This is a genomic window from Kribbella sp. NBC_01245, from assembly GCF_036226525.1.
Classification (GTDB): domain Bacteria; phylum Actinomycetota; class Actinomycetes; order Propionibacteriales; family Kribbellaceae; genus Kribbella.
On the sequence record NZ_CP108487.1, the window covers coordinates 8,170,890 to 8,284,060 of the forward strand.

Genomic DNA, 113,171 nt, shown 5'->3' on the forward strand with positions numbered 1-113,171 from the left:
GGCACCACCAAGACCCTTGGACTGACGGCGGACAGTACGGACGCGCAGGCATTGCGGGCGGCGCTCGATCAGGCCGTGGAGGAATTCGGAGTGCCCGAGGTGATCGTGTACAACGCCGCGATCATCCAGGCGGATAGCCCGGGTGAGCTGTCGGTGCAGGCTCATCTCGACGCGTGGGCCGTGAACGTCGTTGGCGCGATCACCGCCGCAGGGCACGTACTGCCCGCCATGGCCGCCCGGGGGAGTGGCAGCTTCCTCGTGACTGGGGGAATGCCCGAGCCGGTACCGGCATACACAAGTCTCTCGCTGGGCAAGGCCGGCTTGCGAGCGCTGGTGGAGCTACTGCACAACCAGTACGGCGACAGTGGCGTACACGTGGCAGAGGTACGTGTAGATGGCGCGGTGGCGCCGGGGACGGCGTTCGACCCCGACGACATCGCCGAGCACTACTGGCGGTTGCACACGCAGGCGCCTGCCGCCTGGTCGCGGCAGATCGCCCACACGGGGTAAGGGGCTACTTGTCGCCGATGCGGGCTAGGACTTCGTCGTGGAGGCGGCCGTTGGTGGCGAGGGCGTTGCCGCCGGTGGGGCCGTCCTTGCCGTCTAGCGAGGTGAAGCGGCCGCCGGCCTCGGTGACGATGATGGCGAGTGCTGCCATGTCGTACAGGTTGAGCTCGGGCTCGGCCGCGATGTCGACAGCGCCTTCTGCGACCAGCATGTACGACCAGAAGTCGCCGTACGCCCTACAGCGCCAGCAGTCGTCCATGAGGCCCATGAAGTCGTCGAGCCGCTCACGCGTCTTCCAGCCCTTCAGCGACGAGTAGGACAGGGAGGCGTCACTGAGGTCGTTGACGTCACTGACCCGGCAGGGCGAGGCGGACATCAGGGCGCGGCCAGTCCAGGCTCCATCGCCGTACGACGCCCACCAGCGGCGGCCGATCGCGGGGGCCGAGACGACACCGACCACGACCTGGTCCTCGATCATCAGGCTGATCAGGGTGGCCCAGACCGGCACGCCGCGGATGTAGTTCTTGGTGCCATCGATCGGGTCCACCACCCAGCGGCGAACGCCCCAGCCGGTGGTGCCCTGCTCCTCCCCGACGAAGGCGTCGCGCGGACGGGCTCGGGCAAGCGTCTTGCGCATCACGTCCTCGACCTTTTCGTCCGACTCGCTGACCGGGGTCAGGTCGGGCTTGGTCGCCACGTGCAGATCCAGCGACTTGTACCGGTCCATCGTGATCGAGTCGGCGTCGTCGGCGAGGATGTGGGCGAGGCGCAGGTCGTCGGTGTGCGCGGGCATGGCCGAAGGCTAGCCTGAAGTGCGGGGCGGCGGTTGCCGCAGGTAGTACTTTGAACCGAAGCAGGTAGTTGAACGTGGATCTAAATACCGAGTCCCGTCGATCCAGGAGACGTCATGTTTGAGCGCTTCGGAGATCTGCCGCTACACGTTCTGGTGATTCACGCCGCAGTGGTGGTGCTGCCGGTCGCAGCGCTCGCGGCGATCGTTTTCGCGCTCATGCCGAGGTGGCGCTGGTTGCTGCGCTGGCCGGTGCTCGCGCTTGGTCTGGGTGCGGCGCTGACGGCGTTCGTGGCGAAGCAGAGCGGTGAGGCGTTTGTTGCCGCCGTCCCCCAACTGGCCCAGCTCGTCCAGGAGCACAAGGATCGCGGCACGCTGCTGCTCTGGTTCAGCCTCGGCTTCGCGTTCGTCGTCCTGCTCGCCGCGCTCGTGCTGAGCGGTCCGTCGGCCCTGGCCAGCGGGCGGGGCGCCAAGGCGAGCGGCAACCGGGGCCTCGAGCTGGTGGTCAGCGCGGCGGTCGTGGTGATGTCGTTGCTGGTCATCTGGCAGACCATCCGCACCGGCGACTCCGGCGCGAAGGCGGTCTGGGACGGCAGGCTCCCCAGCTAGCCGTTAGTCGCGGGCTTCGCGACTGGCCAGCAAGCGCCGGTACGACGCGACCCGCTCGGCGTCCACCCGGCCTTCGGCCACCGCGGTGTCGAGCGCGCAGTTCGACTCGTTCTCCGCGTGCGTACAACCGCGCGGGCAGTCCTGCGTCTCGTCGGCCAGGTCGCCGAAGGCCTTGATCAGCTCCTGCGGATCGACATGCGCCAGACCGAACGACCGGATGCCCGGCGTATCCACGATCCACCCGCCGAACGGCAGCCGCAGCACCAACGTGCTGGTCGACGTATGCCGCCCCCGCCCGGTCACGTCGTTCACCACGCCGACGGCACGATCCGCGTCCGGCACGAGCGCGTTGACCAGGGTGGACTTGCCGACACCGGAATGCCCGACGAGCACGCTGGTCCGATCGCGCAACTGCTCGACCAAGGCGGACAGATCGCCGTCGCGCTGGGTGGCGACGGCTTCCACCCCCAACGGCCGGTACGTCGCGAGCAGCTCATCCGGGTCGCCCAGATCCGTTTTGGTCAGGCAGATCAGCGGCCGCATCCCGGCGTCGAACGCGGCGACGAGGCAACGATCGATCAACCGCGTGCGTGGTTCCGGATTGGCGATGGCGGCGACGATGACCAGCTGCTCCGCGTTCGCCACCAGCGGCCGCTCGATCGGGTCGTCGTCGTCCGCGCTGCGGCGCAGAATCGTCCGCCGCGGCTCGACCTCGACGATGCGCGCGAGGGTGTCCTTGTCGCCGCTGGCGTCGCCGTCCAGCCGGACCCGGTCGCCGACGATGACGCCTTTGCGGCCGAGCTGGCGGGCCTTCATCGCGGTGACGAGCTGGCCGTCATCCAGCACGCAGGTATACCGTCCGCGGTCGCGAGTGATCACGGACGCGATCGGGGCGGCGTCGTACGTGGGCCGGTCCTTGGTTCGCGGCCGGGTCCGGCGCTTGGGCCGGTCGTACTTGGCGTCCTCGTCGTACCGCGACATCAGACCCGCGTCACCAACTGCGTCCACACGTCCGGGAATTCCGGCATGGTCTTGGCCGTCGTACCGATGTTCTCGACCTGGAGCCCATCCACCACCAGCCCGATCACCGCGCCGGCCTGCGCCATCCGGTGATCGTCGTACGACGCGAAAACCCCACTGTGCAAGGGCTTCGGCCGAATCTCGAGCCCGTCGGCCGTCTGCGTCACGTCACCGCCGAGCTTGTTCAGCTCGGCCTCCAGCGCGGCCAGCCGGTCCGTCTCGTGGAAGCGCAGGTGCGCCACACCACGCAGGTACGACGGTCCGTCGGCGAGGGCGGCGACCGCGGCGATCACCGGGGTCAATTCGCCGACCGCGCTCAGGTCCAGGTCGACGCCGTGCAGGTTGCCCGTGCCGGTGATGGTCAGGCCTTCGTCGTTGAGCGAGACGTCGGCGCCGAAGCGGGCGAAGATCTCGCGCAACTGGTCACCGGGCTGAGTGGTCTGTTCCGGCCAGCCGGTCACCGTGACCGAGCCGCCCGTGATCGCGGCCGCCGCGAGGAAGGGCGCCGCGTTGGAAAGGTCCGGCTCGACGGCTGTATCGCGTGCGGCGATCGGGCCCGGGTGCACGACCCAGCGGTTCGGCTCGTCGGTGTCGACGTGGACGCCGCGCTCGCGGATCATCGCGATCGACATGTCGAGGTGTGCCTGCGAGGGCACGGGTTTGCCGTCATGGCGGATGTCGACGCCCTGCTCGTACCGCGCGCCGGCCAGCAGCAGGGCGGAGACGAACTGGCTCGATCCGGAGGCATCCAGCCGTACGACGCCACCGCGCAGCGAGCCCGATCCGTTCACCGCGAACGGCATCCGGCCGGTGCCCTGGTCGTCGATCTCCGCGCCGAGCTGGCGCAGCGAGTCGAGAATGACGTGCATCGGGCGCTCGCGGGCATAGAGATCGCCGTCGAACGAGATCACCCCATCGGCCAATGCCGCGACGGGCGGAACGAACCGCATCACCGTGCCGGCCAGGCCGGTATCAACCGCGGCCGGGCCCTTCAGCGACCCCGGCGTGACGGTCACCTTGCCATCGGCCTCGGTGATGCCAACACCCATCGACGTGAGCGCGGATCGCATCAGCGTGGTGTCGCGCGCAGCCAGGAGACCGGTCAGCGTCGACGGCCCGTCGGCAATGGCGGCAAGAATCAACGCCCGGTTACTGATCGACTTCGACCCGGGAATCGTCACCCGCCCCCGCACAGCACCATCCGGCCGCGGAGCCACCCACTCACTAGCCTCAGTCACACTTCTCCCTCGCGCCAACGCCACCAGAACCACCCCGAGCCTATCGCCTGCTCGCCGCGGTCCCGGACCGGTTTCAGAGGAAGGGGAGGTCGGCCTTGGCGGTTTGGGTGGCCAGTTTGGCCTCGCGGCGGGCGCTGTGGGCGAGGTGGTGGGCCTCGTGTACGGCGTGGGCGGCGGCTCGGCGGGTTTCGCGCTTGGCCAGTTTGGCGCCGCGCTTGGTCTCCCGCTTGGCGGCCTTAGCGCCGTGGGTCGTACGCCAGACGACGCCCGGCTTGCCGTCGGTGTCGACGGCGGCCAGCAGCAGGCCACCGAGGAGGCCGAGGTTCTTCAAGAACTGCACCTGCTGGGCCTGACGCACGGTCGGCTCGGACTCCTGCCAGAACGAATGCCCGGCGAGCGTCGTCGGCACCAGCGAACCCGCGAGCACCAAGGCGCCGAGGCGACGGCCCGAACCGCTGGCCAGCGCGACGCCACCGATGACCTGCGCGGCGCCGTTCAGCCGGACCAGGTTGCGGGTGCTCTCCGGCAGGCGGTCGCTCACCTGCGCCGGCGCCAGCTTCTTGATCAGCGGAACGAGGCGATCGGCCACCGGCTCGGCCTTCGCCACATGCGGATCCGGGTTCCGGACCGCCTTGGCGCCCTGAACGATGAAGATGGCGGACAGCAGCGGCCTGGCCAATGCTCGCACGACAGTCATCGGTTGTCCGGCGCGGAAACCCCGTCCTACAAGGCGGGGAGGAAACGCCGGGTCCCCCTTTCAGGGTTTGTCGGAGTCGTCGGGTACGTTTGCGGAGCTGGCCTGCGATAACCAAGCGACCAGCACCAGCACCACAGTTAGACCTTACAGTGACTGCGGCCGGACGGGCCGTGGCAGCGCGGTGAGCCTTCTTGCGCAGTTGGGCACGGCAACGATCCGCGAACCCTCATCTCGCTACCTCCGGGCAGTGGGTTGAAACCCCCGCCTCCAGGCGGGTGGAGGACGTCAAGGCTCCTTCATACCTTGTAATAGGTGGGAGACAAGTCGGCGGCCAAGAGGCCACCAGCGTGTCCATCCAAGTACCCGCCGGAAAACGTCCGGCGGGTACTTGGGGGTCGGGTCAGATCGGGCAGCCGTCGGGCCCGCAGGCGCCATCAGCTTCGGAACCACCGGCGACGATCTTGACGGGGGAGCGCTCGGCGAGGGCCTTGCGGATGACCTCGTCGAAGACCTCGACCGGCTGCGCGCCGGAGACGCCGTACTTCTCGTCGATGACGAAGAACGGCACCCCATTCGCGCCGTACGCGACGGCCTGGGCCTGGTCCGCCTCGACCTCATCGGCGTACTCGCGACCTGCCAGCACCTCGGCGACCCGCGCCTCGGGCAGCCCGGCCTCGACCGCGATCCGGGTCAGCGTGGCGTGGTCGCCGACGGCCTCGCCCTCGGTGAAGTACGCGCGCAGCAGGCGTTCCTTGAGCCGGTCCTGGCCGTCGGCCGGGAGTTCGCCCGCCTCGACCAGGTGCAGCGCGAGGTGCAGCAGGCGGTGGGCGTCGACCGTGTTCGCGGACTTGGCGTGCTCGAAGTGGAACTCGAGGCCGTCGCCGGCGGCCACCTCGGTCACGTGCGCGTTCGCCTTGAGCCCGAACTCGCGCCCGCCGCCGTACTTCGCGCCGAGCCGCTCGGCCAGATCCCGCGGGTCGTCGTTCCGCGACGACGGGTCGAGCTGGAACGAGTGCCACACGACCTCGACCTGCGAGCCGAAACCACCATCGGCGATGGCCTTCTCGAGCCGGCGCTTGCCGATGTAGCACCACGGGCAGACCACGTCAGACCAGACATCAATACGCATAACTGGAGAAACCTGCTTTGGGCCGCCGAAATTCCGTGACGTGTCACACAGGGGTTGGGTCAGCGGGCGCAGCGTCGTATGGCGAGGAGAGCGTAGGCGCGGGCGCAGTGCAGGACTTCGGCCAGGTGGACGTGTTCGTCGACGGCATGGGCATACCGGACGTCGCCCGGGCCGTACTGGAGGGTGGGAATGCCCGCGGCCGCGTAATGCCGCAGATCCGAGCCGTACGGCCCGCCGCGCACCTCCGGCTCGGCAACGCCGGCGTCGACCGCTGCGGTCAGAGTCTCGCCCAGCAGCGGGTGTCCGTCGGCCAGGGCGCCCGAGGCGAAGATCCCGCCGGGCCAGCTGACCTTGACTGGGTTCGACCGCAACCACTCGTCGTCCACGCTCGCGACGGCCGCTTCGAAGGCCTTCCTGGCGGTGGCGACGTCCTCACCGAGGCGTACGCCGTACCGGCCTTCCGCGATCAGGACGTCTGGCACCGTACTGGCCCAATCGCCCGCGCGGATCAGGCCGACCGACAGGGGATTTGCCAGGTCGAGGTGGGCGAGAAGCGGATGTGGATCGGTGTTGCGGGCGGCTTCCAGTTCGCGCAGCGCCGCGTTGACCTTCTCGAAGGCGTCGATCGCGCTCACGCCTCGGGTCCGGGTCGAGCCGTGCGTCGCGAGCCCTGGGACCTCTAGGCGGAACGTCAGGGAGCCCGAGTTCGCCGGGATGACGCGGCCGGCGGTCGGTTCGGCGATCAGGCAGGCTGCGCCGCGATGACCTCGGCGCAAGGTTGCGAAGGTGCCGACGCCGCCGTCTTCCTCACCGACGACGGTGTGTACGGCGAGGGGGCGGGCGAGCTCGAGCCCGGTCCTGGTTGTGGCGGTGGAGACGGCTTGGGCGGCGCCGAGGATGGCGGCCACTCCGGCCTTCATGTCGCAGGTTCCGCGGCCGTACATGATGCCGTTGGCAACGTTCGCCTGGAATGGGTCTTCGTCGGGCCAGAGCGCGAGATCTCCGGGCGGTACGACGTCGAGGTGGCCGTTGAGGATCAAGCCGGGCTCGCCAGCCGGGCCGAGTACGCCGGCCACGCCCCAGGCCTCGCTCCGGTCGACCTCCATACCGGGGAAGTCCGGGTCTGCCTTGAGTTTGTCGAGGTCGAGCTGCCAATGGTCGACGGTCAGGCCGATCTCGCGGAGGCGCTGCGCGGCCCAGACCTGTACGTCGCTCTCGGTAGCCGTGCCGTCGACGCTGGGAATGCGCACCAGTTCCCGTAGGTCCGCGACGATCCGGTCGTCATCGATGGCCGCCAGCGCCTCGGCCTCGAGCTGGCGTGACTGGTCACTCAACGGCGGATCCTTCGGAAGAGTCGGGGCCTTCGGAGAGAGTCGAGTCCTTCGGCCGGTGAGAGGCGGTTGCTTCGGGGAGGTAGGCGGAAAGGCAATGCGCGATCACCGGTGCGGGGTCGGACGCGTTCATCAGGTCGAGGCTATGCGCGGCGCGGAGTACGGCGAAACCGTGCAGCCCGGTCCAGATCCCGATCGTCTTCTGCCAGGCCTTCTCCGTGCTCGTGGTCGGCACGGCGGCAACCAGGTCGACCAGAGAGCCGAACAAGGGGAGGGAAAGGGCCCGAAGGTTCGCGCCGGATCCGCTCAGTAGGTCGTGCCGGAAGATCAGCTCGAACATCGCGGGCCGGTCGGTGGCGAACTCCAGATACCGCTCGCAGGCGCGGGTCAGCCGTTCCCGGGGCGTACCGGCGCCGAGTCGGCTCAGCCGTACGGTCAGGTCGTTGATCCCGGTCGTGGCGATCGCGCCGAGTAGCGCGCCGTGAGTCGGGAAGTAGCGCCGGGGGGCGCCATGGGAGACCCCGGCTCGACGGGTGATGGCTCGGAGGCTGAGGTTGGCCAGGCCCTCCTCTTCGAGCAGTTCCACCCCGGTCGTGACGAGTTTGCTGCGCAGCGGTTCGGCATCCACGTAGACAGTGTCTATCAATTGCGCGTAGACAGTGTCTACTATTCGTCGTAGACACTGTCTACGCGCTCGTGAGGAGTCCCTGTGTGGTACCACCTGTTCAAGTACGTGCTGGTCGGTCCGGTGCTGCGAATCTTCGGCCGGCCGACGGTCGTCGGGGCTGAGCACATTCCCCGCCGAGGGCGGTGATCCTGGCCGGCAACCACCTTGCTGTCGCCGATTCGTTCTACCTCTGCTTGATGCTGCGACGGCGGGTCACTTTCATCGCGAAGAGCGAGTACTTCACCGCGCCAGGGCTGAAGGGGCGGCTGCTGCGCTGGTTCTACTCGGCTACCGGCCAGGTCCCGGTGGATCGGCGTGGTGGACGAGCCGCCGCCAACGCCTTGGCCGCCGCCACGGAGATCCTGCGTGCCGGTGGCGTCTGGGGGATCTACCCGGAGGGCACTCGCTCGCCCGACGGTCGCCTCTACCGCGGCAAGACCGGCGCGATGCGAGTGGCGCTCGCGACCGGCGCGCCCGTACTTCCGGTCGTCGTGACGGGCACCGACACCGTCAACCCACCTGGTTCTCGGCGCCTGTACTTCGGCCGCGTCCAGGTGAAGATCTGCCCGCCCCTCGACCTGACCCGCTTCCACCCCGACCAGGCCCGCGCCGCCACCGACCACCTGATGGCAGTCCTCCACCACGAATCCGGCCAGCCCTACGTGAACACCTACGCCCGCCGCGCCGCCTAACGCGAGTGGTTAGAGGTGACCACTCGCCGGGATTTGGGCACGAGTGGTCGCGTATTTACGTGACCACTCGCGGTGGTTCAGAGGCGACCGCTCGCGGCAGAAAAGGGAGGCTAGGTGAGGAGGGTCAGGAGGCGTTCGGCGCCGTGTTGGATTTGGGGGAGGGAGGACTCTTCGACGGAGTGGGCGAAGAGGGCCAGGTCGGCGAAGCCGGCGGCGGCGCAGACCATGGCGGGGCCGAGGCCGGCGGCGGATACGGCCGCGTCGACCAGGAATTCGTCGACACCTGGAGCAGCGCCATCGCGGGCAGCGCTGGCGGCGAGGGACATCAGGTCGTAGGCCCTGGTCCCGCCGCTGATCGCTTCGACGTCGACGATCGTCACCCCCGCGGCCGTCTCGACGATGTTACTGACGTTGAGATCGCCATGGACCAGGTCGTGCATCGGCAAGCCCTCGGACCGGTACGGCGTACAGGCTGTTTCGAATCGCGAGAGGATCTCGGTCGATCGGTCGTCCAATCCGGCGGCCGTCGCCCAGATACCACCCAGGCCATCGAAGACGACGCCGTGGACGTACCAGGACCAGTTGTGCTCCACGTCCGTCACCAGCCCGGCGGTCTTGTCGATGCCCTCGACGAGTTCCTCGGCCAGCGGCATCGTCAGTGCGGCCGCGGTCTGCAGCGCGCGTCCGTCGATGTACTCCTGCAAGTGGTACGGCATACCAGTCGACGTGGTGCCGACCGCGATCCAGGCGGGCGTCGGATAGCCGGCGGCCCGGGCCTTCTGCACCAACCGGGCGGCGCGGTGGACCCGCTGGCCCCAGCCCGGCTCCTCGTTCCACTTGAGCACGGCACGGCCTTCCGGTCCGGCCACCTCGTACGCCCCGGCCTGCAAGCCACCTGTCAGTCTCCGGACCAGGTGATACCCGGTGCCGTGGGCCGCGTTCAGCTCCCCGAGCACCCGGTTGGTCGCGACATCCATAAGCCCAGTCTTCGTCGCGATCCCGACACAGGCCAATTGTTTCGCGCCCCGCTCTGCCACCTGCCCCTTTTTTGCGTTCACCGGTCCCTCAGCACAGCGGACCAGCCCGGTCCCTCAGCACAGCGGACCAGTCCGGCCCCTCAGCACAGCGGACCAGCACAGGCGGCCGACGGGAGAGGGCGATTTCGGACCGATGAACGCAAAAGAAGGGGGGAGGACCGTTACGGCGTCAGGCGGTGAAGGTCGCGCGGGAAGAGCGTTACCTCGCGGACGTTCTCGGCGCCGGTAAGCCGGGCGACGAACCGCTCGAGGCCGATGGCGAAGCCGCCGTGCGGGGGCATGCCGTGCCGGAAGGCCTCGAGATAGGACGAATACGCCGGGTCCTCCGCCGACTCACCCTGAGCCGCGAGGGCGGCCACGTAGTCGCCGTACCGATGCAACCGTTGACCACCCGTGACCAGCTCGACGCCACGGAACAGCAGGTCGAACGAGTTGGACCAGCGCGGGTCCGACGGCTGCGGATGTGTGTAGAACGGCCGCTTCACCATCGGATAGCCCTCGACCGCCACGAAGTCGCTGCCGTGTTCGCGCAGCGCCCATTCGCCGATCGCGCGTTCGTCGGCCGGCGCGAGGTCCGGCTCGTCCGGGTCGGCCCCGGCCAGCTTGAGCGCCTCGCTGAAATGCAGCACCGGCACCTCGGCAGGGATCGACGGCAGCTCGACGCCGAGCCGCTCCAGCGCCGTACCGGCTCGCGTGCCGACCGAGGCCAGCATCGTCACGAGCACCTCACGCAGTACGGCGAGCACGTCGCGATGGCCGTCGATGAAACCGAACTCGGCGTCCAGCGAGACGTACTCCGCGAGGTGCCGGACGGTGTCGTGCGGCTCGGCCCGGAAGACCGGTCCGACCTCGTACACCCGCTCGAACACCCCGACCATCGTCTGCTTGTAGAACTGCGGCGACTGGGCCAGATAGGCGGGACGGCCGAAGTAGTCCAGCGCGAAGACGTTCGCCCCGGATTCGGTCGCCGTACCGACGATCTTCGGCGTCTGGATCTCCGTGAAGCCCTGACCGTCCAGCGCCGTACGGAACCCGTGCAACGCCGCTGCGGCCACCTCCCAGCCCGCCCGCACGACCGGGTGCCGCAGGGATACCGCGGCATGGTCGAGCACGGTCGGCAGACCCGCGCCGACGGTCGGGCGCCACAACTCGATCGGGGGAGTGTGGGCCGGTTCGGTCAGCGGCTCGATCACCGGGTCGACGATCTCGACTCCGCCCGGCGCCTGCGGACTGGCCACCACCTGACCGGTCACCTGGACGACGGTCTCTTCGCCGAGTTCGTCCAGCAGGGCAAGGGCTTCCGCCGACTTCACGACGATCTGGCTCAGGCCGGAACGGTCGCGCAGTACGAGGAAGCTGACCGCCGCCAGTCGTCGTCTTCGATGGATCCAGCCGGCCACCGTGACGGTCTGGCCTACTGCTGAGGGGATCTCTGAACTGAGAATGCGCATCGCTGTTTTCACCTCCGTTGGTCATCTCGAACCCCGGAGGTGTGGGCGAAGGGGAATCTCGCGGTGCCACCACACCTTCACCAGACCACGTTGAGTGATCCGGCCTCTTGCGCTTCATTCGCTCAGGAGTGTCTTCACGACCGGCCTGTGCGTCGCCTTCCCAGCTACCGGCGACTCTCTGGACCACAGGTGAACGGCGCTACTCGGTTCCATCAGCGCGAACAAAATCCATCCTAGGACAGAGCCGCAACAAGTTTGATCACGCTCTCTCCAGGCGGGGAAACAATGATCGATCGATCAGTTATTCGTGGGCTCTTGCACCAACGGAAAGGTCGTTTTACCTTCACCTATCAGTTAGGAAAGTTTCCTAACGATTAAGACCAGCGATTGCTCCTGTCCGCCCCGCCCTGAGGACAATGCCGATGTCGCACCAACTTCGAAGTCTGACCGCAATCGCGGTCACCGTATCCGTACTGACCGTCCAACCCGCCGCCGCTCAACTGTCCGACCAAGCCGCCCCCGCCGCGGAAACCGGCCCGACGGCGGCCATCCCCGACCTGACCAGTGCGAACCGGCGAGCCCCCGTCGCCGGACTGCCCGACTGGAGCAAGGCCGGATATCGCGGCGGCGCCGCCCTGCCGACCGCCGCCACCCATCCCGACCCCGCTTGCCACATAGACCCGGCACGACTCGCGAGCCAGTACGGCGTACGCGCCGACGGCAGTGACGCGACCACCGGCCTGCAGGCGGCGATCGACGCGATCAGGACGACGTGTACGCCGACCGCGAGCTACACCAAGCTGTCCTCGATCACCTTGCCCGCGGGCAAGATCGTGGTCACGCGTCAACTCGGTGTCGACGCGGATTACCTGCTGTTGAAGGGCGCAGGGATGGGTCAGACCATCCTGAGCTTCCGCCCGGACGCCAACACCCGGTACGACACCCTGACCCCCGACGGCAGCGACTGGGACGAGGACGGCGCGACCCACGGCGCTGGCAAAGGCGGTTGGACCTGGCCCGGCCGCGGCCTGCTTCGCGTCCAGACCCGTGATGTACACACGAAGTACGCGAGCGACTACGCCTCGGCGCCGGCGAACCGCAAGGACATCTTCGAAGGAAGCGTCAACCAGCATTGGGCCGCCGGCGTACCGCTGCGCGAGTCATCGGCCATCGGCACCACGCAGATCAAGCTCGCCACGAACGCGGACATGACGCGGTTCAAGGTCGGCGGCTACCTGTGGGTCGGTGCGGCCAACAGTGCGAAGTTCTACCAGCAGCAGACGGTTACCGACACCACCAAGTACACGAACCTCCATATGCGGCAGCAGATCTTCCAGCTCACTGCCGTCGACACGGCCGGCAAGAACCTCACGATCGACAAGCCGCTGGAGTACGACCTGCCGTTGAACTCCATCTCGGACGGCTCCGCCGCGATCGGCGGTACGACGTACCCGAGCCGCGTCACGCCGCTGAAGATGGTGCAGGGCGTCGGTATCGAGGACCTGACGCTGACCCAGGACATGACCGGCATGCCCAAGCTCGGCGGCGGTACGTACAACCTGAACAAGGCCGACGCCAAGTTCAACTACGGCAACATGGCACCCGAGTACGCCCAGCACGGCGTCGTACTCAAGTGGGCGGCGAACGTCTGGCTCAGGCGCGTGGGCACGGATATGACCGGCTCCCACGCCGTCGTCACCGAGAACTCCAAGAACGTCCAGGTCCAGGAGTCGTCGTTCGACGGTTCGTGGAACAAGGGCAAGGGCGGCAACGGCTACTTCCGCGGCTCGCGCGTCTGGGATTCCCTGTACGCGTACAACACCACCCGGAACCTGCGCCACTTCACCTTCCAGTGGTCCGCGTCCGACAACGTGGCCATCGGCAACGACTTCGACTCCGACCTGAACGTGCACGGCGGATGGGAACGGCGCAACCTGTTCGAGAACAACAAGGTCGCTGTACCGTTCGAGCACGCCTCCAAGAACTGCAGCGCCAACTGCGGTGGGGAAGGCGGCGGTGAGCCCGACGACTCCACCTGGTGGCCGATCTGGTGGGCGGCCGGTCCCAAGGCGGTCACGTGGTCCGGCTCCAGCGGACCGCAGAACGTTGTCTACAACAACGACCTGACCAAGCAGACCACGCAGGGCGGGTCCTACCAGAGCTACTACCCGGACCGGCAACGGCTTTACCAGTTCGGCAGCTCCGCCGCAGATGCCACGAAGTTCCAGCACTTGGCGCTGAACGGCAGCACGATTCTCGACTGGGCCGGCAACGAGACGAAGGACTTCACCAACTCCGGCGTGAACGCCTCCCGGACCGACGCGTCCGGCTCCCTCTTCCTCAAGGGCAGCACGAGTCCAGGGGACACCACCGCGCCAAGCGTGCCGGGCAGCTTGCGTACGACTGGCACAACCTCGAGCAGCGTCTCGCTGGCCTGGAACGCCTCTACGGACGACACCGGCGTTGCCGGCTACACGATCTACCGCAACGGCGTCGAGGTCGCGACGGCCTCCGGTACGACGCACACCGATACCGGGCTCACCGGGTCCACTGGCTACACGTACACCGTCAAGGCGCGCGATGCGGCGGGCAACCTGTCCGCGGCGAGTAACGCCGTTACTGCAACCACCCAGCCGGGCTCAACCGCAGCAGTCCTGCTCTCACAGGGGAAACCCGCCACGTCATCGTCGATCGAGGGCAGCGGCTTCGAGGCTTCACGGGCTGTTGACGGCAACACGGCGACCCGTTGGGCAAGCGTCGAAGGCCACGACCCCGAATGGATCACCGTCGACCTCGGCGCCACGGCTTCGATAAGCAGGATCAAGTTGAGCTGGGAAGCCGCGTACGGCAAGTCGTACAAGCTCCAGACCTCGGCCAACGGGACGACCTGGACCGATATCTACACCACCACAACCGGGAATGGCGCGACCGACGACCTGGCAGTAACAGGTGGCGGCCGCTACGTCCGTATGTACGGCACTGCGCGCGGTACGGCGTGGGGCTATTCGCTGTGGCAGTTCGAGGTCTACGGCAGCACGCAACCGCTGGTGCCGTCAGTCAACTTCAAGTCATTCACCGCCCCTCACAACCCCTGGATGTCCTGATGAAAATCACCCTGAAAGGCGCTCTGCTGAAGAGCGCCGTCCTCCTCACCGCGGGTTTACTGCTGCTTCCGTTGGGCCATGCCGTCGCCGCTGACACGTTGCTCTCACAGGGCAAACCGTCAACCTCCTCCTCGATCGAAGGCAGCGGCTTCGAAGCGGCCAAGGCCGTGGACGCCAACACCGGTACCCGGTGGGCCAGCGTCGAAGGTCATGACCCCGAGTGGATCAGGGTCGATCTCGGCAGCACGGCGACCATCAGCAGGGTCAAGCTGAACTGGGAGGCGGCGTACGGCAAGTCGTACAAGATCCAGACCTCGGCAGACGGCTCGACCTGGACGGACATCTTCTCCACCACCACTGGTAACGGTGCGATCGACGATCTGACCGTGTCGGGTAGTGGCCGCTACGTCCGCATGTACGGCACTGCGCGCGGTACGGCGTGGGGCTATTCGTTGTGGGAGTTCGAGGTCTACGGCACCACTGGTGGCGGCGGGGGTGACACCACGCCGCCGAGCACGCCGGGCAACCTCGCGAGCACCGGTACGACCTCTAGCGGCGTCTCGCTGGCGTGGAACGCGTCGACGGACAACGTTGGCGTAACCGGCTACACGGTCTACCGCAACGGTACTGAGGTCGGCAACGCCTCCGGCACGACGTACACGGACACAGGTCTCACGGCCGCGACGACGTACACGTACACCGTCAAGGCTCGTGACGCGGCCGGCAATCTCTCTGGCGCTAGCAACTCCGTGACCGCCACCACGCAAACCGGTGGAGGTGGCGTGGGCGTACCGTTCGGCAGCCACTTGCAGCCGTATGCGGCGGGCATGCTGCGTCCGACCGGTAGCCAGTCCACGCTCGACCAGAAGGTTGTGGATTACTACCAGCGCTGGAAGGCCGCATTCGTCAAGCAGAACTGCGGTAACGGCTGGTACGAGGTCGTCTCTCCCGACGCCGATCACCCGTACGTGGGCGAGGCCCAGGGCTACGGCATGGTGGTAACCGCCACGATGGCCGGCGCCGACCCTGCGGCCAAGACGATCTTCGACGGATTGGTCAAGTACGTGCTGGCGCATCCCTCGGTGATCAACTCCGACTTGCTGGCCGCTGAGCAGAACGACGCCTGCGTGAGCGTGAACGGTAGCGACAACGCGACCGACGCGGACATGGATGTCGCCTATGGCCTGCTGCTGGCAGACCGGCAGTGGGGCAGCGCTGGTACCTACAACTACAAGGCGCTCGCGATCCGGCGCATCAACGCGATCAAGGCTGATGTGGTCAACCCGGAGACGAACCTGCTCAAGCTGGCCGACTGGAGTGAGCCGGGTGGCGAGCACTACTACATCTCCCGCACCTCCGACTGGATGATCGACCACTTCCGTGCGTTCAAGAAGGCCACCGGCGACACCAAGTGGGACACCGTTCGCACCGCACACCAGAACGTGATCGCCTCCCTGCAGTCGAGCTACGCGCCGAACACGGGGCTGCTGCCGGACTTCGTGATCAACACCAACTCCAGCCCGAAGCCCGCGGCCGGCAAGGTCTTGGAACATGAGTACGACGGTCGCTACTGGTGGAACGCGTGCCGCACCCCTTGGCGGATCGGCGCCGACGCAGTGACCAGCGCCGACACGAAGTCGCTCGCCGCCGCCCGCAAGCTCAACACCTGGGTCAAGAGCAAGACCGGCGGCAACCCGAACAACATCGCCACCGGCTACCAGCTGAACGGAACGCAGATCGAGGCCGGCAGCGATCCCTCCTACTTCGCCCCGTTCGCCGTGGTGGCCATGACCGACTCCGGCAGCCAGGCGTGGCTGGACGCGATCTGGAACAAGATGCTGGCGACTCCGATCGCGACCGACAGCTACTACGCGGCCAGTATTCAGCTTCAGGTCATGATCACCGCCACCCACAACCACTGGGTGCCCTGATGAAGAAGGCCATCATCGTCCTAGCGATAGGACTATTGCTACCAGCAACCAATGCCGTGGCCGCGGACACGTTGCTCTCACAAGGCAAACCGGCGACGTCCTCGTCGATCGAGGGCAGCGGGTTCGAAGCAAGTCGGGCCGTGGACGGCAACACCGGCAGCCGTTGGGCCAGCGTCGAAGGCCACGACCCCGAGTCGCTGACCGTCGACCTCGGCAGCACGGCGACCATCAACCGGGTCAAGCTGACCTGGGAGGCGGCGTACGGCAAGTCGTACAAGATCCAGACCTCGCCAAACGGCACCACGTGGACCGACATCTACTCCACCACGACCGGCAACGGCGCGATCGACGATCTCACGGTGTCGGGTAGTGGCCGCTACGTCCGCATGTACGGCACCGCGCGCGGTACGACGTACGGCTATTCCCTCTGGGAGTTCGAGGTCTACGGCACTGGCGGCGACCCAGGTGATCCGGGCGATCCCGGCGGCAGTGTTATCGACGTGTCGACCTCGGCTCAACTGGTTGCCGCGTTGGGGAATGTGCAGCCGGGGCAGACGATCAGGCTGGCTTCCGGTGAGTACCACGGCGCGTTCCTTTCGCAGCGCGCGGGAACGGCCTCGGCTCCGATTACGTTGACCGGCCCGGCGAGCGCCGTACTGGTCAACGACGGGCCATCCGGCACCGCGCCGTCCTGCCCGGTACCGGGTGGTGGCTGGGATTCCGGGTACGGGCTCTGGCTGTACGGGGCGCCGTACTGGAACCTGACCGGGTTCACCGTGAAGGACTCGAAGAAGGGCATCGTGCTGGACAACTCCCACCACGTAACCCTCGACGGGGTCTACGTGCACCACGTTGACGACGAGGCCGTGCACTTCAGGCGGTCCTCGGCGGACGGCGTGATCAAGAACTCCAAGATCACCCACACGGGCCTCGTTCAGCCCGGGTACGGCGAGGCCGTCTACCTCGGCTCCGCGAACTCGAACTGGGCGTGCCACGGCAACTCCGGCGGCGTCGACCGATCCGACCGGGTTAAGGTGCTGAACAACCAGATCGGGCCCAACGTCGCCGCCGAGCACGTCGACGTGAAGGAAGGCACGGTCGGCGGTCTGATCCAGGGCAACACCTTCAACGGCACCGGCATCAGCGGCCAGAACTCGGCCGACTCGTGGATCGATGTCAAAGGCATCGACTACGTGATCGACGGCAACACCGGGACGTTCGCCTCACCGGGGACATTCGTCAACGGCTACGAGACGCACAACCCGTCGACCACTCCGTCGTTCGCCAACGGGTGCGGCACGATCTGGCGCAATAACAAGTCAGACCTTGGCAACGTGGGGCAGTACGCCATCAAGATCACGTCGACGTCGAAGTGCACGTCCAACCCGAACAAGGTCTATGCCAGCAACACCGTCACCAACGCCAAAGTCGGGCTGACCAACGTCCCGGTCACCCCTTAGCTGGTTACCCCGCGGCCGGACACCCGGCCGCGGGGTTCTACCAGCCGAACTTGGGTGGGATGGGGGCCGAGTCGGTGTCGGTTCGGCCGCGGGCCACCGCCCGAACGGTCAATCTGTTGGCCGCGTCGTTGCCCGGCTTCGCGTCGAACTCGGCGTCGAACCGCTCGGCCTTCAGGTAGTTGTCCGTCGAGCAGAAGACTCGCCGGCTGTCGCTCGCCCGGCCGCAGGTCCAGCCCCGGTTGGACTTCAGGTAGAAGGTCAGATTGCTGCCGTAGCTGATCTCGAGTGAGACCTTGCGCGGTGCGCCGCTGACCAGCAGGAACCGGTTGTACCGATGGGGGTTCGGGTCGTTGAGCAGGCCCGGCTTGACGATCGAGAGCAACGCGTCGTCCTCGCGCACGGGCGCCAGCGTCTCGGCGTCGTTGTCGTAGTACGAACCGACGCGCGCCTTCACCGTGAACGTGCGCTGCGCGGTGCCACCACCCTCGGGTACGTCGAACTCGGCGTACAACGGAGCGGGGTTGCGCGAGTTCGCCGCGGTGCACGTGCCGGCAGAGCGTTTACACGACCAGCCGGGAGTGCTCGAGGGGATCGGCCAGTCGAGCGAGCCGCCGACCGAGATCTGCAGGACCACCGGGCCGCTCGCGCCCGTTGGTACGGCGACGTGCAGGGCCCGGTTGTAGGCGTCCGGGTTCGGATCGGGACTGCGGGTGGTGACCTTCAGCAGGTTCTCGTCGAACACCTCGGGCGCGACCAGCGTCTGCGAGTCGTCGTCGTACAACCTGCCGGTCCGGGCCGTCACCGTGAACGTCCGGTCCGCGGCCGAACCACCCGACGGGGTGGCGAAGCTGATCGGCAGGTCGTGCGGCTTGGAGGGCTTCCGCGCGGTACAGGTGCCAGTGGACTCGACGCAGGCCCAGCCCGCCGGGTTCTTCCCGACAGGCCAGCGCAGGGCCTTGCCGTACATCACCTTGATCACGACCGGCTTGGTGTTGCCCTTCGGCACGGAGATCGACAGCAGCCGCTGCTCGGTGGCCGGCGGGGCTGCCTGGGAGGTCGAGTCCATCGGGCTGCCGGGGGAGCCGCCGCCACGAGGCGAGCTGATCGTCAGCAGGCCTTCGTACAGGATCGGCGTCGTCGGCGGCGGAGGCGTCGGCTTCGTCGGAGTGGGCGTCGGCGTCGGAGTCGGCCGCGGGGGCGGCGGCGTCGGGGTGGGCCGAGGTGGTGCCGTCGTCTGGGTCTCCGTCGGCTTTGGCTCGGTCGGGTTCACCGGCGGCGGAGCGGTCGTCGGCTTCACCGTGGGCGGCTTGACCGTCGGAGGTTTGACCGTGGGCGGCACCACCGTAGGCGGCGCGATCGTCGGCTGAGTCGGTTGCACGCTCGGCGGCGACTGGATCACCGCCTCGGGCTTGCCGTCGCCGCCGGTCAGCGCGAGCGCCGCGATGATGGCTGCCACTACGACGGCGACGGCTCCCGCGGCCGTACCCGCCGTACGGGTGCTGTTCTCTGTTGCCTTCTGCCACAACCCGACCAACAGGCCGCCACCAGCCGCGTGCGCGCCCGTCGCGGCCAGGTAGCCGACGCCGGCCGCACCCAGCAGCGCCGGGGCGAGCAGTGCGGGCAGAGCGCTGTTGACCTCGACCAGCTCTAGGTAGACCGCGGTGCACTTGGCACATTCGTCCAGATGGGCGCGGACCTGCTTGTCCTCACGCTTGGTCAGACCGCCGCGGACGTAGGCGCCGAGGCGCTCGGTGGTCCAGCGGCAACGATCGCCGGCCACGTCGGCCAGGTGCTGTTGCAGGTACGCCTGGCGGAGGCCCTCGCGAGCCCGGTATGCCAGTGCGGAGACGCCGTTCGGGGTGAGCCCGAGCAGCGGCGCGACGACGGCCGGCTTCTCGCCCTCGACCTCGGTATGCCAGAGCACGGCCTGCCAGCGCTCGGGCAGGCTGGCGAACGCCTTCGCGGCGGCACCACTCTCGAACCCGGTCACGGTCGGGTCGTCGAACGACTCCGGACTGCGCTCGAACGACTCGATCTCGTCAGTGCTCTGCACCTTCTTGCCCGCGCGTAGCCGGTCGACGTGCACCCGGCGGACGGTGGTCAGCAGGTACGCACGGAAGGAGATGTCCGGGCCGCCACCGTTGCGCAAGGCATCGAGCACCTTCGCGAACGCGTCACTGGCCAGGTCGTCGGCGTCCGCCGCCGGAACCAGCTGCCGGGCCATCCGCTCGGCGGCCAGGTGGTGCCGGGCGAACAGCTCACCGAACGCCTCGAGGTCACCGGAGCGCACCCGCGCGATGAATTCCGCATCACTGGGTGGTTCAGGTACATCCGTCGAGGTCAACTAACTCTCCGTTCAGGCGCAGGTGACCGGCAAGTCACATGCAGTGACATTGCGGCCGGATCAAGACTCCCATGAGAGACGTGCGAGCGCACCCTTCATGACGCGAAAAAAACTGCCCGAAAAAAGTTCTGCGAATCCGCGTCATGAACTCCTTCGAGCGCTGTCTCATCCCCGTACGACGCTTCCGGCCACCTGGTCGGGCGGCAAAGTGGGCGCGTTTCCTAAGGAGGAGCATGTCGCTGTTCGCGGATCTCCGCAGGCGGTTCGACCTGTTCTCCCTTCGTACCCACGACCTGGCGGGGTCTCCCGCCCAGGAGCGGCCGGAAGCGTCATACAACGACTCGGGGACGCCGTGCGGTTGGAGGGAGTCGCACGGAACAGCTGGTACCCAGCGCAGCGCCTATCTCGCGATAGCCGAGGCCCTGCAGGACGGTGCCGATGTCGTGCCTGCGAGTAGTGAGGTCGGCCGCCAGTTGGCGGAAGACGGAGTCTCGTTGCTCGAGGCACTTGATGGACTGGGTGCGCTGTACCGCTCTCACGCCGGGGGCGAGCCGGCCTTTGCGGCGGTACGCGCACTCAGTTCCAGTTGGTCCGAATCGTCCTTGACCTATCTGCACTCCCTCTCCTGCGAGGACCCACTGACCGGGCTGGCCAGCATGGCCCACGTCCGGTCGAGGCTCGGGGAGATCTACCGAGAGGCCGAAGTCCGTGGCACGTCCGTACCGTCGACCCACGCTCTGGTCGTGGTCGAACCGATCTGGCGCCAAGGCCTGTCGCCGGTGGACCGCGAGCTGCGCCTCGTCGACGTCGCCGAATGCCTCCGCATCGTCTTCTGCGCCGGCGAGGTGCTCGGCCGCGTGGGCAATCGGCGGGCCACGGCACTGGTCCCGCGCGACCACGCCCTGCCGGAACAGGTGGAGACGCTCCGCGCGCTGATCGCCCAGTGGCGGCCCGACTCCGACCCACCGCAGTACGCCCGGATCTGGATCGAAGGCCTGCCCGCCTCAGTGCAGTGGGCCGGCCGCGTCCTCGACGAACTAGCCCGCACCTGAACCCGTCCCGGTCTTCCACGGGGGGATGACCGGGACACACAACCGGAGGCGGATCGCCCATCACGGGGTGGGCGATCCGTCTCCGCTTCGGTTCGTTCTGAACCTGTCGGCGGCGGCCGATCATGTCGACGTCTACACCGTTCGGCGTGAGAGTGCCTCCCATAGTCGGCCAAACGAGCCACACTAGGAGCCATGGAAACGAGGTCCGGCATCCCGTCCTTCGCGCAGTTGGTCCAGCGCGTTTTCGAGGAGTCACCCTTGATTGGGCTGCACGGCACGGGCGTGGGCGTAGAGCGCAGCACGGCGGGTCCGGATGTCGCGCCGGATCGGTTCACGTTCGCGTACGCACCGCCCGACCGGTGGCGGCTGGAACGCCCGCCGGGCAAGCTGCGCGCGATCGGCGATCGCCGCCGCGAGGTAGAGGAGACACCCGACGGCGTGGCAAGGAGGGTGCACGTCGGCGGCGGATGGTCCGGTGAACCAGCCAGCTGGCTGCTGCGCCCATCACTGACCGGGGTCAGCGCATCGGAGTGGCTCAGGGTCGACCTCGTCGGGACCGTGATGGCCGACTCTGTCGCCGGCCGGCCGTGCTGGCGGGTGCCCCTATCACCGAAAGATGGTCAGGCCTGGCTGTGGTTCGATGCCGAACTGCCGCTCCTGCTGAGGATCGCTGCCGGCAGTACCGAGCCGGCATCCGCCGACCTGTTCGCCGAAGTGAGTGAGCTGCAGATCGGTTCAACCGGGCCGAATCCGATCGACCACCCATTGCTCAACGACTCGCTTCACCGTCCAATTACCGCGGTTCCCGAAGGCGCGAAGGGCGTGTTGCAGGCGATCCGCGCCGCGATTCCCCATGCGCACGATGTCGAGTTGTGCGGCTGGGAACCGACCGGTGAATTCGTGGCCCGCGTCGCAGGCATCGGCTCCCGCAGAGAAGCTGAGCTGGTGCTCGACCGTCGCCGCTCCACTGCGGCGCCCTATGAGGGCACTCATGCCTATTTGATGCGTGGCGGGGATGCAGACTGGTGTCTGTCGATCGACTGCGATCCCGACCTCGACCGAGGCTGGGTCCGCGAGCTGGCGAAGCGGCTGCCTGCAGCACTGAACGCGTACTGACAGCCGCCACGCCGATCGGACCGACGCAGAGTCGCGGTCAGCTCAGTGCTGGGATACCAGGCGTGCCAGTTATAGGCATGGATCGCGCCCGGGTACAGCTCTTCGTATCCCTTCACCGGGTCAGGGAAGTTGTTGACCTCCTTGCGGGCCTGCGCATAGAAGAAGTCTGGGTTGACCTGATAGCCGGAGTCCCAGATCAGGTGCAGCCGCCACCGCGGCCACGGCCCGTCGAAGCACTGCCTCCACACGATGTCGAAGTTTCCCCACACGTCGCCACCGCCGCCATAGGCGGCGTTGCCCTTTACCCAGGAGCAGTAGGCCGAGACGACGACATTGCAGCTGTCGGTGTACTCGCAGTTGGTGTCATCTGAATCGGACACGCTCTCGGACGACTGTGTGCTGTTCGGCTCCGAGACCTGCTCATTCACCACCGTGCGACGACCGTCGCTTGCGGTCTTCTCATAGGTGAGTGAGTTGCCAATGCAGGCCCACCACCTGGGCGCTTTAGCCCGGGCGGCTGCAACACACGCCGCTCCGCCTGGTCCGCCAGGCCCGTCATTCACCGCGCCGGCCACGATCTGTGGATCATCATCGGTCGCTGCCCTGACGCCGGAACGACCAGCCCTCCCGCCGCCAGCTCGGTGAGTGTCGCCCCCGCGGCGAGCCGTTGAATTGCCCTTCGCATCCAAATCCCTCCCAGCGTGAAACTGCGATACACATCGAAGCGTTCTGACGCATTCGACATCGCGAATTGTGATCCAGTCGTTACATTTCGGCGAGTGAGTCATTACAGAGAGGGCCTGGCGGCGACGTGATCGGCTTATCGGACCCGCCTTGCGGCCCGTGGCCTGTCGTGTTGTGCCCGCAGATTCCTTGGATCCAGGCGTAGTAGAGGCTCCGCCAAGGTGCGGAAGGCTGTTTGGACCGGACCGGACCGGACCGGAGCGGGCGGCGGCGAGCAGCCCGTCGACGTCGACCTCGATGAGGTGGCGGCGGCGCTGGCGAGGGCACTGGCGATGCACTGGGGAGGTGATCATCACGCGACAGCGGGGGCAGCCGACGCTGAGCGCGGCGGGCGGACTCAGGCATGTGTCTAACCCCGCGCCTGAACCGTCTCGGTCATCCACGGGGGTGACCGGGGACGCACAACCTGGGGCGGATCGCCCATCACGGGGTGGGCGATCGGTCTCCGCTTCGGTTCCTCCATTTTTGTCCGTGCGGTTGTCTAGGGTGGGTTGCATGTGTGGTCGATATGCGTCCAGCCGGGATCCGGGTGATCTTGTCGTCGAGTTCGAGATCGACGCGGGCAATGTGCGGGAGACGGTGCAGGAGGTCGAGGCGAGTTACAACGTCGCCCCGACCGATCCGGTGCTGGCCGTCGTCGAGCGCAAGGACCGGGAGAAACCCGACGAGGTGATCCGCAAACTCACCACGGTGAAGTGGGGCCTGGTGCCGTCGTGGGCGAAGGACACCTCGATCGGCAGCCGGCTGATCAACGCCCGGATGGAGACCGTCGCGGAGAAGCCCGCCTTCCGCAAGGCGTTCGCGACCCGGCGCTGCATCCTGCCGGCCGACGGTTATTACGAGTGGTACGAGACGGAGCAGAAGCTCAAGGGCAAACCCGTCAAACAGCCGTACTTCATCCACCCGGCCGATGGTGGCGTGCTGGCGATGGCCGGGTTGTACGAGATCTGGCGGGACAAGACCGTGCCCGATCCGGAGAAGGATGAGGCCTGGCTCTGGACCTGCACGGTGCTGACCACCACCGCGACCGACGACCTCGGCCGGATCCACGACCGGATGCCACTGCTGGTGGAGAAGGAGCGGTACGACGCGTGGCTGGATCCGCGCAAGTCCGATCCCGACGACCTGCTCGGTCTGCTGGTGCCTGCCGCGCCCGGCCGGTTGGAGGCGTATCCGGTATCGAAGGCGGTCAGTTCCGTGAAGAACAACGGCCGCCACCTGATCGATCCACTGCCTCTGGACGGCACGGACCCGGCCGACGCAAAGGTGGTGGCAGCCGACGTACAGGACGATGCGACGTTGTTCTAGGGGTAAGTGCCCTGCGTTGGAAGTTCTTCGGCGCTTGCGGCGCCCAGGCACGCACCTCACGGCACTGGAGAATCATCCACGATGCTCCGCATCGAGGACGCTCCTCCAGCACCGCGATGCACGCACCTGACCACCGCAATCACTCGAACAACTTCCAACGCAGGGCACTGGAGCGCTGTCGTTGCTATGGGTAGATGACAGAATCGCTCCGTGACCGATGAACGCATTGTGGCGACACCCCAGGGTGAGGCACGGATCGTGGCGCACCGGGCCCGGAGGCCGATCGCCACGCTGGCGCTCGGACACGGTGCCGGTGGTGGGATCGAGGCTGGCGATCTGGTCGCGCTGGCGGCGAGACTGCCGCGGCAGGACATCAACGTGTTCCTGATCGAGCAGCCCTGGCGCCGCGCCGGCAAGAAGGTCGCGCCCGCGCCGAAGCTGCTCGACGAGGCGTGGATCGCGACGATCGGCCAGCTCCGGATCCGTACGCCGCTGGTGCTCGGCGGGCGTAGTGCCGGGGCCCGGGTGGCCTGCCGTACGGCGACCAGCCTCGGCGGTTCCGGCGTACTGGCGCTGTCGTTTCCGTTGCACCCGCCGGGTAAACCGGAGAAGACGCGGGTGGACGAGCTGCGCGGGACCCGGCTGCCGACGTTCGTCATCCAGGGCGAGAAGGACCCGTTCGGTGCACCGGACGAGTTCCCGCCGCTGACCGAGATGGCCGTCGTACCGGATGCCGACCACTCGTTCAAGGTGCCGAAACGGGCCGAGCTGACCCAGCAGGAGAGCTTCGACCTGCTCGTCGAGGCCACTCTGGAGTGGATCACCCGGACGATCGCCTGAGTCGTCGCCTGAGTCGTCGCCTGAGGCGTCGCCTGAGGCGTCGTTTGAGGTGGGAATGCGTCGTTGCCGAGCCTTGTTGAGGCAGGTATGGCAGTGAGATCCATGACGCTGGACAAACCTCTGGTCAAGAGCCCGGTATTCTCGGTAACGATGCCGACTCCGACGACCACCGAGACTCCCGAGCAGCGAACCGAGCGCTTCGAGCGCGAGGCGCTGCCTTTCCTCGACCAGATGTACGCCGCCGCGATGCGGATGACCCGCAACCCCTCGGACGCCGAGGACCTGGTGCAGGACACCTTCGCGAAGGCCTACAGCTCGTTCCACCAGTTCACGCCCGGGACCAACCTGAAGGCGTGGCTGTACCGGATCCTGACCAACACCTTCATCAACGGCTACCGCAAGAAGCAGCGGCAGCCGACGCAGTCTCCCACCGAGGAGATCGAGGACTGGCAGCTCACCGCCGCCGAGTCGCACACCCCGGGCGGGCTGAAGTCCGCCGAGGCGGTGGCGCTGGAGCACCTGCCCGACAGCGACGTGAAACAGGCGTTGCAGTCGATCCCGGAAGACTTCCGGCTGGCCGTTTACCTGGCCGACGTCGAGGGCTTCCCGTATAAGGAGATCGCCGAGATCATGGGCACGCCGGTCGGGACCGTGATGTCCAGACTGCACCGTGGCCGGCGCCAGCTCCGTGATCTGCTGTCGGACTACGCTCGCGACCGGGGCCTGATCCCGGCGGACGAGTCCGCCCAGGCCGATGCTGTGGCCGGGACCGGTTCGGAGGGGAAGTCATGAGCTGCGGCGGACACCACGACGTCGACTGCGGAGAGATCCTGCAACGGGTCTACGTCTTCATCGACAACGAGCTCGAGGACGCGAGCTGCGCCGAGATCAAGGCCCACCTCGACGAGTGCGCCCCCTGCCTCGACGAGTACGACCTGGAGCGCTGCGTGAAGAAACTCGTCAACCGCTCCTGCGGCGACGAGCACGCCCCCGACGCCCTCCGCCAGAAGATCCTGGCCCGCATTACCGAAGTCCGCCTGGAAATCACCACCACCCAGGAGTAGTCAGCCCGGGTTCAGCGCTTGGCCGTGCCGATTTGGTCGGCGGGTGGGGCGTTGACGGGGAGCGGCTCGCCGTAGCTGGTGAACGTCGCCTGCAGGCTGGTCCGGCCGGATTGCGGGCGCGTGGTCATGAACGCCACCCGGACCGGCAGGTTGCCCTCGCCGAGCCAGATGTTGACGTCCAAGGTCCTCGGCATGTCCTGGGTGCTGGTGACGTACGGGCTCAGCGCCTTGGCGGCGACGGCCTTGCGCAGATCGATCACCAGGCGGTATTTCGTGGCGACGTCGTCCTCGATGCTCTCCTTGGCTCCGCGGGTGAAGGTGGCGTACGGCGCACCGTTCGCGAGGAGGTGCGGCAACGACTGGCTCGCGATGATCTCGGCCAACGCGGCCGACATGGTCACCTGCGCGCTCGGCGTCTTGGTCACCTTGACCCAGGGCTTGGCCTCGTTGCCCGTGAGGCTCTTGTCCTTGATGTAGAAGACGCCGTCGATCCGGACGAAGTGGATGTCGTCGGCCCGCACCGACATGTCCGTCGTGGTCGCCTTGAAGCGCAGGTTGGCCGTGATCGAGGCCGGGCCGTCCTCGTCGGTGGTCACCGCGGTGACGGCGACCGTGCCCTTGGCCTTGAGCGCGCGTACGACCTGAGGGCCGAAGTTGTCCCGCGTCAACGGGCCCTTCACGGGCGGCGGCAGCTTCATCGACGTCGTCGCGCCGGGGGTGGCCGTGGCGGTCGCGTCGGTCGGCCCGGGCGTCGGTGTTGTCGGGGTCTGGCCCGGGGGAGTAGTTGCCGTTCCGCCGGGGTCGGCCGGGACCGTCGTACTCGTGCTCGGGCTGTTGCTCGCGGCTGGGTCGGAACCCCCACAACCAGCCAGACCGGCGACCACGAGCAGGGCGGACACACTGACGACGTACGACTTCACGGCGACTCTCTTCGGGGACGACGGGATACCAGGCCGGAGCGGCCATTGGGGGCCAGATCGGCCCGCGGTCCGGATCGCCCCCATACTCCGGATCGGCCCACAGTATGGAGGCGGACGTGCCGGTTTGGCCAGCACGGTTTGAGACTCAGTTGGGGCTTATGAGGAGCTCGAGATCGTCCACCGCCGCCTTCGCTCCGAGCTCGGCATACAGGCGGCGAGCGGCGGACCACTCTGCCAGCGCTTCATCGTGCTGACCGCGTGCGTCCAGCACCGAGCCGACCACCTGCAGCGCCCGGGCTTCGAGGGTCTGGTCGTGCAGGATCCTGGCCCGCTCCGCGCTGGTCCGGCCGTGGGTGAGCGCGTCGGCGAGCTCGTGCTGTTCGAGTTGGGTCTTGGCCAGCTCGACGGTGGCGATGATCTCGAACGTGGTCAGGTTGTTGCGCCGGCACACCGTGATGCTCTCCTGCAGCACGTCCGCGCTCCGCGTGAGCCGGTGGGCCCTGCGATGCGCGATACCGATGTTGTTCAGCGCGCGGGCCAGTCGTAACGGCCGATCGGCGTCCTTGAGCAGGGTGAGCGCCCGGTCGTAGTAGTCGAGCTCGCACTCGGCATTGCCCTGCTGGCCGTACAGAATGCCGAGGGAGAGGTAGCACTGCACCTCGCGCGAATGGCTGTTGAGGACACTCGCGATATCCAGCGCCTGATGCCCGGCCTTGACGCCCTCGTCCGCACGCCCGAGCAGGCCGAAGAGATAACTCAGGTTGCACAACGCGGCGGCCTGACCATGCCGGTCGTCGGCCGCGACGAACAGCTCGAGGGCCTTGCGCATCCCGTCGATGGCTTCGTTCCAGCGGCCGAGGTGGCCCAGGGCGGCGGCCAGGTCGTAACTGGCGATACCGCGCATGGACGGCTCGGCGCGATCGCGAATCAGCATTGCCAGCTCGAGGTAATCGCCCATCATGCTGGCGTTCTGGTAGACGGGGAACATGGCCGTGGTGAGCTGCACGGTCAGCCGGTCGATCTGCTCGCTCATGCCGAGGGCCTGCTGGACCAAGGCGCGGATATGCCGCCGCTCGGAGTAGAACCACGCGCTGGTCGTGACCTCGTCGTCGATCACCGGCAACGGCCCGACCAGGTCGGCGTCGTACCAGGTTTGCCGCTCGTCCAGCCCGTACTGGAGGTCGGCGAGGCGCCACGCAATCCCGGCGTACAGCCTGAGCAGGCGCTCGATCGCGATGGGCCGCGCGGACGGCGGCAGGTTGGCGGCGCCATACTCCTGGGCGTAGATGGTGACCAGGTCGTGGAAGCGGTAGCGCCCGGGCAATCGCGTCTCGAGCAGGCCATTGTCGACAAGGCGCTCCATCAACCGCTCGGCGGTATCCGTGTCGACCTCCATCAACGCCGCGGCCGCCGGAATACCGATATCCGGCCCCGGGCAGAACGTCAGCACCACCAGCGCCTCGACCGCCTGCCGATCGCGCGCGTCCTCGCTCTGCGCGAGCTGCTCCAGGGAAAGCCCGAGCGAACTCCGCACGCCGAGGTCGTGGTGCTCCAACTCGTCCAGCTGGCGGTGCTTGTCGCCGAGCCGGGTATTGACCAGGGAGACGGGCCAAGGCGGTCGAGCCGCGAGGCGCGCGCCAACGATCCGGATGGCCAGCGGGAGATGCCCGCACCGGCCGATCAACTCGCGTACGGCGGCCGGCTCGGCCTCGATCCGGGAATCGCCGGCCACACTCGCGAGCAAGCCGATCGCCTCGTCGTCGGTGAACGTGTCGAGCTGGATCTGCTGGACGCCGGGCAGCGTGGTGAGCGAACGCCTGCTGGTCACGATCACCGCCGACCCGGCCGTCCCGGGGAGCAGCTCGATCGCCTGCTGCGCGTCGGAGGCGTTATCCAGTACGACGAGGACGCGCTTGCCCGCGAGCAGCGACCGATACCGGCCGGCCGCGTGCACGGGATCGGCCGGGATCTCGTTGGCCGGTACGGCGAGGGCGGCGAGCAACATCGACAGGGCCTGGCCTGCCGGCATCGGGTCATCCGGGCCGAACCCGCGCAGGTCGACGTACAACTGGCCGTCCGGGAACTCCTCGGCCAGCTGATGCGCGACGTGCACGGCGAGCGCGGTCTTGCCGACACCGCCCATGCCGACGACTGCCGCGACCCCGACGCTCGTCGTACTCCCGAGGGCCGCGGTCAACTCCGCGATCTGCCGCTCGCGCCCGGTGAAGTCCCCGACGGTGGGCGGCAACATCCTCGGTACGTCACTACGCTCGCCCGCCCCAGTCCCAGCCCTGCCGGCTCCAGTCCTCCCAGCCTCAGTCCTCCCAGCCCCGGTCCTAGCCGCCTCAGCCGTCCCAGCCGCGCCAGCCCCTCCGCCCGCGCCAGCCCGTCCGCCCGCACCAGCCCTGCCGCCCGCGCCAGCCCATCCGCCAGTGCTCGCCGTCCCGCTGGCGCCAGCCCGTCGGCCCGCGCCAGCTCGTCCGCCCGCGCCCGCCGTCCCGCCGGTCATCGCACTCAGCTCGGGCGGCGGCTCGGCATCCGGCCTGGACGCATAAAGCAGCCGCGCACGGTCGTAATCGGACAACCTCAGCGCCTCGGCCAGCAACAACACCGTCTCCCGCCGCGGCGACGTCCGCTTCCCGCGCTCAAGCGTGCTCACCGCCTGCGGACTCAGCGTCGCCAGCTCCGCCAGCCCAGCCTGCGTCAACCCGGCCCTGGTCCGAAATTCCCGCAACAACCCCGCAAACCCCACCACTTCACCCGCCAACCCGTCCCCCCTCCGCCGTGACCGTCAGAAAGCCAACCTGACGATCAACCCACAGGCCGGACCCCGGGCAGCAAGCCTCGCACCAGCAGGCAGCCAACCGCCATCCGAATACCACCCGGACCGCCACGACACCTCCCGCGCTCAGCGAACGGACCCAAACCCCACCCGCCCAACCGTCATTATGAACGACCCCACCGACAACCCCCGGCCCTGTCCACCCCAAACCCCTGCCCAATCCACCTGCGATCAGGTCGCGCCGCCTCCTCAGGTACGGCGTTGTGGTTGGCCGTCGTACCAGAAGAAGTGGCGGTCGACGTCTGGAGGCTGGGGCTCGTTCAGGAGGTGGTCCAGTTCGTCGACGGCTTTGGTCATGCCTAGCCGCTCGTAAAGGGCGCGAGCTGTCCGCCATTGGTCGTGGGCGCCGGCCGTGTCGTTCTGGATGTGGAGTACCTGGCCGGCCATTTGGAATCCACGGGCCTCCAGCGACCCGATGCCGATGGCGCGTGCTTGCTCGATCGCCAGCTGGGTGCACTCGAAGGCCTCGGCGAAGCGCTCCTGCGCCAATTGGGTGCGGGCGAGCTCGACGAGACCGATGGCCTTGTTCGTGAGCTGCCCTGCCTGCTCCGCGGCCTCGACACTCCTTCGCAGGAGGCGCGCGCTCTCGTCCAGTCGGCCGGCACGTCGGTGAGCTATCGCTGTGTGCTTGTAGACGTTGTGGCGTCGGCGGAATTCGGCTGGTTCCTCTTGGGCCAGTGTGATTGCCCGCTCGAAGTACGCGAGCTCCTGTTGGGTTTCGCCGCGTTGCCCGTGAGCCATCCCCAAGTACAGATACTGCTGGCTGGCTCGTTGGGGGAAGGCCATCGTCTGCAAGAGCGCCAGGCCGCGTTGGCCTGCGGCGATGCTCGAGTCGAGCTGGCCGACGATGGCATAGCAATGGGTGAGATTGCGCAGCACCATCGCCTGGCCCGTCTCGTCGTCGGCGTCACGAAAGAGAGTGAGCGCGTTTTCGAGATGTTCGAGGCCTTCGTGCGCATGGCTGGTTTCGAACAGGACGGCGCCGGCATCGTGCTGGAGTATGCCGAGCGCCGATCCGTCGCCGATTCGAGTGGCTGCTTCCCGAGCGAGGCGGTTCACGTAGGCAAGATCGTTGTGCAAGGCAAGATCGACGTACATGGGCAACATCGCGATGGCGAGTTGGGCAAGCAGTGCGTCGTGTTCCGGAGTCGCCAGAGCAGCCGCCTCCGTTACGTTGCGCCGTTCCGCTTTGAGCCAGTCCGCTGCGGCGATCGTTGCTTGATCGTCTAATGGCACCACAGGTCCAAGTGCGTCGACGTCGTACCAGTGCAGGCGTTCGTCCACGCTCCCAGTGCGATCTGAGGCTTGCCAAGCGGAGCGGGCATAGAGGCGAAGCACCGGCGCCAAGTTTCCATTCGCCCTCCCCGGCGTCAGTTCGCTGAGGTAGGTGCGGAGGAGGTCGTGGAATCGGTAGCGGCCGGGGAGATGTGTCTCTAGCAAAGCGTTGTCGACAAGGCGTTCGAGCAGGCGCTCGGTCGGCGCGAGGTCTTGGTCGAGCAGGGCGGCGGCAACCTTCGTGCTGAAGTCCGGGCCAGGCGCTGACGGCAAAACCAAAATGGCGTTCACTGCTTGTAGGTCCCACTGGTCGTCGCTGTTCGAGAGTTGCTCGATCGATAGCGCCAGGGAGCGCCGTACGCCGAGGTCAAGGTGATCGAGTTCGTCCAGCTGGCGACGTTGATCGGCTAGGCGTTCGCTCATCGCGGCAAGCGGCCACGATGGCCTTGCGGCAAGCCGGGCGCCGATGATTCGAAGCGCCAATGGCAGGTAGCCGCAAAGTCGTACGATCTCCCGCGCGGCTTCGAACTCGTCACCGAATCGTCGGCCGGACGTGCGCGCGAGCGCGGCCAACGCCTCCTGCTCGCTGAAGGCACTGAGCCGGATCTCCTTGGCGCCGGCGGTGACGATCGACCGGCGGCTGGTGATGATCGCCGCCGAACCGGGCGACGTCGGAAGTAGAGGCTCGACCTGGCGGGCATCCAGTGCGTTGTCCAGTAACAGCAGCACTCGTTTGCCGGCGAGGAAGGAGCGATAGCGGCCGACTGCGGAGGCAAGGTCTGCTGGGACCTCGGCGGCAGGCATTCCCATCGCGACGAGCAGGGTCGAGATCGACTCGATCCCGGTCCGTGGCTCGGTCGGACCGTAGCCACCCAGGTCGACGTACAGCTGTCCGTCGGTGAACGCAGGGCTGGCCTGGTGGGCTGCGTGCAACGCGAGGCTGGTCTTACCCACGCCTCCCATGCCACTGATCGCGACCAGCCCGATCGCCGCCGCGTCCGGTTCGACCGTGGGTCGAAGGCGCCCTAGCACCTCGGCGACCTCAGCCTCTCGGCCGGTGAAGTCCCCCGCAGAGGGCGGCAACGTTCGAGGTCTCGGCCTGACATCCAGCGGCAGGGCGTCCGGGTAAGCCGCGTCCGGATAAGCCGCGTCCGGGTAAGCCGCGGCCGGGTCGGCCGTATCGCGGGAGGCGACGAGCAGTCGGTGGGTATCGGCATCCGACAGGCCAAGAGCGGTCGCCACCAAGAGAACGGTTTCGCGACGAGGTCGGCTCCTCGTGCCGCGCTCCAGCGTGCTTACGGTTTGCGTGCTGAGCGTGGCCAGCACGCCGAGCTGCTCTTGCGTCAGGCCCGCCGCCGTGCGCATCCTTCTAAGGAGATCGCCGAACGTGCTCTGCGATGGCATCGGACCGATCCCCCCTCGGCAATCCGCTGGGCGCATGAACCACGTTCAAGCACGATAGCGCGGCCTGATACCGATCTCAGGGCGAAGCGCAAGGTCGAACGGTGGGAGGTTCGGCACGCCGACACGGCTCTGTGGGGTAGAAACAGGTAAAGATTTGAGCGGATTGTCGTCGCGCACTGGAGCGAATTGATCGCGGCGAGTTATTACCGGCGAAACGGCGACACGGTGCGTTAACGATGCTTGAAATGATGTATTTGATCAAACGAGTCAAACAGTCGCTTGATCGCCATTGTCAAGCGTGTGACGCGGGAATTCGGGTACCCGAACTAGGTTAACGGTTTCACGATGGGATTATTGCGCTGTGTATCTGAATGGAGACGCTCTGCTGACAAGACCTGTCTCCAGAGTGGTCTTGCAGTGAGCTGTGACCCAATTGCAAAGACCCCGGTCAAGGCCGGGGTCTTCGCTCTGCGTAGCCGCCTGAGTCAGGCGTTGGGGCGCTTGCCGTGGTTCGCGCCCTTCTTCTTACGTGCACGGCGCTTGCGGCCGGTCTTTCCCATTCCAAAGCCTCCTCATTACAACTGCAAAGAGTGACAGTCTCTCATACCACAACGCTGTCTTGAGCACAGTGCGGCGAGTCACTGGCTGCCTTACAGTGTTTCGGCGCCCCCCTGCTGAGCAAAATTCGTAAGAGAGTCAGCGAAGCGCTGTCTGCCCCCCTGTGCCCACTCCGGTGGGTTCAAGACTACGCCGCTGATCGGAGGTGACCTACCATGTTCAAGACCGAGATCGATTGGTGATTCAGGCTTGAAGGCGTGAGATGACCGAGGCGAACCATCGCACGGCCCTGCACATCGCAGTGGCTGCCTCGAGTCTCGCCGCTATCAGCGCTTTGTTGGTATCGGTGCCTCACCTTACGGACTACTGGACTCTCGTGCAGTTGTGCGTCGTCGTCATCGCGGCGACCAGACTGCGCTTTCCACATGGCCCCGCGAGCGGGGCCAGCGTCGCATCCTTGGTTTTGGTATCCGTCTTCGTCGTGGCTGGACCCGCGGCCGCGGTGGTGGTCGCCGCAATCGGCGCGCTGTTTCAGGCGCGTGGAGTCCCACCGGTCAAGCGGATGTTTAACGCGTCTCAGCGCACTCTGTCAGCCGGTGCCGGTGGCCTGGCCTATGTACTCGTCGGAGGGCCGGTAGGAAACGCGGCCCTTGACGACCTGTTGAGAACCGTCCTCGCGGTGACGGTTGGTGGCATCGTCCACCAGATTGTGAACGTACTGCTTGTCTGCATTGTCATGACGCTGGAGCGCGGCCCGCAGGTCGCTGTCGAACTCCTCAAGGGCGTACTGCCGACAGTGCTTCCGAACCTCGGCTATCGCTACCTCGGCCTGTTGATGGCGGTTGTCTGGATGGGCGGGCTGGGGATCCTCGCTGGTGTGCTTGCCATCGTGCCGCTCCTGGTGGCCCGGTGGGCGTACACCCAGGACGAAGCCGAGCGGAAAGCTCAGGCCGCCACGATGCGCGCCTTTATCCAGGTCATCGAGACCAAGGACCTCTATACCCGCGGCCATTCGGAGCGCGTCAGCCATGGCGTCGGCCTGCTCGGCCGCCACCTCAAGCTCAGCGCCCATCGCCAGCACGCTCTGGAACATGCGGGCCTCCTTCATGACGTCGGCAAAGTGGGCGTTCCGACTCGGGTCATCCAGAAACCGGGGAAACTCGACGATTCGGAGATGGATGCGATTCGCCTCCATCCGGCGCGTGGTGTCGAACTGATCGGGGACATCCCGTTCCTCGAGGAGGTCAAATCGGCCGTCCTGCACCACCACGAGAAGTACGACGGAACCGGGTACCCGGCTGGCCTAAGTGGTCCGAATATTCCGTACTTCGCCAGGATGATCGGAATTGTGGACGCTTTCGATAGCCTGACGTCGACTCGTTCCTACCGACCCGCGCGATCGGTCGACGAGACTCTTGACATCTTGGTGCACGACCGGTTCACCCATTTCGACCCTGAACTGGTCGATTCGTTCGTGTCGGTGATCAAGGCCGAGGGCTGGCATCCGAGTACTGCGGACCAGCCGGTGCCCGATGCGGCGGTGGAGGCCACCGTTGACCATGATGACCTCAGCCTGGGAAGTGGCGGCGGTGCCACCGGCTCAGCAGCAGGGCCGACATGATCCTCAATGCGAAGGACCGGCCCGGCCAGGCCGGCAGCGGTGTTGTCATTGTTCTGGCAGGCGCTGCCGTTGGTGCTGCGGCTCTGCTGGTAACCCTTCGGCAGGGTGTGACCGGCTGGTCTTTCGCCTTGGCTTTCGGTCTCCTGATCGCTGTCGGCGAGATGGTCCAGTTCAGGGTCGATCGGAGCCGCAACCGCGCTCCTATCGCCACCAGTGCAGCGCTCGGCTATGCGATGCTGCGCGGTCCCGCGGTGTCCGAACCGCCGGACTTGGCCCAAGTCATCGCCATCACAGGCGTTGCCACGATCATCGGAATTCTCCCGCGGTTGGTGGCGGGGCTCTGGTGGGACATGGTGATCTCTTCACGCCGCGTTCTTTCCGTTGCCTGCGCTGCCGGCATCTTCATGCTCGTCACGCCGGACCGGCTTTACTGGAACGGTTCCTGGACTCATGCAGTCCCGCTGACCGGCGGCATGCTGCTCGCGGTCCTCAGCGCAGGGGTGCTGGACGCGGTCATTGGTGCCGGACAGGACACCGAGCGATACGACCGGCCGTTCCCGGCGGCTCTTCGCGACGAACTTGTGGTGATGGGCCGCATCGGTATGGCGATGGGCATCAGTAGCATTCTGCTAGCCGCAGCCACCTCGTTGATCGGGCTTTGGGCTCCGCCGCTGGTGGTCGTGCCGCTATTGATGACTCAGTTCGCGTTCAGACGTTATGCGTCGGCTCAGCGGACCTATCGGACCACGGTTCGCTCGATGGCGAGGAGTACGGAGATCGCGGGCTTCAGCAGCCCAGGGCAGAGCAGCAGAACGGCGACGCTAGCCGTGGCGATGGGGCACGATCTCGGGCTCACTCCATCGCGCATGGAGGCGCTTGAGTACGCCGCATTGCTCGCCGGTGTCGGACAGTTGGCTCTCGCTGATCCGAGCCCGGGTGGAGCGTCGTTGCTTCGTGGCCGGGAGGATCGCCAGCGGGCTGCTGAGATCGGGGCGGAGGTCATCGAGCGGTCTGGCGTACTCGACCATGTCGCGGAGATCGTCAGGCATTCGAGCGATCCGTATCGTCATGGCCGCGCTAGTAACGCCGCGATCCCGCTGGAGAGCGGAATTGTCAACGTTGCCCTGGCCTACGAACAACTGGTCGGTGAAGGCTCCGGTCAGGCTCCCGCTAAAGCACTGGAGAGCATCGGCCTGGGTATCGGCGCGGAATATGACCCGGTCGTCTTCGAGTCGTTGCGACGAGTGGTCAACCGGGGCTTTTGCTTCTGATCAACTCGCCATCTCACTACCAGGCAGCTCCGGTTCGGGGGTGGGCTGGAGGGCGGTGTGGAGGAGGAGGGCGGCGCCGGAGGCGGTTAGGAGGTCGCCGAGGCTGATGGCTTGGCCGGTGGTGGGGAGGGCTAGGGGGAGGGTGTCGCCTAGCCAGGGGAGCAGGGTGGCGGGGGTTTCGAGTTCGTGGCGGGGGCCGGGGGCGACGGTGGGGGAGAGGCCGGCGGCGGTCAGGGCCGAGGGGGCGACTGGCATTGCGCCGTTGAGGGCGACGACGAGGGCGTTGGAGAAGAAGCCGAGGGCCAGGAGGGGGACGCCTGGGCGGTTGAGGTTTCGGCGGAGGAAGATCGCGATGCAGATTGCTGAGGCGATTAGGCCCGCCGCATAGAAAGTGCCCGCCGCGAGAGCGCCGAAGAGCTGGAAAAAGGCGGCTAGGCCTAGCCAGGGGAGGGCGGTCAGGGGGTGGAGGGCGAGGTTCTGGAGGCGGCCGCCGGTCAGTAGGGCCAGGGGGATGGCCAGGAGGATCACCAGCAGAACCAGTAGCACAGTTGCCGATTCTTGCCGATCGGAGTGGTTTGATGGATGACATGGCTCCCGTGCGTGTCGGAATGCAGGCCAGTGTCACCGCTCCGGTCACGGAGTCTGATACCGCTGAGGCGGGTGGTAGCGGCGATCTGCCGGTGCTCGCGACGCCGCGATTGCTGTCCTGGGCGGAGGAGGCGTGCTGTGACGCCATCGCCAAGGAGCTGACCGACGGCGCCACCAGCGTCGGCAGCCGGTTCGAGCTGCAGCATCTGGCGCCGAGTCCGGTCGGGGAGCTGATCACCGTGACCGCGACGGTGCAGTACGTCGACGGCAAGTTGGTGCGCTTCGACGTGGTGGCGTCGCATGGTGACGATCGGATCGTTGCCTCCGGCACCATTACGCGGGTGGTCGTCGATGCCACCCGCTTCCTCCGCCGCCTCAAATGACGGCGCCGCCGCAAAACGACGGCGCCGCCATAATCAGCGGCTAAGCCTTAGCTGTTGTTCCCTCGTCGAGGATCTCCGGCAGGTCCTTCACACCCGGATCGCCCGCATCCGCGCGGTAGTCCGACGGATGAGTCGAGTCGTGGCCATTGGCAACACCCAACGCGCGCAGAGCCAGCGTCAGCACAACCACCACGATCAGGTTGATCACGAACGCGATCAGCCCGATGTAAGCGGTCCGCTCCGTAAACGGAACCGTCGTCAGCGAACCACCGAAGTGCTTGCCACTCGTCGGATTGACCACGTTGTACGCCGTGATCGTGCCGTACGTCATCGCGACCGCCCACCCCGCGAGCAGCGCCCACTTGTGGAACCAGCGCGAGTACAGCCCGCCCACGATCGCCGGGAAGGTCTGCAGGATCCAGATGCCGCCGAGCAATTGCAGGTTCAGCGAGATCGTCTTGTCCATGCCGAGAACGAAGATCAATGCGCCGAACTTCACCAGCAGCGAGGCAAGCTTGGACACCTTGGCCTCTTGAGCCGGCGACGCGTCCTTCTTGAAGTACTCCTTGTAGATATTGCGCGTGAACAGGTTCGCCGCCGCGATCGACATGATCGCCGCCGGCACCAGCGCGCCGACCGCGATCGCCGCGAAGGCCACACCCGCGAACCAGCTCGGGAACAACTGGTCGAACAGTCGCGGGATGGCGAGCTGCGGGTTGGCCACGCCGTCCAGACCGATCACGTTCACCTTCGCCGCGATCGCCATGAACCCGAGCAAAGCGAGCAGCCCGAGCATCAGGGAGTACGCCGGCAGGATGGTGGCGTTACGTCGTACGACGTTGCGGTTCTTGGTCGAAAGCACTGCCGTAATGGAATGCGGGTACATGAACAGCGCCAGCGCCGAGCCCAGCGCCAACGTCCAGTACGCGCCGTACCCGGCCTCGCCCGGGATGAACGCGCCGACCGGCTTACCAGTGGTCGGGTTCGTCGAGTTCAGCTTCTCCTTGGCGGCGCCGAAGATGTCGTCCCAGCCGCCGAGCAGGCCCGGCAGGTAGAGGATCGCGACGGCGATGACCAGGTAGATCAGGCCATCCTTGACGAACGCGATCATCGCAGGCGCCCGCAGACCGGAGGAGTACGTGTACGCCGCTAGGACCGCGAACGCGATCAGGAGCGGGATGTCCTTGGCCCACACGTTGTTACCGCCGAGGCCCATCACCTCGAAGATGGCCTGCATACCGACCAGCTGGAGCGCGATGTACGGCATGGTGGCGAGGATGCCCGTGACCGCGATGGCCAGCGACAGCGGCTTGCTGCCGTACCGGCCGGCCACGAAGTCCGCAGGTGTCACGTAGCCGTTGCGGTGCGATACCGACCAGAGCCTCGCCATGAAGACGAAGACGATCGGGTACGTCACGATCGTGTAGGGCACCGCGAAGAAGCCACTGATCGCGCCCGTCGCGTACAGCGCGGCCGGGACCGCGATGAACGTGTACGCCGTGTAGAGGTCGCCGCCGAGCAGGAACCAGGTGATGAAGGTGCCGAAGCCCCGGCCGCCCAGACCCCACTCGTCCAAGGACTCGAGTTTGCCGGTGTTGCGCCATTTGGCGGCCATGAAGCCCATCACGGTGACCCCGACGAAGATCACCACGACGATGGACAGCTGGACGTAGTTGACGTCGTTCATGCCGCCGGCCCCTCCTTCTTGTCGGGGTCACTCAGCCCTTGTGCCGCGCGCCGTATGCGCTCCTCCCGGATCACCAGCTTGAAGGCGATACTCACCGTTATGGCGGCAAGGAACACCCACATCAGCTGGTACCAGTAGAAGAAGGGGAAGCCCCACAGACTGGGCTCCTCCTTGGCGTACGTGGGGACCAGGAGTGGCACGATGACAGTGACCGCCAGAAGTACTCCGGCGATCCAGTGTCCAGGTCTGACCTCAGCCAGTTTCGACACGAATACCTCCTCAGGGGACGCGCTCAGGGGGGCTAGCGCAACGCTGCACGCTACAACCGGTCCCTGGGAGTGCACTAGACCCGTTTAAAGTTCTTGCCATAAGCCACAAGTAGGGGAGCTGTGCGAGCCGCAGTGATGAAGGGGACGGTGTTCGTCCTACTAGTCGGCATACCGCTGTCCCCTGGCGTACTAGGCGGCTACACGCCTTTCGCCCAGTTGAGCGCCTTCCGCCCGCAGGGGATTCTCCTAGTCGCAGCAGTCTCCGTACTCGCCTTCAACCGCAAGAGCCTCAGGCTGTACGCCGTGCTGGGGCTGGCGTTAGCGACCATCGCTGCCCTGAACACGGCGCCGAGGCTGTTGACGAACGCAGACCCGGCACCACCGGGCAGTACGACCATGACCGTGATGGGCGCGAACGTCCTCGGCGGCGGCGCGAGCCCGGAAACGATCGCCACCTTGATCCGGGCGCAACGACCGGCGTTCGTGTCATTGCCGGAGGCAAGGGAAGACCTGCGCAAGGCGATCGAGGCCAAGGTGCCGGGGTATCGCGGCTACACCATCCAGACCGACGAGTCGCCGGTCAGCGCGACGAGCGTGCTGGTAGCCGAAAAGCTCGGCGACGTCCGGTTCGAACCGGCAGGCGATCCGACCAGTTTCGGCCACGTCGCGGTGTCGGGTGGCGCGTTGGGGGACTTGCGGCTGATCGCGTACCACTCGTTTCCGCCGATTCCCGCGGCGTCCGGGCGATGGCGCGACGACCTGAAGGCGATCGGGCCATGGTGCGCCGAGGGCAAGGCCGTCATCGTGGGCGACTTCAACGCGTCGATCGACCACCGGCCGTTCCGCAAGGCGCTCGGCGATCGTTGCCGAAGCGTCGCGCCGAGCGTTGGCAAGGGCCTGGTCGGGACCTGGCCTGCCGACCGGCCGGCGTTCGTGCGGACGCAGATCGACCACGTCGTCATCACCGAAGGCGTGACGCCGCTCGACTTCACGGCGTACGACCTGGAGGGCAGCGACCACCGCGCGGTGGTCGCCGAACTAGCTGTGTGAGGTGTTGGCGGCAGGGCGGTAGATGTACGGCTGGGAGGCGCGGACCGCCTCGGTGACCATCAGCAGCAGATCGGCGCGGGCCTCGATCGGCCGGCCGAACAGCTCGTCGTCGCCGGGGATCGGGAAACCCTTGACGCCGATGGCGAGCTGACTCAGCAACGCGTGCAGCACGCCGCGCGCGTTGAACACCGAAGGCGTCGGCCACTCGGGCAAGGTCTCGTGCATCACCGGTTGCTGGGCGGCCAGCGCGGCGACGGGTTTGAGCCAGCGCTCGAGCTCGTCGCTGGTCAGCATGTTGCGGTGCAGGATCGTCATCACCGCGTGCGCGACCCGATCGTGCTCCTCGTGGACCCAGCGGTAGTGCGTTTCCTTCACCACGCGATCGGCCAGCACGTCGAGCAGCGCGCGCAGCACGCCCGCGTCACAATGCCGCGATCGGGCCAGCGCGCCGATCGCGTCCGCACCATGTGCGACGACGTGCGCCCAGCCGCAGTCCGGCACGTAACCGCGCAGGTCCCGCTCGCGCAGCAGCCAGGTGGCTAGCCGATCGCCCCAGCGCATCACCACCTCGTCGTGAACGAGGAACTCGGCGTTGTCGCGGTGGATCACCTCGGCCAGCGTCAGCGCGGTAAAGGACCGGCGAAACACCGTGTCCGTGCCATCCTCACCGAGCCCATAGGCCAGACCCGCGCACAGCCCATCGCCGAAACCGGGCAGCAGGTCGTCGTACACCCCGCGCTCCAGCCAGGTGGCGAGCGTCGGGTAGGCCAGCGAATCCCGGATCTGGGGATTGGTACTGGCCAGGCCGCGAACGAGCTCCTCGGTGAGGTCGGGCAGCGCTCGGTCGTTCGGTACCGCGTAATCCGCGGCCATCACGTCCTGCCAGTACATCGACTCCACCAACGCATCCTTTCACTTAGTTCCCCCGCGGCAACACCCGGACGGTTAAATTCCCATCAGCTCTGCGGATACACCTGGCAATGAACCCCGGTCAAGGTCAACTAGGCTCAGCCCCGTGCCGTCTTTGAGCGACGTGGTGCGTCACCACACCACGCTGGACCAGGCCGACCTGGATCGGCTGCAACTGCTGATCTCCGATTGGCAGATGCTGGCTGATCTCTCGTTCGCGGATCTGGTGCTCTGGCTGCCGGATACCGACGGCCTCGGCTTCTGGGCGGGCGCGCAGATGCGGCCGACGACCGGGCCCACGGCGTACCTCGATGACATCGTCGGGAGCTTCATTCCCCGCGACCGCCGCCCGCTGCTCGACCAGGCGTACGACCTGGGCCGGATCTGCCGCGAGGGCGATCCGGAATGGCGCGACGACGTACCCGTGCGGGTCGAGACCATCCCGGTCCGGCGTGGCACCGAGGTGATCGCGGTGATCGCGCGCAACACCAACCTGCTCGGGGTCCGGACGCCGAGCCGGCTCGAGCTGGCGTACCTGCAGAGCGCGACGGACTTGGCGCGGATGATCAGCGACGGCATCTTCCCGTACGGCGGGGAGCGGTTGCTGTCGACCTCGCCACGAGTGGGGGACGGGTGCATCCGCGTCGATCGGCACGGAATGGTGACGTTCGCGAGCCCGAACGCGTTGTCCGCCTATCGAAGAATGGGGTTGGTCACCGATCTCGTCGGCGGCCGCCTCGCCGAGGTCACCGGTGACCTGATCGAGGGCCGGCAGCCCGTCGACGACGTACTCGCGACCGTGCTGTCCGGCCGGGCGGCGCGCGAGATCGAGGTGGAGAACAGCGAGGTCACCCTGTTCCTGCGGGCGATCCCGCTGCGGGCGGACGGCGATCACGTGGGCGCGCTGATCCTGCTCCGTGACGTCACGGAGCTGCGGAGCCGGGAGCGGGAGTTGGTGACCAAGGAGGCCACCATCCGGGAGATTCACCATCGCGTCAAGAACAACCTGCAGACGGTTGCCGCGCTACTGCGGATGCAAGGCCGGCGGATCAAGGTGCCGGAGGCGCAGGCCGCCCTGGCGGAGGCCGTCCGGCGGGTGGGGTCGATCGCGATCGTGCACGAGACGCTCTCGCAGTCCTTCGACGAACATGTCGACTTCGACGAGGTGGCCGATCGGGTCGCCGCGATGGTCGCCGAGGTGTCCACGGTGGCCACCGAGGTGTCCACCAGGCGGACCGGCAGTTTCGGCGTACTGGCTTCGGAGATCGCGACACCGCTGGCCATGGTGCTGACCGAACTGATGCAGAACTCGGTCGAACACGGTCTCGGCACCCAGGCCGGAGTCGTCGAACTGGCGGCCGAACGGTCCCTTGGCCGCTTGCGGGTGAGCGTCACGGACAACGGCACCGGTCTACCGCCAGGGTTCGACTCGGAGACCTCTGGCAATCTCGGCCTGTCCATCGTGCGCACCCTGGTGATCGGTGAACTCGACGGGATGCTGGAATTCGGCCCGCGGGTCGACGGCTCCGGCACCACCGTCGTGGTCGACATCCCGGTGAAGGAATGACGGCCGGTCAACGAATAACGGCGTGAACCCCTTGTAGGTCAAGGAAGTTCGGCCTGGGAACGACAAAGGCCCCGCGCGACTTCCGCGGGGCCCGTAAGTCGTCTTCGAGTCAGGCGGTGCGGATCCGTGCGCGCGCATTGCGGCGCTTCAGGGCCCGACGCTCGTCCTCACTCAGCCCGCCCCAGACACCGTGGTCCTGGCCGGCTTCCAGTGCCCAGGCAAGGCACTGTTCGCGCACGTCGCAACGGCGGCACACCTGCTTGGCCTCCTCGATCTGCATGATCGCGGGCCCGGTGTTGCCGATGGGGAAGAACAGTTCCGGGTCCTCATCGAGGCAAACGGCCCGGTGACGCCAATCCATGGCGGATCCCATCTCTCTCAGTGGTTGTCTAACGCTGCGTCTGGTCAATGACGTCAGCGTGCCTGCTCCCGCACGGGGTAGTGCGGGCAGTTGTGAACGTTTTCACGAACAGGTACATCGTCCCAAGCTGTGGAGAACGAAACAAGACCTTCAATCATCAAATCGATCACAAGGTTTTGAAACGTCGCCATTGCGGGTACAGCGGCGATCCGCGTCCGAATAGCGGACGCTGATCGTTTCTGGCGATGTCCCGTTCACAGCTAGTAACCGATCGAACCGGCTGGGAGTTACGCAGAACATCTTGTGTTCTGCGCCGGAACACTAGTCTTGCTCTCGTGCCGAGTGAACCCATCGATGACGAGTCCCCATCCGCAACCTTCGCAAACGTACCCGCTCCACTCAAGGCCGCAGCGATAGTTGTTGCCGCCGAGGGTGTACTCGCGGCGGTAATGGGGGTGCTGGAGGCGTTCACCATCGACAGCAGCCGCCTCGTGCTCGGCCTCACCACCGCCGTCTTCCTCACCCTGTACGGCGTGGGGCTCGTCGTGGTGGCCCGAGGCCTGTCGCGTGCGGCGACCTGGAGCCGCGGGCCGGCCGTCTTCGCCCAGTTGATCCAGCTCGGCGTGGCCTGGAGCTTCTGGGGCGGCTCGACGCGCTGGGTCGCAGTTGTCCTCGGGGTCAGCGGTGTGGTCGTACTCGTCTCGATCTTCCAGCGATCTTCCCTCGACGCCCTCGTGGACGACCCGACTCGTCGCTGATCCGGGTTACTCCTTGAGGAGGCCCGTGCGGAGCTCGGTGAGGGTTCGGGCCAGGAGGCGGGAGACGTGCATCTGGGAGATGCCGATCTCTTCGGCGATCTGGGATTGGGTCATGCCGCGGAAGAAGCGCAGCGTCAGGATGCGCTTCTCGCGGGTTTCGAGTTGGGCCAGAAGCGGTTTGAGTGACTCCCGGTACTCGACACTTTCGAGAGCCTCGTCTTCGCCGCCGAGGGCGTCCAGGACCGTGCTGGAGTCCGTCTCGCCCTGGTCCGGGGCGTCGAGTGACAGCGTGTTGTAGGCGTTCGCAGACTCCAGGCCTTCGATTACGAGGTCCTCGGCCAGCTCGAGTCGTCCGGCCAGCTCTGCCACTGTGGGGGCTCGCCCGAGCTCCTGGGTGAGGTCGGCCGTCGCAGACGTCAGGGAGAGCCGTAGCTCCTGTAGACGCCGGGGGACTCGGATGGCCCAGCCTTTGTCGCGGAAGTACCTCTTGATCTCGCCGAGAATCGTGGGCGTCGCATAGGTGGAGAACTCCACACCACGGTCGGAGTCGAAGCGGTCGACGGCTTTGATCAGGCCGATCGTCGCCACCTGTACGAGGTCGTCGTACGGCTCGCCGCGGTTGCGGAAGCGGCGGGCGAGGTGTTCCACCAACGGCATGTGCAGGGAGACCAAGCCGTCGCGGGCCGCGTTGTGCGCCGGTTCGCCTTTGCCGGCCGCGGCCATCGCCCGGAACAGGGCGGCGGTGCGGGAGCGGAGGTCGAGGGGCTCGTCGGGGCCAGCGGCGGCTGTGTCGGTCACGCGTTCTCCGGGGAGAGGGCGGTGGCGGTCACGGTGATCGTCAGCCGGCCGTTGATCGACTCGGCCTCGACGGTGTCCACCAGGGCGGCCAGCACGGTCCAGCCGAAGGAGCCGGTGTCGGGCTTCCACCCGTTCGGTACGGCGGCGGAGGTGCGCACGGTCATCAGCGGCGGCTCGATCGTGAAGACGCACTCGAGCTCGCCGTCGGTGGACTGCGGCAGCAACAGCGAGCACGCCTCGTCGATGGCGATGCGCAGGTCGTCGATCGCGTCGACGGTGAAATTGTTGCGTGCGGCCAGATTCCCGACCACCGATCGCGGCACCGCGACGTACGCGCCGTCCGCGGGAATGGTCAGCCTGACCTCGGCACCTTGTCCGCTGCTGCTCACTGCGTCACTCCTTGCCATCTCCTCGGGTCTGGGCGCCCGCCGCGTACATCTTCCACGCTTCCGCGGCTAAGCGCATCACCACGCGGCCCGCCGTGAGCTGTTGCACGTTAGTGACGTGTGTGATCGGATTATGAGCATAATCACGCAGCGCTTGCGTCGGCCCCGGGCTCAAACCACTCCGCAGAAAGACCCCGCGAAGGCCCGGGCCGCCGAGCCCCGACGACAGGAGCCACCGTGAGTCCCACCAGTTCGCGCCGATCGATCCTCGGAGCCGGCCTCGCCGCCGGCGCGATGGCCGTCACCGGCGTTCCCGCCCAGGCCGCGGGCCAAGCGGTCGTCGAGCCGCGACAGCCCGGACAGCGGTCGATGATCGGCGTACCGTTCGATGCGCTTCGCCGGGTCCGGATCGGCGTGATCGGTCTGGGCAATCGCGGTATGGGCATGCTCTCCGGCTGGGCGGCCGTGCCCGGCGCCGTGGTCACCGCGGTCTGCGACATCCGCCCCGAGCGGGCCACCAAGGCCGCCGACCGGCTGGTCCAGCTCGGCAAGCCCCGACCCGCGATCCACTCCGGTACGGCGAACTCGGCGGCCGAGTTGTGCCAGCGCGACGACGTCGACCTCGTCTACATCGCGACACCCTGGGAATTCCATTACCCACAAGGCAAAGCCGCGTTGCTCGGCGGCAAGCACGTCGGTATCGAGTTGCCGATAGCAACCGAAATGGCCGAGCTGTGGGATCTCGTCAACACGTCCGAGCGGACCCGCAAGCACCTGTGGCTGATGGAGAACTGCAACTACGGCCGTAACGAGCTGGCGATCCTCAAGATGGCCCACGACGGCGTCTTCGGTGAGATCACCAACGGCCACGGCGGCTACATGCACGACCTACGGGCGCTGCTGTTCAGCGAGACCTACTACACCGACTCGTGGCGCCGACTGTGGCATACGCGCAGCATTGCCAGCTTCTACCCGATGCACGGGCTTGCGCCGATCGCAGCTGCCATGGACGTCAACCGCGGCGACAGGTTCGCCACCCTGGCAGCAACGGCCACTGAGCCTCAAGGCCTCGCGGACTACCGGCAGCGCTTCATGCCGCCAGGACATCCCACTTGGAAAGAGGAGTACGTCAACGGCGACCTGATTACCTGCATGATCGGTACGGCGCGGGGCCGGGTCATCCGCGCAGAGCACGCCGTGAGCTCTCCCAGGCCGTACAGCCGGATCAACAGTCTGGTCGGCAGTAGAGGCATCGTGGAGGACTACCCAGAGCGGATCTACCTTGAGCCGGACCACACCGGCGACGTGTGGAAGGCCTTCGCGCCGTACCGCTTGGAGTACGACCACTGGCTGTGGAAGAAGATCGGGGACGACGCCGCGAACAACGGCGGCCACGGCGGTATGGACTACGTGCTGCAGTGGCGGATCGTCCAGCAGATGCGGGCGGGCCTGGTCCCGGACATCGACGTGTACGACTCGGCGACGTGGTGCTCACCCGTGCCGCTCAGCGTCGACTCGTTGCGCGCGGGCGGCAAACCCGTCGAGGTACCCGACTTCACCCGCGGCGACTGGCGCAAACCCCGCGCCGGGCTCGACTCCCGCGATACGGATATGCCGCCGCTCTAAGGGACCGATGAACGCCGACACGCCGGGTCACAAGGGCCCGACGAACAGAAAGGGGCCCGCGCCGGGTAGGCGCGGGCCCCGTCGTCGTACGGCGGGAAATCAGGTTGGTTCGACGTGGGTGGGGTCCAGGACCCGGCGCAGGAACGTTTTGGTGCGGTCCTGCTGGGGGTTTCCGATGATCTCTTCGGGGGTGCCCTGCTCCACGATGACGCCGCCGTCCATGAAGACGACCCGGTCGGCCACCTCACGCGCGAAGGCCATCTCGTGCGTGACCACCAGCATCGTCATACCGTCGAGCGCGAGCTTGCGCATCACGGTCAGGACGTCGCCGACGAGCTCTGGGTCGAGCGCCGAGGTGGGCTCGTCGAAGAGCATCAGCGCCGGGTCCATCGACAGCGCCCGCGCTATCGCGACGCGCTGCATCTGGCCACCGGACAGCTGGGCCGGGTAGGCGGTGACCTTTTCGGTCAGGCCGACGCGTTCCAAGTTGGCGCGGGCGATCTTGTTCGCTTCGGCCGGTTTGCGCTTGAGCACGGTCACCTGGGCGACCGTGCAGTTCTGCAGCACCGACAGATGCGGGAACAGGTTGAACTGCTGGAAGACCATGCCGATGTGCTTGCGGGCGTCGTCCAGATGGCAGTCCGGGTCGGTGATGTCCTCACCGCGGACGAACACCTGACCCTGCTGCGGCTGCTCCAGCAGGTTGACACAACGCAGCAGGGTGGACTTGCCCGAGCCGGACGGCCCGATCACGCAGACCACTTCGCCCTGCTCGACGGTGAAGTCGATACCGCGCAGCACGTGGTTGTCCCCGAAGGACTTGTGCAGGTCCTTGATCTCGACCAGGGACATCAGTTGGCCCTCGCAGCCTTGGCCTCGAGCCGCCGGACCAGGAGTCCCAGTGGCAGCGTGATGAGCAGGTAGCAGAAGCCGGCCGTGACCAGCGGCGTCAGGTTCGACTCGGTGTTGGCCAGTTCCTTGCCGAAACCGGTCAGCTCGAGCGCCGTGGCCGACGTACCGATGATGAACACCAGCGAGGAGTCCTTCACCAGCAGGATCAGGTCGTTGGCCAGCGGCGGCAGCACGATCCGGAACGCCTGCGGCAGCACGATCTTGCGAGTCGCCAGCGCCGGCGGCATCCCGAGCGAACGGGCTGCCTCGAGCTGGCCCTTCGGCACCGCCTGGATGCCCGCGCGAATGACCTCGGCCATGTACGCCGCGGCGACGATGCCGAGCGCCAGCCAGACCGTGCCGTACGGGTCGAACGGAATGACCAGACCCTCGAACGCCAGCGGCAGCAGGCTGAACGCGATGAACACGATGATCGCGGGCAGGCCCCGGAAGAACTCGATGTACGCCGTCGACAGCCAGCGGTACGGACCGACCGAGCTCAACCGCATCAGGGCCAGGATCGTGCCGCCGACGAGACCGATCACGAAGGCGCCCGCGGTGTAGACCACAGTCTTGACCAGCGCGTTCAGCAGGCCTTCCTCGAACGCGGACTTGACCAGCTCCGGCCGCAGGAAGACGTCGACGATCTGACCCCAGTCCGCCGCGAGGGCGGCCAGGACGACCAGCGCCAGCAGGATCGCGTACTGGATCAGGCGGGAGCGCCGAGCCCGCTGGCGCGGGCTCAGCCCCTTCCGCTTCTCTTCTACGTCAGTGGTGGTCGCACTCACTTCTTCGGCTCAACCCCGAACCACTTCTTGAAGATCTCGTTGTAGGTGCCGTCGTCCTTGGCCTTCTTCAGCACCTCATCGAGCTTCGCCAGTAGCTTCACACTGCTCGGGTCGGTCTTGTCGGTGGCGAAGCCGTACTGCTCGCCGGTGTCGAACTCGGCCGTCACCGCGGTGTCCGGGTTGGCCTTGACGAAGTCGTACAGCACACCGTTGTCGTTGATCGCGGCATCGACCCGGCCGGACTTCACGTTGTTGGCCTGGATGGTCAGGTCCGGGAAGGTGATGACGGTGTAGCCGTTGGCCTTGGCGTTGTCCTCGGCGTACTTCTTGCCGGTGGTGTCGGCCTGGACGCCGACCTTCTTGCCGCGCAGGTCGGCCAGCGTCTTGATGCCGGAGTCGGCCTTGACCAGCAGCACCTGGGTGGCGTCCATGTACGGCGTGGAGATGCCGATGGCCTTCTGACGCTCTTCGGTGATCGTCATCGCGCCCATGCCGACGTCGCACTTCTTCGCCTTGAACGCGGCGCCGGAGGTGATCTGGGCCCACTCGATGTCGACGACCTCCTGCTCGAGTTTGAGGTCCTTGGCCAGCAGGTCCAGCAGGTCGACGTCGAATCCGACGACCTTGCCGCCTTCCTTGAACTGGAACGGCTTGTACGGCAGGTGCGTGCAGACGGTCAGCTTGCCCGACTTGACCAGGGTGATGCCTTCGGGGGCGGTCCCCGCGCCGTCACCGCCTGAGTCGTCCCCGCAGGCCGTGAGCGTGAGTGCCAGCACGGCGAATGACGCGACGGCAACCGTGGTCCGGCTCTTGCGGAGGGTGGAGAGGATGTTCATCGGTAAGGCTCCTCGACGGTGGTTCCGGTCCCGTTCCCGGTCGTGCCGGGGTCGGTTGCCCGCATCCTGACACAGCCCGGTACCCGATGTCGGCTGAAACAGCCGGATGGAGACTCGATCGTCACCGTGTGGCGGCCCTCACAAAAGAGACCAGTGCGTCCTGTGGTTTACTCGTAGCCACGGGTGACCCCCGAGTAGCACCGGCGGTACTCGACGCACCCGAGTCGACCGCCGCCCGCCTACCGACTGAACACAGAACGCTTATTCCGCTGGCCTGCGCGCCGCGGGAGTACCGAAGGGTCACCATGGCTGTTGAAGCATTTCCCACCGAAAACGACCATCCGCAGGCCGACGCGTATGCCGGCGATCCGGTCTTCGACCTGCACGTCGGCGGCAAGATCGAGGTCATCTCGACCGTCAAGGTCGGTGACGCCGATGACCTGTCGAAGGCCTACACACCGGGTGTCGCCCGGGTCTGTACGGCGATCGCGCAGGACCCGGCGCTGGTCCGGCGCTATACCTGGAAGGCGAATACCGTCGCCGTGATCACGGACGGTACCGCTGTGCTCGGTCTGGGTGACATCGGTCCCGAGGCCTCGCTGCCCGTGATGGAGGGCAAGGCGCTGCTGTTCAAGGAGTTCGGCGGCGTGAACTCCGTGCCGATCGCGCTCGACTGCACCGACGTGGACGAGTTCGTCGAGACGGTCGTGCGGCTGGCGCCGACCTTCGGCGGGATCAACCTCGAGGACATCTCGGCACCGCGCTGTTTCGAGATCGAGCGGCGGCTGAAGGAGCGGCTCGACATCCCCGTGTTCCACGACGACCAGCACGGTACGGCGGTTGTGGTGCTGGCCGCGCTGCGTAACGCGCTCAAGCTCACCGGCAAGTCCATCGAGTCGATCCGCGTGGTCATCTCCGGGGCGGGTGCCGCCGGGGTGGCGTGCGCGCGGATCCTGCTCCAGGCGGGCGTGAGCGACCTGGCCGTGGTGGACAGCAAGGGCGTGCTCTCGAAGGACCGGGCCGATCTGACCCCGGTCAAGCTCTCGCTGGCCCACGACACCGACGGCCCGTCCGGACGCCTGGTCGACGCGCTCGACGGTGCCGACGTGTTCATCGGCGTGTCCGGCGGAACTGTGCCGGAGGAAGCCGTGGCACGGATGAACGAGGGCGCGATCATCTTCGCCCTGGCCAACCCGACGCCCGAGGTCCACCCGGATATCGCCCACCGGTACGCCGCGGTGGTGGCGACGGGTCGTTCCGACTTCCCGAACCAGATCAACAACGTGCTGGCCTTCCCGGGGATCTTCCGGGGCGCCTTCGACGTGGACGCCTCGCGGATCACCGAGGGCATGAAGCTCGCGGCCGCCGAGGCCCTCGCGAACCTGATACCGGCCGACGAACTGCGCGCGGACTACGTCATTCCGTCGCCGTTCGACCCGCGCGTCGCGACGGCCGTGGCCGCAGCCGTCTCGGCCGCCGCGTACACCGACGGCGTCGCCCGCGCCTGATTCGACGCCCTTATCCGGAGAACCTTGCGCTAGCGGGCAAGGTTCTCCGGAGAGGCGTGATGTCAGCCACTGCCCTTGCGTGCGCGCGGGCCTAGGGTGGGCAAATGCTTGCTGCTTACGCTGCCAGGTTCGCTCCGGATGATCCGATCTCCGCGTTGGAGGTGGGGGAGCGGCCCGAGCCGGTCGCGCCCGAAGGCTGGGTGACCGTGGACGTGAAGGCCACCGCGCTGAACCACCATGACCTCTGGTCGCTCAAGGGTGTCGGGCTGTCCGAGGACAAGCTGCCGATGATCCTCGGTTGCGACGCGGCCGGGTTCGATGCCGACGGCAACGAGGTCGTCGTCCACGCGGTCATCTCGGATCCGGCGTGGAAGGGTGACGAGACGCTCGACCCGCGGCGGAGCCTGCTGAGCGAGCGCTACCAGGGCACGCTGGCGGAGAAGGTCGTCGTGCCCGCCCAGAACGTCATCGCCAAGCCCGCCGGCCTGAGCTTCGAGGAGGCCGCGTGCCTGCCGACGGCCTGGCTCACGGCATACCGGATGTTGTTCACGCAGTCGGGCCTGAAGCCGGGCGACACCGTGCTCGTGCAAGGCGCCGGCGGTGGAGTCGCGACGGCCCTGATCACGCTGGCGCGGACCGCCGGGTATCGCGTCTGGGCGACCAGCCGGGATGAGGCCAAGCGGGCGAAGGCGGTCGAGATCGGCGCGCACGACGCCTTCGAATCGGGCGCGCGGCTGCCGGATCGGGTGGACGCCGTGATGGAGACGGTCGGCCAGGCCACTTGGTCGCATTCGCTGAAGTCGCTCCGGCCGGGTGGCACCGTGGTGATCTCCGGCGCGACTAGTGGGCAGGCGCCGAAGTCGGCCGAGCTCAACCGGATCTTCTTCCTGCAGATGCGGATCCAGGGTTCGACCATGGGCACCCGTCAGGAGTTGGCCGGACTGTTGTCGTTCCTGGCCAATACCGGGATCAAGCCGCACATCGACTCGGTCATGCCGCTCAAGGACGCGCGCGAAGGCTTTGCCCGGATGAACCAGGGCGACGTCTTCGGCAAGGTCATCTTCACCGTCTGACTCTGATGATCGTTGTACGACGGGCAGAACCGGGTGATGCCGAGGCAGGCGCCTACTGCCATGCCACGTGCTGGCGAGAGGCGTACACGGGTCTTGCCGATCCAGAGAAGCTAGAGGCGGCAGTAGGCGACATACCCCGCCGTACCGAACGCTGGAAGGCACGCCTTGCTGACGGCCACGTGCAATGGCTGGCGATCAACCCGAACCCAGAGGCGGCCGTCGAGGACAGAGTCATCGGCTTCTCTCACCCCGGGCCTAACCGGGATGAGCCGCCACTGACGGCTCTAGAGCTCTACGCCATCTACGTCCGCAAGGCGTGGTGGGGGAGCGGTCTAGCCGAACGACTCATGCAGGCCGCTATAGGTAACGAGCCCGCCAGCCTTTGGGTGCTCGAGGGCAACGCGCGCGCTCAGGCGTTCTACGCCAAACATGGGTTCGTCCCGGATGGCATGCGAGTGGACGAGCCTTTCTTCGGCGTACCGGAGATCAGGATGGTCCGTTCCGGCGCGTGACCCGGCCTTGTGATGGGTACTGGGTGGTGAGGGTAGATAGGCCGCCCGTCCGTCGTGCTCGTTGGGAGACAGCGATGTTCGCGATCATTGCCGCAGTGATTTTCGGTTTGGCTCTCATCTTGGATTGGACCGAAGCCGAGGTCAGTGACGCGCTCACTCCACAGACGTTGCTGATAGCGGGGCTGCTCTGTATCGCCTTGCATTTGGCCGGTATCGGCACCTCGACCAGCTGGCGCGGCCGCAAGCGCTGAGGGATCAGGGTGCCTGAGGTCAGGATGGTCCGTGCCGGTTTGTGACGTTTCACGCCGGAAACAATTTCGTCGCACCTGGGCAACGCGGTTGGCGGAAGCTTGCCTCACCACGGGAAACCCCCGGGATCGATCCGCCTGATCGATGACGGAAACAGGAGCGCCCATGAGGCCTACCTTGACGGTGATCGCTGATCCCGCAGACCGCTGGATGACCAAGGCTGCGTGCATCGGCCAGGCGCCGGCGTACGACGAGACCGCGAGTGTGTGGGAGCGGCGGAAGGCACAGTCCATCTGCCTGACCGCCTGCCCAGTGCTGGAGGATTGCCGCGCCTGGGCGCGCCGGACCAAGTTCAGCGGTGTCGCCGCGGGGGAGAACTTCCTGTACGGACGCCGCCGCGGCCGCCCGGGCCCAGCGGAGCGCCGGGACGAGCAGCAGGCGAGCTAGGAGTTACACGAGCTGGTGCTGTTTCGCCGGGGCAGGAGCGGGGTCCCGGCGGAACGGCGCCACCAGCGTGGGGATTAGGTGGCGACGGTTATGCACGAGTGCAGTGATCGCTAGGACCAGGTAGACGCCGCAGAGCACGTACCGCCCGGTCTGACCGGGGATGGCGAACTGCACGGCGAAGAGACCCAGCAAGGTCCACGCCGCCCAGCGGGGGAAGCGAAGCGCAAGCAGTACGGCGATGCCCAGCAGGGTCTGCGTCGCCGTGAGCAGGAACTCCTCGGTCTGGCGGCTGTCGAGCGCCAGTGACGCCGGGCCGCCGCCAATGCCGTAGGCGACGGGCAGACTGCCGACTAGCAGCGTCCACTGGTTCACCTTGGCCGAGATGAGTAGTCCGATCGCTGCCGCGCCCTTGCCACGCCACGCGAACAGGATGGCCACCAGGAACTCAGGAGTCTCCGAGGCGAGTGGGGCCAGCCACTGCACCAGCAGGAACTCGTCGACGCCGAGGACGCGTCCACTCGCCACAAGTGACTCCGCGAACGGCTCGGCGCTTGCCAGGATGATCGCGGCAGCGCTGACGAACATCCCGATCACGAGCGTCCGACGCTGCTTGGTGCCCAAGGCGCCGATCCGCGCGGCCGGGCCGACCAGCTCGGGGTCTTCGTCGTCGCCCGAGGTCGCCGCGCGCCAGAGGTAGAACGCGAAGAACGCGAGCAACGCGATGCCCAGCACTAGGTGGATCTGGCCGCTGATCGGGATGATGAACGCGACCACGGCGGCGATCGCGAGGAAGCCGAGCTCGCGGCGATAACCCGAGTCGAGCACGAGTGCCCGCACGGTCCGGCCGCTGCGCTTGCTTGCGATGTAGAGGCTGACCAGCACGACGACGGACCAGCCGAGGCCGAGCAGGAGCCGGTTCGAGCCGGTCATGTTGGCGGCCGCGTAGGCGACGTACTCCGGATTGCTGCCGGCGGTGTGCGCGAAGTAGAGGTCCACCGCATACTCCGGCAGGACCGCGATCAGGGCCAGTACCGCGATGGCCAGGCCGCCGGAGATGTCGACCTCCGCCGCCTCGGCGGCCCAGGCCAGCACGAAGGACGCGGCGACCACGCCGAGACCGAACACCAGCAGGGAGATGGCCGGCGCCGGGTGGAGCTGGGTCAGCCTCAGCACGACGGCCGGAATGGCCAGTGCGAGGCAGAGTGCCACGGGGCGGAAGGCTCTGAACACGGTTCCAAGCCTGCCACCACTTTGATACTTTCGCAATTGCGCAAGTATGAGAGCGTCCTCACCCCGGCCCGGCGTCCACTCAGTGGACTGGCTGAGGCATCAGAATGAGCATGCGATGACAGAACCGACCCGCGCCCAGCTCGATGCCGCCGCCAGCACGTTTGCCATGCTGTCGGCGCCAGTCCGCCTGCACCTGGTGTCCCTCGCGGCCCAGGGGGAGTACGACGTCGGCACGCTCGCCGCCCGGGTCGGCGTCAGTATCGCCACCGCCAGCCAGCACCTCGGCAAACTCCGCCTCGCCGGCATCATCACCGCCCGCCGCGACGGCCGCCGCCACATCTACACCGTCGACGACCCCCACGTACTCACCCTCGTCGACCAGATCTTCGAGCACATCGCCCCCGACGGCACCCTCGCCCCCGACCCACCCCTCCGCCGCAAACGCCCGCCCTCAGACCCAAACGACGAGTCGTAGCCAGCGTCCGAGGCACACGCCCGGGAAGGCTCCTGCGTCCTTCTCAGACGATGTGGCGTAGGTAGCGTTCGGGCGCTTGAAGGAACGCTTTCCAGTTTTGGACGAGTTCTAGGTCGTCCCAGGTCGTTTCGCGGATGCCCCACTCGCCGACTTCGAGGATGCGGGCGCCGGGGACGGACGCGACCACGGGGGAGTGGGTGGCGCAGAGGACTTGCGCGCCGCCGGTTGCCATTTCGCTCAGTACGCCGACCAACGCGAGGCTGGAGGAGAAGGAGAGGGCCGACTCGGGCTCGTCGATGCAATAGAGGCCTGGGCTGTCGAACCGGCTGCGCAGGATCTCCAGAAAACCCTCGCCGTGGCTCAGCTCGTGAAACCGAGGGTCGTACACGCCCGGGTTTTGTTCGAGGTACGTGTAGTAGCCGTGCATCGTCTCGGCCCGGAGGAAGAACCCCCACCGCGCGCCACCAGCGCCACGGGTCAGCCGGATCTGCCCGGACAGCGGTGACTCGGATTCACGCGTACTCACCCGCGCGCCGGTCGATCCGCCCTCGGGCGACATGCCGAAGGCGATCGCGATGGCCTCGACCAAGGTGGATTTGCCCGCGCCGTTCTCGCCGACCAGGAACGTGACGCCGGGGGAAAGATCGAGGCCGTCGCGCAAGAGCTGCGCGACGGCCGGGATCGTATGAGGCCACTCCGAGCCGGGTGAGACGCCGTCAGCCGCCTGCACCCGACGTACCGGATGTGTCTCGAAGGGCACTACCTACTCGTCTTCGTCGTCCAGGCGGGCCAGCCAGGTGGCGAACCGCTCGATCGGCGTTTCGAACTCGGGGTTCAGGTCGACGAACTCGCGCAGCCTCTCGGCCACCCAGGCCAGCGTGACGTCTTCCTCGCCACGCCGGCTCTCGAGCTCCTCGATCCCTCTGTCGGTGAAGTACACGTCAGCTGAAGGCCTGCTTCAGCAGCGTGGACTGCTCGGCGGTGTGCACACTGTGCGAACCGACGGACGTCGCGGACATGTCCGTCCGCGACACCCGGTAGAACGGCTTGCCACCGAGGTGCTGGGTCAGGTTCAGCGCCATGAACGGCCACGGGCCCTGGTTGGCCGGCTCGTCCTGAACCCAGCGGATCTCCTGCAGGTTCGGGTACTTGGCGAGCTCCGCCTGGATCTCGGCCACCGGCAGCGGGTAGAGCTGCTCGACCCGGACGATCGCGGTGCTGAGCTTGTCCGGCTCGACCTTCTTGCGCTCGGCGAACAGGTCCCAGGCGACGCGGCCGGATGACAGCAGCACCCGCTCGACACCACTCGCGACCGCGGGATCGGTGGACGTCTCGGTGTCGCCGATGATCGGCTGGAACGCACCCCGAGTGAACTCCTCGGGCTGCGAGGTGGCCGCCTTGAGCCGGAGCAGCTGCTTCGGCGTGAAGATGATCAGCGGGTGGTGCTCCTCGCCGAGCGAGTGGCGCCGCAGCAGGTGGAAGTACGACGCGGGGGTCGACGGCTGCGCGACGGTCATCGCGTCCTCGGCGCAGAGCGTGAGGAAGCGCTCAATCCGGGCCGAGCTGTGGTCCGGGCCCTGCCCCTCGTAACCGTGCGGCAGCAGCAGCACGACCCCGGACTTCTGGCCCCACTTCGCCTCACCGGACGAGATGTACTCGTCGATGATGCTCTGCGCGCCGTTCACGAAGTCACCGAACTGCGCCTCCCAGAGCACCAGCGCCTCCGGACGCGCCACCGAGTAGCCGTACTCGAAACCGAGCGCGGCGTACTCGCTGAGCAGCGAGTCGTAGACGTAGAAGTTCTCCTGGCCCTCGTCGAGGTGCTGCAGCGGCGTGTAGTCCTGACCGGTGACCCGGTCGATGATCGTCGCGAACCGCTGCGAGAACGTGCCGCGGCGGCTGTCCTGACCGGCGAGCCGGACCGGACGGCCCTGCAGCAGCAGCGAACCGAAGCCGATGATCTCCGCCGTACCCCAGTCGATCGGGCCTTGCGTGATCGCGGCGGCCCGGCGCTGCAGCTGCGGCAGCACCTTCGGGTGCGCGGTGAAGCCCTCCGGCAGCGTGGTGTACGCGTCGGCGATCTTCTTCAGCACCTCCGGCGTGGTCGCGGTCGCGTCCGGACCCTCGGGCTTGTCCGGGTAGACCGGCACCGTCACGTACGGCGGCGGCGTGTCCGGCTCGGACTTGGCCTCGCGCACCTCGGTGAAGACCCGCTCCAGCCGCTGCTGGAAGTCGCGCAGAACCTGCTCGGCCTCCTCGACGGTGATGTCGCCACGGCCGATCAGGGACTCGGTGTAGAGCTTGCGCACCGAACGCTTCTGCTCGATCAGGTCGTACATCAACGGCTGGGTGAAGCTCGGGTCGTCGCCCTCGTTGTGGCCGCGACGGCGGTAGCAGACCAGGTCGATGACGACGTCCTTGTTGAACGCCTGGCGGTACTCGAAGGCGAGATCCGCGACCCGGATGCAGGCCTCGGGGTCGTCGCCGTTCACGTGGAAGATCGGCGCCTGCACCATCCGCGCGACGTCCGTGCAGTACATGGACGAACGCGACGAGGCCGGCGAGGTGGTGAAGCCGACCTGGTTGTTGACGATGACGTGGATCGTGCCGCCGGTGCGGTAACCGCGCAGCTGCGACAGGTTCAGCGTCTCCGCGACGACGCCCTGGCCGGCGAAGGCCGCGTCACCGTGGACCAGCACCGGCAGGACCGGGAAGACCGCGCCCTGGTTCAGGATGTCCTGCTTGGCGCGGGTGATGCCCTCCAGGACCGGGTCGACGGTCTCCAGGTGGGACGGGTTCGCCGCGACCGACACCTTGATCTTGTCGCCGAACTCGGACACGAACTCGCCCTCGGCGCCCAGGTGGTACTTCACGTCACCCGAGCCCTGGACCGTGCGCGGGTCGATGTTGCCGTCGAACTCGCGGAAGATCTGGCTGTACGACTTGCCGACGATGTTGGCCAGCACGTTCAGCCGGCCGCGGTGGGCCATGCCGATGGTGACCTCGTCGAGCCCGGCACCAGCGGCCTCTTCGCAGATCTCGTCCAGCAGCGGGATGGTCGTCTCGCCACCTTCGAGCGAGAAGCGCTTCTGGCCGACGTACTTCGTCTGCAGGAAGGTCTCGAACGCCTCGGCCTCGTTCAGCTTGGCGAGGATGCGGAGCTGCTCTTCGCGCGGCGGCTTGGTGTGCGGCCGCTCGACCCGCTCCTGGATCCACTTGCGCTGTTCCGGGTCCTGGATGTGCATGTACTCGATACCGACCGTGCGGCAGTACGAGTCGCGCAGGATGCCGAGGATCTCGCGCAGCTTGAGGAAGCGGCGATCGCTCTGCGCACCGAACGACCCGGTCGCGAACTCACGGTCCAGGTCCCACAGGGTCAGACCGTGCGTGGCGACGTCCAGGTCCGGGTGGCTGCGCTGCTTGTACTCCAGCGGGTCGGTGTCGGCCATGATGTGGCCGCGCACCCGGTAGGCGTGGATCAGCTCGAGGATGCGCGCCTGCTTGGAGACGTCCTCCTCGTGGCTGTGCGGCAGGTCCTGGGCCCAGCGGATCGGCTCATACGGGATCCGCAGCGCCTGGAAGATCTCGTCGTAGAAACCCTCCTCGCCGAGCAGCAGCTTGTGCAGCCGGCGCAGGAACTCACCCGACTGGGCGCCCTGGATGATGCGGTGGTCGTACGTCGAGGTCAGCGTCATCACTTTGCTGACCGCGAGCTTGGCCATCGTCTCCTCGGCCGCCCCCTGGTACGCCGGGGGGTACTCCATGGCGCCGACGCCGACGATCGCGCCCTGGCCCTTCATCAGCCGCGGCACGGAGTGCTGGGTGCCGATGGTGCCGGGGTTGGTCAGGCTGATCGACGTGCCCTGGAAGTCCGGCAGCGCGAGCTTGTTGTCGCGGGCCCGGCGCACGATGTCCTCATACGCCATCCAGAAGTCGGCGAAGGTCATCGTGTCGGCGCCCTTGATCGACGGCACCAGCAGCTGCCGGGTGCCGTCGGGCTTCTGCATGTCGATGGCCAGGCCGAGGTTGATGTGGGCCGGCTTCACCACCGTCGGCTTGCCGTCGACCTCTTCGTAGTACGCGTTCATCTCGGGCAGCGTCTTGAGCGCCTTGACCAGAGCCCAGCCGACCATGTGGGTGAACGAGACCTTGCCACCCCGCGCGCGCTTGAGGTGGTTGTTGATCACGATCCGGTTGTCGATCATCAGCTTGACCGGCACCTGCCGGACGCTGGTGGCCGTCGGGACCTCGAGGCTCGACTCCATGTTCTGCACGGTCCGCGCGGGGGCACCGCGCAGAATCGTCCGCTCGGGCTCTGCCTGGGCGGGTGCGGACTTGGGTTGCGCGCTGGGCGGCTGGTTCACCGTGCCTCCGGTCGGGCTGCCGCTACCGGCAGGTGCTGCTGTGGTCGGGGAAGTTGCTGGTGCTTTCGCGGCCGGGGCCGCGGTGGGTACGGCGTTGGGCTGCCCGGCGGTCGGCTGCGCGGCCTTGGGCTGTACGGCGGTCGGCTGGCTCGGCGCCGTCGGCGTCGTTGGCTGGGCCGGTGCGGGAGAACCCGGAGCTACCGGCTGCGCGGTGGCGGCAATGCTCGACGCGGGCGCGGCCGGAGCCGTACCACGGCCGGGCGCCTCGGGCGTCTTGTTGTCGGAAACGGCATCCGGGCGCGGGGCGTCGTTGGAAGTGCCCTTGGTCGTCCGGTTCGCACCGGTATCCGGGGTGTACCCCTTGAAGAATTCCCACCAGGCCCTGTCCACCGAGTTCGGATCCTGGAGGAACTTCTGGTACATCTCGTCGACCAGCCATTCGTTCGCGCCGAAGGCTGCAAGCGGGTTCGTTTCTGATGGCTCGGTGGCCACTGGGCAGTTCGCCTCTTCCGATCGTGTCAAGTGCCGCTGGTGTGCATGCCGAAGTTATGGGGCCGAAAGTTATGGGTAGGTCCCGAGGGCAAGGCTAATAGCAGGCCCCACACTTCTACAGCCCGGGCCTACCGGACCAGTCGCCCCACTGGTTGCGTCCGGCACCGGTTCGGGGGCCGATCCGGCTGGTCCGTCGATCAAAGGCCTGTGCACAGACCGTAAAGGGCGGTTCCGACACTGTTCGCAAGCTGATTCGTACACTACGCGCTGTGGCGAACGTCACGCCCCGCCTTCACCAGGATTTCACCGGTTGACCAACCGGCGGACCAGCTTCAGCCCTGACCAGGTGCCATCGATCGCGCACACCTTCACGTCCACGACGCCCAGTGGCAGCGCCAGCTCCCGGACGCCGTTCTCGTTGAGGTCGGTCGCGACCCCTGACGATCGCTTCGGCCACGCGACCCAGATCATCCCGGCCGTGGTCGTACGCTCGAGCAGCACGGGCAACCGGCCGGCCAGCCGAGCCCGATCCGGGCAGAACGCCAGCACTATGTCGTACTCCCGGGTGTCCGCGCTTTCGGCGGTCTGCGCGCCGTCCGGCAGGCCCTCGATCGCGAACCCGGGTGGCGCGTTGTCGAGCCATACCGTCTGCCCCGGTTTGACCCCAAGCTTCGCGGCAAGCGGCTTCCCGGAATACCCACTGGTCATAACCCTGATGCTAGGCCGAGTGGCATTGGTGGGGATGTGGACTGGTGGGCGGCATACTGGCCCGCATGGCGCTGACTGACGAGGCGATCGTCAAGATCAAGTCGATGATCACTTCCGGGGAGCTGGGACCAGGGGACCGGTTGCCCAAGGAAGCGGATCTGGCTGCCCGGCTCGGGTTGTCGCGCAATTCGCTGCGCGAGGCGGTCAAGGCGCTGACGCTGGTCAACGTGCTGGACGTGCGGCACGGCGACGGCACCTATGTCACCAGTCTCGACTCGGCGCATCTGCTCGACGCCTTGAGCTTCATGGTCGACCTGCACCAGGACGATTCGGTCCTGCAGTTCTTCGAGGTACGACGCCTGCTCGAGCCTGGCGTCGCGGCGCTCGCGGCCGGGCGGATCACCCCGGAGGAGCTCACCAACCTGCGTGAGCTGACGAGCTCGCTCACGGCGGAAGCGGACGTCGACGACCTCGTCGCCAACGACCTGCGCTTCCATCGGGCCATCGCCGAGGCCACTGGCAACGCCGTCGTCTGTTCGCTGCTGGACGGCGTCTCGGGTGCCACTCAACGGGCGCGGGTCTGGCGCGGGATCACCCAGTCCGGCGCGGTCGAGCGGACGCTCGCGGAGCACAACGCCATTCTCGACGCGCTCGAAGCCGGTGACGCCGACGCGGCTCGCGCGTGGATGACCGCGCACATCGTCGGGGTCGAGACCTGGCTGCGCAAGGCCGCCACGTCCGACTGAAGTAATCGGTTGAACGACCCTTCGGCGGTGGCTACCATGACGGAGTCTTATTGCCGTTGATCGGAGTGATGGTTGCTCGCTTGAGATCGAACTCTCGCCGTTGGCCGCCCCAATTCTGGGTGTGTGGCCTCGACATCGATCTCAGGAGTGTCCATGGTCAACTCTCATATCAGCACGGCCCTTTCCTGCACTGACCTGCATTTCGCCTGGCCCGACGGTGACGTCGTCTTCGACGGATTGTCGTTCGTGGCCGGCCCGGTTCGCTCCGGGCTGGTCGGGCGCAACGGCACCGGTAAGTCGACCCTGTTGCGGTTGATCGCCGGCCGGCTGAAACCCCAGGGCGGTGTGGTGAAGTACGCCGGCACGCTCGGCTATCTCCCGCAGGACCTCACCCTCGACGTCACGCTCTCGGTCGACCAGGCCCTCGGTATCGCCACCACCCGTCAAGCCATCGCGGCCATCGAGGCGGGTGACGCGTCCGAGGCCAACTTCGCCGCGGTCGGTGACGAGTGGGACGTGGAGGAGCGGGCCGAGGCGATGCTCGGCAAACTCGGCCTCGGCAAGATCGGCCTCGACCGGCGGATCGCCGAGCTGTCGGGTGGCGAGACGATCCTGCTCGGCCTGGCCGCCGAGCTGATGCGCCGCCCGGACGTGCTGCTGCTCGACGAGCCCACCAACAACCTCGACCTGAACGCACGGCACCGCTTGTACGACGCCGTCGCGTCCTTCCGTGGTGCGTTGCTGGTGGTCAGCCACGACCGCGAGTTGCTCGACCAGGTGGACCAGATCGGCGAGCTGCGGCAAGGCGATCTCACCTGGTACGGCGGCAACCTCACGGCGTACGAGCAGGCCGTCGCGATCGAGCAAGAAGCAGCCGAGCGGATGGTGCGCGCGGCCGAATCCGACGTACGGAGGCAGAAACGTGAACTGATCGAGGCCCGGATGAAGATCGACAAGCGGGCGGCCCAAGGGCAACGGGCCCAGGACGCGGGCGGTATTCCGAAGATCGTCGCGGGCGGTTTGAAGCGGAGCGCGCAGGTCGCGGCCGGGAAACACCGGAACCTGCACATCGATCGGCTCGAAACCGCAAAGGAATCCCTGGCCGAGGCTGAGGCTCGCGTCCACGATGACGACAGCATCCGGATCGACCTGCCAGCCACCGCCGTACCGGCCGGGCGGATCGTCGTTCAACTGGACGGGCTGGCGCTGAGGACCGGCCAGGAGATCGAGCTGGAGATCCGGGGGCCGGAGCGGATCGCCCTGGTCGGGGCCAACGGCGCGGGCAAGAGCACGTTGTTGCACGCCATCGTCAACGCGCAGGCGCCGGTCGTGCCGTACCGGTTGCTGCCGCAGCGGCTCGACCTGCTGCGGGATGACCTGACCATCGCGGAAAACCTGGCTCTCAGTGCACCGCATGCCGACAACAACGAAAGACGCGCTCGGCTCGCGCGGTTCCTCTTCCGAGGGCGTGCTGCGGATCAGCTTGTCGGCACGTTGTCGGGTGGCGAGCGGTTCCGGGCGACGCTGGCGGCGTTACTGCTGGCGGAACCACCGCCGCAGTTGCTGATGCTGGACGAGCCGACGAACAACCTCGACCTGGCGAGTGTGGCCCAGCTGACCGACGCCCTCGCGTCGTACGCCGGGGCCTTGATCGTGGCGAGCCACGACCTGCCCTGGCTGCGGTCGATCGGCATCACCCGCTGGCTCCAACTCGACGACGACGGCCTGACGGCCATCGACCCACTCTGACCTGGAAGGGGGACTGATGATCACGAGTACGGATCTCAAGTTCGCCTGGCCGGACGGAGCCGTCGTGTTCGACGGCCTGTCGTTCGTGGCCGGCCCGGTCCGCACCGGGCTGGTCGGCCGCAATGGCACCGGCAAGTCCACCCTGCTGCGGCTGATCGCCGGCCGCTTGACGCCGCAGCAGGGCGACATCCGGTACGCCGGAACGCTCGGCTATCTCCCGCAAGACCTGCCACTCGACGTGGCGCAGACGGTCGCCGAGGTCCTCGGTATCGCCGTCATCCGTCAGGCCATCGCGGCCATCGAGGCGGGTGACACGTCCGAGGCCAACTTCGCCGTGGTCGGTGACGAGTGGGACGTGGCGGAGGAGGCCGAGGTCATGCTGGCCAAGGTCGGCCTCGGCGCGATCGGCCTCGACCGGCGGATCGGTGAACTGTCCGGTGGCGAGACCATCCTGCTCGGCCTCGCGGCGGAGCTGTTGCGGCGACCGGACGTGCTGCTCCTCGACGAACCCACCAACAACCTCGATCGCGACACCCGGCTCAAGCTGTACGACGCGGTCGACGCCTTCCGGGGCACGCTGCTGGTCGTCAGTCACGACCGGGAGCTGCTCGACAAGGTGGACCAGATCGGCGAGCTCCGCCAGGGCGAACTCACCTGGTACGGCGGCAACCTGACCGCCTACGAGCAGATCGTCGCGATCGAGCAGGAGGCGGCGCAGCGTTTGGTCCGGACGGCGGCGGCCGATCTGCGCAAGCAGAAGCGCGATCTGGCCGCGGCCCGGGTCCAGCTCGACCGGCGAGTGCGGTACGGCCAGAAGATGTGGAACACCAAACGCGAGCCAAAGGTGGTGATGGGTAATCGGAAGCAGTCCGCGCAAGTTGCCGCCGGCAAACATCGGAACCTGCACCTGGACCGGGTCAAGTCGGCCCAGGACGCGCTGACCCACGCCGAGGCGCTGGTGTACGACGACGACTCCATCCGCATCGACCTGCCGGGAACGGCTGTCCCCACCGGCCGGTTGGTTGTGCGGCTCGAGCGGCACCGGCTCGCCACCGGTCAGCGGATCGACCTGGAGGTGCGCGGGCCGGAGCGGATCGCCCTGGTCGGGGCGAATGGTGTCGGCAAGACGACTCTGCTGCGAGCCATCGATCCGTTGGTGCCGAGCGGGTTCCTGCCGCAGCGGCTCGACCTGCTGCGGAACAACCTGACCATCGCGGAAAACCTCGCTATCAGGGCGCCGGAGGCCGACAAGAACAAGAGGCGCGCTCGGTTGGCGCGGTTCCTGTTCCGCGGGCGGGCGGCGGATCAGCTGGTCGGCACGCTGTCGGGTGGTGAGCGGTTCCGGGCGACGCTGGCCGCGTTGCTGCTGGCGGAACCGCCGCCGCAGTTGCTGATGCTGGACGAGCCGACGAACAACCTCGACCTGGCGAGTGCGGCTCAGCTGACCGATGCGCTCGCGGCGTACCAAGGGGCGCTGATCGTGGCCAGCCATGATCACGCTTGGCTGGCCACGATCGGCATCACCCGATGGCTGTCGCTGTCCGCCGACGGTCTCAAGGGGTAGGGGCGTCCGGACGGATGAGCCCGGCCGAGCGAAGGTCCGACCAGACCTCGGCCGGGATCGTCGTACGGGCGAGCTCGGCGTTGGCGTGGACCTGGGCGGCGTTCCGGGCGCCAACGGCGACGCCGGCCACGGCCGGGTGCGCGAGTGGGAACGCCAACGCCGCTGCGGGCAGCGTGACGCCGTGGGACTCGCACACGTCGGCTAGCCGGTTTGCCTTGTCTATAAGGTCTGCGGGCGCCTGTGCGTAGTTGAAGGTCGCGTCGGCCGCAGGGCGAGGGCTAGCCAGGATGCCCGAGTTGAAGATGCCTACGGCGATCACCTGTACGTCGTTCGCCAGGCAGGCGGGCATGACGTTGTCGAGCGACTGGTGATCCAGCAGGCTGTAGCGGCCGGCAAGCATGATCACGTCGACGTCTACCTCGTTGACGAACGCGGTGAGCATCTCGGCCTGGTTCATGCCTGAGCCGATCGCACCGATCACGCCCTGGTCCCGGAGCTCGATCAAGGTCGGGAACGCCGTGGCGACCGCTTCCTCGTAGTGGTCGTCCGGGTCGTGCACGAAGACCACGTCGAGCCGGTCGGTCCCGATACGGTTCAGAGAGTCCTCGATGCTCCGCAGCACGCCATCCCGGCTGAAGTCCCAGCGACGTCTACGCGTGGTGGTGACCACAAAGCCGTCGGTGTCCAGCGCAGGGCCTTCGTCGCTCTCGTAGATGATCCGTCCGACCTTGCTGGACAGGATGTACTCGTCGCGCGGCTTGTCCTGTAACGCTTTGCCAAGTCGTTCTTCGGACAGCCCGAGGCCGTAGTGCGGCGCGGTGTCGAAGTACCGCCAGCCCTCCTGCCAGGCGGCCTCGATCGTGGCTGCGGCGTCTTCGTCCGACACCTCGCTGAAGAGGTTCGCGAACGGCGCTCCGCCGAGGCCGATCCGCTGGTCGTCCGGGAACAACTTCACGGCTTCACCGCCGGTAGACGCAGGTTCTGCATGCCACCGTCGACCGCTAGCGCCGTACCGGTGGTAGAGCCGGCCAGTGGGCTCGCCAGGTACGCAATGGCTTGGGCGACCTCGTCGGCGCTTACCAGTCGGCCCATCGGCTGGCGAGCCTCTAGGTTGGCTCGCTCGGTTGCAGGATCTGTGGCGACGTCTAGCAGGCGTCCGACCCAGGGGGTGTCCGCAGTGCCCGGGTTCACGCAGTTGACGCGAATCCCTTCGCGTACGTGGTCTGCGGCCATAGCCATCGTCAGTGCGAGCACTGCGCCTTTGCTGGCGCTGTAGAGCGCACGGTTCGGCAGACCGGCTGTAGCCGCGATCGAGCACGTGTTGACGATTGCGGCGGCCTCAGAGCGTTTGAGGTACGGCAGAACCGCACGACTGACTCGGGCGATCCCCACCACGTTGACGTCTAGGACGCGGTGCCACTCCTCGTCGTCGTTGCCGGCGACTGTGCCCTGTGCGCCAATGCCTGCGTTGTTGACGAGGATGTCGATCCCGCCGAGCTGCAGAGCCGCCGCAGAGACCGCAGAGCGGACGGAGGCGTCGTCACTCACGTCTGCCGCGATTCCGTTCAACGGGCTCGGCACGTCGGGCTTGAGGTCGAAGACGACGACCTGCGCGCCCCGGGCCGCCATGAGCGAGGCGGCGGCCAGGCCGATGCCCGACGCTCCTCCGGTCACCACGGCCCGCAGGCCGGTGAAGTCCGTCACGCGATGCTCTCCTTCTGCCAACGAGCTGATAGGTCGGTCCAGACCTTGCCATCCGGATAGCGATGGTCGGTCAGGGTGGTGCTGTCCATCTCGGCGCTGTACCCAGGCCGGGTCGGCGCAAGGTATCGCCCGTCGCGCACCTCGACCGGGTCCACGAAGTGCTCGTGCAGGTGGTCGACGTACTCGATCACCCGATCCTCGGTGCTGCCGCTGACCGAGACCAGGTCGAACATCGACAGGTGCTGCACCAACTCGCACAACCCGACCCCACCCGCGTGCGGGCAGACCGGGACGCCGAACTTCGCCGCCAGCAAGAGGATCGCCACGTTCTCGTTCACCCCGGCGACCCGGGCCGAGTCGATCTGAAGGAACGACAACGACTTGGCCTGCAGCATCTGCTTGAACACGACCCGGTTCTGCACGTGCTCACCGGTCGCCACCCGGGCCGGCGCGATGGCCCGCGCGATGGCGGCATGACCGAGGATGTCGTCCGGACTCGTTGGCTCCTCGACCCACCACACGTCGTACGGCTTGAGCGCCTCGATCCAGGTGATCGCCTCGGCGACGTCCCAGCGCTGGTTGGCGTCGATCGCGATCCGGATGTCCGGGCCGACGGTCTCGCGGGCGAGCCGCATCCGGCGGATGTCGTCGTCGAGGTTCGCGCCGACCTTCAGCTTGATCTGGGTGAACCCGTCCGCGACCGCCTCACGGCACAGCCGCACCAGCTTCTCGTCGTCGTACCCGAGCCAGCCGGGGGTCGTCGTGTACGCCGGATAACCCTGCTCGCGCAGCAGCTTCTCGCGGTCGGCCCGGCCTGGTTCGGCCCGGCGCAGGATGTCGAGCGCCTCCTCGCGGGTGAGCGCGTCGGTGAGGTAGCGGAAATCGACCAGGTCGACGATCTGCTCGGGGGAGAGATCGGACAACAGCTTCCACAACGGAACGCCCGCGCGTTTGGCCGCGAGATCCCAGACGGCGTTGACGACGGCCCCGATGGCCATGTGCATGACGCCCTTCTCGGGCCCCAGCCAGCGCAGTTGGGAGTCGTGCACGAGCGACTTCCAGAAGCCGCCGAGATCGGCCAGCGTCGCCTCGACGTCGAGCCCGAGCACGTGATCGCGTAGCGCCTCGATGGCGGCCGTCTGTACGTCGTTGCCGCGCCCGATCGTGAAGGCGAAGCCGTGTCCCTCGAGGCCGTCGCCGGCATCCGTACGCAGAATCAGGTACGCCGCGGAGTAGTCCGGGTCCGCGTTCATCGCGTCGGAACCGTCCAGGTCCACGGACGTGGGGAACCGGACGTCATAGGTCTCGAACTCGGTGAAGCGACTCATCGGTACCCGTTCTTCTGCTCGGCGGCGGTGCGCCAGAATCCTATAGGATGTATGCGAAGTCGCCTATGGGTATCCAGGAATTGATCGGATCTCTTCCCGTCAGTCTCGGGCTTCGGGGGTTCGTTGGGGTGGTTTGGCGGCGGTGTTAAGGCGGTTTGGGGTGCGGCTTTGGCTCGGCGTTGTCTCGGCTCTGGGGCGGTTTTGGGCGGCTAGAGTCGGCGCATGATCCGGCGCCTGGACTCGACGGCAGAGCTCACCGAAGACGACCTGGTCGCCGCGTACGCGCCCAGCGACCGGTCCATCCCGGCGGTGCGCGCCAACATGGTCAGCAGTCTGGACGGCGCGGTAGAGGTGCTCGGCATCTCGAAAGCTCTGGGCGATACCGACGACAAGCAGATGCTCGGCCGGCTGCGAATGCTCGCCGACGCGGTGCTGGTCGGAGCGGGCACAGTCCGCGCCGAGAACTACAACCCTCTGCGCGTAGGCCCCGAACGCCAAGCCTGGCGCCGTACCCAAGGCCTCCCGGACCACCCCGTCCTCGCGATCGTCTCAAGCCGACTCGAACTCGACCCGTCCCACCGGTCCCTCGCCGAGGCGACCGTCCGCCCGATCGTCATCACGCACGCCGCCGCACCAGCCGACCGCCGTACGGCGCTGACGACCGTGGCCGACGTGGTGATCGCGGGGGAGCGCGAGGTGGATCCGGCCGTGGCCTTGGCCGAACTGAACGCCCGCGGATTTGCGCAAGTGCTCTGCGAGGGTGGTCCGGCCCTGCTCGGCGCGATCATCGCGGCAGATCTGCTGGACGAACTATGCCTTTCGCTCTCGCCATTACTCATCGGAGGCGTTTCGGGACGGATAGTGGCGGGAGTTGCGGCCGGTATGCACCGAATGTCACCCGTTCACGTGCTGCAGGGCGACGGCGGCATGCTTTTCACCCGGTATCGCCGGGAAAAAGTCGCCGGACTTTAAGGCAATCTGAAGGCCACAGGTGGAGAATTCTGCGTAAGAGCCGGTCAATGGGGGATACGGCTTCATCGCGTAGGGGGAACACCATGGCAAAGACGGGACCTCAGCGTTATCCAGGCGCCTCGGTCAAGAACTTCTGGCAGTCCAAGTGGGGCGGCGACCCGATGGAGTCGAACGTCATCGTCTGGCACTCCACCGAGGGCACCGGGCTGCCCGATTACGACGGCGGCAGCAAGGCGCCGAACTTCACCGCCAAACCGGACTTCGCCGCCAAGAAGCTGGTCTGGCACCAGCATTTCGACTTCGACGTCTCCAGCCGGGCGCTGCGCAACCTCAAGGGCGGCGTCGAGACGAACACGCTGAACGTCGTCCAGGTCGAACTCGTCGGCACGTGTGACCCGAAAACTCACGCCGAGTGGACGGCCAAGAAGTTCCAGCACCTGTTCACGCCGAGCCTGCCGGACTGGGTCATACGGGACCTCGCCGCCTTCGCCCGCTGGGCGAACGTCAACCACAAAGTCCCGCTAACGGCCGCGCCCACCTGGAAACCCTTCGACGCGTCCTTCGGTACGGCGAATGGCGTGCGAATGTCGGCAGCCAAGTGGCGAACCTTCACCGGCCACTGCGGTCACATGCACGTCCCCGAGAATAAACACGGCGACCCGGGCGCCTTCCCGATCACCAAAATCCTGGCCCTGGCGAAGGCCGCCCCCGCGCCAAGCCAACCCAAGCCGGCCGCACCCCCGCTGAAGAAGATCCACATCGTCAAAGCCGGCGAAAGCGCCTCCGGCATAGCCGCAAAACACCACATCACCCTGGCCGCCCTAATAAAGGCCAACCCCCGCCTAAAACCCAACCCCAACCTCATCCACCCCGGCGAAAAACTAACCATCCCCGCCTAACCCGCCTACCCAACACGTCGACCATTTCCCACCCTTGCGTTGATTCGTCTGCATCCGCTCGCCCCTTCTGTGCGGCGGGTCAGTCTGGTCGCCTACGTGGGCGGGCGGATTCGGACGAATCAACGCTAACCGCCTGCCCGGTATCACCTTTGGCCACGGGGTTTTTGGTGGGCACCCGTCCCCCTGAGTTCTCCCGAATTGTCAGGTGAACCCGGGCCGCGTCAAGGGCTTCATCGGCTAGCGCCGACGCTAACGCGCCCTTGACCCGACCCGGCTCCACCAAAGGCAGCGGGCTATCAGGGGGACGGGTGAGGTCTGCCCGTCTGCATCACCTGGTGCCGTTTCGCGAACGGCCAGGTGATGCCGTTCACGAATGGCCAGGTCATGCCATTCGCGAACGGCGAGCGGTGCCGTACCCGGGAGGCGACCGGTGCCGTTCACGATTGGCCGGGGGGGGGGGGGGGGGGGGGTGCCGTTCACGGATGGCCGGCTGATGCCGTTCGCCAGTCCGCGGCTCCCATGGTCGAGCCGCCTCGCTGCGGCGGGATGGCCGGGTGGTGCCGTTGACGGATGGTCGGGTGGTGCCGTTCTCGGCTGGCGGGCTATTCGCGGAATGCTTTCGCCTGGCGGTGGTGAAGAGCCCGTTCGCCGTGAGGCCGACGAGTCGCGAGGGGTAGCCACCGGGCGGGTGGGTTCCCCCCTCGGATTCCGGGGTGGTAACCCGCCTCGCGGATGGCCAGCCACTCCCAGCACCTACCGCTCCCGCCGATGCCTCCGGCGGTCGTCCTATTCCGAGGGTCGACCTGCGGAATGGGGGGTGGACTCGCCAGATTTGGCGGGTCGACTCCCCATTCCGGATGTCGACCCTCGGAATAGGGCGGGCGCTCACCGCTGCGGAGCCGCGCTCACCGCTGCGGAGCCGCGCTCGCCGATGTGGAGCTGCGCTTCCCGATTCGGAGGGTTAACCGCCGAGGTGGTGGGTTCGCCCTCGTGATCGGAGGGGTTAGCCCGGGATTTTGGCGGTTACGTCTGAGGTTCTGGGTTCCGGGCCGTTTACTTGGCACCGGAACCCAGGAGATGAGGGGATAACGCACGATTTGCGGGCGCCAAACCACCACGAAGACGCGCAGCTTCATCTTCCTGAGCGAACTGGACGTTTTCAGGCGCGAAAAACGTCCAGTTGACTCAGGAAGCCGCATCACTGGCCATCCCAGAACGGAAGGCGTACGCAAACGGTCATACCCCACCCGGCCCCCTGATAGCCGGCCGCCTTTGGCCGGTTTGGGTCGGGTCAAGGGCGCGTTAGCGTCACCGTTAGGTGATGGAGCCCTTGACGCGGCCCGGACCGGCCTGACAATTCGCAAGAACTCAGGGGGCCGGGTGCCACCCCACCACTCACCACCCACCACGCCCAACAAACCCGAAGCCCGCCCGCACCCCAAGGCAATCCGGGACGCGAGGCGGGCTTCGAAGGCGACCGAAAAGCTTAAGCGCCAGAAGGTCCGACGACCCAAGCGGCTAGGCGGCCGGCTTCACCGGAGCCGGGACCCCGAAGGCCTTGGCGGTGTCGGTGAGGATCACCCAGGCACCCTGCAGACCAACAGCCGTCATCCACGTGATGTCCGAAACCTCGTGCACCTTAGGCGTCAGCGGCCCCCAAAGCGGGTTCGCCTTGAACTGCGCCTTGGTCTTCTCGCCCTGCCCCTTGTCATCGGCATAAACCGTCACGAAGATCGCATCGGCGTCAGCGTCCTTAATACGCTCAGCGCTGATCTCCGCCGCGAAGTCCTCGACATCCTGGGACTTCGGCCGCGCCAGCCCGGCATCCTTGAAGACGATTCCCGAGAAGCTCGCCTTCTGATACAGCCGAGTCGGACCATCGAGGAACCGGACCACCGAGATCGTCGGATTACCGGCTTTCTTGTTGACCGCGTCGCCGACCGTCTTGGCCGCGGTCTCGTACTGCTTGAGCTCCTGCTCGGCGAGGGCATCCTGACCAAGGGCCTTGCCGACCATCCGGATGTTGTCCTTCCAGGTCGGGCCGGTGGTCTCGGACATCACCGTCGGCGCGATCTTGGCGAGCTGGTCGTACAGCTTCTCGTGCCGGACCTTGGCGGAGATGATCAGGTCGGGCTTGAGGGCCTGGATCTTCTCGAGGTTCGGCTCGGCGAGGGTGCCGACGCTCTGCGCTTCCGCGGCGAACTTCGTCCGGTCGTCGCCGAGGTAGTCGGGCAGCGAGCCGTTGATCGTGCGGTACTCGGTGAAGCCGACGACCTGGGTGTCCAGGCTCAGCGTCGCGTCGACGAAGCTGGCGTCCAGCGCGACCACGCGCTTGGGCTTGGCCGGGATGTCGGTCTTGCCCATCGCGTGCTCGACCGTGCGCGGGAAACCCTCGCCCGCTTGGCCTGCGGCCTTGTCGTCGGTAGCGCCGTCATCGGAACCGGAACCGCAGCCGGTGAGGGCGAGCGCGGTGACGGCGAGCAGGGCGGTGGCTAGGCGTGGAAGGCGGGGGAGGCGCACGGAATCTCCTGAAGCATCGGTTACTGTTCCTGCACCCTACTTCACGAGTAAGGCTTACCTAACCCATGCCCAAATCGCGCCCGGTCGCTCCTGCGCTGGCCTTGCTGATCCTCGCGCTGATCGTGGCCGTGGCCGTGCTGGCCAGCCTCGCGCTCGGGTCCCGCTGGCTCGGGCTGGACGCGATTCCGCATGCGCTCCTGGAGTACTCCGGCCGCGACTCCGACGTCATCGTGCGCAACCTTCGCCTCCCGCGCACGGTCGTCGCCGTACTGGTCGGCCTGTGCCTCGGTATCGCGGGCGCGTTGATGCAGGGCCATACCCGCAACGCCCTCGCCGAGCCGGGCATCTTCGGCGTCAGCTCCGGCGCGGCCCTGGCCGTCGTCATCGGCCTGCAGGTCCGTGGCAACACTTCCATCGGTACGACGGTTTGGTTCGCGCTCGCCGGTGCCTTGATCGCGACGTACGTCGTCCAGCGCCTCGCGACCCGCGGCAGTGGTGCCTCGCCGGTGGGCCTCGCGCTGACCGGGGCGGCAGTCGCGGCCATGCTCTCGGCGGTGACCTCGGCCATCGTGCTGCTCGACGCGGACACCCTCGACGGCTATCGCTTCTGGGCCGTCGGGTCGGTCGCGGATCGCGGGCTGGACGTCGCTGGGCAGGTGCTGCCGTTCGCCCTGGTCGGCCTCGTGCTGGCGATGATCAACGCGCGCAGTCTGGACCTTCTCGCCCTCGGGGATGACGTTGCCGCCGGCCTCGGGCTGTCGATCAAGCGCGCGCGTTTTGTCGGCCTCGCCGCGATCGGGCTCTTGACCGCGGCCGGTGTCGCCGCCTGCGGGCCGATCGGCTTCCTGGGCCTACTGGCGGGCCACGTCGCGCGGAGGCTCGTAGGCGCTCGCAACCTCTGGCTGATCCCGGCAGCAGGCCTGACCGGCGCTGCCGCACTAGTGACCGCTGACCTGGCCGGACGGCTCATCGGCGGCGCTGGCGAAGTCCAGGCGGGAGTAGTGCTCGGACTGATCGGCGCGCCTCTCTTCATCCTGGTCGTACGTCGACGGGCGGTGGCCCTGTGAGCGTCGTGACGGCAACACGGCCAACAACGCCCGTCAAACCACGTCTAGTCGTCCTTGCCACGCTCTTCGCCGTACTGGCAGTTGCAGTCGCAGTGGTATCCCTGAGCTACGGAACGACCAAGATCCCGACAGGCGACGTACTGCGGGCACTGTTCGGCGCAGGTGACAGTGGCACGATGCTCGTCGTCCGGGAGTTCCGGCTGCCACGAGTCGCGACGGGTCTTCTAGTCGGTATGGCCTTCGCTGTATCGGGTGCACTGCTGCAGACGCTGTCGCGCAACCCGCTCGCCAGTCCGGACATCATCGGCGTCAACTCTGGTGCATCGGCTGCAGCGGTAGCGGTCATCGTCCTGGCTGGAAGCGCCGGTGGCGTCTCAGGCTTCGCAGCGAAGGTCGGACTGCCGCTGGCCGCTATAGCCGGTGGACTCATTGCCACCCTCCTGGTCGGTGTCCTCTCGCTACAGCGAGGTGTAGTCGACGCAGGTCGTGTGGTCCTCATCGGCGTGGGAGTAGCCGCTGCAGCCAACTCACTCGTCGCCTGGCTGCTGGTCCTCGGTGACGTCATGGACGCGGGCAGAGCCGCCGCTTGGCTCGCGGGTTCGCTAAACGCCAGGTCGTGGGCTGACGCAACACCTGTCGCCATTGCCGTCGTGGTGCTGGTTCCGCTGGCACTGGCCTTCGGACGCGACCTGTCGGCTCTAGTCCTCGGTGACGACGTCGCTTCGTCCCTAGGCGTTCGCGTGCCTAGGACGCGGCTTGCCCTGCTGATCATCGCCACCCTGCTTGCAGCCGTCGCAACAGCCGGTGCCGGGCCAATCGCGTTTGTAGCACTGGTATCCCCGCAGGTCGCGTTGCGCCTCGCCCGGACCGACCGCCCACCACTAGTCGCCACTGCGATGTTGGGCGGCCTATTCGTCGTACTGGCTGATCTGATCGCTCGAACCGGCCTCGAGACGCTTGGGGTCGGGCCGTACGAATTGCCCGTCGGGGTGGTCACCGCCGCCTGTGGTGCGCCGTACCTGATCCACTTGATCGGCCGTCAGCAGAAGGGACGCTGAAAACCGTGCTCGTCGAGAACATCACCCTCGGGTACGGCGCGGACCCGCCCGTCGTCTCGGGTCTGTCGCTGGAGGTGCCGGCCGGTCAGGTCACCGCCATCGTCGGGCCGAACGGCTCCGGCAAGTCCACCCTGTTGCGCGGGATGAGCCGCCTGCTCACGCCCACCAGCGGCCGGGTGGTGCTCGATGGCCAGGACATCCACCGCTTGCCCGCGCGGGAGCTCGCGCGCAAGCTCGGCATCCTTCCGCAAGGCCCAATCACGCCTGAGGGCATCACGGCCGCCGAGCTGGTCTCACGCGGGCGTCATCCGCATCGCGGTCTATTCGCGCGGCTCTCGTCCGACGACGAGCAGGCCATCGCGGATGCGCTGGCCGCTGTCGAACTGGCCGAGCTCAAAGATCGCCCGGTGGACCAGCTTTCGGGCGGACAGCGCCAGCGGGTCTGGATCGCGATGGTGCTGGCCCAGGGCACCCAACACCTGCTGCTCGACGAGCCCACGACGTACCTCGATCTGGCCCACGCGGTCGACGTGATGAACGTCGTACACGCGGCCGCCCATCGCTCCGAGCGGACGGTCGTGGTCGTGTTGCACGACCTCACGCTCGCCGCGCAGTACGCCGATCATCTGGTGGTGATGGGCGAAGGCGTGATCGCCACCGAGGGCTCGCCGCGTGAGGTGCTGACCGAGACCGTGCTCGCGGACGTGTTCGGTCTGCGCGCGACCGTGGTCGAGGTGGGCGGCGCGCCGGTGGTGGTCCCGGATCGTACGCTGGGCGGGTGACGTACACCGCCCGTCGTATCGCGGGTCTGCTGGACGAGGAGTTGCCCTGGCTCTCCGTCCGCGCGGCCGACGCCTTGCCCGGGCCGGAGTGGATTTCCTGCGGCGCCCTGGTCGAGGAGCAGCAGGCGGGCGGTGACCCGACGGCGGAGTGGCGTGCGGCGCTGGCGCGGGAGTACGGCGAGCAGTATGGGGTGGAGCCGCCCGTGCAGGTCGCCGCGATGTTCGTGCTCATGTGGTACGTCGGAGTGCCTGCGCTCGTGGCGGGTCTTTCCGGCGCACTGACGGGCTTTTCGCCGGATGTGTCGCCGTCATCCCTCGCCTTCCGGCGCCACCCGACGCAGCACTTCCCGACTGAGATCGCGCTGCTCTCTGACCAGGTCGTCCCGCTCGACGTCGCGGCCGCGCAGCTGACCGAACACACGCGCGAATTCCTCGAGAGCTTCCGCCCCGAGGTGAAACTCAGCAGCCTCCAGCGGTACGGCGCGGCCGAGGACGAGCTGCGCCGGGCGATCCAGACGCCCGAGGACGCCGAGTTCGCGAAAGACGCCGCGACGGCCTTCGGGATCGACCTCGATCAACAGGTCCGGACCTCTTGCTGTTTCTTCTACGTTTTGCCCGGTGTGACGCCTTGCGGAGGCTGTCCGCGGATCCGCTGACGGAATTTGTCGGTGGCCCCTGGCATTGTCCTTCGCATGGCGATGTCAACGAGAAGTAACCCGATGTCGGTTGTCCCTGTCGTAGGCCGCGGATAGGTTCGCTAGGGATATGACCGAGACTCCGATAGGCCCCACCACGGACCAGATCGGCTCCCGCGAGGAGGCCGAAGGGTTCGTCGCAATGGTCTGTTTCAAGCACGGACCCCCGCGATTGCACGGCGTCGAGCTGGAATGGACGGTGCATCACGCGGACGATCCGCACCGCCCGCTCGACGCGGCACACCTGAGTTCCGCGCTGGGCGTTTACGCGCCCACCACCCTGGTCCCGGACAGCCCGCATCGTCCGCTCGGCCGGGGTTCTCTGGTCACCGTCGAACCAGGTGGCCAGGTGGAGATCTCCGGCCCGGCCGCGGCCTCGGTGTCCCAGTTGATCGAGGACACCGCCGCTGATGCCGCCGAGCTGACCGCCTTGCTCGCCGCCGCGGACCTGATTCCCGGCGATCACGGCCTTGACCCTTTCCGGCCACCGCGCCGACTGCTCGACGTTCCCCGCTATGCCGCGATGGAGCGTGCCTTCGAGCGACTCGGTCCGCACGGCCCTCGGATGATGTGCAGCTCGGCCGGCCTTCAGGTCTGCCTCGACGCGGGCGAGACCGCCCAGCGCTGGCAGGCGTTGCACGATCTCGGTCCGACCCTGCTGGCCCTGTTCGCGAATTCCAGCCATCGCGAGGGCGCCGACACCGGATGGGCCTCCGCGCGGACGGAGGCGACCTTCGGCACCTGTGCGCCCTTCACCGAGCCGCCGCCCAAGCCCACCGACGACCCGGCGGCGGACTGGGCCCGGACCGCGATGGAGGCGCCCGTATTGTGCCTGCGCCGGGGCGACAGCTGGGACGCGCCGGCCGGGCTGACGTTCGGCGCCTGGGCGGATGGCGCGCTGCCGGACGACCGCCCGACGTACGACGACCTTGACTATCACCTGTCCACGTTGTTCCCGCCGGTTCGCCCGCGCGGATACCTCGAGGTCCGCTACCTCGATGCACAGACCGGCGACGGCTGGATCGCGCCAACGGTCCTGCTGAGCGCCCTGATGTCCGGCCCGGACGTGGTCGACCAGGCGCTCGCCGCGGCCGAGCCCGCCGCCGGGCGGTGGCTGCCCGCCGCCCGTAACGGCCTGGCCGACGACCTGCTCCGGCAGGCCGCCCGCCAGGTGGTGGAGGTGGGTACAGGGGCGGTCGATCGCCTGGACATCGGCAAGGACCTGGCCATCGAAGTCGGGGACCGCCTGCACTACATCGTCGACGACCTCAACGGAAGGCGAGCTTCATGAACCACCACCAGCTGTCCGACCTCACCGCCGAGGGCCTGCGCGCCTTCGTCGCCGAGCAGCTGACCCGCTCGCGCGCACGAACGGTGCAACTCACCGACGCGGTCGATACCGACGACCTCGTCCGGCAGCACTCCCGCCTGATGTCGCCGTTGGTGTGGGACTACGCCCACATCGGCAACCAGGAAGAGCTCTGGCTGGTCCGCGACGTCGGCGGCCGCGAGCCCGTCCGGCAGGACATCGACGAGTTGTACGACGCGTTCATGCACGCGCGTGCCGATCGTCCGGCGCTGCCGCTGCTCGGACCGGTCGAGACCAAGGCGTACGTGGTCGAGGTGCGGGACAAGGTCTTCGACGTGCTCGACCAGGTGAAGTTCGCCGGGCGGGAGCTGGTCGACAACGCCTTCGCCTTCGGCATGATCGTCCAGCACGAGCAGCAGCACGACGAGACGATGCTCGCCACCCACCAACTTCGCGACGGTCTGCCGGTGCTCGACGCGCCGCTGCCCCCACCGGGCCGGCGATTGCCGTCGGCCGAGGTCCTGGTTCCGGGCGGCGAGTTCGTGATGGGGACGTCGACTGAGCCGTGGGCCCTCGACAACGAACGACCCGCACATCCGGTCCGCGTAGCGCCGTACTTCATCGACACCGTGCCGGTCACGAACGGCGACTACCTGGCCTTCGTCACCGGCGGTGGGTACGACGATGAGCGCTGGTGGTCCGCGAACGGCTGGGCTCATCGGCAAAAGGCGAACCTCGTCGCGCCGCGCTTTTGGGAGGAGACGCCCGAGGGCTGGTTCCGGACCAGGTTCGCGCATCGCGAGGCGTTGCCACTGGATGAGCCGGTCATGCACGTCTGCTTCTACGAGGCCGAGGCTTATGCCGCCTGGGCAGGCAAGCGCCTCCCGACCGAGGAGGAGTGGGAAATGGCCGCGCGGTTCGACCCGGCGACGGGCCGGACCAGGCGCTTCCCGTGGGGTGACGAGAGCCCAGGCACGGAGCACGCGAATCTCGGCCAACGGCATCTGCGCCCAGCCCCGGTCGGCGCCTATCCGGCCGGCGCCTCGCCTTTGGGTGTCGAGCAGCTCGTCGGTGACGTCTGGGAGTGGACCAGCAGCGACTTCACGCCGTACGACGGCTTCCGTGCCTGGCCGTACGACGAGTATTCGCTGGTCTTCTTCGGCCCGGACTACAAGGTGTTGCGTGGTGGCTCCTTCGGCACGGACGAGATCGTTGCCCGCAGCACCTTCCGGAACTGGGACTACCCGATCCGGCGGCAGATCTTCGCCGGCTTCCGCTGCGCCCGCGACCCCCGACCCGAGGAGCTGAGCTAGTCGGATGTGCCGACATTTGGCCTACCTCGGGCCGTCCGTGCCACTGGCCGACCTGATCCTCGACCAACCGCACTCGCTGTACCAGCAGAGCTGGGCGCCGGCCGACATGCGCGGCGGTGGCACCGTCAACGCCGACGGCTTCGGCATCGGCTGGTACGACGCTGCAGGCGAGGCCGTGCGGTATCGCCGGGACGTGCCGATCTGGTCGGACCAGAATCTCCCTGGCCTGGCCCGATCGATCCACTCGGGCGCAGTGCTGGCAGCCGTCCGCAACGGCACCACCGGGATGCCGCCCGGCGAGGCGGCCTGCGCGCCGTTCCAGGATGGCGCCTGGTTCTTCAGCCATAACGGCATCGTTCGCGGCTGGCCCGACTCGGTCGGCAAACTGGCCGAGACGTTGCCCGCGACCGAGCTCATGCGCCTCGACGCGCCGACCGATTCCGCATTGCTCTGGGCGTTGATCCGGCAGCGCCTCCGGGCCGGCGCGACCGCGGCCGTGGCGGTCTCGGAAGTGCTCGCCGAGGTGGTTGCCGTCGATCCCTGGGCCCGGCTGAACTTCCTGCTCACCGACGGGCAGCAGATCGTCGCGACCAGCTGGACCCACGCCCTCTCGGTCAAGGCCACGGCGGATTCCGTCGCGGTCAGCTCCGAGCCCTGGGCACTGGCCGACGGCTGGGAGCCCGTGCCGGACCGGTCCCTGCTGGTCGCCACCAAAACTTCGCTGGCGGTAACTCCGCTGGTTCTCGATGACTCGATGGAAGGACCACAGTGACCCTGATTGATCCCACGATCGACATCCACTTGACCCCCGACTACGCCACTCGCGCCCTGCGCGCCGACGCGCGGAGCGGGCTCACGGCCGAGCCGAAATGGCTTGCGCCGAAGTGGTTCTACGACGCGCGGGGCAGTGAGCTGTTCGAGGAGATCACTCGTCTGCCCGAGTACTACCCGACCCGGGCCGAGCGGGAGATCCTCGATGCCCGGGCCGGCGAGATCGCCGAGCTGACCGGGGCGCACACGCTGGTGGAGCTCGGCTCGGGTTCGTCGGAGAAGACCCGGCTGATCCTGCAGGCGCTGCGCGACCACGGCACGCTCAGCACCTTCGTACCGCTGGACGTGTCCGAGGTCGCGCTGCGCGACGCGGCCCGCGCGATCAAGGAAGACTTCCCGGGCCTGACCGTGCACGGCGTGGTCGGCGACTTCACCGCACACCTCGACCAGCTTCCCGGCGAGGCGCCACGGGTGGTCGCGTTCCTCGGCGGCACGATCGGCAACCTCTTGCCCGACGAGCGCGCCGAGTTCTACACGTCGATCCGGGCCGTGCTCGAGCCGGGGGAGTGGCTGCTGCTCGGCACCGACCTGGTCAAGGACCCGGACGTGCTGGTCCGTGCGTACGACGATGCGGCCGGCGTCACCGCCGAGTTCAACCGGAACGTGCTGCGCGTGCTGAATCGCCAGCTCGGCGCCGATTTCGAGGTCGAGGCGTTCAGCCATCGGGCCATTTGGGATCCGGAGAACGAGTGGATCGAGATGCATCTGCGCGCCGATCACGCGATGAGCGTGCTGATCCCGGAGATCGGTCTCGAGGTGGAGTTCGCCGAGGGCGAGGAGCTCAGCACCGAGGTGTCAGCCAAGTTCCGCCGCGAAGGCGTCGAGGCAGAGCTCACCAAGGCCGGGTTCGCGCCCGGCGCCTGGTGGACCGACAGCCAGGACCGCTTCGCCCTATCGCTCTGGCAGGCGCTCTAACCCGTTGGACGACAAGGGCGCGCGGCCCGTGCCGCGCGCCCGGCGAGTCAGCCCCGAAAACCGTTGTCCCTTAGCCATCGGACAGTGATAGACAGCCCGAGTGGAAAACACTCTGGGGTTCCCCGATCTACTGGGAATGATCGACGAACGGTCGACCGCCTTCTGCGCCGCGGTCTCGTCCGCGCCCAGCCTCGACGCGCAGGTGCCGACCTGTCCCGAGTGGACGCTGTTCGATCTGGTGCAGCACCTGGGAGACGGGCGCTACCGCTGGGCAGCCACTGTCGCCGCGGGTCCTGCCACCGCGCCTCCCGCGTTGGAAGGCGCCCCGTCTGCGCCTCGGGAGCGCGAGGCCCTGCTGGCCTGGATGGCAGCGTCGACGCAGCAGCTAGTGGACGCACTGCGGGAAGCCGGCCCGGATCGCGGTTGCTGGACCTGGTGGGCGGACTCGCAGTCGCCGCAGACCAGCGGTGCCGTCGCGCGACACCAGCTACAGCAGATGGTCGTGCACACCTACGACGCTCAGATTACCGTGGGCGCCCCGCAGCCGCTGCCGGACGAGGCGGCGCTCGACGGCGTCGACGAGTTCCTGTTCACCTGCTGCGCCACCACGGCCGCCTGGCCGCACGAGCCTGCCGTCGTCGACTATCACGCCACCGAGGGCCGCTCCTGGCGCCTCTCGCTTTCCGCCGACGGCGCACGGACCACCCGTCTCCCGTCTTCCGATAGCGAGGGCTTGGACGCCAGTGCCTCCCTCCAGGGCACGGCCAGCGAACTGGTCCTGGCCCTGTACGACCGGATTCCGGTGGACTCCCTGAAGCTCGACGGCGACCGACGCCTGTTCGACCAACTCCTCGCGTGGGACCCGTCTGAGTAGAACGGCTACTTGATCCGTTCTACCAGGCGAACGGTGATGGTGTCGCCGGGGTCCTTCCCGATCAGCTTCCGCAGCTCGGCCTTGACCGGCAGCTTGTGCGTACCGTCGCCCAGCGCCATGAACGAACTCTCGAACGGATGCCCATCCATCGTGCCGCGCACCTTCACCAGCCCCCGCGTACCAAAGAACTCCGCCGATCCGGGCATCTGCACATACGTCCAGCCGCCCTTCGCGTCACTCTGCAACAACGGCGCCGTGAACTCCTTGTCGAGCAACATCGCCCGCTCCCTTCTCTCCGATGAACCCCTTCTCACCCAGGAGTAGAAGCCACCACCCCATTCTCGACATCCTCGCCGAAGTTTCTTTTCTTTGTCGCGACCACTCGCGACAAAGAAAGGCCGAGGTGGCCTTGTCTGCTGTGGGTAGAAACTGCGCGATCGGGGATGGCGGCGGCCTAGGTTCGTTGGCATGAGGCTTGATGTGGATGACTTGCCATTGCATTACGAGGTGTACGGCGACGGGCGGCCGATCGTGTTCTTGCCGCGTTGGGGCGACCAGTTGAGCGAGAACCGGGATTTGCATGAGCCGGTGTTCGCGAATCGCCCCGGCTGGCAGCGGATCTACCTGGATCCACCGGGCCACGGCCAGACGCCGGGGCGGCCGTGGATCAAGGGCCTGGAGGGATTCCAGGAGGTGGTGCAGCGCTTCGTGGACGAGGTCGTCGGCGATCGGCGGTTCGTCCTCGCCGGGGCGTCGGCCGGTTCGCTGATGGCGCGCGGGGTGCTGCGCGACCGCTTCGACCGGGTGGACGGCGTACTGCTGCGAGTGCCCGGCGTAATCCTCGACCCCGAGCAGCGGACGCTACCGCCGGAGCAGCCGGGAGTGCTCGACTCCGAGACGTACCAGGCGGCGTACAAGCTCAAGAAGGACCAGTACTACGACCCGGCCGAGCAAGCGGCTGACCTGGACTTCCTGGCAAGCGTGACCGGCGACCTCGGCAAGAGCACGTACAACGTCGACAACCTCTCAAGGCCGTTCGAAGCACCCGCGCTGATCGTTGCCGGCCGCCAGGACACCGCGACCGGGTACGTCGACCCGTGGCGACTTCTGCCGGACTACCCGCGCGCCACGTACGTCGTACTCGATCGAGCCGACCACGACCTTCCTGTATTGCAGGACGCGCTCTACCACGCACTAGTCGCCGACTGGCTCAACAGGATCGAGGAGCCGTAGTGGCAACTCCCGGCCAACCACGCGAGCGGTGGCGGCGCTACCACCAGACTGGCCGCTATGGGCCTAATCACCAGGTACCGCGCCACGGTCGCCGTACTGGCGCTCAGTCTCGTCCTGACCGCGTGCGGCTCCGACTCCACCAACACCGCCATACCGTCACCGTCACCCACCCCAACGGCCACACCCACCCCCACACCCACACCTGAGCCGACCCCGACGCCAACACCGAAGCCCACTCAAACACCAAAGCTCAAGCCGGCGAAGCCGAGGTGTGTTGGCACGTTCCAGAACGAGCAGTTCACCTTGCGCGCAACGGGCGGTGGCGGGATCTACGGCAGTTCCTTCTCCTGCGGCGGCCAGGACAACTACGTGATGGCTGAGCAGCTACAGAACGCCATTCGCTTCTACGTGGCCGCCAACACCGCCACGATTAGACCCGGCCAGACCGTCGCCATCGGCGGCTACAACATCAAGGTCCGCCTCATCAAAGGCTCAACCGCGGTCTTCGAAGTGACCCCACGCTGAGCGTGGCTCAACCCCGATCGACTAGAGGACTCAGCCGCCATCGGCGATCCGCTGCCGGGTATGGCTCAGGATCGTCGCCACCGGCCGACCGGTCACCAGGTCACCATCGGCGACGAACCCTTCCTCCCGGCCGGTGAGGTCCTGGATCAAGCGCCCACGCCACCGCGCCCGCAAATCCGCAAAGGCCGGATCGCCCGCCAGGTTGCGCAGCTCACCCGGGTCGTCGTCGAGGTCGAAGAGCTGCTCGACCCCCTTGGCCGACCCCCACACGTACTTGACCTTCCCGTCCGTGACCCACTGCAGCGACTGCCCCCAATAGACGTGCTCCCCATGCAGCCATTCCCGGATCGGCTCGGCCGGCTGCTCTCCGCGTAAGTACGGCGCGAGCGACCGGCCATCGACCGATGCCGGAATGGGCAGACCAGCGAGATCCAGCAAGGTGGGCATCACGTCACGAAGCTCGACCACCTGATCCACCACCCGGCCGCGGACGGCCGTGCCATCCGCGGCAGCGGCCGCCACGATGAACGGCACCTTCGCCGAACCCTCGTACGGCACGGCCTTTCGGAACATCCGGTGGTCGCCCATCATCTCGCCGTGGTCCGAGGTGAACGCGATCACCGTGTCGTCGTACAGCCCGAAATCGACCAGCGCTTCGCGGATCCGGTTGACCTGCAGGTCGATCTGCGCCATCAGCCCGTAGTACCCGGCGCGGGCCCGGTGCACGACCCGGTCGGGCAGCTCGCCGATCGCCGCCTGGTAGTCACCGTCGCGCCGGAACTCGTCCCACTCGCCCTCCCAATCACCGAGGACCCGCTGGTACGGCGGCAAAGCGTCGTACTGGTCGAACGCCCACTGCGGCGGGTCGTACGGCGGATGCGGCCGGTGGAACGACAGGTACAAGAAGAACGGCCTGGTGGGGTCGCGCCGGTACAGCCACTCCACGGTCTGCGTACCGAGCCAGTGCGTCGGATGCAGGTGCTCGGCCTTGTCCCACGGCCTGGCCACGACCGAGTTGCAGTTCACGCCGTGGTCGAAGTAGTCGGCGTCCGGGCCTATTCCGGGCTGGCGCCGGAGCCAGGGCACGTAGTCGTCGAAGAAGCCGAACTGCTGCCGATGCGCCCGGCGCGAGTGGTGCAGGAACCCGTCGTGCAGGACGACGTCGTCGAACCCGAGCCGGGCCCGTTCCGGCCAGACGTGCATCTTGCCGATCGCCTGGGTCTGGTACCCGCCACGGCGGAATTCTCCTTGCACCGTGACGGGATGCGCCGTCGCGAAGGGCACGGCCTCGTCGTACCCGACCCGGCCGTGCGCCTCTTGCGACTGCCCGGTGAACAACGCCACCCGGGCCGGTACGCAGGTCGGAGTGGCCGAATAGCCGTTGCTGAACCGGACGCCGGTGCGGGCCAGTTCGTCCAGATGCGGCGTCTCGACGTCGGGATGACCCGCACACGAGAGCGCGTCGCCACGCCATTCGTCGACGCAGATCAGGATCACGTTCGGCCTGGTCACCACCGCACATGCCTCCGAATGTGCTCGTTATAGCTTGAAACGCACAGTAACGAACACTCTAACGCACAACGGCCGGTCGCCTCGGAGGGAAGGCGACCGGCCGATCGAGCGACTAGAAGTTCGGCCAGGCCCAGCCGAGGTAGTTGGAGAAGTACGGCATCCGCGCGCTACCGATGGCTCCGCCGACGCTGGTCGCGACGAAGTAGCCGCCGCCCTTGGAGACACCCACGTGGCCGTACGGCGCCGCGAGGTCCCAGTAGACGAGTGCGCCCTTCGGCGGGTTGAGGTCGCCCCGGTGCGCCGCACCCCGGGCCACGGCGTCATTCCAGCCGGCCTTGGCGGAGGCCCAGATACCGGTCTTGCCGTACGAGTTCTCCGCCGCCTTCTCGCAGAGGCCCTGGTACGCGGTGGAGCCCATCCGCGCGTTGTACCAGGCGATGGACTTGTCGGCCCGCGGGTTCGACGTACACAGTGGGGCAACGAGACCGGAGCTGCCCGTGTTGACGTACGCGTCGGTGACGAAACCCTTACCCGGGATGTGGTCCCAGATCAGGCTGCGGCCGAACTTGCCGGTCACAGGTTCGCCGTAGATCTGGCAGTCGATCGTGATCGGTCCGTCCGGCTGGTTACCGGCAGAGGCGAAGCTGAGGGCGTTACCCGTCCGGATGGTCACACCGCCGCCCGAGTCGGTTACAACGGTTCCAGTCGCCAGTACGGCGTTCACAGCGGTAGGGGCGGCTGGGGCCGCAGTGGCGGGCAGAGCGAGCAGGGTGAGTCCGCTGGCGAGTACGGCGGCAGTAACGCGGGCGAGGGCGGTTCGCATGATGTTGTCCCCTTCTGGGTTGCGATTTGGCCGTACATGCAGAGAATCAGAGAGTCACAGCGTTGTCGCAGTGGGCAACGGCCAGTACCGGGCTCCAACAGGCGTCCGCCACAGCTGGAACTGGGGGTTCGGCGTGCGAGCAGCACAGGCCCGGCAGGTGATCGGCCTCCGCATGCGCGAACTGCGCGAGGCAGCAGGCGTACCACTGACCAAAGCCGCCGAGTTGTCCGGCTGGGACAAGGGCCACCTATCCCGGGTAGAACGCGGCCACACGAAGCCCAGCCGCGAACTGATCGAGTGGTACGACGCCTCGTTCGGCGCGGGCAGTGCGCTCGTAGCCCAGGTGGTGGACCTAGACGCCGCAGTGCGGGCTGACCGCGACATGGCGCTCCGGGACATGCGTAAACGTGGTGCGGAGGTCAGTGCGCCCATGTTGCTCGGGGGATCGGTGCCGGCCGACCACCACGCCGAAGACCGGGCAGAGCTGGTGGGGGAGACCGTGCCGGACGGTACGCGCATCGTCCGCGGTGAGACCTTCGACAAGACCTGGGACATCCGCAACAGCGGGGAGCGCCCGTGGTTGGGCAGATGGCTCACCCGGCAGGGCGCCGCCGGCGTACCCGGGTGGTTGCGTTCGCCGGCCAGGGTCAGCCTGCCGGATGCGCTGCCCGGGGAGATCGTGACCGTGCGGATGACGTTGCAGGCTCCTGAGCAGGCCGGTTCCTCTACGGCGTACTTCAAGATCACCGACGAGGCCGGGCGGCTCTACTACCCAGGACTGGAATCGCCGCCGGTTTACTGCACGATCTTCAGCACCTACGGGGAATGATTGCCCTTGTTGTCAGGATTGCCGGAATTTCTTGCTGGCGAGGCCATCACTCCTGACTTATGGTGCACGGGACCTGCCCGCCCGTGACCAGGAGAGAAATCACGTGAGTATTCGACTTCGAGTTGTCGCGGCCACCGCGGCGCTCGCCCTCGTCGGCGTGGCCCCACCCGCGGCCACCGCCGCCGGGCCGGCACCGCAACTGGCACCGCTGACGGCCTCGCAGACGACAGCGCCGACGGATCCGGCGACGCCGTCGATCCCGCAGCGCTACCTCGACCAGCCGATCACCTGGTCGACGTGTGCGTTCGACGCGACCATCAAGGCGGCGTACCCGGCGGCCCCGACGACCAGTTGTGCCGTCGTCAAGGTCCCGATGGACTGGGCCAACCCCGACGCGCACCCGGACATCAAGCTGGCCGTCTCGCACAGCAAGGCCACTGGCACCTCCAAGGGTCTGCTGACGACGAACCCGGGTGGTCCCGGTGGCGCCGGCCTGAACTACTCCGCCGTCCGTGCGACCCGTAAGACGCAGTTGTTCGCCGACTACGACCTGATGGGCTTCGACCCGCGGGGATTCGGTCAGAGCGAGGCGCTGCGCTGTGTCACCACGGCCGAGAAGCTGAACGCGCTGCCGGAGACCCCGGACTACAAGGAGCGCACCCGGCAGACCCACAAGGTCGAGGTGGCCGAGGCCAAGCTGTACGCCGACGCCTGCTCCTCGACCGAGTTCGGCCAGTTCGTGAGCAGCCAGCAGACCGTCTACGACATGGACTTCCTGCGCGAGCTGCTGAAGGCCCGCCAGCTGAACTTCATCGGGTACAGCTACGGCACCTGGCTCGGCGGCTGGTACGCCGACACCTTCCCGAACCGCGTCGGCCGCTTCGTGCTCGACTCGAACATGGACTGGACCCACACCCAGTGGCAGAACGTGAACTTCGACCCGTTCTCGGGTCAGCGCCGTCGCGACGCACAGCTGTTCCCGTGGATCGCCCGGCACGCCGACCAGATCGAGGGCCTCGGTAAGACCACGGCCCAGGTGAAGGCCAAGTACAGCGGCATTCGCGCTCAGACGGTCACGCTCTACAAGGCCGGCGAGGGCAAGCTGCGCGGGGACAACCTCGATGGCGCGATCTACAGCGCCATCTACAGCAACACCCGCTTCATCCGCGCGACCATCGACATCCTGGTGTACGACGAATTCACCAAGGCGCCGTCGGACTCCGGCGCGGTGGACCTCGGCCACGTCGACCGGGCCTGGGCGCGACTCGCCCCGGCACTGCAGGCGTACGACACGCTGGCCGCGACCCGCACCCGGTACGGCGTCTCGGCGCCGGCCAGCCCGGCCCTGGCCGCCGCGGCGAAGGTCAACACCCGCACGTCCGTGCTCGACGACGCCCGCGAAGAGGCCGCGAACGCGCCGAGCGACGACACCGAGGTCAGCCTCGGCGCGGTCGGCACCACGGTCCGCTGCAACGACACCGCCTGGAACAAGGACCCGAACTTCTACCTCCAGGAAGCCGACAAGATGGCCCGGAAGTACGACTTCTTCGGGTACATGAACGGCGTCCCGATGTGCGCCTTCTGGAAGTACGCCCCGCAGGACCGCAAGCTCGACATGATCGGCTCGCCGCGGATGCTGATCGTGCAGAGCGAGTTCGACCCGGCCACGTCGTACGAAGGCTCGTGGCGCACGCACCTGGACACGAAGACCGTCACCCGCTTCGTGGGCATCGACGACGAGGGCCAGCACGGCCAGTACATCGGCAACATCTCGTCCTGCGTCGAAGCCATCGGTGACACCTTCGTCTTCCGTGGCGAACTCCCCGGCAAGAACCAGGTCTGCGGCACCACCCCGCTGCCGGCCGAATCCGCCGTCTACCCGGTGGTCGGCCCCGTCGACGGCAAGGCAGTCCCGCTGCCCAAGTCCAAGACCCGCACCGCCCCCACCAAGGCGGACCTCCTCAACCAGCAAGCCACCGACGTAATCGCCAACAACACCCTCCGCTAACCCACCGAAACGGCCCGCGCCTCCAACGGAGACGCGGGCCGTTTCGCATGCACGGGGTCAGAGGTTGTGTTCGGCTTTGTAGGTGCGCCAGCGGTCGAGCATGCCGGCGACTTCGAGTGACATGAACTCGGTGAAGGCGAGGGTGCCGGCGATGCGTTGGCCGGCTTCGGTCTCGGGTCCGGCGGCTTTGAGGCTTTGGCGGAGTACGTCGTCCCAGCGGGCGAGGGCCTTGTCCTGCTGGAGGATGCTCTCGAACCAGGCGTCGTTGTGCACGGTGTAGATGTCGCGCCTGGAGCCGGGCTCCCGCTCGCGCGCGATCAGGTGCAGCTGCAGCAGGAAGCGCACGGCGCCGGAGATCGCCGCCGGACTGGCCTGGAGTTGCTCGGCCAGCTCCGCCGCGGTCAGGCGGCCGGATTCGCTGAACAGGGTCGCGGTGAACACTCGCGCGCTCATTCGGGGCCAGCCGGACTCGGCGAGGAGGTTGCCGAACTGCTCACTGAACCGCTGGACCGCCACGTCGTCGCGGCCTTTCGATGCACTCACCGCCCCATCATCTCCTGCCGCTGTGAGAACCGTGTTAGGAAGATTCACAAACTTCTGAACGAAGTGTAACTTGTGAATCATGACTTCAGCCATAGTCGTCTCCGAACTGAACAAGTTCTACGGCAGCACGCACGCCCTCGACGATCTCGACCTGGAGGTCGCGACCGGCGAGGTGCACGGATTCCTCGGCCCGAACGGCGCAGGGAAATCGACCACGATCCGGGTCCTGCTCGGTCTGCTCAAAGGCGATTCCGGCGACGTCTCCCTGCTCGGCGGCGACCCGTGGCGCGAGGCGGCCGAGCTGCATCGCCGGCTCGCCTACGTACCCGGCGACGTCAACCTCTGGCCGAACCTGACCGGCGGTGAGGTGATCGACCTGATCGGCCGGCTCCGCGGCGGGCTCGACCCGAAGAAGAGGGACGAGTTGCTGCAGCGGTTCGACCTGGACCCGACCAAGAAGAGCCGCACCTACTCCAAGGGCAACCGGCAGAAGGTCGCCCTGGTCGCGGCCCTCGCCAGCGACGTCGAACTGCTCATCCTCGACGAACCGACCTCCGGCCTCGACCCGCTGATGGAGGACGTCTTCCGGCAGTGCATCGAGGAGGAGCGTCATCGCGACCGGACCGCGCTGCTGTCCAGCCACATCCTGTCCGAGGTGGAGGCGCTCTGCGATCGCATCAGCATCATCCGCCGCGGCAAGGTGGTCGAGACCGGCACACTGGCCGATCTGCGGCACCTGACCCGCACGTCGGTCCAGGCCGAGCTCGCCACCTCCCCGAACGGCATCGCCAAACTCCCCGGCGTACACAATCTCGATGTCGAGGGCAACAGAGTCCGGTGCGAGGTCGACACCGCACAGCTCGACGGCCTGATGCGTCAGCTCGCCGTGAGCGGGATCAGGAGCCTGGTCGCGCAACCGCCGACGCTGGAGGAGCTGTTCCTGCGTCACTACGAGGACGACACCGTCGCCACCTCTGAACCGATCGGCGCGACCCGATGACCCGGCAGGACTTCGCCGGTACGACGACCATGGCGCGGCTCGCCCTCCGGCGCGACCGGATCCTGTTGCCGGTGTGGATCCTCGTGTTCGTCGCGATGGCCGCCGGTAGCGCCCAGGCGTCGATCTCGATCTACCCCGATGTCGCGTCCCGGGTGAAAGCCGCAGAGGGCGTCAACTCGTCGCCCGCGCTGGTCTCGATGTACGGGCGCATCTATGACGTGACCTCGCTGGGAGAGGTCTCTCTGTTCAAGCTGACCGGTTTCGGCGCGTTGCTGGTAGCGCTACTGGCTTGCCTGCTGGTCACACGGCATACCCGCGCGGAGGAGGAGACCGGCCGGCTCGAGCTGCTCAGCGCAGGCGTCCTCGGCCGGTACACCGCCCTCACCGGAGCCCTCCTCGTCGTCGGCGGTACGTCGGTCGCGATCGGCCTGCTGACCGCGATCAGCCTCATTGGCGTAGGCCTGCCGGCCGCCGGTTCGCTCGCCTTCGGCCTGACCTGGGCCTCGGCCGGACTGGCCTTCACCGCCATCGCGGGCCTGACCGCGCAACTGACCGAAGGCGCTCGCACCGCCAACGGGTACGCCGTCGCGATCCTCGGCGCGAGCTTCGTGCTGCGCGCCGCGGGTGACGCATCTGCCGCGGACGGCCCTCGCTGGTTGAGCTGGTTGTCGCCGATCGGGTGGTCCCAGCAGATCCGCCCGTACGCCGGCGACCGCTGGCTCGTCGTACTGCTACCGCTCGCGCTTGCCGTGGTACTGACGGCCGCCGCCTATTCCCTAGTACGACGTCGCGACGTCGGCGCGGGCCTGGTCCGGCCGAAGCCCGGGCCTGCCACCGCGGCCCGGAGTCTGCGCTCGCCCTTGGCCCTCGCGTGGCGCCTGCAACGCGGTTCGCTGTTCGGCTGGAGCGTCGGTTTCCTCTTGCTCGGCGCGGTCGTCGGCAATATCGCGACCAACGTCGGCAGCATCGCGGACAGCCCGGCGGCGCAGGACATGATCCGCAAACTCGGCGGCGTAGGCGGTCTGACCGACGCCTTCCTGGCCACCGAGATGGGCATGATGGGCCTGATCGCGTCGGCCTACGGCATCCAGGCGGCCATGCGGCTGCGCTCCGAGGAGACGTCCCTGCGCGCCGAACCACTACTCGCGACCGGCGTCACCCGGACCCGCTGGATGCTCAGCCACATCACGATCGCCTTCGCCGGCACCGCCTTCCTGATCCTGGTCGCCGGCCTCGGCGCGGGCCTCTCCGCAGGCGCCTCCCTCGGCGACACGGGCCACCAGGTCGGCCGCCTCCTCGCGGCAGCCCTGGTCCAGCTCCCGGCCGTCTGGGTCGTCACCGGCCTGGTCATCGCCTTCTTCGGCCTGTTGCCCAAGGCCACCATCGCCGGCTGGGCCTTCTTCGCGGCATTCCTGCTGATCGGCCAATTCGGCCCACTCTTCGAACTCCCGCAATGGCTGATGGACCTCACCCCCTACGCCCACACCCCCAACCTCCCCGGCGGAACCTTCACCACCACCCCCATCCTCTGGCTAACCGCCCTAGCCGCCGCCCTAACCCTCACCGGCCTAACCACCTTCCGCCACCGAGACCTCGGCTAGCCTCGCTCGCGCACGTCAGCACCCGGGGAACTACGATCGGGCGGGTGCTGACGAGTGAGCGTGGAACTGGGTTTGTGGACTTTTGGACGGAGCGGCATTTGTGCACGCTCACCACGGTCCGCAAGGACGGGACGCCGCACGTGGTGCCGGTGGGGGTGACGGTGGACTTCGAGGGCGGGATCGCGCGGGTGATCTGCTCGGGCAGTTCGCAGAAGGCGCGGCTGGTGCGGGGGCAGGGCGAGGCGGCCGTGGCGGTGTGCCAGGTGGACGGGAAGCGGTGGTCGACGCTGGAGGGGCGGGCGGTCGTGCGGGATGAGGCCGAGCAGGTCGACGATGCCGTACGACGGTACGCCGCGCGTTATCGCCAGCCGCGGGTCAATCCCGAGCGGGTCGTGCTCGAGATCACCGTCACGAAGGTCCTCGGAAATGTCTGACGCGATTGACGAGGTCGTGACGGTTGTTGGGATCGGGGCCGACGGGTGGACGGGACTGGCGCCGGTTGGGCGCGAGGCGATTGAGAGTGCCGACGTGGTGATGGGTAGTGCCCGTCAGCTCAAGTTGGTTCCGCATAGCGCGGAGCAGATCGCATGGCCGTCACCGCTGTCCGAATCACTCCCAGGCCTTCTAGCGCAGAACCGCGGCCGCCGGGTCGTCGTACTGGCTAGTGGCGACCCAACCTTCCACGGCATTGGTACGACGCTGACGCGGCTGCTCGGTCCTGAAGCCGTGCGGGTTATCCCAAGCCCGTCGAGCGTCTCCCTCGCGTGTGCCCGGCTCGGGTGGGCGCAAGACCAGGTACAGGTCGTGAGCCTTGTCGGGCATCCCTTGGAACTCCTGCATCCTCACGTACAACCAGGCCGGCGGATTGTCGTACTGAGTTGGGGAGCGCATACCCCGGCAGAAGTGGCTGCAACGCTTACAGCCCGCGGGTACGGCGATAGCGAGTTGACGGTGCTGGAGCGACTTGGCTCGGCTGACGAGCGTATTCGCCGCACTACCGCGTCCAATTTCGCAGAGAACGACGTACACAGTCTGAACGTCGTCGGCATCACTTGTCGGGCTATCCCGGATGCGCCGTTGCTGTCGACTAGTCCGGGGCTACCGGACGAGGCGTACGAGAGCGACGGCCAGCTGACCAAGCGCGAGGTACGGGCCGTAACGCTCTCGAGGTTGGCTCCGACGCCAGGGCAGTTGCTGTGGGACGTAGGCGGTGGAGCCGGCAGTATCGCCATCGAGTGGTCCCGGCATCACCCGAGCTGCCGGGCCGTCGCGATCGAGCAGGACGACACCCGCGCCAAGCGCCTCGCCCGCAACGCGGCCGCCCTCGGCGTGGTCGTCGACGTGGTGATCGGCAAAGCCCCTGAAGCCCTCGCCGAACTCGAGACCCCGCAGGCCATTTTCGTTGGCGGCGGCGCGACCCGGCCCGGCATGGTCGAGGCGTGCTGGCAGGCGCTCGCTCCCGGCGGGCGGCTGGTGGTGAACGCGGTGACCCTGGAGACCGAGGCGGTGGTCGCCAAGTGGTACGCCGAACTCGGCGGCGACCTGGTCCGGCTGTCGGTTCAGAAGGCCTCGCCCGTCGGCGGTATGACCGGGTGGCGAGCGGCCATGCCGGTGACGATCTGGAGCGTGACCAAGTGACAGTGCACTTCATCGGCGCCGGCCCGGGCGCGGCCGACCTGATCACCGTCCGCGGGCGTGACCTCATCGCCGAGGCGCAGGTCTGCCTCTACGCGGGCGCGCTCGTCCCGGTCGAGCTGCTCGCGTACTGCCCGCCGGACGCCCGCAAGGTCGATACCGCCGAGCTCACGCTGGACGAGATCATCGCGGAACTCGTGCAGGCTCACGAGAACGGTCATGACGTGGCCCGCCTGCATTCGGGCGATCCCTCCGTTTTCAGCGCGATGGCCGAGCAGATGCGCCGACTCGACGCTTTGAACGTGCCGTACGACGTGACCCCTGGCGTACCGGCGTTCGCGGCCGCGGCGGCCAGCCTCAACCGCGAACTGACCGTGCCCGAAGTCGCCCAAACGGTCATCCTCACCCGGCTCCAAGGCCGCGCGACCGCGATGCCGCCCGGCGAGGACCTCACCACCCTGGGCGCGAGCCGGGCCACGATCGTGCTGCACCTCGCGGTCGACAAGATCGCGCAGGTCGTCGCCGAACTCGCTCCGAACTACGGCGAGCAATGCCCGGCCGCGGTTGTCGCCTGGGCCAGTCGCGAGAACGAGATCATCCTCCGCGGCACCCTCGCCGATATCGCCGCGCAGGTACAAGAAGCCGGTATTCGCCGTACCGCGATCATCGTTGTCGGCAAGGTCCTCGCCGCCGAAGGCTTCACCGACAGCCACCTCTACTCGGCGGCCCGCGAGCGCTAGATGAAGGTCCTACTCCTCGGCGGCACGGGCGAGGCACGCGAGGTGGCACGCCTGCTCACACCGGCGTACGACGTCGTGTCCTCGCTGGCTGGCCGGGTGAAGGACCCCAAGCTTCCAGTCGGAGAGACCAGACACGGCGGCTTCGGCGGCGTAGACGGGCTCAAGCAATACCTGCGGGACCAGCAGATCGACGCGCTCGTGGACGCCACACACCCGTTTGCAGCGACCATGACGGCTCATGCGGTCGAGGCCGCGCGTGAGACCGGCGTACCGCTTCTGCTGGTACGACGACCCGGGTGGACGGCTAGACCCGGCGACAAGTGGCACTGGGTGGACGACCTCGCCACCGCCGCAACAGCGCTCGCAAACCTCGGTAGCCGGGCGTTCCTCACCACTGGCCGCCAAGGGCTCAAGGCCTTCGAACACAGCAACGTATGGATGCTCGCCCGCTGCGTAGAACCACCCGAGCCCACTCCCACCTGGTGCCAGCTAATCCTCGCCAGAGGCCCCTACAGCCTGGACAACGAGTTAGACCTACTCAAGAACCACCGGATCGACGTACTGGTCACTAAGGACAGCGGCGGCGAGATGACCTCAGCGAAGCTAGAAGCGGCCAGAGAACTAGAGATACCCGTAGTGGTTGTACGGCGTCCCAGCGTCCCGGAGGACGTAGAACTCGTCACAGAACCAGCCCAGGTCGTCAACTGGCTAGAGACCCGTCGATAGACTCCCAAATCTCATGGGTATTCAGATCGCGCCGAGCATTCTGTCCGCTGACTTCGCCCGCCTCGCCGACGAGGCGCGGGCGGTCTCGCATGCCGACTGGCTGCACGTCGACGTGATGGACAACCACTTCGTCCCGAACCTCACCATCGGCATGCCGGTGGTCGAATCGCTCGCGAAGGCCACCGACCAGCCGCTGGACTGTCACCTGATGATCGAGGACCCGGACCGCTGGGCGCCCGGGTACGTCGAGGCCGGGGCGAGCAGCGTCACCTTCCACGTCGAGGCCTGCCGGGCGCCGATCCGGACCGCCCGCGAGATCCGGGCCAAGGGCGCGCGGGCGTCGATGGCGCTCCGGCCGGCAACCCCGATCGAGCCGTACGAGGACATCCTGGCCGAGCTCGACATGGTGCTGATCATGACCGTCGAACCCGGATTCGGTGGCCAGAAGTTCCTCGACGTGTGCCTGCCGAAGATCCGGCGGACCCGCGAGCTGGTCGCCAAGCACGGTCTGGACATCTGGATCCAGATCGACGGCGGGGTGTCCGCCGAGACGATCGAGCGCTGTGCCGAGGCCGGAGCGGACGTGTTCGTGGCCGGCTCCGCGGTCTACAAGGCCGACGACCCGAACGAGATGATCGACAAACTCCGCCACCTCGCCACCGAAGCCAGCCCGCTCTAAACCTGGAGATGCGATGACCGAGGTGAAGCCCATCGAGAGCTGGCTGACCGATATGGACGGCGTACTCGTCCATGAGGAGCGGGCGATCCCCGGCGCCGGTGAGTTCATCGCCAAACTCCAGGCCTCGGGCCGGAAGTTCCTGGTCCTCACGAACAACTCGATCTTCACGCCACGGGACCTGCACGCGCGGTTACTTGCCGGTGGCATCGATGTGCCCGAGCACGCGATCTGGACGTCGGCGCTCGCGACCGCGCAGTTCCTCAACGACCAGCGCGCCGGCGGTACGGCGTACGTGATCGGTGAGGCGGGTCTGACCACGGCCCTGCACGAGGTCGGGTATGTGCTGACCGAGCGCGATCCGGATTACGTCGTGCTGGGGGAGACCCGGACGTACTCGTTCGAGGCGATCACGCGGGCGATCCGGCTGATCGCCGATGGCGCGCGCTTCATCGCGACCAACCCGGACCCGACCGGCCCGTCGGCCGAGGGCCCGCTGCCCGCGACCGGTTCGGTGGCGGCGCTCATCACGCGCGCGACCGGCGTAGCGCCGTACTTCGTGGGCAAGCCGAATCCGCTGATGATGCGCAGCGCGCTGAACCAGATCGAGGCCCATTCCGAGACCACCGTGATGATCGGCGACCGGATGGACACCGACGTGATCAGCGGTCTGGAGGCGGGATTGCGGACCATCCTCGTGCTCACCGGTTCGACCGGCAGCCACGAGGTGGACCGCTTCCCCTATCGCCCGACGCGCATCGTCGACTCGATCGCGGACGTCGTACCCCTCATCTAGAGCACTTGCGAGAGGAACTGCTGTAGCCGTGGAGACTCCGCCGCGGTGAAGAGCCGATCGGGCGGACCGGCCTCGACCACCACGCCGTGATCCATGAACGCGACCTGGTCCGCCACCTCACGAGCGAAACCCATCTCGTGCGTGACCACGACCATCGTCATCCCGGCCTTGGCGAGATCGGCCATCAGCGCGAGCACACCCTTGACCAGCTCCGGGTCGAGCGCCGAGGTGGCCTCGTCGAACAGCATCACCTCGGGCTTCATCGCCAGCGCCCGCGCGATCGCGACTCGCTGTTGCTGCCCGCCCGAGAGATTCCCCGGCCGGGCCGACGCCTTGTGCCGAAGGCCGACCAAGTCCAGCTGGTGCTCTGCCGCCGAAGCCGCCTCATCGACCGAGAGCTTCTTGATCTTGCGCAGCGGCAGGGTCAGGTTCTCCAGCACACTCTTGTGCGGGAAGAGGTTGAAGTGCTGGAAGACCATGCCGATCCGGCGGCGCAACTCGTCCGCACTGCTGCGCAGGACGGACACGCCACCGAGCTGTACGTCGCCCGCGTCCGGCTCGAGCAAGCGGTTCGTCGTACGCAGCAGGGTGGATTTGCCCGAGCCGGACGGCCCGATCACGCAGGCCGTCGTACCGGCTGGAACGGCGAGATCGACGCCGCGCAGCACCTTGTTGTTGCCAAAGGCAAGCTCGATCCCTTTGACTTCGAGACTCGCCGCCTCATAGGTGTCAGGCACGGGCCAGCTCCTCTTCCAGAATGGGACGGCCCTCGCGCAGCCGCTTGTCGAAGTAGTTGACCAGATGCGTGAGCGGCACCGTGATGATCAGGTAGAAGATGCCCGCCAGCAGCAACGGCGAGAGGTTGCCGTTGGTCGCCGCGGCGTCCTGGCCGATCCGGAACAGCTCCCGCTGACTGGCCAGCAGCCCGAGGAAGTACACCAGGCTCGACTCCTTCACCAACGCGATGAACTGGTTCACCAAGGCGGGCAGCACCCGCCGTACGCCCTGAGGGATCACGACGAGTCGCATCCCGGACGTGTAGGTGAAACCGAGGGCACGCGCGGCTTCGAGCTGGCCCTTTTCGATGCTCTGGATGCCTGACCGGAAGATCTCACCGATGTACGCGGCGGCGATGAGCGAGAGCGCGAGAATGCCCAGCGGGTAAGGGTTCGGGCCCCACCAGTGCCGGGTGATCGGCGACAGGCCCTGGCCGATCAGCAGGATCGTCAGGATGGCCGGCAGTCCGCGAAAGATGTCCGTGTAGACCTTCGCCGGCCAACGCAGCCAGCGCCGCCGCGACAATCCCATCACCGCCACGATCATGCCGAGCACAGTGCCCAGCACGACCGAGGCGGCGGCGAGGATGAGGGTGTTGACCAGCCCCACCTTCAGCATTTCCGGCAGGACCAGCTTCATCGACTCCCAGTCGAGAAACGTGTCCGAAAGAGTGGACCAAATATCCATCAGGCGGCGGGCAACGCGAACTTCACCGTGCCGCTACCCGGCTTGAACGACGGCGGCACCGCGCGACCCGGGTAGTACTGCTCGACCAGCTTGGTCCAGGTGCCGTCGGCGATGACCTCGTCGAGGGCCTTGTTCACCGCTTCGCGCAGCTTGTCGTTGCTCTTGGCAACGGCGTACGCGGTCGGCGCCGAGCTGAGCTCCTTCGCGGCCAGGATGACCACGCCGCCGCCCTGCTCCTTGGCCATCTTCTCGCCGATCTCGGCGGGGGAGATCCACGCGTCGGCGGTGCCGGCCTTCAGCTGACCGACCGCGGCGTTGTAGTTCGGCACGCGGACCGGGTTGAGGTCCTTCTGGGTGGCGTAGTCGTCCTGCACCGTGCCCTGGACGACGACCACGCGCTTGCCGGCCAACTGGTCGAACGACGTGATGCCCGAGGTCTTCGTGGTGTTCAGCCCGAGGTAGCCGAAGTCGTAGCCATTGCTGAAGGCAACGGTCTTCTTGCGCGCCTCGGTGATGGTGATGGACGAGCTGCCGAGGTCGAACTGGCCGCCGTTCACCTGCGAGAGCAGGGCGGAGAAGTCCGTGCCGACGAACTCGGGCTTCAGGTTCAGCTTGGCGGCGACCGCGGTGATCAGGTCGTTGTCGAAGCCGGTGAACTTGCCGTCCTTGACGTACACGTTCGGCGGGGCATCGGTCAGCGTGCCGATCCGCAGCGTGCCGGCCTGCAACAGCCCGAGGTCAGGGCCGTCGGCGGTGGACTTGTCGTCCGAACCGCAGGCGGCGAGGCTGACGGCCAAGGTGATGGCGGTGCCTAGGGCAACAAAAGCGCGGATGGCGCGCACAGGTATCTCCTTTAGGTGCATCGGGCAACGATCGTGGGGGTGACCCACGCACCGACGCTAACGCCGCCCGACGGGCAGTCATTCCACGCTGACACCCGCTGAGACAGCGCCGGAAAGTCCACTCGGTCTGTGCTATATCAATCGGGACGGTCTCGAAGTGTGGTCGATCCGGCTCACTCCGTGAACAGATGATTCCGCCGCGTCGGGTTGCTCGCCGAACACCTGGCGGCACCCTTGTCGCCTGAGCGGGCTGTCTCTTTGGTCACAAGGGTCCGATGAACCCCGACACGCCGCGTCACAAGGGTCCGATGAACACCGACACGCCGGGGTGCGAAGGGCCGGTGAGTGTCTTGAGGTGTGACCTGGATCCTGGCGGGGTTGCGGACTAATGGCACACTGGAGGCACGAGTGAACCCACTCGCGTGCTCCGGGGTCGGTGTAATTCCGAGCCGGCGGTTATAGTCCGCGACCCGATCGACGCAGTTTGTCGGCCGGTTGACCTGGTGGAATTCCAGGACCGACGGTGAAAGTCCGGATGGGAGGCGCACGCGATCGGCGGGTGCGTCTCGCGTGTGCCCGGAGGACTGTAGCCGCCGGATTCACTGCGATACGCGCGCGCCGGTTGTCACGACCCCGAGAGCTCGACCGTGACAACGAGGGACCGCCGTTCATGAGTTCCACCTCGCCGATCGACGTCGCGTGGATGCGCCGCGCCATCGAGCTTGCCGCGCGCGGAATCGGCAGCACCCATCCCAACCCGGTTGTCGGTTGTGTCATCACCGGTCGCGACGGTCATCCCGTTGGCGAGGGCTGGCACGCCGTCCCGGGCGGACCGCACGCCGAGGTCGAGGCCCTGCGGATGGCCGGGAACCGCGCCCGCGGTGGTACGGCGTACGTGACGCTCGAGCCGTGTAACCACACCGGGCGGACCGGGCCGTGTGCCGTGGCGCTGGTCGAGGCCGGCATCACTCGCGTCGTGTACGCCGTACCGGACCCGAATCCGCAGGCCGCGGGCGGAGCGTCGTACCTGCTGGACCATGGGGTCAAGGTCGAGCAGGGCGTCCTCGGTGACGAGGCCGAGGCGGGTAACCAGATCTGGCTGCACTCGGTCCGGGCCGGGCGGCCGTACGTCACTTGGAAGTTCGCCACCACGCTTGACGGGCGCAGCGCCGCCAAGGACGGCTCCAGCAAGTGGATCACCGGTACGGCGGCCCGCGCGGACGTCCATCGCCTGCGGGCGACGTGTGACGCGATCGCGGTCGGGACGCAGACCGTGTTCGACGATGATCCCGAGCTGACCGTGCGCGATCTCCAAGACGTTCCGGTCGCACGCCAGCCGTTGCGGGTCGTGGTCGGGGATCGCGAGGTGCCCGAGACGGCCCGGGTGCGCAACGACCAGGCCGAGACGTTGCTGCTGCCCACGCATGACCCGGCCGAGGTGCTCCGGCAGCTCGACGACCGGCAGATTCGGCACCTCTGGCTCGAAGGCGGCCCGACTCTGGCCGGGGCGTTTCTGCGCGCGGGCCTGGTCGACCGGATCGTCGCGTACGTCGCGCCGGCGCTGCTCGGCTCGGGCCGTTCCGCGGTGGGCGACCTCGGCGCGGAATCTATCGCCGACCTCCGGCGCTTCACTCTTTCGGACGTCACTCGCCTCGGCGACGACGTACGACTCACCCTGTCTCCTGCCCGAACTGATCGAAGGACGGTCTGAATGTTCACCGGAATCGTCGAAGAACTGGGCACGGTCGAGGCCCTCGACCTGCTGGAAGGCGACGCCGCCCGGCTGCGGATCCACGGCCCGACCGTGACGTCCGACGCGGGCCACGGCGACTCGATCGCGGTGAACGGCTGTTGCCTGACCGTGGTCGCCGTGGACGGTGACACCTTCACCGCCGACGTGATGCGCGAGACGCTGCTGCGGACGAGCCTCGGTTCGGTCGAGAAGGGCGCCCGCGTGAACCTCGAGCGCGCCGTCACCGCCCACTCTCGGCTTGGCGGCCACATCGTCCAGGGTCACGTCGACGGCGTCGGCACGATCGTGTCGCGGGAGCCGTCCACGCACTGGGAGAACGTCCGGATCGCGGCCGTGCCGGAGATCCTGAAGTACATCGCCGAGAAGGGCTCGATCACCGTCGACGGGGTCTCGCTGACCGTCACCGATGTCGACGACGAGTCCGGCACCTTCGGGATCAGCCTGATCCCGACCACGCTCGAGCTGACCGTGCTCGGCCGCAACTTGGTCGGCGACACCGTGAATCTCGAGGTCGATGTGATCGCCAAGTACGTCGAGCGTCTGCTTGCTGGAGGCAAGGAATGAACTTCTTCGATTGGCTCCTGCATGAGCAGGTGATGATCGCCGGATCGCCTGTGCTGGTGCGCGAGATCGTCGGCAACGTGTTCGGATTGGGTAGCGCGCTGTTCGGAATGCGGCGCATGGTCGCGGCCTGGCCGGTCGGTGTCATCGGCAACATTCTGCTCTTCACGGTCTTCGTCGGCGGGCTGTTCGACACCCCGCAGGACAAGGACCTGTGGGGCCAAGCCGGTCGCCAGGTCTTCTTCGCGATCGTCAGCCTCTACGGCTGGTACCGCTGGTACCAGACCCGTCACACCGCCGGGAACGACGGCCACGGCGTACAACCGCGCTGGGCCACCAACCGCCAGCGGCTCGAGCTGCTCGGCGCCGCGATCGTCATGTACGGCGTGAGCTACTTCGTGCTGCAAGCCCTTGGTTCGTGGGGTCCGCAGTGGGATGCGTGGATCCTGACCGGGTCCATCCTTGCGACGTACGGCATGGCTCGCGGGTACGTCGAGTTCTGGTTGATCTGGATCGCGGTTGACGTCGTTGGCGTGCCGCTGCTGATCCAGGCCAAGTTCTACCCGTCGGCCGCGATGTACATCGTGTACGGCTTCTTCTGCGTGGTCGGATTCGCTGCCTGGTGGCGGATCGAGCGCAAGGCTGTCGTCCGGCAGCCCATTACTGCTGGGACGGTGGGCTGACATGGGTGAGGTGCTGAAGCTCGACACGATCGAGCACGCGATCGACGAGATCCGCGCGGGCCGTCCGGTCATCGTGGTCGACGACGAGGACCGCGAGAACGAGGGCGACCTGATCTTCGCCGCGTCCAAGGCGACGCCGGAACTGCTGGCCTTCCTGATCCGCTACAGCTCGGGCGTGGTCTGCGTTCCGATGGTCGCGTCCGAGCTGGACCGGCTGGGCATTCCGCTGATGACGCCGCACAACCGCGAGCGCTTGCGGACGGCGTACACGATCTCTGTGGACGCGCGCGACGGCGTCACCACGGGTATCTCGGCGGCAGACCGGTCCCGGACGATCCGCGTGCTCGCCGATTCGGCCTCGGAGTCGTACGACCTGGTCCAGCCCGGGCACATCTTCCCGTTGCGTGGACGCGAGGGCGGCGTACTGGTCCGTCCCGGCCACACCGAGGCGTCGCTCGACCTGACCCGGCTGGCCGGCCTCGGCACCACCGCGGTCATCGCCGAACTGGTGAACGACGACGGCACGATGAAGCGCGGTCCCGAACTGCGCGAGTTCGCCGACGAGCACGGCCTGGTACTCGTTTCCATCGAGGACCTGATCAAGTACCGGCGTCGCACCGAGACCCACGTCGAGCGCATCGCGACAACTTTGCTGCCGACCCGGTACGGCGATTTTGTTGCCCACGGCTACCGAAACACGGTCGACGGGTCGGAGCACCTCGCCCTGGTCAACGGTGAGATCGGGGACGAGCCGGTGCTGGTCCGGATCCACTCGGAGTGCCTCACCGGTGATTCGTTCGGCTCGCTGCGCTGCGATTGCGGGCCGCAGCTGGACGAGGCGATGCGCCAGGTCGCGGCCGAGGGCGGCGTCATCGTGTACCTGCGCGGGCACGAGGGCCGGGGGATCGGCCTGCTGCACAAGCTCCGGGCGTACGAACTGCAGGACGCGGGCCGCGACACGATCGACGCGAACCTCGACCTCGGGTTGCCCGCCGACGCGCGCGATTACGGTACGGGTGCGCAGATCCTGACCGATCTCGGCATCACGTCGGTGAAGCTGCTGACGAACAACCCGGCGAAGCTGGCCGGCGTACAAGGTCATGGCATCGACGTGGTCGAGCGCCGGGGCATCTACATCGACCCGACCGAGCACAATCTGCGATACCTGAGCACCAAGCGCGACCGGATGGGCCATCACCTGCCCGGCGCGGCCCCCTTCATCGACGAGAACGGAGCCGGCTGATGTCCGGAAGTGGCGCACCGACCATCAAAACCCCGCGGGCCGAGGGCTTGCGCGTCGCGGTCGTCGCGGCTCAGTGGCACCCGGTGGTGACCGACGCGCTCGTGGCCGGTAGCGAGCGGGCGTTGGCCGAGGCGGGCGTCACCGATCACAAGGTCGTCCGCGTGCCGGGCTCGTTCGAGCTGCCCGTCGCCGCTCTGCATGCGGCGCGGAGTGGGTACGACGCGGTGGTCGCGCTCGGTGTGGTGATCAGGGGCGACACCCCGCATTTCGAGTACGTCTGCCAGGCGGCGACCGAGGGGCTGATGCACGTCACCGTGACCACGGGTGTGCCGGTCGGGTTCGGTTTGCTGACCTGCGACAACGACCCGCAGGCGCTGGACCGGGCCGGGTTACCGGACAGCCGCGAGGACAAGGGGTACGAGGCCGCCCAGGCCGCTCTCATCACCGCCCTCGCCACTCGCGGGCTCTGACCTTTCGCTGGTGGACCTTCTGTTTGCGTGAAGGTCCACCAGCTGTGAGGTCTGTCAGCGGGTGAAGGTGGAGCGCCAGTTGGTCTCCCAGGTCTGACCGCCGTCGGTGGAGAAGGACTGCTCCCAGGTCGGGTTCGGGCCGTTCTTGCGCCAGTGGAACCTGACCTCGATCGGCACCCCCTCGTGCTCGTCCGGCCCGTAGAACAAGCCGTTGCCCTCGGCATCGAACTTGCCGACCACCGGGGTGTCGAGTTTGCCGCGCTTGCTGCTGATCCAGTAGATCGACCACTCTTTGGCGATCGGATCGTACGTGCGGAAGGTCAGCCCCGTGAACCCGAGCTTCACCAACTGGCCCTCATCGACGCTGACCGCGCCGTCGAAGTACGTGTAGCCGGTGTTGATGCTCTCCAGGTCGTACCACTCCGTGCTGCCGGTCAACGGGTTGCGCAACCGCTGGTGCGCGCCGCGCCAAGCGCCGTTCAGGAACTCGAAGTCGTCGGTGACCTTCGGGATGTCCAGCCGCTCGGGCTTTTCCTCGCGCCGGGTGAAGTCCATCACCCAGTTCGTCTCCCAGGTCTCGCCGCCGTCGACCGAGTACGCCTGCTGCCATCTGGCGGTCCGCTCGGTGATGTCTGACCACGAGTAGCTGGCCAGGATCGGCTGCCCCTCGTGCTCGTCCTCGCCGACCAGCCAGCAGCTGTCACCATCCCACCGCCCCCGGACCGGCGGCTGGATCCGGCCGGTTCGGCTGTTCACCCAGTAGATGGTCCAGTCCTTCTCGACCGGGTCGAACAGCCGCAGCGACATGCCGTACGACCCCTGCGCCGGGAACGTCATCTCGTCCAGGCTCACCGCGCCGTCGAAATGCGTCCGCGCGTTGCAGGTACCGACGTACTCGTGCCATTCGTCGCTCCCGGTCAGGGGCTTCTTCAGCTGGCGGTGTACGACGTCGAAGTAGCCGTTCAGGAAGTCGAAGTCGCTCGTGATCTTGGTCGGCTGGTCCGTAGTGGTCTCTGTGCTCATGGTGGGAGCTTGACGGGTATACCTGACAGCGAATGGCAGTCTTTCCGGCTAACCTCGAACCATGCGGTCCAGCCGGCTCCTCTCGATCCTCCTGCTGCTCCAAACGCGCCACCAGTTGACGGCGCGGGAGTTGGCAGACGAGCTCGAGGTCTCCCTGCGCACGGTCTACCGCGACGTCGAAGCCCTCGCCGCTGCTGGCGTTCCGGTGTACGCCGAGCAGGGGCGTGCCGGTGGCTACCGCCTGGTGGACGGGTACCGCACGCGGCTGACTGGTTTGACCGAACAGGAGGCCGCGTCGCTGTTCCTCGTCGGCATGCCTGGGCCTGCTGCCGCGCTGGGGTTGACGCGGCCTGCGGCGGCGGCCGAGCTCAAGCTGTTGGCGGCACTGGCACCGGATCAACGCGATCGGGCTGGGCGGTTGAAGGACCGGTTCTACCTCGACATGCCCGCGTGGTACCGGCAGGCGGAGGACTCGCCCTTCCTCGCCGACCTCGCCGACGCGGTCCTGCACGACCGCCGCGTACGGGTCGTATACCGGCGATGGGAGGCGCCGCGCGAGGTCGAACGCGTCCTGGAGCCGTACGGCCTGGTGCTCAAAAGCGGGACTTGGTACGTCGTCTCGGGCGCGGGTTCTTCGGGATTCAGGACTTACCGGGTGTCGAATGTGCTGTCGCTGACGCCTACCGACGAGGTCTTCGAGCGGGAAGCCGGATTCGACCTCGCCACGCATTGGCAGACGCACTTGGACGACTTCGAAGCCCGGCGGTTTACGGACACCGCGGTGGTACGGGTGTCGCCGGCGCTGGCTCGGCGATTGTCGGATCTCTCGGCCACGTTGTTGCTCAAGGCAATCGCCGATTCTGAGGCGGTGCCGGATGAGTCGGGGTGGTTGACGTTCGAGTTGCCTATTGAGTCGATCGGGAACGCGGCGGAACAACTGATCCGCTACGGCGCCGGCCTCGAAGTCGTCTCGCCAATGGCACTACGAGAGCGGCTGCTGGCCATGAGTGGCGAATTGGTGCGGCTCTATTCGTAGTTGGTATTGGGTCTTTTGGTGGGCACCCGTCCCCCTGAGTTCTTGCGAATTGTCTGGTGGCCCCGGGCCGCGTCAAGGGTTTCATCACCTGACGGTGACGCTAACGCGCCCTTGACCCGTCCCGGGTCCACCAAAGGCAGCGGGCTATCAGGGGGACGGGTGAGGTCTGCCCGTTTGCCTCGCGCCCTCCCGCTCACGAATGGCCGGCCAATGCCGTTCACGATTGGCCGGCCAATGTCGTTCACGATTGGCCGGCTGATGCCGTTCACGGACGGCCGGGTGGTGCCGGTCGCGATGGCGGGCTGATGCCGTTCACGGATGGCCGAGTGGTGCGGTTGCCGGCGGCCGGGCTGCCGTGCACGGACGCGGGGTGGCGCCGACCTCGGTGGCCAGGCCTCGCGGTGCTCGGCGGGCGGGTGGTGCCGTTCTCGGCTGGGTTGTCGCGGAATGCTCTCGCCTGGCGGTGGTCAAGAGCCCGTTCGCCGTGAGGCCGACGAATCGCGAGGGGTAGCCACCGTGCGGGTGGGTCACCCCCTCGGATTCCGGGGTGGTAACCCACCTCGCGGATGGCCAGCCACTCCCAGCGCCTACCGCTCCCGCCGGTGCCTCCGGCTGGCGTCCTATTCCGAGGGTCGACTCTCGGAATGGGGGGTGGACTCGCCAAACTTGGCGGGTCGACCCCCCATTCCGGATGTCGACCCTCGGAATAGGCCGGGCACTTGCCGATGTGGAGCCGCGCTCGCCGATGTGGAGCTGCGCTCACCGATGTGGGGCCGCGCTTCCCGATTTGGAGGGGTTGACCCTCGAGGTGATGGGGTTCGCCCTCGTGATCGGAGGGGTAGCCCGGGATCTTGGGGGTTAACGTCTGAGGTTCTGGGTTCCGGGCCGGCTATTTGGTACCGGACCAGGAGTTGAGGGGATAACGCACGATTTGCGGGCGCATGACCATCGCAAAGGCGCGTAGCTTCATCTTCCTGAGCGAACTGGACGTTTTCAGGCGCGAAAAACGTCCAGTTGACTCAGGAAGCCGCAGTGCTCGCCATCCCGGAACGGAAGGCGTGTGCAAACGGTCAGACTCCACCCGTCCCCCTGATAGCCCGCTGCCTTTGGCCGGTTCGGGCCGGGTCAAGGGCGCGTTAGCGTCGGCGGTAGCCGATGGAGCCCTTGAGGCGGCCCGGACCGGCCTGACAATTCGGAAGAACTCGGGGGGGACGGGTGCCCACCAACACCCCCACGCAAAGACCCCCAGATACCAAAGACCCCAAATACCGACAACGCCACGCCCAAACCACGCAGACTGGGCCTTACCGAGAACGCCGACGGATGACCAGGAGGGACGCCGATGACCGCGCTAGTGCTGGGCACCATGTACTTCGGCACCAAGACAGACGAGAAGACGTCATTCCAGCTGCTCGACCGATACGTCGAGGCCGGCGGTACGGTCATCGACACCGCGAATTGCTACGCCTTCTGGTCCAACCCGACCGGCCACGGCGGCCAAAGCGAAGAGCTGATCGGTCGCTGGCTGAAGCTCAACCCGGACCTCCGCAACTCACTCCGAATCGCCACCAAAGTCGGTGCCGAACCAGTCGACGGCGGCGGCACGGAAGGGTTGTCGGCGGCAACGATCGCCAGGGAGGCGCGCCGTAGTCTCGAGCGGCTGGGGATTGAGCGGATCGACCTGTATTGGGCACATCTGGAGGATCGGTCGGTGTCGCAGGAGGAGGCCCTTGGCGCCTTCGCGGAACTCGTTGACGACGGGTTGGTCGCCGCGATCGGCGTTTCGAATCACCCGGTCTGGCGGGTCGAGGAGGCGCGCGCGATCTCCCTAGCGAACCACTGGCCGTCGTACAGCGCTCTGCAATTGTCGACCTCGTACGTGCGGCCGCGTCCGGATGCGCCGGTGCCGGGTAAGGATCACCGCTTCGGGTGGGTCACGGACGAGACGATCGACTACCTGGACAACCACCCGGACCTGGAGCTCTGGGCGTACAGTCCGCTGATCGGAGGCAGCTACAACCGACCGGACCGGCCGTTCCCCGAGGTCTATGACCACCCTGGTACGACGGCCCGCCTGCGGGTTCTCAAGACGGTCGCGGACGAGCTAGGCGTGACGCCGGGTCAGGTAGTACTCGCCTGGCTAATGCCGAAGATCAAACCGATCATCGGCGCGAGCAACCTCGCCCAGCTCAACGAAGCACTGGCCGCCGGAGACACCAAGCTCACCAACGACCAGCGCTCCCGCCTGAACGCGGCCCACTAGGGCAAGACGACGGCAGCCCACCAGGCCCGCTGCCAAGCAACGGCAGCCCACCAGGCCCGCTGCCAAGCAACGGCAGCCCACCAGGCCCGCTGCCAAGCAACGGCAGCCCACCAGGCCCGTGCCGCGGGAGGCGGAAGGTAAGTTTCAGCAATGCCCCTAGAGCACCTGGCCGGACGAGTCTGGCTCTGGCCGCATGACCCCGACCCGGACGCGATCCGTGGTTGTGTCGCGGTCATCGCCGACGACCGCGGCAGTCTGATCGTCGACGCCGGCAATTCCCCCGACCAGGCCCGCCAAATCCAGCAGGCCATCCAGGCCCAAGCCCTACCACCCGCACGCTGGCTCACCTACACCCACAACCACTGGGACCACACCTGGGGCGCCTGCGCCTGGGCCGACGACGGCGACGGCGACGTCGAGATCATCGCCCACACCGCCGCGAAGAAGACGCTCGAGGCCGAAGCCGCCCGCCCCTGGAGCCACCAGTACCTACGAGACCAAGTAGCGGCCAACCCCAAACTAGGCCCGAGCTTCCGAGCGAGAGCGCTCGCCATGTCCGACTGGGACGACTTTAGAGTCATCCCGCCACACCGCACGTTCGACCAAACGCTCGCCCTGCCAACCGGCGTACAGCTCAAACACGTGGGCGGCAACCACGCGCCGGACTCGCTCATCGTCGTGGACCAGGAGTCGAGTGTGGCCCTGCTCGGAGACTGCTTCTACCCGCCTCCGTTCCACGAGCGCCAGCCCGAGGACGGCACCGATTTCGCGATGGTTCGCCGCCTCATGCGCGATGGACTGGAGTGGTATGTGGACGCCCACTCAGCGCCAAGGCGGATGGCCGGTAGGCTGAGCGCGCGATGAAGACCTTTGACGAACTCTTTGCCGAGCTGGGTGAGAAGGCGCTGACGCGGCCGGAGGGCTCCGGCACCGTGGCAGCGCTGGATGCCGGCGTGCATACGATCGGCAAGAAGCTGGTCGAGGAGGCCGCCGAGTCCTGGATGGCCGCCGAGCACGAGGGCAAGGAGCGGGCCGCCGAGGAGCTGTCCCAGCTGCTGTACCACGCCCAGGTGATGATGCACGCGCTCGGGCTGAGCCTCGACGACGTGTACCGACATCTGTAGGAGCGCAACAACACACTCCACAGACACCGGTTCATCTCACCCGAAAGGCCAATCCATGCTGCGCGTCGCAGTGCCGAACAAGGGCTCGCTGAGCGAAGCCGCCATCGACATCCTGACCGAGGCCGGATACCGGCAGCGCCGTTCCACCAAGGATCTCGCGCTGACCGACCCGGACAACGAGGTCGAGTTCTACTATCTCCGCCCCAAGGACATCGCCGTGTACGTCGGCCTGGGCACGCTCGACGTCGGCATCTCCGGCCGCGACCTGGTGCTCGACTCGAAGGCGGAGGCGAACGTCATCGTCGAGCTCGGTTTCGGCCGCTCGACCTTCCGGTTCGCCGGTCCGCCCGGCTCGGCCAAGACCGTCAAGGATCTGGACGGCAAACGCATCGCCACGTCGTACGCCGGAGTGCTGACCGACTACCTCGAGGAGCACGGCGTCGAGGCCAAGGTCGTGCGGCTCGACGGCGCGGTCGAGTCGGCCGTCCAGCTCGGTGTGGCCGACGTGATCGCGGATGTGGTCGAGACCGGTACGACGTTGCGCCAGGCGGGGCTCGAGGTCTTCGGCGAGCCGATCCTCAAGTCCGAGGCGGTGCTGATCGCGCGGAACGGTGCGGCCGCCACGCCGAAGGGCCTGGAGCAGCTGGTTCGCCGGTTGCAGGGCGTTCTGGTCGCGCGGAACTACGTGATGATGGATTACGACATCCGCGCCGAGGCGGTCGAGAAGGCCAACGCGCTCACGCCGGGCCTGGAGTCGCCGACGGTGTCGCCGTTGCATCGGGAAGGCTGGGTCGCCGTTCGCGCGATGGTGCCCCGGGCCGACGCACAGCGGATCATGGACCAACTCTGGGAGGTCGGCGCCCGCGCCATCCTCACCACCGATATCCACGCATGCCGGATCTGATGGTCAAGGCGGCGGCACCCGTGTGGCAGTTCCGCGCGCGGGTGCTCGGCGTGATGTCCACGCTGCTGGCCCTGTCGATGATCTCGGTGTTCACCGTCATCTGGGTGCGCCTGCCGGATCAGTCGAAGGAGACGTTCACGATCTTCCAGCGGCTGACGCTGCTCTTCTTCGCGGGGATCATCTTGTGGATCCTCTACCGAATGGCCACGGTGCGCGTCGCGGCGTACGAGGACGGGCTCGCTGTGCGCAACGTCTTCAAGTCGTACCGGGTGCCGTGGCACGAGATCTCGGTGCTGCGGCTCAGCTCGGGTGATGCCTGGCTGCAGCTGTTCGACACCGAGGGCACCCGGCTCGGCATCCTCGCGGTGCAGATGTCGGACGGACCGCGGGCCCGCAAAGCGGCGAAGGATCTCGCCAAGATCGCAAAGGCCCGCGGCGCACGTCCCGCCTGACTAACTGATCCGGTACGACGTGCTGTGGCTGTCGCCGGGCTGGAGTACGACGACGTCCTCACCGGTGACGAAGGCGTTCGGCGGGCACGTCATCGGCTCGACCGCGAGGCCGACCCGGTCGAGCGCATCCGCGGAGTAGAGCTGCAGCCAACGCGTGTCCGACGTCAACGACACGGACTGCTCCGACGCCGGATCGGTCAGCCGTACGGCCCACTCGCCCTCCGGCAATCCGGTGAACGCGTTGTCGATGAACAGATCGCCGACGACCTTGCCGGCCTCGAAGTCGAACGGCGTCCCGGCCACGTCCACGAGGTCGCGAGGCAGCAGCCGCTCGGGATCGACGTCCACCCGCTTGGCCGCGGTGAAGGTCAGCTCGCACTCGTCGAGCTGACGGCCGACGGTGAGATACGGATGCGTGCCGAAGCCGTACGGCGCGGAGGTGGTGCCGATGTTCCGCGCGACGGCCGTGACCGCGAGTCCTTCGGCCGAGACCTGGTAGCGGACCGAGATGTCCAGCTGGTGGCGGTACCCGGGCTCGCCGTACAGCCGGTAGCCGACAACGCAGACGTCCTCGGACGAAGCGTCGTCCAGCCGGGACCACGAGCCCCAGCGGGTCAGGCCGTGAATGGCGTTCTGCTTGTCCGGTTCGGTGATGGAGAGCTGCTCGTCACGGCCGTCGAAGGTGTAGCGCCCGTCGGCGATCCGGTTCGGCCAGGGGAACAGCTGCTGGCCGATCCCGGCATGGGCGCTCTCGTCCTCGCCGTACCCGATCACTATGTCGCGGCCGTCGCGGGTCAGGCTGCGAAGACCGCCGCCCACCTCGACGATGGTGGCGGCATACGCGCCCGCGTTGATGTTCCATTGGCGTCCAGACGGAGAGGTCATGCCGAAAGCTTAGATGTCTCCTTGAGGACAAGCTCAGCCTCGGTCGCCTGGCCGGCGCCGTCCACGATCAGGTCGGCCCGGTCGCGGGTGCGTTCGGCCGCGAAGTGGTCCCGCTCCCAGCGCATCCACTCCAGCCAGCGGTCCCGCATTCCTTCGCCGTCGCGCTCGATACCGCGCTCGAGCCGCAGGGCGTTGTCCGTCTCGACCCAGATCCGCAGGGACGGCCAGGGCTCGGCACCGCGGTCGGCCGACGTGACACCCTCGACGATCAGCAGTTCGACCGTGGCCGGGACGAGGTGGACTTCCGCGTACGCGCCGGCGATCCAGTCGTACCGGCGGTAGCGCCCTTCGAGGCCTTTGGCCAGGCGGGCGAGGACGTGGTCCCGCAGGAGGCCGAACCCGCGCTCGGCGCCGTCCCAGCCGTCGTACAGGTCGTCCATGTGCACGACCTGGACCCGCAGCCCGCGCGCCTCGGCGGCCTTGGCGAATCGCTCGGCGACCGTGGTCTTGCCCGAACCGGCCGGGCCGTCGACGCAGATCAGCCGGGTCTCGCCCAGCTGTGGGGGCGCGGCCAGGACCTGCTCGATGAGCCGGTCGTAGGTGATCGTCTTAGTTGATTCCATGGCGCTTCAGGATGTCCTCGATCTCGTCGAACTCCTCCGACTTTTCGGCCTTCTTGCTCGCCTTCGGAGCCTTGGCGGGCTGGGCTGAGGCGGTCTTGGTGAGTTCGCCGGCCGGCTTATCGGCTGGAGCCTTAGGCGCAGTGCGGCTCTTCACGAAGCCCGACACCACGAACAGCACGACCGAGACGCCGAGCAGCGCGACCCCGGCCCACACTCGGGGGTCGAAGACGAGACTCGTGATCCAGTCGACGGACGACTGAAGCACCTCCCAGAGCAGCTCCAGCAGACCGGTCAGGTAGAGCGAGACCGGCAGGAGGGACCAGGCCACCCCACGGACCCCCGCGTTCAACCCGCGGCGGCGCCAGGCGAACCAGGTGGCGATCAGCCCGATCAGCGTCAGGCCCGCACAGAACGGCAGCAGCGTCAGTTCATTGAAGTCAGGCACATACCAAGGCTTGCACAGGTCCGGCCGGAACCAAGGGGGGAACAGCCCTGACGGCACCCTGAATCACCTGCCGGGGACAATGGCGGGGTGGAACCCAAGCGCCAACTGGCTTTTACCGGATTCGAGCACGACGACGGCGCGGCCGATCCCGCTCTGGCGGCGGCCCTCGCGGCTGGAGCGTCCGGGCCGATCCTGGCCGCGCTGACCAAGGCGCGGCTGCTCGTGCCGGTGGTGGCGCTGCTGGGCGAGGTGGAGTACGACGAGAACGGCCTGGCCCACGACAAGACCTCGGATATGGCCGTCGCGTTGCTGCAAGGCCAGGACGGACGGAAGGCCCTGCTCGCCTTCAGCGGTACGGAGAGCCTGCGCCGGTGGAGCCCGGAAGCCCGCCCGATGCCCGCCCTCGCGTCACTCGCCGCCACCGCCGCCGTACAGGAAGGCGCCGCCGCGATCGTGGTCGACCTGGCCGGCCCTGCGTCGTACGTCATCGAGGAGGACGACGTACGACGGATCGCCTCCGGGCAGCAGGTCCTCCGCCTCGAGGACGGGTCGTACGCCTGGGCTCAGTCAGTCTCGGCCGACGGCGATCCCGACCGGGCCTGACTCCCGCTCGGCCACCCATTCGCGGTGGAACGCACTCCCGGGCGCGACCTCGGCCCGTCGCTCTGGCTCTGCCAGCAGGTCAACGGGGGATTGGAGCGTCCGCTCGCGCTTGACCGGCTCGAGGTTGTCGCCTGCGATGATCTCCGCGATCGCCGCCGCGGCCGGTTTGCGCTGATGGTCGACGGTGAACAGGCCCAGGTCGTACTCCCGGTCCGGGAAGTCGGCCAGCGAGCGGTCGATATCGTGCGATGACCACCAGGTGACACCCCAGAGCGCGGGATTCGTCAGCACGTGGCCGAGCGTCTGGTGCACGAAGGTCGCGGCATCACCAGCGGGTACGTCGGGACCGGGCACGCCGATTTCCTGGAGCCAGACAGGCCGATCCGGATCCAGCGCGGTCGCGGCGGCCAGCTCGACCAGGTAGTCCGCGTGGGAGATCGTGGCAGGCCCGAGCGGTCCGTCGATGCGGGAGACCCCGTTGAACACCCACGAATGGACCGTCGTCAGGTCACCCAACTCGACCGCCTCCGCCGGGGTGAACGGGTGGTCCGGCTTGTACCAGGCGTCGTCGAAGACCGAGTGCAGGCAGAGCTTGTCCGGAGCGGCCGCGCGAGCCGTGTCGAGCAACTCCCGCGCCCAGTCGTACGACGCGGTCGCGGTGGTGGCGCTGTGAGGCCAGAGGTTGTTGACCTCATTGCCGAGCGTCAGCGCGAAGACGTTGGACTTGGTCGCGACGGCGCGCGCGAGCGTATCGACGTACAGGTTGAGGCCGTCGCGGACCAGGCGGTCCTCGAACAGGCTCCGCTGGTGCCAGGTCAACGCCCACGACGGCAGGAAGTCGTAGCTGGACAGATGGCCCTGGATGAAGTCGACCGAGACGCCGAGGCCGAATTCCGCCGCCGCGTCGATCGTGTCCAGCAGGTCGTCGATCGGGCGCTGCCGTACGACGGCCCGGTTCGGCTGGATCCACGGCCAGATCGGGAACACCCGGACATGGTCGAGACCGAGACCGGCCAGATCCTCGAAATCGCGCCGGACGTCGTCGCCGGAGTAGTCCAGCCAGCTGTAGAACCAGCCGCGGGACGGCACGTAGTTGGCGCCGAAGCGAGGGGCGGGCGGCGTACCGGGCGGGCCGGCGATCGGATCGGGGCGCATGCGTGGATGCTAAAGCGATTTAGTTCTCAACGCCAGTCGGCTGTCTCACGACGCAGGCGGTGCCGTGCTCTCGCGGACGGTCAGCACCGGGGTGGCGGTCTTGCGATTGATCACCTGGGTGGGATCGGCCAGTACGGCGAGCAGCACCTCGGCCGCCTGCCGGCCGAAGTCGAGCGTGTCGCGGGAGAGCGCGGTCAGCGCCGGATGCATCAGCTGGGTCAGCACCGAGTCGTCGAACGCGACCAGTGACAGCTCACCCGGCACCGACACGCCCATCTCCATCGCGACGCCGAGCCCGGCGACGGCCATCACGTCGCTGTCGTAGACGATCGCTGTCGGCCGCTTCGCGCCGGACAGCAGCTTGCGGGTGGTCGCCGCGCCCTCGGCATCACTGAAGTCCGTCGGCAGCGACACCGCGTCCAGACCGAGGCGCGGCATGGCGTCGCGGATGGCCCGGATCCGGCGCTGGGTGTGCTGGAAGTTCGGCGTACCGGCTACGTGCGCAATGCGCCGATGACCCAACGCGGCAAGGTATTCCACGATCGAGAGCATCGCCTCGCGGTCGTCGGCCCAGACCGACGGCAGGCTGTCCCGGCCGCCGCGGCCGCCGATCACCACGGTGGGGATCGCGAGCTCGCGCAGTACGTCGAGGCGCGGGTCCTTGATGGTCAGGTCAACCAGGACGATGCCGT

110 protein-coding genes, 1 pseudogene and 1 riboswitch (2 of these 112 cut by a window edge) are annotated in these 113,171 nt (G+C 67.3%); of the genes and pseudogenes, 64 read left to right on the forward strand and 47 right to left on the reverse strand.

Translation table 11 applies throughout. The features are described 5' to 3' along the window. On the forward strand, nt 1-510 hold the 3' portion of the coding sequence (locus tag OG394_RS37590; RefSeq protein ID WP_328992075.1) for an SDR family NAD(P)-dependent oxidoreductase. Its footprint begins 135 nt before the window's first position; 510 of the gene's 645 nt are visible here — the last part of the coding sequence; its start codon lies off the left edge, out of view; it ends in the stop codon at nt 508-510. Nucleotides 511-514: 4 nt separating this feature from the next. On the opposite strand, the gene hisN is transcribed toward OG394_RS37590, so the two are convergent. Beyond that, complete coding sequence (gene hisN / locus OG394_RS37595; RefSeq protein ID WP_328992077.1) at nt 515-1,300, reverse strand: histidinol-phosphatase; 786 nt, start codon at nt 1,298-1,300, stop codon at nt 515-517. A 114-nt stretch (nt 1,301-1,414) separates the two neighbouring features. On the opposite strand from hisN, the gene OG394_RS37600 reads away from it, so the two are divergent. Then, entirely contained in the window at nt 1,415-1,906 is a 492-nt protein-coding gene (locus OG394_RS37600) for a DUF2231 domain-containing protein (RefSeq protein WP_328992078.1), read from the forward strand. A 3-nt stretch (nt 1,907-1,909) separates the two neighbouring features. Here the strand turns inward: OG394_RS37600 and rsgA are convergent, their stop codons facing one another. From rsgA to OG394_RS37630, 6 genes are all read right to left on the reverse strand, one after another. Then, on the reverse strand, nt 1,910-2,887 hold the full coding sequence (gene rsgA, locus OG394_RS37605; RefSeq protein ID WP_328996911.1) for a ribosome small subunit-dependent GTPase A: 978 nt from the start codon (nt 2,885-2,887) through the stop codon (nt 1,910-1,912). Then, nucleotides 2,887-4,164 (reverse strand): 3-phosphoshikimate 1-carboxyvinyltransferase, encoded by a 1,278-nt coding sequence (aroA, locus tag OG394_RS37610; protein ID WP_328992079.1) that lies wholly within the window; start codon nt 4,162-4,164, stop codon nt 2,887-2,889. Before aroA ends, rsgA begins: the two co-directional genes overlap by 1 nt. A gap of 73 nt (nt 4,165-4,237) precedes the next feature. Next, entirely contained in the window at nt 4,238-4,861 is a 624-nt protein-coding gene (locus OG394_RS37615; protein ID WP_328992080.1) for a DoxX family protein, read from the reverse strand. A 400-nt stretch (nt 4,862-5,261) separates the two neighbouring features. Next, the gene (locus OG394_RS37620) at nt 5,262-5,990 is read right to left on the reverse strand and encodes a DsbA family oxidoreductase (protein ID WP_328992081.1); all 729 of its coding nucleotides are present in this window, start codon (nt 5,988-5,990) and stop codon (nt 5,262-5,264) included. Nucleotides 5,991-6,049: 59 nt separating this feature from the next. Then, nucleotides 6,050-7,324 carry an ArgE/DapE family deacylase gene (locus OG394_RS37625; RefSeq protein WP_328992082.1) on the reverse strand — a complete coding sequence of 425 codons (1,275 nt, stop codon included), beginning with the start codon at nt 7,322-7,324 and terminating at the stop codon, nt 6,050-6,052. Then, nucleotides 7,317-7,949, reverse strand: a complete 633-nt coding sequence (locus OG394_RS37630; protein WP_328992083.1) for a TetR/AcrR family transcriptional regulator — start codon at nt 7,947-7,949, stop codon at nt 7,317-7,319. The genes OG394_RS37625 and OG394_RS37630 overlap by 8 nt, the downstream gene beginning before the upstream one ends. A 236-nt stretch (nt 7,950-8,185) precedes the next feature. Between OG394_RS37630 and OG394_RS37635 the strand changes: the two genes are divergently transcribed. Further along, nucleotides 8,186-8,680 (forward strand): lysophospholipid acyltransferase family protein, encoded by a 495-nt coding sequence (locus tag OG394_RS37635; RefSeq protein ID WP_328992084.1) that lies wholly within the window; start codon nt 8,186-8,188, stop codon nt 8,678-8,680. A gap of 110 nt (nt 8,681-8,790) precedes the next feature. On the opposite strand, the gene OG394_RS37640 is transcribed toward OG394_RS37635, so the two are convergent. Next, on the reverse strand, nt 8,791-9,657 hold the full coding sequence (locus tag OG394_RS37640) for a phosphotransferase (protein ID WP_328992085.1): 867 nt from the start codon (nt 9,655-9,657) through the stop codon (nt 8,791-8,793). 221 nt (nt 9,658-9,878) lie between these two features. Continuing rightward, the gene (gene aspS, locus OG394_RS37645) at nt 9,879-11,168 is read right to left on the reverse strand and encodes an aspartate--tRNA(Asn) ligase (protein WP_328992086.1); all 1,290 of its coding nucleotides are present in this window, start codon (nt 11,166-11,168) and stop codon (nt 9,879-9,881) included. Between the two features lie 422 nt (nt 11,169-11,590). Here aspS and OG394_RS37650 point away from each other — a divergent pair, with 422 nt between their 5' ends. Genes OG394_RS37650 through OG394_RS37660 form a run of 3 tightly spaced genes read left to right on the forward strand, consistent with a single transcriptional unit; the run spans nt 11,591 to nt 17,663 of the window. Beyond that, entirely contained in the window at nt 11,591-14,272 is a 2,682-nt protein-coding gene (locus OG394_RS37650; RefSeq protein WP_328992087.1) for a discoidin domain-containing protein, read from the forward strand. Next, nucleotides 14,272-16,203 (forward strand): glycosyl hydrolase family 8, encoded by a 1,932-nt coding sequence (locus OG394_RS37655; RefSeq protein ID WP_328992088.1) that lies wholly within the window; start codon nt 14,272-14,274, stop codon nt 16,201-16,203. The genes OG394_RS37650 and OG394_RS37655 overlap by 1 nt, the downstream gene beginning before the upstream one ends. Then, a complete protein-coding gene (locus OG394_RS37660) occupies nt 16,203-17,663 on the forward strand; it encodes a discoidin domain-containing protein (RefSeq protein WP_328992089.1) in 1,461 nt (486 codons plus the stop codon). Before OG394_RS37655 ends, OG394_RS37660 begins: the two co-directional genes overlap by 1 nt. A gap of 37 nt (nt 17,664-17,700) precedes the next feature. Here OG394_RS37660 and OG394_RS37665 read toward each other — a convergent pair whose 3' ends face one another. Beyond that, nucleotides 17,701-20,007, reverse strand: coding sequence for a sigma-70 family RNA polymerase sigma factor (locus OG394_RS37665; protein ID WP_328992090.1), 2,307 nt, complete (start codon nt 20,005-20,007; stop codon nt 17,701-17,703). A gap of 233 nt (nt 20,008-20,240) precedes the next feature. Between OG394_RS37665 and OG394_RS37670 the strand changes: the two genes are divergently transcribed. The 7 genes from OG394_RS37670 to rsrA all read left to right on the forward strand — a co-directional run bounded on the left by OG394_RS37670 (nt 20,241) and on the right by rsrA (nt 26,131). After that, nucleotides 20,241-21,059: a hypothetical protein gene (locus OG394_RS37670; protein WP_328992091.1), complete on the forward strand. Its 819-nt coding sequence runs from the start codon at nt 20,241-20,243 to the stop codon at nt 21,057-21,059. Nucleotides 21,060-21,251: 192 nt separating this feature from the next. Then, on the forward strand, nt 21,252-22,175 hold the full coding sequence (locus OG394_RS37675) for a hypothetical protein (RefSeq protein ID WP_328992092.1): 924 nt from the start codon (nt 21,252-21,254) through the stop codon (nt 22,173-22,175). A gap of 905 nt (nt 22,176-23,080) precedes the next feature. Then, nucleotides 23,081-23,272, forward strand: a complete 192-nt coding sequence (locus OG394_RS37680; protein WP_328992093.1) for a hypothetical protein — start codon at nt 23,081-23,083, stop codon at nt 23,270-23,272. A 142-nt stretch (nt 23,273-23,414) separates the two neighbouring features. Beyond that, a complete protein-coding gene (locus OG394_RS37685) occupies nt 23,415-24,227 on the forward strand; it encodes an SOS response-associated peptidase (RefSeq protein ID WP_328992094.1) in 813 nt (270 codons plus the stop codon). Nucleotides 24,228-24,437: 210 nt separating this feature from the next. Further along, on the forward strand, nt 24,438-25,067 hold the full coding sequence (locus OG394_RS37690; protein ID WP_328992095.1) for an alpha/beta hydrolase family protein: 630 nt from the start codon (nt 24,438-24,440) through the stop codon (nt 25,065-25,067). Nucleotides 25,068-25,217: 150 nt separating this feature from the next. Next, a complete protein-coding gene (locus tag OG394_RS37695; RefSeq protein ID WP_328996912.1) occupies nt 25,218-25,859 on the forward strand; it encodes a sigma-70 family RNA polymerase sigma factor in 642 nt (213 codons plus the stop codon). Then, entirely contained in the window at nt 25,856-26,131 is a 276-nt protein-coding gene (gene rsrA / locus OG394_RS37700) for a mycothiol system anti-sigma-R factor (RefSeq protein WP_328992096.1), read from the forward strand. The genes OG394_RS37695 and rsrA overlap by 4 nt, the downstream gene beginning before the upstream one ends. 11 nt (nt 26,132-26,142) lie before the next feature. Here rsrA and OG394_RS37705 read toward each other — a convergent pair whose 3' ends face one another. The 5 genes and pseudogenes from OG394_RS37705 to OG394_RS40195 all read right to left on the reverse strand — a co-directional run bounded on the left by OG394_RS37705 (nt 26,143) and on the right by OG394_RS40195 (nt 33,132). After that, on the reverse strand, nt 26,143-27,051 hold the full coding sequence (locus OG394_RS37705; RefSeq protein ID WP_328992097.1) for a hypothetical protein: 909 nt from the start codon (nt 27,049-27,051) through the stop codon (nt 26,143-26,145). 145 nt (nt 27,052-27,196) lie between these two features. Beyond that, the gene (locus OG394_RS37710) at nt 27,197-29,302 is read right to left on the reverse strand and encodes an NB-ARC domain-containing protein (RefSeq protein WP_328996913.1); all 2,106 of its coding nucleotides are present in this window, start codon (nt 29,300-29,302) and stop codon (nt 27,197-27,199) included. Between the two features lie 318 nt (nt 29,303-29,620). Then, nucleotides 29,621-29,806 (reverse strand): annotated as a pseudogene (locus OG394_RS37715) (helix-turn-helix transcriptional regulator); the annotation flags it as partial. A 276-nt stretch (nt 29,807-30,082) separates the two neighbouring features. Beyond that, nucleotides 30,083-32,572 (reverse strand): helix-turn-helix domain-containing protein, encoded by a 2,490-nt coding sequence (locus OG394_RS37720; RefSeq protein WP_328992098.1) that lies wholly within the window; start codon nt 32,570-32,572, stop codon nt 30,083-30,085. Between the two features lie 485 nt (nt 32,573-33,057). Then, entirely contained in the window at nt 33,058-33,132 is a 75-nt protein-coding gene (locus tag OG394_RS40195) for a 50S ribosomal protein bL37 (protein WP_369759046.1), read from the reverse strand. A gap of 260 nt (nt 33,133-33,392) precedes the next feature. Here OG394_RS40195 and OG394_RS37725 point away from each other — a divergent pair, with 260 nt between their 5' ends. Together OG394_RS37725 and OG394_RS37730 are read left to right on the forward strand one after the other, a co-directional pair. Continuing rightward, a complete protein-coding gene (locus OG394_RS37725; protein WP_328992099.1) occupies nt 33,393-34,751 on the forward strand; it encodes an HD-GYP domain-containing protein in 1,359 nt (452 codons plus the stop codon). Next, nucleotides 34,748-36,022: an HD-GYP domain-containing protein gene (locus tag OG394_RS37730; protein WP_328992100.1), complete on the forward strand. Its 1,275-nt coding sequence runs from the start codon at nt 34,748-34,750 to the stop codon at nt 36,020-36,022. The genes OG394_RS37725 and OG394_RS37730 overlap by 4 nt, the downstream gene beginning before the upstream one ends. On the opposite strand, the gene OG394_RS37735 is transcribed toward OG394_RS37730, so the two are convergent. Next, on the reverse strand, nt 36,023-36,568 hold the full coding sequence (locus OG394_RS37735; RefSeq protein WP_328992101.1) for a DUF5317 domain-containing protein: 546 nt from the start codon (nt 36,566-36,568) through the stop codon (nt 36,023-36,025). It abuts the gene before it with no gap. A 41-nt stretch (nt 36,569-36,609) separates the two neighbouring features. Here OG394_RS37735 and OG394_RS37740 point away from each other — a divergent pair, with 41 nt between their 5' ends. Next, the gene (locus OG394_RS37740) at nt 36,610-36,993 is read left to right on the forward strand and encodes a thioesterase family protein (protein ID WP_328992102.1); all 384 of its coding nucleotides are present in this window, start codon (nt 36,610-36,612) and stop codon (nt 36,991-36,993) included. Nucleotides 36,994-37,033: 40 nt separating this feature from the next. On the opposite strand, the gene mctP is transcribed toward OG394_RS37740, so the two are convergent. Next, nucleotides 37,034-38,680 carry a monocarboxylate uptake permease MctP gene (gene mctP, locus OG394_RS37745; protein WP_328992103.1) on the reverse strand — a complete coding sequence of 549 codons (1,647 nt, stop codon included), beginning with the start codon at nt 38,678-38,680 and terminating at the stop codon, nt 37,034-37,036. Next, entirely contained in the window at nt 38,677-38,949 is a 273-nt protein-coding gene (locus OG394_RS37750; RefSeq protein WP_328992104.1) for a DUF3311 domain-containing protein, read from the reverse strand. Before OG394_RS37750 ends, mctP begins: the two co-directional genes overlap by 4 nt. 120 nt (nt 38,950-39,069) lie before the next feature. Between OG394_RS37750 and OG394_RS37755 the strand changes: the two genes are divergently transcribed. Beyond that, on the forward strand, nt 39,070-39,999 hold the full coding sequence (locus OG394_RS37755; protein ID WP_328992105.1) for an endonuclease/exonuclease/phosphatase family protein: 930 nt from the start codon (nt 39,070-39,072) through the stop codon (nt 39,997-39,999). Here OG394_RS37755 and OG394_RS37760 read toward each other — a convergent pair. After that, nucleotides 39,988-40,890 (reverse strand): DUF2785 domain-containing protein, encoded by a 903-nt coding sequence (locus tag OG394_RS37760; RefSeq protein WP_328996914.1) that lies wholly within the window; start codon nt 40,888-40,890, stop codon nt 39,988-39,990. The genes OG394_RS37755 and OG394_RS37760 overlap by 12 nt on opposite strands. A gap of 124 nt (nt 40,891-41,014) precedes the next feature. Here OG394_RS37760 and OG394_RS37765 point away from each other — a divergent pair, with 124 nt between their 5' ends. Further along, a complete protein-coding gene (locus OG394_RS37765; protein ID WP_328992106.1) occupies nt 41,015-42,475 on the forward strand; it encodes a sensor histidine kinase in 1,461 nt (486 codons plus the stop codon). Between the two features lie 109 nt (nt 42,476-42,584). Here OG394_RS37765 and OG394_RS37770 read toward each other — a convergent pair whose 3' ends face one another. Further along, nucleotides 42,585-42,836 (reverse strand): WhiB family transcriptional regulator, encoded by a 252-nt coding sequence (locus tag OG394_RS37770; RefSeq protein ID WP_012922773.1) that lies wholly within the window; start codon nt 42,834-42,836, stop codon nt 42,585-42,587. 335 nt (nt 42,837-43,171) lie between these two features. Between OG394_RS37770 and OG394_RS37775 the strand changes: the two genes are divergently transcribed. Further along, a complete protein-coding gene (locus OG394_RS37775) occupies nt 43,172-43,594 on the forward strand; it encodes a hypothetical protein (RefSeq protein ID WP_328992110.1) in 423 nt (140 codons plus the stop codon). A 6-nt stretch (nt 43,595-43,600) separates the two neighbouring features. On the opposite strand, the gene OG394_RS37780 is transcribed toward OG394_RS37775, so the two are convergent. Both OG394_RS37780 and OG394_RS37785 read right to left on the reverse strand, forming a co-directional pair. After that, entirely contained in the window at nt 43,601-44,392 is a 792-nt protein-coding gene (locus OG394_RS37780; RefSeq protein ID WP_328992111.1) for an RNA polymerase sigma factor SigF, read from the reverse strand. Beyond that, entirely contained in the window at nt 44,389-44,781 is a 393-nt protein-coding gene (locus tag OG394_RS37785; protein ID WP_328992112.1) for an ATP-binding protein, read from the reverse strand. The genes OG394_RS37780 and OG394_RS37785 overlap by 4 nt, the downstream gene beginning before the upstream one ends. 234 nt (nt 44,782-45,015) lie before the next feature. Between OG394_RS37785 and OG394_RS37790 the strand changes: the two genes are divergently transcribed. Further along, nucleotides 45,016-46,404: a Gfo/Idh/MocA family protein gene (locus OG394_RS37790; protein WP_328992113.1), complete on the forward strand. Its 1,389-nt coding sequence runs from the start codon at nt 45,016-45,018 to the stop codon at nt 46,402-46,404. A gap of 99 nt (nt 46,405-46,503) precedes the next feature. On the opposite strand, the gene OG394_RS37795 is transcribed toward OG394_RS37790, so the two are convergent. The 3 genes from OG394_RS37795 to OG394_RS37805 are packed head-to-tail and all read right to left on the reverse strand — an operon-like array spanning nt 46,504 to nt 48,919. Next, nucleotides 46,504-47,256 (reverse strand): amino acid ABC transporter ATP-binding protein, encoded by a 753-nt coding sequence (locus OG394_RS37795; RefSeq protein WP_328992114.1) that lies wholly within the window; start codon nt 47,254-47,256, stop codon nt 46,504-46,506. Next, a complete protein-coding gene (locus OG394_RS37800) occupies nt 47,256-48,083 on the reverse strand; it encodes an amino acid ABC transporter permease (RefSeq protein WP_328992115.1) in 828 nt (275 codons plus the stop codon). The genes OG394_RS37795 and OG394_RS37800 overlap by 1 nt, the downstream gene beginning before the upstream one ends. Further along, entirely contained in the window at nt 48,080-48,919 is an 840-nt protein-coding gene (locus OG394_RS37805) for a transporter substrate-binding domain-containing protein (protein ID WP_328992117.1), read from the reverse strand. Before OG394_RS37805 ends, OG394_RS37800 begins: the two co-directional genes overlap by 4 nt. A 305-nt stretch (nt 48,920-49,224) precedes the next feature. Between OG394_RS37805 and OG394_RS37810 the strand changes: the two genes are divergently transcribed. From OG394_RS37810 to OG394_RS37830, 5 genes are all read left to right on the forward strand, one after another. Next, nucleotides 49,225-50,427, forward strand: coding sequence for an NAD(P)-dependent malic enzyme (locus OG394_RS37810; protein WP_328992118.1), 1,203 nt, complete (start codon nt 49,225-49,227; stop codon nt 50,425-50,427). Between the two features lie 104 nt (nt 50,428-50,531). Further along, a complete protein-coding gene (locus OG394_RS37815; RefSeq protein ID WP_328992119.1) occupies nt 50,532-51,500 on the forward strand; it encodes a zinc-binding dehydrogenase in 969 nt (322 codons plus the stop codon). 5 nt (nt 51,501-51,505) lie between these two features. Beyond that, nucleotides 51,506-52,012: a GNAT family N-acetyltransferase gene (locus tag OG394_RS37820; protein ID WP_328992120.1), complete on the forward strand. Its 507-nt coding sequence runs from the start codon at nt 51,506-51,508 to the stop codon at nt 52,010-52,012. A gap of 74 nt (nt 52,013-52,086) precedes the next feature. Continuing rightward, complete coding sequence (locus tag OG394_RS37825) at nt 52,087-52,263, forward strand: hypothetical protein (RefSeq protein WP_328992121.1); 177 nt, start codon at nt 52,087-52,089, stop codon at nt 52,261-52,263. 163 nt (nt 52,264-52,426) lie between these two features. Beyond that, nucleotides 52,427-52,708 carry a WhiB family transcriptional regulator gene (locus OG394_RS37830; RefSeq protein ID WP_328992122.1) on the forward strand — a complete coding sequence of 94 codons (282 nt, stop codon included), beginning with the start codon at nt 52,427-52,429 and terminating at the stop codon, nt 52,706-52,708. Nucleotides 52,709-52,711: 3 nt separating this feature from the next. Here OG394_RS37830 and OG394_RS37835 read toward each other — a convergent pair whose 3' ends face one another. Continuing rightward, complete coding sequence (locus OG394_RS37835) at nt 52,712-53,938, reverse strand: sodium:proton exchanger (RefSeq protein ID WP_328992123.1); 1,227 nt, start codon at nt 53,936-53,938, stop codon at nt 52,712-52,714. A gap of 115 nt (nt 53,939-54,053) precedes the next feature. Between OG394_RS37835 and OG394_RS37840 the strand changes: the two genes are divergently transcribed. After that, entirely contained in the window at nt 54,054-54,413 is a 360-nt protein-coding gene (locus OG394_RS37840; RefSeq protein WP_328992124.1) for an ArsR/SmtB family transcription factor, read from the forward strand. Between the two features lie 43 nt (nt 54,414-54,456). Here OG394_RS37840 and OG394_RS37845 read toward each other — a convergent pair whose 3' ends face one another. From OG394_RS37845 to OG394_RS37860, 4 genes are all read right to left on the reverse strand, one after another. After that, entirely contained in the window at nt 54,457-55,173 is a 717-nt protein-coding gene (locus tag OG394_RS37845) for an AAA family ATPase (protein WP_328992126.1), read from the reverse strand. Nucleotides 55,174-55,176: 3 nt separating this feature from the next. After that, nucleotides 55,177-55,353 carry a DUF6104 family protein gene (locus OG394_RS37850; protein WP_328992127.1) on the reverse strand — a complete coding sequence of 59 codons (177 nt, stop codon included), beginning with the start codon at nt 55,351-55,353 and terminating at the stop codon, nt 55,177-55,179. 1 nt (nt 55,354) lies between these two features. Then, nucleotides 55,355-59,269, reverse strand: coding sequence for a multifunctional oxoglutarate decarboxylase/oxoglutarate dehydrogenase thiamine pyrophosphate-binding subunit/dihydrolipoyllysine-residue succinyltransferase subunit (locus tag OG394_RS37855; protein ID WP_328992128.1), 3,915 nt, complete (start codon nt 59,267-59,269; stop codon nt 55,355-55,357). A 303-nt stretch (nt 59,270-59,572) separates the two neighbouring features. Next, nucleotides 59,573-59,977: a DUF3052 domain-containing protein gene (locus OG394_RS37860; protein ID WP_328992129.1), complete on the reverse strand. Its 405-nt coding sequence runs from the start codon at nt 59,975-59,977 to the stop codon at nt 59,573-59,575. Between the two features lie 65 nt (nt 59,978-60,042). On the opposite strand from OG394_RS37860, the gene OG394_RS37865 reads away from it, so the two are divergent. The 3 genes from OG394_RS37865 (at nt 60,043) to OG394_RS37875 (ending at nt 64,036) form a co-directional block, all read left to right on the forward strand. Next, on the forward strand, nt 60,043-60,723 hold the full coding sequence (locus OG394_RS37865; protein WP_328992130.1) for a FadR/GntR family transcriptional regulator: 681 nt from the start codon (nt 60,043-60,045) through the stop codon (nt 60,721-60,723). 153 nt (nt 60,724-60,876) lie between these two features. Then, nucleotides 60,877-62,472 (forward strand): ABC-F family ATP-binding cassette domain-containing protein, encoded by a 1,596-nt coding sequence (locus OG394_RS37870; RefSeq protein WP_328992131.1) that lies wholly within the window; start codon nt 60,877-60,879, stop codon nt 62,470-62,472. 16 nt (nt 62,473-62,488) lie between these two features. Next, nucleotides 62,489-64,036 (forward strand): ABC-F family ATP-binding cassette domain-containing protein, encoded by a 1,548-nt coding sequence (locus OG394_RS37875; RefSeq protein WP_328992132.1) that lies wholly within the window; start codon nt 62,489-62,491, stop codon nt 64,034-64,036. On the opposite strand, the gene OG394_RS37880 is transcribed toward OG394_RS37875, so the two are convergent. Genes OG394_RS37880 through OG394_RS37890 form a run of 3 tightly spaced genes read right to left on the reverse strand, consistent with a single transcriptional unit; the run spans nt 64,026 to nt 67,068 of the window. Next, on the reverse strand, nt 64,026-64,991 hold the full coding sequence (locus OG394_RS37880; protein ID WP_328992133.1) for an aldo/keto reductase: 966 nt from the start codon (nt 64,989-64,991) through the stop codon (nt 64,026-64,028). The genes OG394_RS37875 and OG394_RS37880 overlap by 11 nt on opposite strands. Continuing rightward, nucleotides 64,988-65,740, reverse strand: coding sequence for an SDR family NAD(P)-dependent oxidoreductase (locus OG394_RS37885; protein WP_328992134.1), 753 nt, complete (start codon nt 65,738-65,740; stop codon nt 64,988-64,990). Before OG394_RS37885 ends, OG394_RS37880 begins: the two co-directional genes overlap by 4 nt. Next, nucleotides 65,737-67,068 (reverse strand): L-fuconate dehydratase, encoded by a 1,332-nt coding sequence (locus OG394_RS37890; RefSeq protein WP_328992135.1) that lies wholly within the window; start codon nt 67,066-67,068, stop codon nt 65,737-65,739. Before OG394_RS37890 ends, OG394_RS37885 begins: the two co-directional genes overlap by 4 nt. Nucleotides 67,069-67,290: 222 nt before the next feature. Here OG394_RS37890 and OG394_RS37895 point away from each other — a divergent pair, with 222 nt between their 5' ends. Both OG394_RS37895 and OG394_RS37900 read left to right on the forward strand, forming a co-directional pair. Further along, nucleotides 67,291-68,040 (forward strand): pyrimidine reductase family protein, encoded by a 750-nt coding sequence (locus OG394_RS37895; protein ID WP_328992136.1) that lies wholly within the window; start codon nt 67,291-67,293, stop codon nt 68,038-68,040. 83 nt (nt 68,041-68,123) lie between these two features. Next, the gene (locus OG394_RS37900; protein ID WP_328992137.1) at nt 68,124-68,939 is read left to right on the forward strand and encodes a LysM peptidoglycan-binding domain-containing protein; all 816 of its coding nucleotides are present in this window, start codon (nt 68,124-68,126) and stop codon (nt 68,937-68,939) included. Between the two features lie 1,518 nt (nt 68,940-70,457). Here the strand turns inward: OG394_RS37900 and OG394_RS37905 are convergent. Next, entirely contained in the window at nt 70,458-71,459 is a 1,002-nt protein-coding gene (locus tag OG394_RS37905) for an ABC transporter substrate-binding protein (protein ID WP_328992138.1), read from the reverse strand. A gap of 65 nt (nt 71,460-71,524) precedes the next feature. Here OG394_RS37905 and OG394_RS37910 point away from each other — a divergent pair, with 65 nt between their 5' ends. The 9 genes from OG394_RS37910 to OG394_RS37950 all read left to right on the forward strand — a co-directional run bounded on the left by OG394_RS37910 (nt 71,525) and on the right by OG394_RS37950 (nt 80,303). Then, nucleotides 71,525-72,526 carry a FecCD family ABC transporter permease gene (locus tag OG394_RS37910; protein WP_328992139.1) on the forward strand — a complete coding sequence of 334 codons (1,002 nt, stop codon included), beginning with the start codon at nt 71,525-71,527 and terminating at the stop codon, nt 72,524-72,526. After that, on the forward strand, nt 72,523-73,584 hold the full coding sequence (locus OG394_RS37915; protein ID WP_328992140.1) for a FecCD family ABC transporter permease: 1,062 nt from the start codon (nt 72,523-72,525) through the stop codon (nt 73,582-73,584). Before OG394_RS37910 ends, OG394_RS37915 begins: the two co-directional genes overlap by 4 nt. Before the next feature lie 5 nt (nt 73,585-73,589). Further along, nucleotides 73,590-74,366 carry an ABC transporter ATP-binding protein gene (locus OG394_RS37920; protein ID WP_328992142.1) on the forward strand — a complete coding sequence of 259 codons (777 nt, stop codon included), beginning with the start codon at nt 73,590-73,592 and terminating at the stop codon, nt 74,364-74,366. Beyond that, nucleotides 74,363-75,022 (forward strand): (2Fe-2S)-binding protein, encoded by a 660-nt coding sequence (locus OG394_RS37925; protein ID WP_328992143.1) that lies wholly within the window; start codon nt 74,363-74,365, stop codon nt 75,020-75,022. The genes OG394_RS37920 and OG394_RS37925 overlap by 4 nt, the downstream gene beginning before the upstream one ends. A 109-nt stretch (nt 75,023-75,131) precedes the next feature. After that, nucleotides 75,132-76,352: a glutamate-cysteine ligase family protein gene (locus tag OG394_RS37930; protein ID WP_328992144.1), complete on the forward strand. Its 1,221-nt coding sequence runs from the start codon at nt 75,132-75,134 to the stop codon at nt 76,350-76,352. Further along, nucleotides 76,349-77,683 (forward strand): ergothioneine biosynthesis protein EgtB, encoded by a 1,335-nt coding sequence (gene egtB, locus OG394_RS37935; protein ID WP_328992145.1) that lies wholly within the window; start codon nt 76,349-76,351, stop codon nt 77,681-77,683. The genes OG394_RS37930 and egtB overlap by 4 nt, the downstream gene beginning before the upstream one ends. 4 nt (nt 77,684-77,687) lie before the next feature. After that, nucleotides 77,688-78,455: an ergothioneine biosynthesis protein EgtC gene (gene egtC / locus OG394_RS37940; protein ID WP_328992146.1), complete on the forward strand. Its 768-nt coding sequence runs from the start codon at nt 77,688-77,690 to the stop codon at nt 78,453-78,455. Further along, entirely contained in the window at nt 78,452-79,429 is a 978-nt protein-coding gene (gene egtD / locus OG394_RS37945) for an L-histidine N(alpha)-methyltransferase (RefSeq protein ID WP_442914258.1), read from the forward strand. The genes egtC and egtD overlap by 4 nt, the downstream gene beginning before the upstream one ends. Nucleotides 79,430-79,529: 100 nt before the next feature. Further along, complete coding sequence (locus tag OG394_RS37950; protein WP_328992147.1) at nt 79,530-80,303, forward strand: maleylpyruvate isomerase N-terminal domain-containing protein; 774 nt, start codon at nt 79,530-79,532, stop codon at nt 80,301-80,303. 5 nt (nt 80,304-80,308) lie between these two features. On the opposite strand, the gene OG394_RS37955 is transcribed toward OG394_RS37950, so the two are convergent. Continuing rightward, nucleotides 80,309-80,581 (reverse strand): DUF1905 domain-containing protein, encoded by a 273-nt coding sequence (locus tag OG394_RS37955; RefSeq protein ID WP_328992148.1) that lies wholly within the window; start codon nt 80,579-80,581, stop codon nt 80,309-80,311. Nucleotides 80,582-80,771: 190 nt separating this feature from the next. Between OG394_RS37955 and OG394_RS37960 the strand changes: the two genes are divergently transcribed. Together OG394_RS37960 and OG394_RS37965 are read left to right on the forward strand one after the other, a co-directional pair. Then, nucleotides 80,772-81,536: an alpha/beta fold hydrolase gene (locus OG394_RS37960; protein ID WP_328992149.1), complete on the forward strand. Its 765-nt coding sequence runs from the start codon at nt 80,772-80,774 to the stop codon at nt 81,534-81,536. 57 nt (nt 81,537-81,593) lie between these two features. Next, entirely contained in the window at nt 81,594-82,061 is a 468-nt protein-coding gene (locus tag OG394_RS37965; RefSeq protein ID WP_328992150.1) for a hypothetical protein, read from the forward strand. A 30-nt stretch (nt 82,062-82,091) separates the two neighbouring features. Here OG394_RS37965 and OG394_RS37970 read toward each other — a convergent pair whose 3' ends face one another. Together OG394_RS37970 and OG394_RS37975 are read right to left on the reverse strand one after the other, a co-directional pair. Beyond that, complete coding sequence (locus OG394_RS37970; protein WP_328992151.1) at nt 82,092-83,573, reverse strand: arylsulfatase; 1,482 nt, start codon at nt 83,571-83,573, stop codon at nt 82,092-82,094. Nucleotides 83,574-83,685: 112 nt separating this feature from the next. Further along, nucleotides 83,686-84,396: a CHAP domain-containing protein gene (locus OG394_RS37975; protein WP_328992152.1), complete on the reverse strand. Its 711-nt coding sequence runs from the start codon at nt 84,394-84,396 to the stop codon at nt 83,686-83,688. Nucleotides 84,397-84,466: 70 nt separating this feature from the next. On the opposite strand from OG394_RS37975, the gene OG394_RS37980 reads away from it, so the two are divergent. Continuing rightward, on the forward strand, nt 84,467-85,225 hold the full coding sequence (locus tag OG394_RS37980; RefSeq protein WP_328992153.1) for an NBR1-Ig-like domain-containing protein: 759 nt from the start codon (nt 84,467-84,469) through the stop codon (nt 85,223-85,225). A gap of 103 nt (nt 85,226-85,328) precedes the next feature. Continuing rightward, the gene (locus OG394_RS37985) at nt 85,329-87,233 is read left to right on the forward strand and encodes an alpha/beta fold hydrolase (RefSeq protein WP_328992154.1); all 1,905 of its coding nucleotides are present in this window, start codon (nt 85,329-85,331) and stop codon (nt 87,231-87,233) included. 57 nt (nt 87,234-87,290) lie between these two features. Here OG394_RS37985 and OG394_RS37990 read toward each other — a convergent pair whose 3' ends face one another. Further along, nucleotides 87,291-87,776: a GbsR/MarR family transcriptional regulator gene (locus OG394_RS37990; RefSeq protein ID WP_328992155.1), complete on the reverse strand. Its 486-nt coding sequence runs from the start codon at nt 87,774-87,776 to the stop codon at nt 87,291-87,293. A 79-nt stretch (nt 87,777-87,855) separates the two neighbouring features. On the opposite strand from OG394_RS37990, the gene OG394_RS37995 reads away from it, so the two are divergent. The 8 genes from OG394_RS37995 to OG394_RS38030 are packed head-to-tail and all read left to right on the forward strand — an operon-like array spanning nt 87,856 to nt 94,950. After that, nucleotides 87,856-88,776 carry an ABC transporter ATP-binding protein gene (locus OG394_RS37995; protein WP_328992156.1) on the forward strand — a complete coding sequence of 307 codons (921 nt, stop codon included), beginning with the start codon at nt 87,856-87,858 and terminating at the stop codon, nt 88,774-88,776. Beyond that, nucleotides 88,773-90,377: an ABC transporter permease gene (locus OG394_RS38000; protein WP_328992157.1), complete on the forward strand. Its 1,605-nt coding sequence runs from the start codon at nt 88,773-88,775 to the stop codon at nt 90,375-90,377. The genes OG394_RS37995 and OG394_RS38000 overlap by 4 nt, the downstream gene beginning before the upstream one ends. Before the next feature lie 44 nt (nt 90,378-90,421). Then, nucleotides 90,422-90,811 carry a PPOX class F420-dependent oxidoreductase gene (locus OG394_RS38005; protein WP_328992159.1) on the forward strand — a complete coding sequence of 130 codons (390 nt, stop codon included), beginning with the start codon at nt 90,422-90,424 and terminating at the stop codon, nt 90,809-90,811. Beyond that, complete coding sequence (gene cbiE / locus OG394_RS38010; RefSeq protein ID WP_328992161.1) at nt 90,804-92,015, forward strand: precorrin-6y C5,15-methyltransferase (decarboxylating) subunit CbiE; 1,212 nt, start codon at nt 90,804-90,806, stop codon at nt 92,013-92,015. The genes OG394_RS38005 and cbiE overlap by 8 nt, the downstream gene beginning before the upstream one ends. Beyond that, a complete protein-coding gene (gene cobM / locus OG394_RS38015; RefSeq protein ID WP_328992162.1) occupies nt 92,012-92,752 on the forward strand; it encodes a precorrin-4 C(11)-methyltransferase in 741 nt (246 codons plus the stop codon). The genes cbiE and cobM overlap by 4 nt, the downstream gene beginning before the upstream one ends. Beyond that, nucleotides 92,753-93,478, forward strand: a complete 726-nt coding sequence (locus OG394_RS38020) for a cobalt-precorrin-6A reductase (protein ID WP_328992163.1) — start codon at nt 92,753-92,755, stop codon at nt 93,476-93,478. A gap of 13 nt (nt 93,479-93,491) precedes the next feature. Next, nucleotides 93,492-94,157 carry a ribulose-phosphate 3-epimerase gene (rpe, locus tag OG394_RS38025; protein ID WP_328992164.1) on the forward strand — a complete coding sequence of 222 codons (666 nt, stop codon included), beginning with the start codon at nt 93,492-93,494 and terminating at the stop codon, nt 94,155-94,157. Between the two features lie 13 nt (nt 94,158-94,170). Further along, nucleotides 94,171-94,950 carry an HAD-IIA family hydrolase gene (locus tag OG394_RS38030; protein ID WP_328992166.1) on the forward strand — a complete coding sequence of 260 codons (780 nt, stop codon included), beginning with the start codon at nt 94,171-94,173 and terminating at the stop codon, nt 94,948-94,950. Here OG394_RS38030 and OG394_RS38035 read toward each other — a convergent pair. From OG394_RS38035 to OG394_RS38045, 3 genes are read right to left on the reverse strand one after another with little or no spacing between them, the layout of a single operon-like run. Beyond that, a complete protein-coding gene (locus tag OG394_RS38035) occupies nt 94,947-95,687 on the reverse strand; it encodes an amino acid ABC transporter ATP-binding protein (RefSeq protein WP_328992168.1) in 741 nt (246 codons plus the stop codon). The genes OG394_RS38030 and OG394_RS38035 overlap by 4 nt on opposite strands. Beyond that, on the reverse strand, nt 95,680-96,366 hold the full coding sequence (locus tag OG394_RS38040; protein ID WP_328992170.1) for an amino acid ABC transporter permease: 687 nt from the start codon (nt 96,364-96,366) through the stop codon (nt 95,680-95,682). The genes OG394_RS38035 and OG394_RS38040 overlap by 8 nt, the downstream gene beginning before the upstream one ends. Before the next feature lie 47 nt (nt 96,367-96,413). Further along, nucleotides 96,414-97,256, reverse strand: coding sequence for an ABC transporter substrate-binding protein (locus OG394_RS38045; RefSeq protein WP_328992171.1), 843 nt, complete (start codon nt 97,254-97,256; stop codon nt 96,414-96,416). A 419-nt stretch (nt 97,257-97,675) separates the two neighbouring features. Continuing rightward, nucleotides 97,676-97,807, forward strand: a riboswitch (FMN riboswitch). Nucleotides 97,808-97,926: 119 nt separating this feature from the next. Here OG394_RS38045 and ribD point away from each other — a divergent pair. The 5 genes from ribD to ribH are packed head-to-tail and all read left to right on the forward strand — an operon-like array spanning nt 97,927 to nt 101,966. Further along, nucleotides 97,927-98,967, forward strand: a complete 1,041-nt coding sequence (gene ribD, locus OG394_RS38050) for a bifunctional diaminohydroxyphosphoribosylaminopyrimidine deaminase/5-amino-6-(5-phosphoribosylamino)uracil reductase RibD (protein ID WP_328992172.1) — start codon at nt 97,927-97,929, stop codon at nt 98,965-98,967. Further along, nucleotides 98,968-99,573 carry a riboflavin synthase gene (locus tag OG394_RS38055; RefSeq protein WP_328992174.1) on the forward strand — a complete coding sequence of 202 codons (606 nt, stop codon included), beginning with the start codon at nt 98,968-98,970 and terminating at the stop codon, nt 99,571-99,573. Beyond that, nucleotides 99,570-100,253, forward strand: a complete 684-nt coding sequence (pnuC, locus tag OG394_RS38060) for a nicotinamide riboside transporter PnuC (RefSeq protein ID WP_328992175.1) — start codon at nt 99,570-99,572, stop codon at nt 100,251-100,253. Before OG394_RS38055 ends, pnuC begins: the two co-directional genes overlap by 4 nt. Nucleotide 100,254: 1 nt before the next feature. After that, nucleotides 100,255-101,496 (forward strand): bifunctional 3,4-dihydroxy-2-butanone-4-phosphate synthase/GTP cyclohydrolase II, encoded by a 1,242-nt coding sequence (locus OG394_RS38065; protein ID WP_328992177.1) that lies wholly within the window; start codon nt 100,255-100,257, stop codon nt 101,494-101,496. Then, entirely contained in the window at nt 101,496-101,966 is a 471-nt protein-coding gene (gene ribH / locus OG394_RS38070) for a 6,7-dimethyl-8-ribityllumazine synthase (RefSeq protein WP_328992178.1), read from the forward strand. The genes OG394_RS38065 and ribH overlap by 1 nt, the downstream gene beginning before the upstream one ends. Nucleotides 101,967-102,020: 54 nt before the next feature. On the opposite strand, the gene OG394_RS38075 is transcribed toward ribH, so the two are convergent. Beyond that, nucleotides 102,021-102,989 carry a hypothetical protein gene (locus OG394_RS38075; protein ID WP_328992179.1) on the reverse strand — a complete coding sequence of 323 codons (969 nt, stop codon included), beginning with the start codon at nt 102,987-102,989 and terminating at the stop codon, nt 102,021-102,023. A 61-nt stretch (nt 102,990-103,050) separates the two neighbouring features. On the opposite strand from OG394_RS38075, the gene OG394_RS38080 reads away from it, so the two are divergent. The 6 genes from OG394_RS38080 to OG394_RS38105 all read left to right on the forward strand — a co-directional run bounded on the left by OG394_RS38080 (nt 103,051) and on the right by OG394_RS38105 (nt 108,768). Beyond that, nucleotides 103,051-104,025, forward strand: a complete 975-nt coding sequence (locus OG394_RS38080) for a helix-turn-helix transcriptional regulator (protein WP_328992180.1) — start codon at nt 103,051-103,053, stop codon at nt 104,023-104,025. Nucleotides 104,026-105,367: 1,342 nt separating this feature from the next. Then, a complete protein-coding gene (locus OG394_RS38085; RefSeq protein ID WP_328992181.1) occupies nt 105,368-106,288 on the forward strand; it encodes an aldo/keto reductase in 921 nt (306 codons plus the stop codon). 150 nt (nt 106,289-106,438) lie between these two features. After that, entirely contained in the window at nt 106,439-107,152 is a 714-nt protein-coding gene (locus OG394_RS38090) for an MBL fold metallo-hydrolase (protein WP_328992182.1), read from the forward strand. Next, on the forward strand, nt 107,149-107,412 hold the full coding sequence (locus OG394_RS38095) for a phosphoribosyl-ATP diphosphatase (RefSeq protein ID WP_020390973.1): 264 nt from the start codon (nt 107,149-107,151) through the stop codon (nt 107,410-107,412). The genes OG394_RS38090 and OG394_RS38095 overlap by 4 nt, the downstream gene beginning before the upstream one ends. Before the next feature lie 55 nt (nt 107,413-107,467). After that, the gene (gene hisG / locus OG394_RS38100; protein ID WP_328992183.1) at nt 107,468-108,316 is read left to right on the forward strand and encodes an ATP phosphoribosyltransferase; all 849 of its coding nucleotides are present in this window, start codon (nt 107,468-107,470) and stop codon (nt 108,314-108,316) included. Further along, complete coding sequence (locus OG394_RS38105) at nt 108,304-108,768, forward strand: PH domain-containing protein (protein WP_328992185.1); 465 nt, start codon at nt 108,304-108,306, stop codon at nt 108,766-108,768. The genes hisG and OG394_RS38105 overlap by 13 nt, the downstream gene beginning before the upstream one ends. Here the strand turns inward: OG394_RS38105 and OG394_RS38110 are convergent, their stop codons facing one another. The 3 genes from OG394_RS38110 to OG394_RS38120 are packed head-to-tail and all read right to left on the reverse strand — an operon-like array spanning nt 108,769 to nt 110,721. Further along, nucleotides 108,769-109,653, reverse strand: coding sequence for an aldose 1-epimerase family protein (locus OG394_RS38110; RefSeq protein ID WP_328992186.1), 885 nt, complete (start codon nt 109,651-109,653; stop codon nt 108,769-108,771). After that, nucleotides 109,650-110,276: a uridine kinase family protein gene (locus tag OG394_RS38115; protein ID WP_328992187.1), complete on the reverse strand. Its 627-nt coding sequence runs from the start codon at nt 110,274-110,276 to the stop codon at nt 109,650-109,652. Before OG394_RS38115 ends, OG394_RS38110 begins: the two co-directional genes overlap by 4 nt. Continuing rightward, nucleotides 110,263-110,721 (reverse strand): hypothetical protein, encoded by a 459-nt coding sequence (locus OG394_RS38120; RefSeq protein WP_328992189.1) that lies wholly within the window; start codon nt 110,719-110,721, stop codon nt 110,263-110,265. Before OG394_RS38120 ends, OG394_RS38115 begins: the two co-directional genes overlap by 14 nt. Before the next feature lie 87 nt (nt 110,722-110,808). Here OG394_RS38120 and OG394_RS38125 point away from each other — a divergent pair, with 87 nt between their 5' ends. Continuing rightward, the gene (locus OG394_RS38125; protein ID WP_328992191.1) at nt 110,809-111,324 is read left to right on the forward strand and encodes an SseB family protein; all 516 of its coding nucleotides are present in this window, start codon (nt 110,809-110,811) and stop codon (nt 111,322-111,324) included. Here OG394_RS38125 and OG394_RS38130 read toward each other — a convergent pair. Then, a complete protein-coding gene (locus tag OG394_RS38130) occupies nt 111,289-112,479 on the reverse strand; it encodes a glycoside hydrolase 5 family protein (RefSeq protein WP_328992192.1) in 1,191 nt (396 codons plus the stop codon). The two genes, OG394_RS38125 and OG394_RS38130, sit on opposite strands and share 36 nt — an antisense overlap. 45 nt (nt 112,480-112,524) lie before the next feature. After that, nucleotides 112,525-113,171, reverse strand: partial view of a LacI family DNA-binding transcriptional regulator gene (locus tag OG394_RS38135; protein WP_328992193.1) — the 3' portion only. It continues 370 nt past the right edge of the window; 647 of the gene's 1,017 nt are visible here — the last part of the coding sequence; the start codon falls outside the window, past its right edge — the gene reads right to left on this strand; its stop codon occupies nt 112,525-112,527.

What these genes read in the sequence shown, in the direction of transcription:
- OG394_RS37670 (WP_328992091.1), top strand. Translation starts at nt 20,241, where the DNA reads ATGTCGCTGTTCGCGGATCTCCGCAGGCGGTTCGACCTGTTCTCCCTT.
- OG394_RS37720 (WP_328992098.1), bottom strand. Translation starts at nt 32,572, where the DNA reads ATGCCATCGCAGAGCACGTTCGGCGATCTCCTTAGAAGGATGCGCACG.
- OG394_RS37635 (WP_328992084.1), top strand. Translation starts at nt 8,186, where the DNA reads ATGCTGCGACGGCGGGTCACTTTCATCGCGAAGAGCGAGTACTTCACC.
- ribH (WP_328992178.1), top strand. Translation starts at nt 101,496, where the DNA reads ATGTCCGGAAGTGGCGCACCGACCATCAAAACCCCGCGGGCCGAGGGC.
- ribD (WP_328992172.1), top strand. Translation starts at nt 97,927, where the DNA reads ATGAGTTCCACCTCGCCGATCGACGTCGCGTGGATGCGCCGCGCCATC.
- rsgA (WP_328996911.1), bottom strand. Translation starts at nt 2,887, where the DNA reads ATGTCGCGGTACGACGAGGACGCCAAGTACGACCGGCCCAAGCGCCGG.
- OG394_RS37675 (WP_328992092.1), top strand. Translation starts at nt 21,252, where the DNA reads ATGGAAACGAGGTCCGGCATCCCGTCCTTCGCGCAGTTGGTCCAGCGC.
- OG394_RS37965 (WP_328992150.1), top strand. Translation starts at nt 81,594, where the DNA reads ATGGGCCTAATCACCAGGTACCGCGCCACGGTCGCCGTACTGGCGCTC.
- OG394_RS37870 (WP_328992131.1), top strand. Translation starts at nt 60,877, where the DNA reads ATGGTCAACTCTCATATCAGCACGGCCCTTTCCTGCACTGACCTGCAT.
- mctP (WP_328992103.1), bottom strand. Translation starts at nt 38,680, where the DNA reads ATGAACGACGTCAACTACGTCCAGCTGTCCATCGTCGTGGTGATCTTC.
- OG394_RS37725 (WP_328992099.1), top strand. Translation starts at nt 33,393, where the DNA reads ATGACCGAGGCGAACCATCGCACGGCCCTGCACATCGCAGTGGCTGCC.
- aspS (WP_328992086.1), bottom strand. Translation starts at nt 11,168, where the DNA reads ATGCGCATTCTCAGTTCAGAGATCCCCTCAGCAGTAGGCCAGACCGTC.
- OG394_RS38110 (WP_328992186.1), bottom strand. Translation starts at nt 109,653, where the DNA reads ATGACCTCTCCGTCTGGACGCCAATGGAACATCAACGCGGGCGCGTAT.
- OG394_RS37770 (WP_012922773.1), bottom strand. Translation starts at nt 42,836, where the DNA reads ATGGATTGGCGTCACCGGGCCGTTTGCCTCGATGAGGACCCGGAACTG.
- OG394_RS38080 (WP_328992180.1), top strand. Translation starts at nt 103,051, where the DNA reads ATGCGGTCCAGCCGGCTCCTCTCGATCCTCCTGCTGCTCCAAACGCGC.
- egtC (WP_328992146.1), top strand. Translation starts at nt 77,688, where the DNA reads ATGTGCCGACATTTGGCCTACCTCGGGCCGTCCGTGCCACTGGCCGAC.
- OG394_RS37955 (WP_328992148.1), bottom strand. Translation starts at nt 80,581, where the DNA reads ATGTTGCTCGACAAGGAGTTCACGGCGCCGTTGTTGCAGAGTGACGCG.
- OG394_RS37620 (WP_328992081.1), bottom strand. Translation starts at nt 5,990, where the DNA reads ATGCGTATTGATGTCTGGTCTGACGTGGTCTGCCCGTGGTGCTACATC.
- rpe (WP_328992164.1), top strand. Translation starts at nt 93,492, where the DNA reads ATGGGTATTCAGATCGCGCCGAGCATTCTGTCCGCTGACTTCGCCCGC.
- OG394_RS37825 (WP_328992121.1), top strand. Translation starts at nt 52,087, where the DNA reads ATGTTCGCGATCATTGCCGCAGTGATTTTCGGTTTGGCTCTCATCTTG.
- OG394_RS37860 (WP_328992129.1), bottom strand. Translation starts at nt 59,977, where the DNA reads ATGACCAGTGGGTATTCCGGGAAGCCGCTTGCCGCGAAGCTTGGGGTC.
- OG394_RS37810 (WP_328992118.1), top strand. Translation starts at nt 49,225, where the DNA reads ATGGCTGTTGAAGCATTTCCCACCGAAAACGACCATCCGCAGGCCGAC.
- OG394_RS37695 (WP_328996912.1), top strand. Translation starts at nt 25,218, where the DNA reads ATGCCGACTCCGACGACCACCGAGACTCCCGAGCAGCGAACCGAGCGC.
- OG394_RS37805 (WP_328992117.1), bottom strand. Translation starts at nt 48,919, where the DNA reads ATGAACATCCTCTCCACCCTCCGCAAGAGCCGGACCACGGTTGCCGTC.
- OG394_RS37795 (WP_328992114.1), bottom strand. Translation starts at nt 47,256, where the DNA reads ATGTCCCTGGTCGAGATCAAGGACCTGCACAAGTCCTTCGGGGACAAC.
- hisN (WP_328992077.1), bottom strand. Translation starts at nt 1,300, where the DNA reads ATGCCCGCGCACACCGACGACCTGCGCCTCGCCCACATCCTCGCCGAC.
- OG394_RS37930 (WP_328992144.1), top strand. Translation starts at nt 75,132, where the DNA reads ATGACCGAGACTCCGATAGGCCCCACCACGGACCAGATCGGCTCCCGC.
- hisG (WP_328992183.1), top strand. Translation starts at nt 107,468, where the DNA reads ATGCTGCGCGTCGCAGTGCCGAACAAGGGCTCGCTGAGCGAAGCCGCC.
- OG394_RS37865 (WP_328992130.1), top strand. Translation starts at nt 60,043, where the DNA reads ATGGCGCTGACTGACGAGGCGATCGTCAAGATCAAGTCGATGATCACT.
- egtB (WP_328992145.1), top strand. Translation starts at nt 76,349, where the DNA reads ATGAACCACCACCAGCTGTCCGACCTCACCGCCGAGGGCCTGCGCGCC.
- OG394_RS38055 (WP_328992174.1), top strand. Translation starts at nt 98,968, where the DNA reads ATGTTCACCGGAATCGTCGAAGAACTGGGCACGGTCGAGGCCCTCGAC.
- OG394_RS37615 (WP_328992080.1), bottom strand. Translation starts at nt 4,861, where the DNA reads ATGACTGTCGTGCGAGCATTGGCCAGGCCGCTGCTGTCCGCCATCTTC.
- OG394_RS38075 (WP_328992179.1), bottom strand. Translation starts at nt 102,989, where the DNA reads ATGAGCACAGAGACCACTACGGACCAGCCGACCAAGATCACGAGCGAC.
- OG394_RS37815 (WP_328992119.1), top strand. Translation starts at nt 50,532, where the DNA reads ATGCTTGCTGCTTACGCTGCCAGGTTCGCTCCGGATGATCCGATCTCC.
- OG394_RS37740 (WP_328992102.1), top strand. Translation starts at nt 36,610, where the DNA reads ATGGCTCCCGTGCGTGTCGGAATGCAGGCCAGTGTCACCGCTCCGGTC.
- OG394_RS38020 (WP_328992163.1), top strand. Translation starts at nt 92,753, where the DNA reads ATGAAGGTCCTACTCCTCGGCGGCACGGGCGAGGCACGCGAGGTGGCA.
- OG394_RS37685 (WP_328992094.1), top strand. Translation starts at nt 23,415, where the DNA reads ATGTGTGGTCGATATGCGTCCAGCCGGGATCCGGGTGATCTTGTCGTC.
- OG394_RS38085 (WP_328992181.1), top strand. Translation starts at nt 105,368, where the DNA reads ATGACCGCGCTAGTGCTGGGCACCATGTACTTCGGCACCAAGACAGAC.
- OG394_RS38000 (WP_328992157.1), top strand. Translation starts at nt 88,773, where the DNA reads ATGACCCGGCAGGACTTCGCCGGTACGACGACCATGGCGCGGCTCGCC.
- OG394_RS37960 (WP_328992149.1), top strand. Translation starts at nt 80,772, where the DNA reads ATGAGGCTTGATGTGGATGACTTGCCATTGCATTACGAGGTGTACGGC.
- OG394_RS38090 (WP_328992182.1), top strand. Translation starts at nt 106,439, where the DNA reads ATGCCCCTAGAGCACCTGGCCGGACGAGTCTGGCTCTGGCCGCATGAC.
- OG394_RS37830 (WP_328992122.1), top strand. Translation starts at nt 52,427, where the DNA reads ATGAGGCCTACCTTGACGGTGATCGCTGATCCCGCAGACCGCTGGATG.
- pnuC (WP_328992175.1), top strand. Translation starts at nt 99,570, where the DNA reads ATGAACTTCTTCGATTGGCTCCTGCATGAGCAGGTGATGATCGCCGGA.
- OG394_RS37910 (WP_328992139.1), top strand. Translation starts at nt 71,525, where the DNA reads ATGCCCAAATCGCGCCCGGTCGCTCCTGCGCTGGCCTTGCTGATCCTC.
- OG394_RS38105 (WP_328992185.1), top strand. Translation starts at nt 108,304, where the DNA reads ATGCCGGATCTGATGGTCAAGGCGGCGGCACCCGTGTGGCAGTTCCGC.
- OG394_RS37650 (WP_328992087.1), top strand. Translation starts at nt 11,591, where the DNA reads ATGTCGCACCAACTTCGAAGTCTGACCGCAATCGCGGTCACCGTATCC.
- OG394_RS37995 (WP_328992156.1), top strand. Translation starts at nt 87,856, where the DNA reads ATGACTTCAGCCATAGTCGTCTCCGAACTGAACAAGTTCTACGGCAGC.
- OG394_RS37975 (WP_328992152.1), bottom strand. Translation starts at nt 84,396, where the DNA reads ATGCGAACCGCCCTCGCCCGCGTTACTGCCGCCGTACTCGCCAGCGGA.
- OG394_RS38040 (WP_328992170.1), bottom strand. Translation starts at nt 96,366, where the DNA reads ATGAAGCTGGTCCTGCCGGAAATGCTGAAGGTGGGGCTGGTCAACACC.
- OG394_RS37875 (WP_328992132.1), top strand. Translation starts at nt 62,489, where the DNA reads ATGATCACGAGTACGGATCTCAAGTTCGCCTGGCCGGACGGAGCCGTC.
- OG394_RS38095 (WP_020390973.1), top strand. Translation starts at nt 107,149, where the DNA reads ATGAAGACCTTTGACGAACTCTTTGCCGAGCTGGGTGAGAAGGCGCTG.
- OG394_RS38030 (WP_328992166.1), top strand. Translation starts at nt 94,171, where the DNA reads ATGACCGAGGTGAAGCCCATCGAGAGCTGGCTGACCGATATGGACGGC.
- OG394_RS37890 (WP_328992135.1), bottom strand. Translation starts at nt 67,068, where the DNA reads ATGAGTCGCTTCACCGAGTTCGAGACCTATGACGTCCGGTTCCCCACG.
- OG394_RS38115 (WP_328992187.1), bottom strand. Translation starts at nt 110,276, where the DNA reads ATGGAATCAACTAAGACGATCACCTACGACCGGCTCATCGAGCAGGTC.
- OG394_RS37900 (WP_328992137.1), top strand. Translation starts at nt 68,124, where the DNA reads ATGGCAAAGACGGGACCTCAGCGTTATCCAGGCGCCTCGGTCAAGAAC.
- OG394_RS37710 (WP_328996913.1), bottom strand. Translation starts at nt 29,302, where the DNA reads ATGTTGCCGCCCACCGTCGGGGACTTCACCGGGCGCGAGCGGCAGATC.
- OG394_RS37660 (WP_328992089.1), top strand. Translation starts at nt 16,203, where the DNA reads ATGAAGAAGGCCATCATCGTCCTAGCGATAGGACTATTGCTACCAGCA.
- cbiE (WP_328992161.1), top strand. Translation starts at nt 90,804, where the DNA reads ATGTCTGACGCGATTGACGAGGTCGTGACGGTTGTTGGGATCGGGGCC.
- OG394_RS37895 (WP_328992136.1), top strand. Translation starts at nt 67,291, where the DNA reads ATGATCCGGCGCCTGGACTCGACGGCAGAGCTCACCGAAGACGACCTG.
- OG394_RS37840 (WP_328992124.1), top strand. Translation starts at nt 54,054, where the DNA reads ATGACAGAACCGACCCGCGCCCAGCTCGATGCCGCCGCCAGCACGTTT.
- OG394_RS38130 (WP_328992192.1), bottom strand. Translation starts at nt 112,479, where the DNA reads ATGCGCCCCGATCCGATCGCCGGCCCGCCCGGTACGCCGCCCGCCCCT.
- OG394_RS37760 (WP_328996914.1), bottom strand. Translation starts at nt 40,890, where the DNA reads ATGTACTGGCAGGACGTGATGGCCGCGGATTACGCGGTACCGAACGAC.
- OG394_RS37600 (WP_328992078.1), top strand. Translation starts at nt 1,415, where the DNA reads ATGTTTGAGCGCTTCGGAGATCTGCCGCTACACGTTCTGGTGATTCAC.
- OG394_RS37655 (WP_328992088.1), top strand. Translation starts at nt 14,272, where the DNA reads ATGAAAATCACCCTGAAAGGCGCTCTGCTGAAGAGCGCCGTCCTCCTC.
- rsrA (WP_328992096.1), top strand. Translation starts at nt 25,856, where the DNA reads ATGAGCTGCGGCGGACACCACGACGTCGACTGCGGAGAGATCCTGCAA.
- OG394_RS37820 (WP_328992120.1), top strand. Translation starts at nt 51,506, where the DNA reads ATGATCGTTGTACGACGGGCAGAACCGGGTGATGCCGAGGCAGGCGCC.
- OG394_RS38065 (WP_328992177.1), top strand. Translation starts at nt 100,255, where the DNA reads ATGGGTGAGGTGCTGAAGCTCGACACGATCGAGCACGCGATCGACGAG.
- OG394_RS37730 (WP_328992100.1), top strand. Translation starts at nt 34,748, where the DNA reads ATGATCCTCAATGCGAAGGACCGGCCCGGCCAGGCCGGCAGCGGTGTT.
- OG394_RS37640 (WP_328992085.1), bottom strand. Translation starts at nt 9,657, where the DNA reads ATGGATGTCGCGACCAACCGGGTGCTCGGGGAGCTGAACGCGGCCCAC.